The sequence below is a fragment of the Parabacteroides caeci genome, from assembly GCF_023656795.1.
Lineage (GTDB): Bacteria > Bacteroidota > Bacteroidia > Bacteroidales > Tannerellaceae > Parabacteroides > Parabacteroides segnis.
In genome coordinates this window covers 57672-151276 of record NZ_JAMOKT010000009.1, presented here as the reverse complement: position 1 = coordinate 151276, position 93605 = coordinate 57672, and the positions used below count along the sequence as shown (strand labels likewise).

Sequence of the window (93605 nt, the reverse complement as noted above, 5' to 3'; positions counted from 1 at the left end):
TGGAATTATTACTCTAATATATTGATTTTCAAGGAGAATATAAAATAAAACAATGAGATAATTAACTGAATTATAAATTTTTAAAACCTGAATCAGAAGCTGTTTTCAACTCCTGATTCGCATTATTAATTAATTGTTCAAATCTATGTTTAAGTATTTATCCTTGTCGTTATGCTTAGCTTTCTGCCTCACGGCTTGCAACAGCAATAATAAGCAGACGACGCAACAAGAAGAAAAGAGTTGCTGCGCGGCCTCCGCTTCCAAAGCTATCGCCGACGCTTATACTCCTGAAAAACTGATGAAGGAAGGCAATTCGCTTGTCGATAAAGAGGTAGCCGTAAAAGGCTTCGTAACACACGTTTGCAAACATGCCGGAAAGAAATGTTTCCTCTCGGGCGAAGATGGTTCGGATATGTCTGTACAGGTAATGGCCGGCGGCGATATTGCCTCATTCGACAAAGAACTGATTGGTTCGGAGATAGAAGTAAAAGGCATTTTGCAAGAACACCGCATCACTAAAGAGGTCATAGGCAAACAGGAAGCCTCTGTAAAAGAGGAGATGGAAAAAGAAGGCTGCGAGATGGAACGCTGCGATGCCGTCATGAAGAATGTAAACCAGATGAAAGAGTGGATGGCCGACAAGGGTAAAGATTACTACCCCGTTTATTATGTAAACGCAACTCATTATGAAGTGGTTAAATAAAGGAAAAATCCTTTATTGGCTACGAAGCGTTCACCGTGATTTAGGTTTCTTACTGGTTGGTGTTTGCTTTATCTACGGGATATCAGGGTTTCTGCTAAACCATATGAATGGGAAAGACCCTGCGTTTAAAACCCGGAAAGAAGTAATAGACATTGAGGGAAATCTCACTAAGGAAGAATTGGAAAAACAATGGCTGGAAATACTCCGGCTACCACCTGTCAAAAAAATAATTTCGACCGACAACACGCACATAAAAGTAATGTGCGAAAGGGGAATGGGTATCTATACTGTTCCAAAAGGAAAACTGGAATATGAGATACATCAGAAACGCCCTTTCGTCTACTGGGTTAATAAACTACATTACAACCGTGTAAACGGCTGGAATGTGATGGCCGACCTGTTCGCCGTTTCACTTTTATTCTTTGCCATCTCCGGCATAGCCATCGTCAAAGGCAAATACGGTGTGGGCGGACGCGGTAAATGGCTGCTGTTGGCAGGTCTGATAATTCCTATACTCTACGTGATATTCTCCTGACAGATTGTTACCCGGTTTATAATAAAAATAAATTCAGACAAGGCTTATCCAGCCCTGGCCAGGTTCTTATTATGTTTTCTTGTTAATAATTTTAATTAAAAAAAATCGCAATGAATAAGTTTTTACCTTTCGCGCTGGCCCTCGGATTAATTGGCTCCAGCTTTTTCTGCTCGTGCAGCGACGACGATAAAAAAGACGTTACCGAACAAAAGGTTTTGGTGAAGTTTTCAGCAAAACCGGTCATCGAAGACACCTTCGATGCTGATATAATAGAGGGGCTTACCGCCGTCTTCACAAATATGCGTAACCAGGATACGGCCCACTGTGTACTGGATGCAACAGGGATGGGACTGGTCAATCTCTATATGGGTACTTATAATATCTCTATTGAAGAAAAGATACAAAATACCGCAGGTGCCGACTCTATCTATATTTCAGTAAAAATGGAAAATATATCCGTTAACCAGACAGGGCAGGAAATCGAAGGGAACCTGAATGCCCTGCCGGCAAATGCAAACGGACAGAACTTCATTTTCAGTGAGATATTCTTTAACGGAGAAACGAACTCCGGACGAATGATGCACCCGGACCAATATTTCGTAGTCTTCAACCCGACTGCCGAAGACCTGTATATCGACGGATTATCCGTAGCGGTAACCCATCACCTTTCCTGGCAGGACAAGCAATTATGGTACGATAAATATATGCCGAACAAAGTTCCTATCGGCGGTTTCGTCACCATTCCGGGGAATGGAAAAGAACATCTGGTAAAAGCGGGCGAAAAAGTAGTCGTTGCATTCACAGCCATCGACCATTCATCGGTGGAAGGTTATGATAATGCGGCAGATATGTCCGGTGCCGATTTTGAAATCTATTTTGGTCCAGATGCCAGCGACGTTGACAATCCGGCCGTTCCGAATGTGCTGATTACCGAGAACGGAGATTCATACGGTTTCATGTTTCAGCCCAGAGGCTACGTAGCTCCTTTAATGTTCAAACTCGATAATGGAGAGCAGGCTACCGTCGAAAAGTTCTATCAGGAAAACATAAGCACTTCCAAACATGCTGTACCGGCAACCGAAACAACACCAGTTGATACAATTACCATTCAAATTCTTTCTGTTCCGACAGAAATGATTATTGACGGTGTACAGACCAGTGACGTTCCGAAAGATATTAAAACAAGAACTATTCCGGAAACTGTCGACCGTGGCAAGATTCTCGTATCAGGATGCCATCGTCAGGAATTGGCGATACGCAAAGAAATCGTTGTCGGGAACCAGGTATTCTATCAGGATACAAATAATTCTTCAGATGACTTTGTAATCCGCAAAGGACAGACTGCCTTCCCCGAAGGATGGCGTAATAAATAAAAGCCTTTTTTAATCAGAGAAAATGTCCCCAAACCAATCGGTCCGGGGCATTCCTCTTTAAACATACAGTAGTCAGAATGCCTCGTTACAAATTTAATTTATTCATTTCCTTACTCTTTGTCTTTCTTCTCTCCCAAAGGATTACTGCGGAAGAAAACGACAAAGGGACCTATACTTTACGCGGTACCGTACTCTCGGCCACAGATGGTCTGCCAGCCAGTTTTGCGCTTGTCAAAATAGAGGAACACAGCATCCGGACCGTTTGTGATATAGATGGTCATTTCATCTTGAACAAAGTCCCGCCCGGCGAACACAAATTAGAAGTCAACAGTCTGGGGTTCAGCCCAGAAAGCAGAATAATCAGAGTCAACAAAGACTTAGAACTGGTTATCAAACTGGCCGTATCCAGTATCGCCCTTCCTGAGTTCGAAGTAATGGCTAAAAAGACACAACGGGACAAACTGGTCGTTAATGAATCGGCTATTGAATACATACAGCCAACCTCCCTGGCTGATGTCCTTTTACTCCTTCCCGGAAATGTATATCAGGAAAACGACATGAGTAGCTTCGGACAAATATCCTCAAGACAGGCAGGAAGCGATGCCAACACCTCGCTGGGAGTAGCTGTTATGACAGACGGTGCACCCATTGTAAACGATGCCATGCGTACACAAATGATAGGAATAACGGACAACTCCAGTTCTTTCAGTGGTGATACCGAAATAAAGAGCCGTACCGGAATGAACCAGGGAGTCGATATGCGTTATATATCGACCGACCATATCCAGCGTGTGGAATTTACCCGTGGCATCTCTTCAGCCCAACACGGAAACCTGTCCAGCGGACTGATACAGGTACACTCCAAATATGGGGTTACCCCACTCCGTGTCCGGGTAAAAGCCGACCTTAAAAATAAATTAGTCTATGCCGGAAAAGGTTTCAAGTTATCTGAAAAAGCAGGTACACTCCACTTAGGAGCCGATTATCTTCATTCGATTGATGATATACGCGAAGAAATGGATAAATTTTCCCGATTTACGGCACAAGCCTATTATAATAACCAGTTCAAATTCGGAGACTACCGCCTCGACCTCGATGCCAAATTAAACCAGACCATTTCTATGAACAAAATGAAAAAAGACGAACTAACTTATGAATATAATGAAACTTATAAAGCGGATTATTCCAAGACAAGCCTGTTGCTCAAAGGAAACCTCACCCTGAACCGTTCGTGGCTCGAAAAACTGGAGTTACTGTTGTCTTCCGATGTAGTCTTCGACAAGATTACACGCCACAAAATGGTTTTATCTTCTTCCGGTCCCCTTAACGTTCCGCTGGCGAAAGAAGAGGGAGAACATGAAGGAATGTTCCTACCCGGAAAATATTACAGCGATTTCTATATCGACAACATACCGGTAAACCTGTTCACCCAACTAAACGCAACCTCTCGTTTCCAGCTGAGTACACCGGTCAGCACCAACCTGTTTTACGGGTTAGAATACCGCCGATCGAAGAACCGGGGCGATGGGGCCGTGATAGAAGATGAAACACGCCCGCCCTATCCTTATGACAATTCCTATATGCGTCCACGCCCCAACCATCAGATTCCGGCATTATCTATCGGAGCTGCTTATCTGCAAGCCGAACTGCTCCATAGTACAGGCAACAACCTGTTCAAACTGTCACTGGGCGGACGGCTCACCGAAATGTTCAACCTGGCCGACGATTATGCCCTCTCCGGTAAAGTGCTGGCCGAGCCGCGTGTAAACATATCGTACACCTTCGGACATTCTTTCAAAAATACCTTTCGCGCCGGATATGGTGAAGAAAATAAACTTCCCACACTCGATTATCTGTATCCTGAAAAAATATATAAAGACTTTTATATGTTAAACGCTTACAGCAATAAAGAAGAATATCGCAGGTTGATTACATACACTAACATCTATGATGTTGTCAATAAGGACATTCGGGAAAATAGAAACCGAAAGATAGAACTGGGTTGGGACATGGAATATCAGGGATTCGATATCTCCGTTACGGCATTCTACGAAAAGACCAGTTCAGGTTTCGAATACTTTAAGGTTTATAATCCGTTGACTTACGACTTGTACCGAACCCTAAAACCAGGTGTCAGCTTCAACGACCATATTCCCCAAAAAGATGATTATGAAAAGGAGAAATACAGTATCTTCACCAATTCCTCCCGGGTGATGAACAGTAAGAAAACAATCAAGAAAGGAGTGGAGTACCGGGTTATTTTTCCAAGAATAGAACCGATATATACAAGTGTTGAACTGAACGGAGCATTTTACAAAACAAATTATGGCTCCGTTCTGCCTGAGTATTATTATCCGGACAAGATGATTGCCAGCCAGGTTTATCCGTATGTCGGTATCTATCAGACCGACCCTCAGAATGAATACCGGCGTTTCAATACGAATATATGGCTGAATACACACATTTCCAAGTTCAAACTGATATTTACCAACTTCGTGCAACTCGTTTGGTTTTCGTCCACCCAGTATAAAGACCTATACCAGAAATACCCTTACGCTTATATCGACCTAGATGGAAATGCACATACTGTCACACCGGAAGTTATCCTAAAAATCGACTCGGAAGATATGATATTCCGTCACCTGAAAAAAACAATCTTACCGATTGATTATGTCCGCAACACCAAACCGGTCTCACTACTTTGGAATATCAAAGCGACCAAAGAGTTTAACAAATTCGCTAAACTTTCCTTTTTTGTCAATGGTATTATCGATATCAATCCCAAATACACCACCGGAGGAAAGAAGACTGACAGGGAATGGACCGACCCTTATTTTGGTGTTGAATTATTCCTGAATTTTAGTTTATGACAACAATACAATATATACAAATGAGATTTTTATTCCTGCTTGCGGGCTGCTTATTGACGATATTCCAGACAGAGGCACAGACAGCGACGCTATTCAACCGGTTACAAACACCGCTATCTCCATCTGAAAGCCGTTATAATACGTTTGTATCCGACATGGAAGTAAAATGGCAGCAACAGTTATACAAAAACCCGGCTTTCTACGAACTGAAACATACCTATGACGACCTGGCCGACACCGGCAAATACCGTTCCATATTAGCAACCGGCTATGCCGCAGGCAATCTCGACGGAGATTTCTTACCATACGAAGGCAATGCCTTTGAAGATTTCCGGATAACGGGAAGCGGCGAGTACTCGATAGCCTCAGCCGGAACAATCTTCGGTACAGCCCAATACGCCCGGGAAGAACATCAGCATATCGGGTGGAACGCAACCCGTTATGCGGAATTGTATCAGCCTTATATATCGACTGATTCGGTTGGAGGCGATTTTCATTTCGAAGATTACCAGATAGAAGGCGGCTATTCTTTCCGTCTGAACGAGCTGTTTCTCGGTGTATATGCCGCTTTTCACGGCGAACAGGCACACCGCAAGTCTGACCCGAGAGTCCTGAACAATACAACATGGCTGAGCCTGGGGCTTGGAGCCGGCCGCCTCTTCAACAAACATCTCGTCATGTTACAGGCTGGTTTTGAACGTAACAAACAACATATCACGATGCGTTACTGGCGTCCCGGACAGCAGGACCGGTTCTTTATCGGTTACGGATTCGGACTTTACGATGTCAGACTAAGCGGCGTACTGTTCGGCTATTCCCGGATGTATTATATGAATGAGGGAAATGCCACAGTCACGTATCAGTCTCCTGTTGACAAACCGTTCATTTTATCGGCAGCGCTAGGCTACCGGTACGATTACGTAAAAACAGAAGAGTCCGACATCAGGGATTTATATGCTTCACGTACTCACCGGCTTCATCCTGTCATACGCTTGAAATGGCAGCCTGCATCGCCGGTCAGCTTAACCTTATTACTGGAAAACAACACCGACAAACGGCGGGGATACGAAAATATCTTCGAACAATACCTGGTGGACGAAGCAAACAACATCTACGACTTCCGTTTAATCGATACACAACAGAAGTACAGCAGTTCTAAGTCGGAAAGCCTGATACAACTGAAAGCGAGTTACCGGATAAATCCGTTCCATTCACTGGAGTTGACCGGTGGTGCGGCCTTATTCACCCGTGAAGAGAAATACAAAGAAGAAAATTACCATGTAAAGAACGGAACCGTATCTCCCCATATCGGTCTCGGATATAAAATGAAACTGAAAAAATCGGAAGCGGACATTTCCTGTCTTTTCATCAAACAACTCACAACAGACAATCAATACGATGTCGCCATGAAGAACACCAACATCGAACATCTCGACTTTCAACATACATTTGCCCCTTATGCCTATTATAACAGTACTTTTACGTCCGTACAACTGGCGGCAACTTATGTGTATCATTTGAAAAAATTCGGCATCGGAGCGAATCTCAAACTGATGAACAAAGCCGGCAACCGCGACAAGGAAGCCGTTTACACACAAGACATCGGCTTCGCCTCATCAGCCCCAATGATAACGCCCACTCCGGACAAACATGATGAAATATGGGGAAGCGGCTCTCTATTTTTTGTATTTTAGCCGCCCAATTCGAATTATATACTAAAGAACATGCTGGAAAAAGGATTACAACACACAAGCCGTACGATAGTAAGTGCAGCTAACTCAGCCCAGACAATGGGGTCGGGCGACCTGGACGTTTTTGCCACTCCCTCAATGGTTGCACTGATGGAGAATGCAGCGATGCTGGCCGTAGCCGCCGGACTGCCGGAAGGTTCGACGACGGTCGGGGCACAGATGAATACCTCCCATATCAAACCCTCCCCGATGGGAGAAGAAATAACGGCAACCGCCACACTTGAAGAAGCCGAAGGCCGGAAACTGACTTTCAAAGTAGTGGCGCACGACTCCAAAGGCGTAATCGGCGAAGGGACACATATCCGCTTTATCGTGGATAAGGAGAAGTTCCTCGCAAAGATTTACCCTACCGACAAATAGGTATTTTACGGGCGTAGAATGCCCATTTATAGTGATTTCACGTTCTCCGTTATCTTTCTACATTTGTTCCGTCTTAAAAATGAACAAACAATGAAAATAGAAAAGATTACAGGACGTGAAATCCTCGACTCAAGAGGTAACCCTACCGTAGAAGTAGATGTATTGTTGGAATCAGGCGTAATGGGAAGAGCTTCCGTTCCTTCCGGAGCTTCTACCGGCGAACACGAAGCACTTGAATTACGCGACGGCGACAAGAAACGTTACTGCGGCAAAGGTGTACAGAAAGCTGTTGAAAACGTTAATAAGATAATCGCTCCGGCCCTCGTCGGCATGTCTGCTTTGGACCAGGTCGGTATCGACCATGCCATGTTGGCACTGGACGGGACAAAGACCAAATCAAACCTCGGAGCAAACGCCATCCTCGGTGTTTCCCTGGCTGTTGCCAAAGCGGCTGCCAACTATCTGGATATTCCTTTATACAGATATATCGGCGGAACTAACACATACGTTATGCCGGTTCCGATGATGAACATCATCAATGGCGGTTCACACAGCGATGCTCCCATCGCTTTCCAGGAATTTATGATTCGTCCGGTTGGCGCCTCTTCTTTCAAGGAAGGTCTGCGGATGGGCGCCGAAGTGTTTCATGCTTTAAAGAAAGTATTACACGACCGTGGCCTGAGCACTGCTGTTGGTGACGAAGGTGGCTTCGCTCCCGCACTGGAAGGAACAGAAGATGCACTGAACTCTATCCTTGCCGCTATCAAGGCTGCCGGATACGAACCGGGCAAAGACATCATGATTGGCATGGACTGCGCTTCTTCCGAATTCTACAAAGACGGTATCTATGACTACACCAAGTTCGAAGGCGACAAAGGCGTAAAACGTACTTCCGACGAACAGGTAGACTACCTGGAAAAACTAATCAACGAATACCCTATCGACTCTATCGAAGACGGTATGAACGAAAACGACTGGGAAGGCTGGAAGAAACTGACCGACCGTATCGGGAACCGTTGCCAGCTGGTCGGCGACGACCTGTTCGTTACCAACGTCGATTTCCTGTCAAAAGGTATCCAGGAAGGTTGTGCCAACTCCATCCTTATCAAAGTAAACCAAATCGGTTCACTGACAGAAACATTGAATGCAATCGAAATGGCACACCGCCACGGCTATACAACCGTAACATCACACCGTTCAGGTGAAACGGAAGATGCTACGATTGCCGACATCGCCGTTGCGACCAACAGCGGACAAATCAAGACCGGTTCACTGAGCCGTTCCGACCGCATGGCTAAATACAACCAGCTCCTCCGCATCGAAGAAGAACTGGGCGAACGTGCCGTTTATGGATATAAAAGATTGAAATAATATCATAATCGCTAATTTGCACACTTAAGGCTAAAGTTTTTAAAGAGCTTCCCCGTGAGGAGAGGCTCTTTTTGCTTGACCTGCTGAAATTTTGTTAATAATCCTTCCGTCCGGAATACAATTAACTCACAATTATGTTATAATTTTACATCAGTTGTTTTTAGGCGAAAATCTATCAGATAAGAAAGAAGTTATTTAATTAAACAGAATCAAAAATGAATTTAGCAGAAGTCTTGCAGTTCCGCCGTTCTGTGCGGATATACGATAAAGAAAAACCGATAGACCCGGAAAAGGTCAAACAATGTCTGGAACTGGCAACGCTGGCTCCCAACAGTTCGAATATGCAATTATGGGAATTCTATCAAATTACAGAACCCGAATTATTAGCAAAGATTTCGAAGGCTTGTCTGGGTCAGACAGCAGCCTCCACAGCTCCGGAAATAGTTATTTTCGTTACCCGTCAGGACTTATATAAGAAACGGGCAAAATTCGTTCTCGAGTTCGAGAAAGGGAATATCCTGCGGAACAGTCCCGAGGAACGCCAGGAGAAACGTATCAAAGACAGAGAATTATATTATGGGAAAGTAATGCCGTTCCTTTATGCCAGGTTCTTCGGTTTGCTGGGATTTTTAAGGGTCATACTAGCTAAAAGCATCGGCCTCTTTCGCCCTATGGTACGTGAAGTTTCCGAAAGCGACATGCGCGTCGTCGTTCACAAATCCTGTGCACTGGCTGCCCAGACATTTATGATTGCCATGGCAAATGAAGGATACGACACTTGCCCTTTAGAGGGTTTCGACAGTACACAAATCAAAAAACTATTGAAATTACCGCACGGTGCCGGGATAAATATGATCATTCCATGTGGCATCCGAAAAGGTAACAGAGGCATCTGGGGAGAACGATGCAGAGTGCCGTTCAACGAAGTTTATCATAGGATTTAATCTATCTTTCAAACGGGGAGAGGCTCCTGTTTTCATACCTAGCAGTAGGTATTTAATACAGATTTAATACCAGACTTGCCATTTTATACCGTATAATACCTTATATTTGCAACAAGGTGATGGAAAAGTTCAGGAAATATCTGCGTATAGCGCTCCCCGCACTGTTTATTGCGTATCTGGGATGCCTGATTGCGTTTACCCACGTCCATATCGTGAACGGGGTAACGATAGTCCATTCGCACCCTTACCATAAAACGGACGACGGCCGACCGGACCATGAACATGGTTACGCGGAGTTCCAGTTGCTTCATCAGCTTTCTACGATTCAAATCAGCGGAGCAGCGTTTGTTTCGATTCTGCTTGCCGCTTTTCTTACTACATTATTTATACTCAGAAATAATCCGGTCTACCCGGATTACCTGCTCCCTGTACGGGGAAAGTTATCTCTTCGTGCCCCTCCTGTAATCTGATACATACGGACTTTTTTTGTTAGGATGCCTGTGTTCAAACAGGTACATCCCTTGTATTACCTATTTATCAGAACAAATTAAAATGAATAAGATTATAACACTTATGCTATGCCTTTGCTGTGCCGTTACGGTTGCACAGGCAACAGGAGACGACGAGAAAATGAACGCTTCGGATGCCAATGTATTCGGACATGTACTGGACAAAGAAACAGGCGAACACCTGCCTTTCATCACCGTTATGCTGAAAGGGACCACCATAGGGACCAGCACGGACAATTCCGGTCATTATTTCCTGAAAAACCTGCCCGAGGGCAAGTTTACACTCGAATTCAAATATCTCGGATACAAAACCGTGACCCGCGAAGTAACCTTGGTAAAAGGGAAAACACAGGAAATAAACGTCGAGTTGGAAGAAGACCGGATTGCCCTGGACGGCGTAGTCGTCTCGGCAAACCGGAGCGAGACTTCGCGGCGCCTGGCTCCCACCCTGGTCAATGTCATCGACTCGAAGCTATTTAAAACGACCAATGCGGTAAATCTGGCGCAGGGACTGAATTTTCAGCCAGGTGTACGTGTTGAGACAAACTGCCAGAATTGCGGTTTCCAACAGGTACGTATCAATGGGCTGGACGGGCCTTACACACAAATCTTAATCGACTCGCGCCCAATCTTCAGCGCCCTTTCGGGGGTATACGGACTGGAACAGATTCCAGCGAATATGATTGACCGTGTCGAAGTGATGCGCGGCGGCGGCTCAGCCTTATTCGGCTCTTCCGCCATTGCGGGGACCATCAATATCATTACCAAAGAGCCATTGCGCAATTCCGGGGAACTGACGCATACGATTTCTTCTATCGGAGGAAGTTCGGCCTTCGATAACAACACGACACTGAACGCTTCGCTGGTGACGGACAACAGTAAAGCCGGCATGTACATCTTCGGTCAGAACCGCCATCGCTCCGGCTACGACCATGACGGTGACGGTTATACCGAACTGCCGAAACTTAAAAACCAGACGGTCGGTTTCCGTTCCTACCTGAAAACAAGCACTTACAGCAAGCTGACATTCGAATATCATCACATGAACGAATACCGCCGTGGCGGTAACCTGCTGGACCGTCCGCCCCATGAAGCGGATATTGCTGAACAACTGGAGCATTCCATCGACGGCGGAGGCCTGAAGTTCGACCTTTTCTCTTCCGATTACAAACATAGGCTCAGCGTCTTCACTTCGGCCCAGAACACCGACCGCGACAGTTATTACGGTACAACACAAGACCCGAATGCCTACGGCAAGACTACCGACCTTACTTTTATGGCGGGAACACAGTATGCCTACAGCTTCGACAAGTTCCTGTTTATGCCGTCGGACCTGACAGCCGGACTGGAATACAATTACGACCATCTGAAAGATGAAATGATAGGCTACAACCGCTATACGAACCAGAAAGTCCACATCGAAAGCCTTTTCCTGCAAAACGAATGGAAAAACAAAATGTGGAGTTTCCTGATCGGAGCACGTATGGATAAACATAATATGATAGATAATGTGATATTCAGTCCGCGTGCCAATGTACGTTTCAATCCGACGGAGGATATCAATATCCGTGCCAGTTACTCCAGCGGCTTCCGTGCCCCGCAGGCTTTCGACGAGGATATGCACATCTCTGCCGTAGGTGGTGAAATAGCGATGATACAACGTGCAAAAGACCTAAAAGAAGAGAAATCGCAAAGTCTCAGCACATCGGTCGACTTCTATCACCGTTTCAAGAACGGAATCCAGACAAATTTCCTGATTGAAGGATTCTACACCAGCCTGAGCGATGTCTTTGTGTTGGAGGACATCGGTAAAGACGAGCAGGGTAATATCATCAAAGAACGCCGTAACGGTTCGGGAGCTAAAGTGATGGGACTGACGCTCGAAGGAAAAAGCGTTCTCTCCTCCTGGCTGTCCTTACAGGCAGGCGTCACCTTGCAGCGCAGCCGTTACAACGAGCCGGAGAAATGGAGCGATAACGAGAATGTCCCGACAGAACGGAAAATGTTCCGCACTCCCAATACCTACGGTTACTTCACCTCGACACTGACTCCGCTGAAACATTTCACAGCAGCTTTGTCGGGTACTTATACCGGAAGCATGCTGGTACAGCACCTGGCCGGCTATATCCCGATGGACAAGGCGGTCAAAACACCGGACTTCTTCGACATGAACATCAAGCTGACATACGACTTCCACATCTACAAAGACATCAACCTGGAAGTAAACGCCGGTGTACAGAATATCTTCGAAGCCTACCAGTCCGACTTCGACCAGGGACGCAAACGCGACTCCGCCTATATCTACGGACCGGCCGCACCGAGAAGTTATTTTGCGGGGATTAAGATTTCTTATTAGAAAGAATTGATATATATAAGAAAACCCCCGCTATCCCAAGCGGGGTAACGGGGGTAAATAAACAATTTTAGGGAAAACTATCCTACCATACCAGCCAAGTCGGATGACAATGCCTGTTTCTTCTTTGTGCAGAAACGTTCGCACTGCATGCAGATATCATATCCTAATAAGGCACCGAGAATAAAATCTTCCTCAGGAGTAAGCAAGTTCAAAGGACGGGTAACCAGCAAACGGATTGCTTCAATACATTCAGGTCGGCCGAAATAAATATTCACACTCCGCTCACCGGCATCCTGCTTCACGTAGCAAATCTGCTGGCTTTCCAGACGATCGGTGGCAATCTTTTCATAAGATTTATTGATCGTGCATAAAACCATGCTTCGTATCCCCTTTTTATATTCGTAGATATGATTCAGAAAAACTTTTACCTCTCCGGGAATCTTATTCTCTTTGGCCGTTACCATCGCACTGACTGATATTACCTTAAAAACTAATACATGAAAATCAATTATTCCAATCCTTCTTTCTTCAAAGAATCAATCCATGAGTCAAGACGGGATTCCGTCTGGTCGTCTTCATTCAGTTCGTCTAACGGAAGTCCGACAAACTGACCGTCGATAACGGCTGTCGAATCATCGTAAGAGTAACCGTCTGTTGCCACATTTCCGATAAATGTGCACCCGGTACCCTGAAGGTCCGTATAAATTGTTCCGATAGCGTCACAGAACGTGTCGCTGAAAGAGGAAGAGTCGCCGCAACCGAAAATAGCCACGAGCTTACCGGATAAATCCAGTTTCTTTATCTTGGCAAGGAAATCGTACCAGTCATCCTGCAAATCACCGGCGCCCCAGGTAGAACTACCCAGTATCAAAACCTCATAACCAGCCAGGTCGGAAGGAGAAGCCTTCGCCACATCGTACAGGTTAGAAGCATCCACGCCTAACTTGGCTGCTATACGTTTTGCAATATCCTCTGTTGTCCCGGTTGAAGAACCGTAAAAAATACCTATTGTCTTCATCTTATTCTATTTTTAATTGACGAAGACAAAGGTCAGATATCTCCCTTACAAAGGCAATACCTATAAATGTGTATTTTAGAGGGTTAAAATACCTACCGATTAACCAGCCACACGACCGACCGACTTTATGTTCTTTATCTTTGAAAGCGTCACACACATCTTCTGTATGTCTTCCACATCATGCACTTTCATCTTAATCTTTCCTTCAAACACACCGTCTTTCGCTTCAATAAGCAGACGCATGATATTCACATTGAAGTCATCGGAAATAGTTTTAGTGATTGTGTTCAAAACGCCAATCGAGTCGATACCTTTCACTTCGAGAGTCGCTTCAAAGGAAGCATTCTTATGGCTACTCCACTCGGTATTCAGGATACGTTCGCCGAAACTGCTCTTCAGGCGCATGGCAATCGGACAGGAACGTTTATGGACAACCACATTACCGTCATCGTTGATGAAGCCCAGCGCATCGTCACCCGGAATAGGTTTACAGCATTCAGCAATGACATAATTACGTTCGAAGGCTTCTTCACGAAGGATGTAAGGTTTCGATTTATCGTATTTTGCTTTCGGTTTTTCTTCTTTCTGTACCTCTTCTTTCTCCTTATTATTCTTGACACCGACTCCTAACGCCTGTTTTACATACTTAAATAACACGTTATCGGTCTTTTCCTTCAACAGCTTCTTTATATTTTCCGGCAGAACGACATCGCCCTTTTCCACGGCATAAAAGAATTCCTCCCGCTTGGAGAAACCGAAATACATGCACAACTTATCCAGATTGGACGTACTTGCCTCCATTTCGGAACGCTTAAAGGCTGCAATCACCTTCTCCTCACCCACTTTGGCTGCATCTTTACGGGCACGCTTCAATACGGCATCGATCTTTGAACGGGCTTTTGCCGTAGTAACAAAATTAAGCCATTCCGCTTGCGGCTTCTGTGAACGGGAAGTCAGTATCTCCACCTGGTCCCCACTGGCCAGCGGGTGACTGAGAGGAACCAGGCGATGGTTTACTTTCGCACCGATACACTTATTACCGATATTGGTATGCAGTGCATAGGCAAAGTCAAGCGCGGTTGCCCCCTGGGGAAGCGTCTTTATATCCCCTTTCGGAGTAAACACGAATATTTCAGAGGTAAACAGGTTCAGCTTGATCGTATCCAGAAAGTCGAGGGCATTCGGGTCCGGACTTTCCAGGATTTCAGTAATTGTCTGAAGCCATTTATCGAGTTCGGTATCTTCTTCTACGCTGTGTTCTTTATATTTCCAGTGTGCGGCAAATCCTTTCTCGGCAATATCGTCCATACGCCGGCTACGAATCTGTATTTCCACCCACTGCCCATCGGGACCCATGACTGTCAGGTGCAACGCCTGGTATCCGTTAGCCTTCGGACGGCTTACCCAGTCACGGATTCGGTCCGGACGAATACGGTAAACATCTGTTATAGCGGAATAGATATCCCAGCACATATTCTTTTCATCCACCCCCGGCAGCGGGTCAAAAATGATACGGACGGCATACAGGTCGTAGATATCTTCAAAGGTAATCCCTTTACTCTCCATCTTGTTCCAGATAGAGTAAGCTGATTTCACACGGGCTTTCATCTCATAATGCAAGCCCATATCTTTCAGTTTCTTATCGACCGGAATTGCGAAATGTTCGAAAAGCTTATTACGGCTTTCCTCCGAGGCTTGCAGTTTCTGTTCGATAAAATCATATTCCTGAGGATGCTCATATTTAAAACTCAGATCCTCCAGTTCCGTTTTGATGGTGAAGAGGCCCAGGCGATGAGCCAAAGGTGCATAAAGGTACAGTGTCTCTCCGGCAATCTTGAATTGTTTGGCCGGAAGCATCGAACCCAAGGTTCGCATATTGTGCAGACGGTCGGCGATTTTGATCAGGATTACACGGATATCGTCACTCATGGTAAGCAACAACTTACGGAAGTTTTCCGCCTGTGCCGAAGCCTGTTCTCCGAAAATACCACCGGATATCTTGGTCAGCCCATCTACAATCTGGGCAATCTTCGGACCGAACATATCACTGATATCCTGTACGGTATATTCCGTATCCTCCACCACATCATGGAGCAGGGCCGAACAAATAGAAGTCGACCCCAATCCCATTTCACGGCAAACAATCCGTGCAACGGCAATGGGGTGCATGATATAGGGTTCACCGGACCGCCGTTTCACGCCGGCATGCGCCTGATTGGCAAAGTTGAACGCCTTAGTAATGCGCTCCACCTTCCTCCGGTGATTTGAATTCAGATAGTCCTCCAGCAGCTCATTAAATCCATCTTGGATCATCTTCTCGTCTGCCGTCATAGCTGGTAACATGTCACCAGCTTCCTTTGTGTCTTTTGTGTCTATCGCATCACTCATGGTTACAACCTCTTCTTTTTATACAACGTCTGTAACCACAAATATACAAATATTCATCAAAAATCAGCACGGAAGCCAAGAAAATAGCAAGTTTTATCCCACAGGAATTTTCAGAACCTGTCCGGGACGGATATTTGCATTCGGTAATCCGTTCGCTTTTTGTATCAAAGCTGCCGACACACCGGGATACTTTTTCGATATCGTGTAAAGGGAATCTCCCGATTTCACTTGATAAGAAACATAGCCATTACCCTGTTTCTCAACTACTTTCGAAGGAGAAGTCGTTTTAGGTATCGCCTTAGACTTTGCTGTTGAAGCAAAAGCCACCCCACCATTATCCACATACAAAGTCAAGCGCCGTCCGTTAGCCAGCTTGTTCGACTTCAGACCGTTCCATTGACGTACTTCTTTTGGAGTCACTCCATACCGGTCGGCTATCGCATAAATATTTTCGCCGGAAGCAACACGATGAGTAATCTTTTCGCGGTTGGAAGACTTTCCGCCGTCTTTGTCGGACGGATTATAAGCCAGACAATTCTCCAGCAAATCTTCTGCGCGGTGCGTATAAATCGTATCTTCTTTGTCGATGAAAGCATACGTCTGGTTTACCGGCAATTTCAACACAGACGGCTCCGTGTTTCCGGGGATAATATCACGCTTATATTGCGGATTCAAGGCACGGATCTGTTGAATATCCATTTGTAGTATATCCGCCACCTGCTCCAGATGCAGTGCTTTAGTGACAACGACCGTATCGGTAGCCAGCGGCATACTGGTCTGTATCGGACAGATATTATGATCGCAATAATAGTTCATAATATAATTTGCCGCAATGAATAACGGCACATACGAGCGGGTTTCTTTGGGCAGATAAGGGAATATCTCCCAAAAATCAGTCTTCCCTCCGGAACGACGGATGGCTTTATTTACATTTCCCGGTCCGCAATTATAAGAAGCCAGCACCAGATTCCAGTCACCATAAATAGCATACATATCTTTAAAATAACGACAGGCGGCATGCGTAGCCTTTACCGGATCACGACGTTCGTCAACAAGGCTGTTGATCTCCAGTCCGTAAATCTTTCCGGTCGGAAGCATGAACTGCCATAAGCCGCAGGCACCGACACGTGATAAAGCAACAGGATTCAGGGCACTTTCCACCACGGCCAGATATTTCAGCTCGATTGGCAAGTCATGTTCATCCAGCACCTGTTCGATGATCGGAAAATAAAAATCCGCCATACCCAGCATATAGCGTACCAGATTACGGCGGCGGTCGGCATATAAATCGATGCAATCGCGTACTACCTTATTATAAGGTAAAGAAATAACACGCGGAAGGCTTTCCAGACGTTCCCGGTAGACAGAGTCAGGGAACCATACATTTGCCGCATCGTCATGGCAATATTCATCTTTCTTGGAAAAGTATTGCACATGCCAGGAATGAAGCAGGCTGTCAACATCCGCATCCAGACTTTCGGGTATCAGACCGACATCAACCGACAGGGAGTCGGCGGAAAGGTCCGAATACTGAGGTTCTTCATTTTCAGTTATTGTTTCCTGTGCACGGGCAACAGTAACGAAACAGCAGAAACAGAGTAATGATAATAAGTATTTCATGTATTATTAGAATTTTATACTGCAATTCAGGCCATATATTCGTTCACTGACGCTGGTCTTAGGCATCACCATCGGTTCCACCCGCATACTCAGGTCAGGAGATATATCAAAGTCGAACAACTGGGCATCCACATAAGCATCGATCATACAGATAGCATAAACGCCGGCTGTGATAATAATACTCAAATCCCTGTAACGACGGAAATAGTCCTTACGGCGCTTGATGTTATCCTGATAAGATGCAGTCGTAATAAATTTTTCCGGATCATATCCGTTCTTCTTCGCAATATCCGTCCATGAACTGCTCCATTTAGACGGATCATCCGCATTGTTTTTCACATCATACATCAAATCAAAATAGGCCGTCGAATAATCCTTATAATTCTTGTTATTCCAGGTTATCGCATAGATACAGCCCATAAAACCACCATATACAATAGGTAATTTCCAGTAAGCCTTGTTATATATCTGTCCCAATCCCGGCAAAATAGCCGACAAAATAACCGCCTTTGTCGGATTGGGTTTGAACGGTTTCAGATCTATTTCCTTCCCCTTTACCCGGCTCGCAGAGTCAGCCGACTGAAGTACAGCCTGCACCATTGAGTCGGGTGGTGCAACAACAACCGTATCGGCGTCGAGTATAACCGCCTTGCCTTGTGCTTTTGTATATAAAGAGATACCCGTAAGCACCACCAGCAAGCACAGTATCCTGCTTATTTTTAATTTCATCCTCACGAATCTACCGTCAACTTATTTCAATTTATCCAACAGACCGATCAGTCTTTCCAGTTCTTCTTCCGAGGTAAAAGGAATCGTGATGCGTCCTTTTCCCTTCTCGTTGCACGCCAATTGTACCTTTGTATTAAAGAATCGGGACAAATGATCCTTCAGCAGGTTAAATTCTTCGGGAAGCATCGGTTTGCGTCCGGCTGTCTTCTCTTTCTTTTCTGCCGCTACAGCTTCAGCTCCGTTCCGCACGATCTCTTCCACATTACGTACGGAAAGCCCTTCCGCCAATATCTGTTCATACAGAGCCAGCTGCACTTCCGGATCTTCGACCGGCAGCAGGGCACGAGCATGTCCCATATCGATTTTCTTATCTTTCAACCCCATCTGTATCTCGGCAGGCAACTTCAGCAGGCGCAGATAGTTGGCAATAGTCGCCCGCTTCTTTCCTACCCGTTCGCTGAGTTTTTCCTGAGTCAGACCATAGCTATCTATCAGTTTCTGATAAGCCAATGCAATTTCTATCGAGTTAAGGTCTTCACGCTGTATATTTTCGATCAGCGCCATCTCAACTACATTCTCGTCGGCTGCCGTCTTGATATAAGCAGGGATCTGTTCCAGACCTGCCATCAGAGAAGCACGGTAACGACGTTCACCGGAGATGATCATATACTTCTCGGTTCCGATCTCTTTCAGGGTTATCGGCTGAATAACACCCAAGGAACGGATAGAAGTAGCCAGTTCCTCCAGTGTTTCTTCCTCAAATATAGAACGGGGTTGATCCGGATTGGGCTGAATCTTGCTCAGTTCTATCTCACTGATAGAAGACGAACCGCCTGTCTTCAGGTCGTCCATCGTGATCAAAGCATCCAATCCACGGCCAAGAGCCGATCTTTTCATTACTGCCATAATTCTACTTATTTGTTTTTGTCTATCAGCTCCTGTGCCAACTGCATATGATTGAGCGCTCCTTTCGATTCGGCATCGTAAAGCAATACCGGTTTACCGTAGCTGGAGGCCTCACTCAGCTTCACATTACGCTGAATAACGGTTGTAAAAACGAGATCGCGGAACGGACGTTTCACCTCTTCGTAAATCTGGTTGGCCAGGCGAAGGCGCGAATCGTACATCGTCAGCAGGAATCCCTCGATTTCCAAAGCCGGATTCAGCTTTGACTTAATAATTTTTATCGTATTCAACAGTTTACTGATACCTTCCAATGCAAAATATTCACATTGTACAGGGATCATGACCGAATCGGCTGCCGTAAGGGCATTTACTGTAATCAGTCCCAGAGAAGGAGAACAGTCAATCAGGATAAAATCGTACATATCCTTCAGGGGAACGAGAATCTGTTTCAGGATTTGTTCCCGGTTCTCCATGTTCAGCATTTCAATCTCCGCACCCACCAGGTCGATATGCGACGGGATAATATCCAGTCCTTCCACCTCGGTCGGGATAATGGCACCTTTCGCATCCTCACCATTCACCAGGCATTCATAGATGGACAACTCGACACTGCGAATATCCACACCCAGACCGGAGGAGGCATTTGCCTGCGGGTCCGCATCAACAACAAGCACCTTCTTTTCGAGTGCAGCGAGGGATGCAGCCAGATTAATCGTGGTCGTTGTCTTACCAACTCCACCTTTCTGATTTGCTAAAGCGATAATCTTTCCCATACTTCGTCTATTAATTCGGAGGCAAAACTAAACATTAAAAACCTAACGAAATCAGGTTTAAGCAAAACAATGCTCGTTTTGTTGAAAAGTCGCCCTAACTGTTGATAACTTGCAAATATAAACAGAATATTTAATAACTTGTTCCAAATGAGACGTATGGGAATGTTTTTTGGCAATTTATAACAACCTTATAAAAGTATTAAAGCTAAGAAAATAGGTAAATAAGAATCTTTGGGCAGAACAACACCCCAATTAGTGCATTCTAACAATGCCCATCCAAAGGTCGTTACAATGCCCATTCAAGCAACCTTATACTGCCCATCCAAGCAACCAAACAATGGGCATTGTTAGAATGGCTGTTTTTAGAGTAATTTTTTTCACAGCTTTCACAGCTAAAACCCTTCTTTCAGTATCTTTTTCAGTGGCTGGAAGAAACGTTCTATCAAACGTACATCATCAGTTACAATTTCAGCAGTGGCTTTCATTTCATAAGAAACAGGCAGGTTCTTCCTATAATTGGTGGTCAGTCCGTCCGGAAAGGCAATCTCCACCATATAATTGTCTTCCGAAGGCACCAGCGAAACTGACGACAAACGCCCGTTCACGACACCGAATTCCTGATCCGGGAAATTCGTAAACCGCACGATCACCCGCTGCCCGACCTTCACCTTTCCGGACCGCTGAATCGGCAATAAGGCCCGCCCGATCCAGGTCTCCCCACCCTCAGGCACCATACGGGCAAAAATATCTCCCGCCGACAAATACAGGTTCGGAGCCCCTTGCACAAGCAACTGTACCTTTCCATCCGACGGCGCCACCAGGCAGTAAGACATCTCCCAGACACGGATCGCCGCCAGTAACTGTCCGACCGAAGCCCGGTAATCGCGGGCTGAAATATCTTTCGATGCCAGACTCATATAAGCCGACTGAATATCCCCCAGCAGCCACACATCCTGCAACAGATAATAGCTCAGACGTTCCGGCTGCTCCTGATAACGTGCCAACAACTTCTTCAGCCGGAACACATCCTCTGTCTTGGCCGGGTTCTCAACCACCGCCAACGGAGCACCCATCTTCACCTCCTGTCCGTTAAACACATAAAGCTCATTTATCTTTCCCGACGAGCGGGCCACCACCTCCGCCACCGGATGCCGGCTTGTCAATGTCATCTCTGTCGTGATCACATCCGGATATCTAAAGAAATAGCTACCCACCAAAAGCGCCAGCACCACAATAAACAAGATCGTAATCCCCCACCGCACAATCCAGACCGGGATCTGCCCCATCACCTCCTGAACCTCTTCGCTGCGTAATTCTATTTCTTTTCCTGTTTCCATACGACTGTCCCCTGTAAGGGCGGTTCGCGAACCGCCCTTACGAACCCAATTCCAATTGATTCTTTACCAACTTATAATATACACCCCGTCGTGCCGTCAGTTCCTCATGCGTCCCTTCCTCCACGACCTGCCCTTTATCCAGTACCACTATATTATCCGCATCCCGCACCGTACTCAGCCGGTGAGCCACCACCACTACTGTCCTTCCTTTATAGAACTGATGCAAATGTTCCATTATTTCCCGTTCATTATTGGCATCCAAAGCGTTCGTTGCTTCATCCAAGAAGATAAATTCAGGATTCTTATATACAGCACGTGCAATCAGGATACGTTGCCGCTGTCCCTGGCTTACACCGTTCCCTTCCATACCGATTTTTGTGTTATATCCCAATGGCAAAGAATCTATAAAATCCCGGATATTCGCCACCGTCACCGCATGCAACAACCGTTCTTTATCGATCACTTCCGCACCGACCGCGATATTCTTCGCGATCGTATCCGAAAAGATAAACCCATCCTGCATTACACACCCGATATGTGTACGCCATACGTGTGGATTCATATTCTTCAATGACAGGTCACCTACCTTGATATTCCCTTTGTTCGGTTCGTAAAATCCAAGTAACAACTTGATCAATGTCGTCTTCCCGCTTCCGCTGGCCCCGACAATAGCCGTCACCTTATGCTGTGGGATCGTCAGATTAATATGTTCCAACACATAATCCCGGTCTGCCCCGTCATAACTAAAACTCACATCCTCGATCTGCAAAGCCTTGTTATCCGGTAAAGCATTTACTTTCAATGCCAAGGTCTGTTCCTCGTCTTCCCGTTGATGGATCTCTCCCAACCGTTCCAAACTGATCTTTGCATCCTGGAACGAACGGGCAAAACCGATAAACTGTTCAACCGGAGAAGTCAACTGCCCCACGATATAGGTCAGCGACATCATCATACCCAATGTCATTTCCCCCGAAACAACAGCCCGGGCGGCGAGAAAGGAGATCAGGATATTGGTGGTTTGGTTAAAAAACACCGACCCGAGCTGTTGGTATTGCCCTAATGCCAATCCTTTTATACTGATCTTAAACAGTTTCACCTGAATACGTTCCCACTCCCAACGTTTCTCCGTCTCACAATTGTTCAATTTGATCTCCTGCATACCCGTCACTAACTGGAACAGGTTGCTCTGCTCACCGGCTGCCTGTGCAAACCGTTTGATATCCAGTTCGCGCCGATACCTCATAAAGGCTAGGATCCAAGCCACATACAACCCGTTTCCCAACAAGAAAAGTCCCAGTATCGACAAATCATAATATGCTAAAACAAACCCGAAAACAATGAAATTGACAAACGAAAACAAAGTACTGATCGAAGTCCCCGTCATAAACGACTCGATACGGTTATGATCGCCGATACGCTGCATGATGTCCCCTACCATCTTCGTATCGAAGAAATGCAAAGGCAACCGCATCAACTTCGCCAGGAAATCAGAGATCAGCGCAATATTGATCCGCGTATTCACATGCAGCAAGATCCAGCTGCGGATAAAATCGACCGACAACCGCGCAATAAAGATTACCAACTGGGCGACCAGAACCAACGTGATAAAACTCAAATTGCCATCCCGGATACCCGTGTCCACCAGGCTCTGCGTCAGGAACGGCATGATCAATTGCAGGATGCTCACCGTCAGCATCCCCAACACCAACTGGAAAAGCTCCCGTTTGTAAGGTGTCAGATAGCAGAAAAAGAAAGACAACTTCCGGTTTTTAGTCTCCACAGGTTCCTCCCGTTCCCCGAACTCCGGGCCCGGTTCGAGCAGCAATGCCGTTCCCGTATCCTTCCCCTCCACCAACGTACTGAACCAGCACCGCCCGAACTCCGTCCGGTCGAACACCACCCGTCCGGCTGCCGGGTCAGCTATATAAAATTTCCCTTTCTTAATCTTGTAGCACACCACGAAATGTCGTTGGTTCCAATGCAGGATACACGGCAACGGTACCTCCTGCTCCAACTGTTCCAATGTGATGCGTACCCCCATCGTCCGAAACCCGATATGTTCTGCCGCATCGCTGATACCCAACATCGAAACCCCTTCACGAGTAATGAAGGCATGTTCACGAAGGTATTGGGCAGAGTAGGTTCGCCCGTAATACTTCGCGATCATGCGAAGACAGGTAGGACCGCAGTCGGCAGAGTCAAGTTGGGGGTAATGGGGGAATAACTTTATCATACCTTAATCATATCTTGAAGAAAATAACCCAGTCATTAGATTCTTCATCCATCTTTTCCGGATCAAGTCCTTTTAAGAAGGGATATTTCTCCAAATAATTCCCATTCGATTGTTGCAACTCCTCGATCGCTTCTTTTAGCAGGGCAGCATTTACCAAACGGTAAAACTCTCCACTTCGGGAATCATATCCATCAGGAGTACTGTACTTTCCTAAAACCTTAACATAGAAATTATCAAAATCATTATTGATCAGATATTTCCCATTTTTACGATTGCAATAGATAACTTCTTTAGGTTCAAATAATGGCGGACAAAAAACAATCCAGTCATCCGTTATTGTTATATTATCGATATTGAGGATTGCTTTATCATTCTCTCGGAAATCATTAAATTTCGGAACAAGTTCTTTTGTTTCTCTTTCAAAAAAATCTTTTGGAAGATTCATACTTCCAAAATCAAACGTTGCAAATGTTTGGATTGAATCTCCTTCCAACATATAGATATTCGTATCAAAATAATTAGAAACATAAACTCCTTTATTGTAACGACCTATTGAATAATAACAGCCCTGTACTATCCAAAATTTACGAACCACCTCTGGAGTTGGAAAATATTCTCCCAAAAGTTCCCCTCCCTCATTATAAACGATTAACTGGCTATCACCCAAATAATAACGAGACTGAACAATCCGTCCCAAGGAATCTACACAAAATTGTCCGATTTCATCTTTGGGAGGAACAATCGTTTTTAAATATTCACCATTAAAATTATATATCTGTATTTTTTGTAGGTCACAGACATAAATAGTATTATCATTTTCTTTAAAGAATAAATACCCCAAAGTAATATATTCTTCCGGTCCTTGTCCTCTTCGGTCTATCTTATTTATAAACTGTCCATGTTTATCATAACGAAAAATCACCTTTTGTCTTTGATCTGCAACAAACAAATAATCATTTACTAAATACAAATGCGATGCTTTCCCATTAAACAATAAACTATCATTTGTTTCCAAAGGGAGTAAACGTACCTCCATATTATCCATCACCTCTTTCAAAAGTTCAGGATCCGACTTACCTTTAATATCTATAGTGAAATGACGATAATCGTCTATTACATTCTCCTTATTAAATGTGCAAGAAAAAGACAGCATAAATGATATAACCAATATTATATTTTTCATATTCGTATTTATTTAATTATTCTGGTCTTAATTCTGATATAAAAGCGGGTGCGTCAATACACCTCGGATCTGGAAAATCTGCATTTTCTTCTCCATATCCTTTTAAAACATCTACGATACAACGATTGGGGAAATTATAACACTCTTCAAATATTTTACACTTTTTACACGGACTAACATCCCGAAAATCTTCTCTTCTCGGGAACGCCAAAGCCAAAGCACGTGGAGAGTTCCATACTTCAGAAATAGATTGTTTCGTCAAATCTCCGATAATATAATTAGGATTCCAATAAAGCTGTTCACAAATCGTAACCTTTCCATCAGGCAAAACCATCATGTTAGAATAATTGGCTGAACATCTTGATCCCTTAAAACTTCGACTTCCTTGTTTCGCTTGAAAATAATGTTTTCGATCCACAGGTTCCCATGATATTTTAAACCTGGAATGTTCTTTTATTTTTTGAATCGATTCATCTATTTGTTGAATAGACTCCTTCGTTATCTTCAATTTTTCAAAATCACACTTGCTATACAATGATTTATGTGCAATCCGAACTTCCCAATGAGCCACACACTGAAATTGTTGTAAAAATTCATACAAATCAAGAATATTAGAAACCGAATCATTGATTTTGGTAAGTACAGTCGTTATTTTATAACGCAATTTGTATTTATCAAAAAGAGCAAATGTATCACGTACTTTCGATAAATAATCAGGATTCATTCCAACAACTTCTTTTAATATAGACGGGGATACTGCATCCAAAGAAAACTGCATATTTACCTGATAGTCTTTTAGCAATCGCACATCCTTTTCTTGAAGTGGAGTCTTAGTTGACAACAGACCAATATTCATATTGTATCCTTTCATACAGTTCAATAACTCCCTCCAATGTTTGTAAACAAAAATATCTCCACCGGTTATCATGAACTCTCCTATTCTTAAATCATAACAGTCTTTTAAAATTGACCTTACTTGATCAAAACTCATTTGAAGATGCCCACTTGTTTTATCCGCATAACAATAAACACAATTTGTTGTGCATGTATTATTGGACATAAAAACCACAGTAGAGGGAGATCGAAAAGATCTTTCCTGTTGTAAATCAACAGAATCAAAACGAAACTCTTCAGGGGTATATACCAAAGGCAATATAGATGTTTTATCAGCATCAATAATCACATTCCGAGGGAACTGACTTACAACATCCCCATAATGGCTATGAAAAGGTTCTTCTCTATCTAAAAAAGGGTTAATTATATTTTCGGCTTCTTCTCTAGTTACATCCAAAAAACAAGCAATATAGTCTATATATTTTGAATATAAGATGGGGATTGATGCGAAAGATAATAACATTGCATATACCGGATGTATTTTTGTCGTCCAATATTCATTAACACGAACATTTATTTTCGATTTTTCGGCAGGTAATAAATTACCTTCCCTTGAGTATATATAACTCCTTTTCAAATCATGCCTTAATCCATAAAAATGATTGAATACAATCTTTTTATCTGTCCTACTCATAACTAACAAATTATAAAGTTCCTGGACTACAATATAAATAATACCATAGCCCAGAAACATGGTTTACTAAAAATTATGCACCACTTTTACATGTAAAAGTATAGCATGTATCAGTTGTACATTTTTCTTCGCTACCAGGCTGATTATTTTTACATACTTCAGATTCACAACCATAAGCACGAAGCATGATGTCACCATCAACACCACCGACCAGATTTCCCAGTTCTGAGACATCCAATCGAGTGGGTACGAGATCTTTCAGCTTTAATGAAGACAACTTTTTCATTGCGTTTTCTTTTTAATAATTTAACATGTTTATTCTCTCTGTTTTCTAAAAATTCTACTACGCTTTAAACAAATTATATTATCTATTTAACTAACCACACAGTCCCAATAAAGCTTGCGAGGCTCATTTTATCAAGAAAGTGTATTTGTTTTTTCATTATTTATCCCAATTACCCTCTCCTTAAAGAATCTAGTAAAACATGATATATCAAAACAAGAAATAAATCGTTCACGACTTTTCTTTTGCAAGTTTTCACGCAAAGAATTATCTTTCAAAAGATGATCTAATACGGTATATAAAATCGCTGCATTTTCTTTAGACTTTCCATAATCTTGTTCAAAAGGGACAACCAAACCATATTTGCCGCCATCCACAATTTCCTCCAATCCACTGTGATTCCCCACTACAATGGGCAGTCCATTCATCATCATTTCCAACGCCACATATCCCAACTCTTCATACAAAGAAGGCAAGACACCGACATCAGAAATAGAAAACAATTCATATAAATCTGTTTTATTGACAAAACCAACAAAACTAACCCGTCCACAATAAGATATTACTTTTTTCTGAACTACATCGGGAGAACCTCCCCCAACAATAACCAACCGCAAATGCGGATATTCAGAAACCAAAGAAGAAAAAGCTTCCGCCAACAAATCCATTCCTTTCAAGGGTTCGATTCGACCTGCACTTATAAGAATTGTATCATCAGAGTGAAAACCATATTTTCTTTTTATCGAACCTTTTTCTTCTTGACTCATTGTTTTATATTCATCCTTAATACCATGTCTGACAAACACAATTTTAGATTTAGGAAGTCCACACACCTCTACCAATGTATTAAAGGAATGTTGTGAAACGGCAATCACCTTATCACATAGCTTCAAAAACTTTTTATTCTCTTCAAGTACAATAGAAATAGATTTAAAATTCCTATCATTGGGATGGTTCAATATATAATCCAGTTTACGTCTATCACCTAACAACTGAAGTTTCCAGTCCATATAATGAACCGTACATATAATTTCAGATAGAGGATAATTCTCTTTTAAACCAAGAGCCAAATCCTTCATGTGCATATTATTAAGATGAAAAATATTATTTTGATTTTCTGCTGCTATAGTAGATAATAATACAATTACACTTCTATAATAACGTTCAAAATATTTTATCCAATTCATGACATTCATCTTACAACGAGTACTACCTATATTTATATATCGCACATTCAACTTTTCCTCAATCACCAAAGATGAAGTTTTAGAAGAACGAAGAGTTATAATAGTCAACGAATAATCGCTTTCTTTCATAGCCTCGATCATTTGATTCAAATAGGTTCCAATACCATAATTAGCCGATTCGCTTTCCTCATTAATAAGATAGTAATTTCTATCCTTACCCCAAGGATATTCTTTATACAGTTTATCAACATCGCCACTTTCAAGTATCTGCCAACCATATTCCAACCCATCCTGCAATAAATCTGTTGAAGATTTTTCCGGAAGAGAGATTTGAAATAAAACCGAAAGATCCGGCTTTATCTTCTTCTTCCCATCTAACACAAGAATAAAGTCATCTATTAGAAAAGAGAGACTCTTTTCTTTACTAAAATCTTTTTCTAAAACCACTTCACGCAAGGATTGCAAGTAAAGACTATCAAATGGCAGATTATCGGTTTCACGAGGTGATGAAAGTCGAATCATAACATAATATAATATTCCCCCAAGTCCCTTTCGGAAACTAAGATCATGAAAACGTCGTGGATCGCGCTCCATTATCAGATTATCAATATCTTTTAATATTTCATCCGTACATCCATCCATAAAACCTTTTCCAACCAAATATTCCATTCCCCAACCAATACCGCATAACCCATATTCCATATTAATAGGCAAACAAGTGTTGATTTCCTCATAAATTTCATCAAGTAATTCACTTGCAAAAACTTCATAAAAATCATTATTCACCAAACGACCATAATGAGCAAAAAAAATTACATGCCCCATCTTTCCATGAAACAATCCTATATCAGTGAGAAAACTGACATTGAGAACAAGATGCTCAATCTCTTTGAACAAAGATTTATTATCCATTTGAATACTCTTCATTACAATAAATTTAAGACCACTACATATTTAAAAAAAACACCTTAACTCTTCAGAAGTCATTCTACAAATCTTCAAAAACTCCTGTCTGCTCTTATATTCTGCCTCCTTATCCCTATACCGGGAGTTTTCATTCCGGGGATGAAACAGATGAAACAAAGAACCATCCACCTGTGTTACTGGCAATCCTAAAATAAACATCCGTCTTATTCGTTCCTGGTCCTCCATACCCCAACCATAAAATGCCTCATTCTCCCCTCCAGCTTCCAGATAGAGGGATTTACGGACTAGAAAAGCACCTCCTACCGAATTGGATATACAATAAGAAATTCGATTTACCTGATCCAACCAACGTTCAGGCAAACCTCCCTGACGATAATAAGTACTTTCTTCTGCTGTACAGATATAAAAACGCCCGTCATACGGATAGCTCATCACAGCTTTTCCTTCCATGAGGTCTCGCAGAGCTTTGTCTATTTGTGTATCCGGCACGATGACATCCGTATCCCAAATTCCGACCAACTCTGTTTTTGCTTCACGTAACAACTGATTCAGATATTTCGTACGGTAAAACACTGGATCCGGATCTTCCACAAAAAAGTATCTTACATTCGAATAGGCTTTTTTCAATTTATAAAGCGGTTTTGTATCTGCTTCCAAAAGAAGGACTGATGCCTGCTCCCTATGGGACAATTGCTCCAACACCACATCCAAATTCGCACTTCGCTCCGGAGAGTCGACCCGAACTGGAATGACAAATGTAACATCTTGGTTCTCAATATGATCCAAATGAGCCAACAATTCTTTTCCAGAAAGTTCTTTATCCAATAACCTTTTTGTTCGTTCTGGATATATACCCATCACATCAATTTTTCTAATATCTTCCGCCAACAAATCCACACAGGACGGATTATTTTCCAAATAGTCCAATAACCCTATCAGATTCTGTTTATTCAGATCTTTGATGTTTTGTCCTACCTCCTCTCCTTCCTGCTCCACACGAAGTGTCAGATAATGAATCCAACCGCATAACAATTCCATATTTTTAGGTCGGTTCATAACATACATGGTTAACCGCCAGTCAATATCCGACAAAATCTCATCTTCATCCCCCTCAACAAAACCTGTACGCAACAAATAGATCAATCCGCACCCCAAAGAACAAACAACCATTCCATCATCAGATGCCGCCAAAGCAACATCAATCACCACATCCAATAAACGGTCTGCACGTTCAACCAGCTCTTGATCCTTCACAAAACGGGCATACGTATACAAGCTGATCACCTTGCCCATCATCGGATTTTTCAGGACATACCTATCCGGCATGGATTGATTTCCCGATTTATAACGGTTGATACATTGTTGTTGGCTTTTTAATATCTGCTCTGCCTTTTCCGCCGGAATCCTTTTGGGAGGTACCCGGTAACCGGATGGATGCAGGGCAATCCATCCTTCCGGTAATATATCCGGCGCAACCCGATCCTTATACCACCGATAGGGGGCTATCACCATCTTGTCTTCCCGCGGATTCAACCAGGCACCCCACCAGCTAAAACTACTGTTGGCGATAATATGATGCCGACAAACAGACATCAGATACATATCCTGCCAGCTATCAACCCCTTGGTTCCAATCCACAACCACGGCATGTTCCAACGGTAAATTTTCTTTTACCCAATCCGGATCATCGCTGAATACATAGAAACGGATCGCCTCTTTCGGCAAGCGTTTTTTCAACCACTCTACAGCGTTCCGATAATAATCAACGGTACAAATATCTCCATAAATCTGCCGGTTCTTCTCCGACAGGTAATCCCCTCGCCGAACATGGATACTCACTGACAGACAGCTATGTATTTGCTCTGCCAGATCACTAGACTTCGGGTTCAACCGATCCGTATCAAAACGGAAGGCTTTCCGGATTACCGGAGCGATCTTTTTAAAATACAAGTCGGTTTGCCAATAACCTTGATAGATGGAGAGCAACGACCAGTCGGTATCCACCTCTCGCCAAAGGGAATCCGCCGGTTCGTTTACCCGGCGGATACATGAAGCCGGGGTATTCATTATTTGACGGGTCAATTCTTCTTCTGCCAAATGATCGGCAGGGATATCAAACACCTTTTCTAGATTATTGGAATCATCGGATGCGTCCGGTAAAGCAACAGGAGTAGACAAGTAGAAAACTGTTTCCGGATTAGTATGTTGTATTCCCAAAAGAAAAGCATATTGAAACATTTGGTTACCCAAACGCCCCATCCGTTCAATCCAATGGCACGGTTTTATCTGTAATTTTTTATCTCGCAAATAAGACAGAGAAGGATTGGTAAATACCTGTTTTAACCGGTCTATATTGGTTTTACCCAATATTTTATTCTTATCCCGTAAGATCGCTTTACTTGCACCGTCAAACTCTTCCGGCTTACAATAAGCCATACTGATAACTTTCGGATGACGTTCCAACAGGTATTTATTCAAATACGACTCATCATGCCAAAGTGCCATTATGCCATTTGACAAATCAATACGAGTCGATTCCGCACACCAAATCGCCAAGGCTAACATTTCAGAGGTCCTACCACCATAAAAACATGCCTGATAATAACGAGTTCCTTTTCCATACGGGATATATGCCCGACACCGAGGATTCCTGTCATACGTATAAGTGTCCGGATGCCTGTCGGCAAAAAAATCAAAACTTAATACGGACAAATATCCATTCTCTGCCGTTGCCAGTATTTCATTACAATATATCGGTTCCTGTATCTTATAATTGGCATTGATATAAAAAAGGAAATCAAAGGTCTTCAATTGTTCACGAACACTCAACATACAATCATATTTTGCCAATGCATTCATTGCCCATCCGCCATCTCCCCGGAAAGACAGAGACACATTTGGCAAATCCAATGCCAACAAGCGTTCACTATCTGTAAATACAAAATAATGCTTCACGGCATCCGGAAAAAGATATTCTTCGCAAGACCGATAAAATTCATCCCAAAGGACATCATATTTTCCAATCGCCAAGTAGACAATCGCTATACGGTAAGGTTTCTTTTCTATTAAGAAGTTTTTTGTCATAGATTTCAATATAAGTTAACATAAATTTGTTATGCTCGTAATATAAGAACTAATTTTGTAATCTCCAAGCAATAAGTAACAATTTTGCCAAAACAGGCAGAAATAAGTCGTGTAATCAACAAATAAAGCTGCATATCCTACAGAAAACAGATAAAAATGTGTCTACTTTTTACATTTACAGACAACCTATAACCGGATTTTTAATACACAGTCAACCTTAATCAGAACGAGACAGTTACTAATCTCAACTCTCCTTTATCAATCAGACCGGAAATCAATTCATATAAGAAATACAGCAATGTCCTGGAGGAAAAGAAACCGGATTCTCCCAACTTATCCAACGCCGGTAAAAAATCATCCATCAGGATCGGATAATAGACACTGTCTTCTTTTACCAAATCCAAAAAATATTCCACCATGTCCAAATGGATACGATCCGCTGCTTCATCCATTTCCGCCTGGCATTTCCTACTCGTTTGTTCCGGATACGTCCTATACCGGGTCAATATTTCCGGAAGGTTGACAATCTCACCAACCCGGGCTATATCCGTCCACAACTTCAAATCGGCAGCAAAAGAATAGCCCTGCGAATACCTTAAACCATGCTCTACCAAAAAGCTCTTACGGATAAATCCGGTCGGGTTCATCACCGGGCAATCAAATACCATCGCTTTGAGAACATTCCGATAGCTTAACGGTACCCGCATGACTCGAGAATACATGCCAAATGATTGCATATACCCACCACATACGGCCACCCGGAGATTACCTTCCATATACTTATATTGCATCTTCAACCGATCCGGCATCATAAGATCATCATGGTCCAGCAAGGCGATGTACTTTCCTTTCGCCAAATCAATCCCCCTATTGAGCGTATTTATAAAATCATGCGGGCAAAGAATATATTTTATACGCTCATCGGTATAACCCGATATGATTTCTGCCGTTTTATCTTCCGAGCCGTCATCCAACAGTAATAATTCAAAATCCGGGAAGGTTTGTTCCAATACGCTATCAATGGTTTCACCGATATATTTTTCTGAATTATAAACAGGTATTAACACGGATACCAATGGATTTAAGTTGTTTTGCTTACGATTTTCCATCCTATTTACTATTTACCGATCAACACAAATCCCGTTCTACCAATATCGGATAGAATCGTTTACATAAATCCCAATCCGGCCGATACACTTCTTCCAACGGTAGCTCCGACACGCCATGCCGTTTCAACAACAATGACAAAGCACTTTGGTCATGCCGATGTTCCACAAAACCTGCTTCGTCCGGAGACCAGGAGGGACTATCATCCAATAAATGAAAACATTCATAGTATAACTTCAACCAGCGTTGAATCAAACCGACCGTTCCCGTCTCCTTACGGACAAAAATCACTCCTGCCTGATATTGAGGTGAAAACGCAGTATCCGTTCCACGCACCTTGAAATAATCTAACAAGTCCCCTTTCGTCCAATAACATTCCTTCCGGATCGCTTCCATAGGCGAAACCAAAAATCCGCTGTCGTTCTGTTTCACCTCCTGCCAGTACTCCAATAACTTTTCTTTCCCCCGGCTGTTCAAGTGGCAACCCATATCCACATACAACAAGACATCGCCATCGTCCATCTTTGACAAAGTGTCCAAGATAACCTGCGGCTTCCAGACCCAATAACCGAAACCACGTATCCCGGCTTGCAATTGGTCTTTGAAGTCTTCACGAAAAGAGGCAGGTAAATCAAACTCGTTATAAAGATGTATGGCATCAAACAGGTCGAAATCTTCCGCTTGTTCCTGTAGCCGTTCACGGCTCGCCCCATAACGGGAATCTCCGAAACTACAGAGCACCAACCTGCCGTCCGGTCGCTTCCGGAGTATTTGCGAATGTTGTCGTTCTGCTTGTATCAACCGGCAAAGGCGGATATAAGGATGGATTTGTTGGGCCGCCACTTTCTGTATAAATGACGGACGCAACGGGTGTTTACGCCACGCTTGGTATTGTTCATACAAGGCCGGATCATCCAGGCAAGCTTGCAAATGGGCTGCCAACTCTTCCACAGTTTCATACTTGCGGACATCGACATAACAGTTGTCTCCCGGTGCAAATTCATCGACATTGGGAGCTCCCAAATAGACCGGCACGGCTCCCGCCAGCAACGGGTCAAAGAATTTCTCCGTCACGTAATCTTTGGCACAGGAGTTCTCAAAAGCAATTACAAATTTATACCCTTCATATAAAGCAATTTTGGAAGAATAGCCGTTGTCTTCTTCCAACCGGCTGTTGTTATACAGCTTGCCGTAAGAGTCAATCCGCACCATCTCCATCAATTCTTTCAAATATTCCTGCCTGCCACTACGGTTGAACGGACTGGAAACCAACATGCAAATCCCCCGTTTCTGTTCAAACGGACAGGGAGCCGTCTGCAACAAACGTTCCGGATAACCGGCTTCATAATAGGGATGGACCACATCGGCTCCCTGATGGTATGACATCCAATAGTCGAACAGGCTCATAAACTCCGTACTTTTGATGAACGGATAGTTTTCCTCACACTCCAATGTCCAGCCGACCCAACGCTGGCCGGGGGATTTTTCCAAATCGCCTTCCAAATCAAACTCCAACGTCGGCAAATGGAAGACGACCGCATCGGCACGAGCCAGGTATTTCCGGTCGGAGGTTATCAACATACCTTCCGGCACCTGCTCCCGGGGATACACCAATGGCGCATCCCAGATACGGCTGTAGAACAATAATACGACCTTGTCATTCGGAACCAGTGCCGGCATACCGTCAACTTCCGGAGAGACAAGCCAGGCATGGTAATTCCTTAATTTCTTCCGGCCAACCGAATAAAGGGACATACAAATCGAACGGGCTTCCGACGTCAAACGGTTCCGGTCATGGTACAATTGATACAGCGAATGGGATTCCAAACGGAAACGGCTGTCCCGCTTTTTATCCAACAACCGGAATGCCAACTTATAAAGTTCGGCAGCTTTCACATAAAGCATGCTCCGGACTTGCCGACGCTCTTCCGCGCTGAAACGACCGACAAATTGCAAGATCCGGTTGGCAATATGCACCAAGCTGTTTATCCGTCTGCCCGTATCCAACGTTTTCATAATGGAACCCGAACGCTGACGGTAATAATAAAACTCTTGGTCCGTACAAACGACACGCCTGGCCAAACACAAAGCCTTCACACTCCACAATTCATCTTCATGGAGCACTGGTTCAAAACGCAGCTTTTCCTGTTCCAACCACTCCCGACGATACAGATAAGAGGTTGCCATCGGTACAAACTTCTCGTTCCGGATAAATTCCGCAAAACAATAGTCACCTGCATATACACCACCTTTCACTGAATCAGGTACAGGTAAAAACGGGGCATATTCATAATCGGGATCATCCGGCACGACATACCGGACATATCCCAATATCATATCTAATGCTTCTTGCTTCGCCTGCTGGTAAAGCGTAACCAACCGGTCCGGCTCGATCCAATCGTCGCTGTCTACAAATGCCACATATTCGCCGCCCGCAACCTCCAAACCGCTATTCCGGGCGATCCCCGGACCTTGATTTGCTTGATGAATCGCTTTGACAAAAGGATAGTGCGCGGCATACCGGTCCACCAGTCCCGCTGATGAATCGGTTGAGCCATCGTCTACCAGGATGATTTCCACACGGATAGATGGGATCCGCAATAAGGATTCCACACAAGCATCCAGATATTCTTCTACGTTATAAACGGGGACAATACAGGAGAGGTGGTATGAAGATTTGTGTTTCATGGTCTGTAGGATTTAATGCCTACAATATAAGAACTTATTTCGTTAATTCAAAACACAAACAGATAATATTATTAGTCCTACCGTAAAAAGCAGTAAAAAAGTTCAAAAGTTCAAAAGGTTCAGCCACCCTCACACACACGAGCGCGTACGTAATAAATACGCGTGAATTATAAGGTGCGCGTGTATACGTGTGTGTGTGTGTAAGGGGACTTGAACCTTTTGAACTTTTGAACCTGTCGGGCACAACGTTTATCGTATCTTTGAATTACCAGGACGATAGAGGCAGAAGATTAGTAATCTTCACCCTATAAGATTACTAATCTTACATATGAAAGATTACTAATCTTACTAGACCAACATAAGGAGAGTTTTTGAACGCTTTATGTATCATTCAAAGATTATCGTTACATTTGTAGTGATATTTAAAAGAAGTTGCGATGAATGATAGACCGTTGATACTGATTACAAATGATGATGGCGTAAATGCCAAAGGTATTAAAGAGTTGACTGAATGCCTGAGAGACCTGGGCGAATTAGTCGTATTTGCTCCCGACGGCCCCCGTTCGGGCATGAGCAGTGCGATTACTTCTGAAAATCCAATCAAATATAATCTGGTGAAGAGAGAACACGGACTTACAATCTACGAATGTACAGGGACGCCGGTGGACTGTGTGAAACTGGCTATCAATGAAGTGCTTGAGCGTAAGCCAGACCTGCTCGTTTCGGGTATCAACCATGGTGGCAATATGGCGATAGCTGTTCTTTATTCCGGTACGATGGGAGCTGCTGCCGAAGGATGCGTATTCGGAGTTCCTTCGATGGGAGTTTCGTTACTCGACCATCATCCGGATGCCGACTTTACGGAATGTTGCCGTCTGGGACGTATGGTGGCACGCCGTGTACTGAAAGAAGGGTTACCTGCCGGAACTTACCTGAATCTAAATGTTCCGAAAGTGGATACAGTTAAAGGCATGAAGATTTGCCGTCAGGCTGCCGGAAAATGGGTGAAGGAATACAAACGCTCGGAAAATGGTGCCGGCAAACCGGTATTCTGGCTGACAGGTTCTTTCGAGAATGCCAAACCGATTCATCCGGACAACGATATGCTGGCACTCGACAGCGGATATGCTTCGCTGGTGCCCTGCAAACTGGATGTGACGGATTACGAATGGATGGAGAAATATAAAAACTGGGAAGGATGAAATATTTTCTGATCGCAGGCGAAGCTTCGGGCGACCTACATGCGTCGAACCTGATGGCGGCATTAAAAGAGAAAGACTCCGAAGCGGATTTCCGTTTCTTCGGGGGAGACCTGATGCAGGCTGTGGGCGGCACATTGGTGAAACATTACAGGGAAATGGCCTTTATGGGCTTTATCCCCGTACTGCTTAACCTGCGTACGATCCTGAATAACATGAAAACCTGCCAGGAAGATATTCGCCGATATCAGCCGGACGTAGTGATCCTGATCGATTACCCCGGATTCAATCTGAAGATAGCCAAATTCGTAAAGACCGTGCTGCACCTGCCTGTCTACTATTATATCTCGCCGAAGATATGGGCATGGAAGCAATACCGTATCAAAGACTTCCGCCGCTATGTGGACCGGATGTTCTGCATCCTGCCTTTCGAAACGGAGTTTTTCCGCAAACTTAATTATTCGGTCGACTATGTAGGCAATCCTTCCGTCGATTCGGTTGCCCAATACAAGAAAAAGCTGGTCTCCGGAGCCGATACTTTCATCGCGGACGAAGGACTGGCGGACAAACCGATTCTCGCCCTTCTTGCCGGAAGCCGCCGCCAGGAGATTAAAGACAATCTCCCGACGATGCTGGAGGTTGCCGCCGCTTATCCCGACTATCAGCCGGTCATAGCCGGAGCTCCCGGGTTGGAACCGGACTATTACAAACAATACATAAGCAACCATCCTGCCCGGATCGTTTTCGGCAAAACTTACGACCTGTTGCAACACAGCCGTGCCGCATTGGTCACATCCGGTACGGCAACCCTGGAGACCTCGCTCTTCCGCGTTCCCCAGGTAGTCTGCTATTACGTGGCTGCCGGTCGTTTGGCAAGTTTCATCTTCCGTAACTTCTTTCATACCAAATACATTTCGCTGATCAACCTGATTGCCGGACGCGAAATCGTACAGGAGCTTTTCGGCGCGCGTTTCTCCTATCAGCAGATACACGACGAACTGGGTAAAATACTACACGATACCGCCTATCGCCAACAGATGCTCGACGGGTACGACGAGATCATCTGCCTGCTCGGAAAACCGGGCGCTTCACAACGTACTGCCGAACTTATTTACCGGCCATTAGGACATTAACATCTTTTATCATCTTCTGTTGCAGCGTTTTTCGCATTTTCCACATCTACCCTAGTAGAATGGAAAATAGACAATTTTTAGTGATATGAATGTGATGAAGACGTTGAAAACTTTTAAACTGGTATTGGGAACTATTCTGCTCTCCACCTCCTTGTATTCTTGTTTGGATGATGACGATTATTCTCTTGACAAATACAATGTTGGAGTAGCGACAATAAAACCGTTGGGAGGTAATACATATTACCTGCAGTGGGATGACTCCACGACTTTCTGGCCGGCAGCCGGCGTAACTCCGTATTTTGGAGTAGATAAGGAAAGACGTGTTTTTATAAACTTTACGCTACTGGGTGATTCTGCCAGCGGCGGTATTAAAGGATACGATTACGCTATCCGTGTAAACAGAATCGACAGTGTATTGACTAAATCGATCGTTGGCGATCTGGGCGAGAAAAATGATGAATATTACGGCAATGATCCGTTATGGATGAAGTCCGTATGGATTGAGGATGGTTATATTAATTTCCAGTTCGAATCTTATTTCGACGGATCGACCAAACATTTTCTCAATCTGGTGAAGATGAACAATACGGATACATATGAACTGGAGTTCCGTCATAACGCATACAACAACTTGTCGGGCGGACAAGGTTGGGGCCTGGCCTCATTCAGACTGAATAGTCTGCCGCCTACAAACGGTGATACAGTGACGATGAAGGTGAAGTATAAATCGTATGAAGGTGATGATACGATTGAACTTAAATACAAATCAGGTACCCCTGCCGGTAAAGCGCCGATGTTGGGAGCCGAGAATTTTCAAGTGACAAATTAAACCTTCCCACATAACTTTTATTTTTATCATTTAGTTCAGGGAGAGAGGCATCGTGATGATGCCTTTCTTTTTTTGTCTAATTTTGTGACAGAGATGCAACGGTCGGACGTTTTCTCTCGTTTATATAAACAAATGAACGAAACAACAGTACAACTGATAAAGGGTTGCCGGGAAGGAAAACGGAGTGCGCAACTGGGCTTGTACAAACAATTCGCACAACGATTGTACATAGCTTGCCTGCGCATTGTCGGCAACAGCGGTGAAGCGGAAGAAGCCATGCAGGATTCGTTCCTGAAAGTCTTCACGCACATCGACCAATATAAAGAAGGGCAATGTTTCGAAGCCTGGATACACCGGATAGCAGTCCATACAGCCATCGATTATGTGCGCCGGCAAACACCGGAATGGGAGGAACTATCCGACAACTATGCCGATCCGGAGCCGGACGGACCGAACGAAGAGGAAATAGCCTACTCGGTAAAGCAGGTGAAAGAGGCAACCGGTAAATTACCCGCCGGTTACCGCGTAATCCTCTCGCTCTACCTCTTTGAGGGATATGATATGGAAGAGATTGCCTCTATCCTGAACATTCAGCCGCCAAGCGTACGCAGCCAATATCTGCGGGCAAAGCGCAAATTGTTAGACATTATAGCAGCAAATTGACATGGACAAATTAAAGAATTTCATAGACACCAATAGAGAAGCATTTGAAGATGACCTTCTGCCGGAAGGTCACTTCGAACGCTTCGAAAAGAAACTGCCGCCTGCCCACAGGAAACATTTCAAACTATATAGTTTGTCTGCTTTCGCTGCCGCAGCCGCCATTGCACTGATACTCCTGCTCCGCCTGCCGGGTGGAACACCTGCTCCTGTAAATCAAAAAGCAGCCATACAGCAGCAGTGCAGCCAGCAAAAGGAATTTGGCGAACTTCAGATGTATTACAAGATGCAGATCAACGACATCATGGCACAAATGGAATCGTTGTATAAAAAGGAGAAGGCTCCGGGAGCCGCCGGCCTGTTACAGGAAAGCAAAAGGATTCTGAAAGACAATTATATGTTTGAAGAAACAATCCTCCCGACACTGCCTTGCTCGAACGACGGCCTGTTCGCTATGAACCAGCATTACAGCGCGAGTGTCGAAAGCCTGAACATCATGCTGAAGCAGATGGAAATAGTTACAAACGATAATGATGACAAATAAAATATATATATCATGAATACAAAACAATTAAAAAGCCGTTCCTTATTACTTCTGGCAGTGTTACTCATCGCTAGTACCGCTATCAGTTGGGGCGCAAAACCGGAAAGTATTAAGAAGAAAGAAATCAGTAAATCTTTTGACGTCAGCCTGAGTGACCTATTAATGACGGACAATCGTTACGGCAACACGACCATCACGCACTGGAACAAGAATGAAGTAGCAATCCGTGTTGAGATAGAGGCAAAAGCCGAAAGTGCGGATGCTGCACAGGCTTGCATCGACCGTGTGAACATCGAACTAAAGAAAAGCGGGAATACGGTTTCCGCCATCACTTCGCTGAAACAGCAAAACTGGGGTAATAACAATTCCAATATCCGGTTTACGATCAATTATTTTATCAGCATGCCTTCAAAGCTGTCAATCAACCTGTCGCAGAAATACGGAAACATCAATCTGCCGGACAAGAATGAAGGCAAAAGCACGATACAGGTGAAGTACGGCAACCTGAATGCCGGCTGTTTCACCCAGCCTCTCAACCTGGAAGCTAAATACGGGAATGTGGATATTAATAATGTGACGAAAGCGAATCTGGACCTGGGATACTGCGGAAACGTCTCTGTCGGCGATGCAGAACAAATGAATGCCGACAATAAGTATTCGAATATGAATATTAAGAAATGCGGCCAGATCAATCTGGAAAACAAGTATGGTAATATAAAAATCGAAAGTCTTGACAAAGGCTATATGGAGATCAAATACAGCGAAGCGATGATCGGCTCGGTAAAAGAAGAATTGAACATAGATGAACTGGCTTACAGCACATTGACAATAAAAGAATTGTCTGCCAACTTCAAACAGGTGAATGTAGATGCACGCTATGGTAATCTGAATATCAGCGTTCCGGCAAAAGCATCTTTCAAAATCGCAGCCGAAAACATGAAATACGGCAGCCGTAATGTCAATGGTTTCAACATCACAAACTCTTCGACAGAGGATAAAGTGAACCATTATTATGAAATCAACAGCGGAAACAAGGGACGCATCAATTTCGACGGAAATAATTACAGCAATATTAATGTGAAGGCGTTAAAATAACCTACTTTTCCCTTGATGGAAAAGTAGGCAAAAGATCAAGGCTTAACCGGCTTCACTGCTTCGGTGAAAGACTCCGCTGAAAAATCCGAAACTCGCTTCGCTCAGACAACGGATTTTTTTAACCGCTTCGTCTTCCCCTACGCGGACGTTCACCCGCTTAGGCCTTTCCAAGGAAGCTGTGCTTCCTCTTAGGATGGCCGACACCGATACTTATAAAATAAAAACTTTCGGATTTAACAGGTAGTATCGGCAATCCCAGGAGAACGCAAAGCGTTCTATGAAAGGCCTCATTTGGTGAGCGTAAAGCGAAGTATCCGTAGAAAGCGCCCGGAGGCTGTGCTGTTTGAGCGAAGCGAGTTCACAGACGACAGCGAACGGAGGATACTGAGTAGCGAGGCAAATGCAGCCTTGAACTTTTGGTTACTTTTCTTTCAAGAGAAAAGTAACAGCCAATACTTTATCCAATGCCGAATAAAATATCAGCGAACCAGCGATAGCCGCAATTGTCATGATAAACGGCAGTTTATCCTTTATCCCTTCCAGCATATGATCAACGCTTCCTGCGGGCTGTTGGCCTAAAAGCATCAATACGCCGGCAAACACGACGAGATATGCAATAATGACGCCAACAATCATAAAAGGAGGCATTCCGGAACTCATCCTGGCCTTTTTCACTTCCGGTACTTTCAACGGCTCTTCCTGCATGATAAGATCCATGATCCGCAGGCTTAAATCCGGAGATGGCTTAACCATTCCTTCTTTCAGAAGTTTGCCGGTCAAGCGGTTTATATCTTTATCTGATGTACTCATAACACATTAGCTGTTTCATTCTTCATCATTAACTGTAATGTTTCGTAGAAATGCTTACGTCCCCGAAACAATTTTACTTTAATATTGGAAGGTGTCAGATCCGTGATCTGACCGATATCCGCAATGGAACACTCTTCCAGGTAAAAGAGATTAAGTACCAGGCTCTCGTCGGCCGGTAACTTTTTCAATACACGTGCAATTATTTCTTTCCGGTCTTCCCGCTCCAGGATAGCTGTTGCGCTATCTACTTCACTGGTTGTAAGATCGGTTGCAATAGCATCATCATAACTGTCGAATACGGATTGCTTCCGCTGGGCGGTAATGGCCGTATTATAGACAATTTTATAGAACCAGGTAGAAAACTTACTGCCAAACAGGAAAGACGGAAGCGCACGATACATCTTGACAAAAGCATCCTGCACGACTTCTTCTGCCTCCTCACGATTCTCCAGTATGCGGAAGGCAATCGTAAATGCCATCTGCTGGTACTTCGCGACGAGGCAAGAGAAACTTTTGGTGTCCCCTGCCAGAATGCTTTTTATCCATTTTTGTTCGTCCATCAATCCGGTTTATTGTTCTTTCTCTTTTTCCAACATCTTGAGAACAATAAAGAAATAGGCCAGATAAGCTATACCGCCACCTAAAACAGTAAAGATAACAACAGAAAAACCAGCCCAGTCATGCGGCATCGTATCATCCAGATATATACCACCAATAGCTCCCAAAGCCAACCCGATCATCAACAAACCGTTGCGCAGGGCATTGAATTTATTCGCCTTCCTTTCCGGCTCTTCCAATACAATACCTTTCTCGATCATAGCCATACGCTCTTCATGTTTTGTCCGGGTAGTTCTTACTACAAGTATCATAAGCAACACAACGGGCAAGCCTACCGCACAAACAATTGCAACCAGGGGAATCAACCAACCTTCCATAATTTCAATATTTAATTTGTTTCTAATTTGTTTCGTTTACAGATAAGACTAACGTTCCGGAAAGAAGGTTACAGGAATGACAAACTATTTTCAAAAAAAATACCCGAAAACCGGATGCACCTCCGATTTCGGGTATTTATCAATAAGTTATCCGTAAACTACGAAAAGATTAATCCAATATTTTAATCTTAATGTTACGATACCAAACGTCGTCACCATGATCCTGCAAACCGATAAAACCTTCTTTGTTAGGTCCGCCACAGTTCAACAGTAGTTCATAAGCCAACGGCCATTTGTCTTTGCTAAATTTACTCTTGTCCAGCATTTCTTTCCACTGCTGTGTCCACAAGTGATATTCAACAACCGGTTCGTCATTCTGATAGTGAACAACCGTACCTTTGTAACACATGATCTTAGACTTGTTCCATTCGCCGAACGGTTTAGAGTTCTGCGGTTTAGCCGGGATCATATCATACAGGGAAGCAGACATACGATTACCATCTTTACCCAATTTGGCATCCGGATGGTTTGCATTATCCAAGATTTGAAATTCAGGGGCAGAAATATAAGAAGGTTGTCCTTCCACTTCCTGGATCATAATAAATACACCGGAATTAGCGCCTTTAGCTACTTTCCATTCCCATTCCAACTCAAAATTTTTGAACTTATGAGCAAATACCAGGTCACCACCGTCCTTAGCACCAGCTTCACCGGCACCAGAACCTTTGATATGAATTGCGCCGTCATTCACCTCCCAAGCATTAGGAACATCTGTACGGTCATATCCTCTCCAGCCATTCAGTGTTTTACCATCAAACATAGTAATCCAACCATCGGCATCTTTCGGGAATTTAGACAGGTCGACTGTCGGTAAATCCAATAATTTGTATTCAGGCACAGCTGCTTCTGTTTCTGCTTCAGCTGTTGCATCGGCAGCAGCTTCATCTGTTTTCTTTCCACCGCCACAAGATGTAAAATAGCACATCATCAGCGCGGCACTGACAAATAATACTGACTTCTTCATTTTTATGTAGTTTAAAACTGTTATCTAGGCATATCAGGCAATTTCCAACCATCGCGATAGTTGTGCTTGATCAGTTCTGCTGCAAACTGTTTTGCATTAACAGGATCTGTCCAGTCCTTTGCAAACGAAGGATGACCATCTTTGATAGTGAAACCGTCTTTGATACAAGTCTTTATCATTTCGTTATCACCGATGTTCGTAAATTGCATGTTATTGCCATCCCATTTCAATGTTCTGTTCAGGCTCTGTAAGCGAACTGCTAATACCCCCATCACGATCATTTCGTTGAACGGACCGGCTTCCGAGAAATTCGATTTTGTTTGTACACGGCTGGATGCATTTTCTTTACAAGCACGTACCCAATCCATTTCATGTCCTTTTACACGACGACATACTTTAGGAGCATTTGGAACACGACCTGACAACAAGAACGGCTGCTGTCCGTAACAACCGCAAATCAATGTATCTTTCGTTCCATGGAAAATAGTCAGACCGCCACCAGGTCCCATCAATTCTTTTCCTTCCGGGAAACCTTCCGGACGATTCGGCATCATACCACCGTCATACCAATGAATTTCAACTTCCGGCATGGCCAGTTTCGGCATATTTTCACGAGCCGGGAAAATAAACTTCACATGCTGTGCATTAGGAGCGCAATCACGAAGCAACAAAGTAGAAGAAGCTTCAACGCTTGTCGGATAACCTAATTTCAATGCCTTAAACGGAGTGTGCATGATATGGCAAGCCATATCGCCTAAAGCACCTGTACCATAAGCCCACCATCCGCGCCAGTTCCAAGGATGATAAATTTTGTTGAAAGGTTTCAATTCGGCAGGACCGGTAAATAAATCCCAGTTTAATGTAGAAGGCACCTTATCTGCTTTATCCGGAGTATTCAAACCTTGCGGCCAAATAGGACGGTCTGTCGCACATTCAACTTTTGTGATATCACCGATTTCGCCATTCCAGATCCATTCGCAAACCAAATCCGTATCTTCAGAAGAAGAACCTTGGTTACCCATCTGAGTTGCAACATTTGTAGAAGCAGCCAGTTTAGTCAACAAACGAGATTCGTACACAGAGTGTGTCAACGGTTTCTGACAATAAACATGTTTGCCCAATGTCATCGCATCTCCCGTAATCATAGCATGTGTATGGTCGGCTGTAGCGATAATAACGGCATCGATAGATTTACCCATCTCATCGTACATCTTGCGATAGTCCCAATATTTTTTAGCATTCGGATGTTCGTCGAATACGCCTTTCGCATATTTCCAATCCACGTCGCAAAGAGCAACGATGTTTTCACTTCCTTTTACAGCATTAATATTGGCATGTCCCATACCGCCGATACCGACAGCAGCAATATTCAATTTATCTGTTGGAGCCACATACCCATGACTTTTTCCTAAAACGGAACCCGGAACAATGGTCAATGCAGCAGCAGCGGCTGCGCCTCTTTGAAGAAATGATCTTCTAGTGATGTTTGACATAGTAATAATTTTTATAGATTAGCACTTAATAATAATATTCTGATTCAATTGTCACATCTTAAAAACACAAACTGACGCAAATATAGCCAATGCGAAAATAACAACAAGCCGTCCTTCCCGCTTTCTTTTTCAAAATAGTTTTTTTTAACAGTGCTTATAGACAATGTCTATTTTTTCATAAATATTATCTATGGAGCTAGGTGTTTGAAAAGTCGTTCTTTCTTTTATATTTGTCTAGCACAAAACATATTCACCGGATTTCTGTTATATAAATGAAGAGCTGAACATGAAAAAGAAACCAATACTTGTTCGAATTTACCAATTTTACCTGGAAGGATTTCGTGAAATGAAGCTGGGTAAAACGCTATGGCTGATTATATTGGTCAAGCTCTTCATCATGTTTTTTATATTAAAACTGTTTTTCTTTCCTAATTACCTGGGACAGTTTGATAGCGATTCCGAGAAACAGGAACACGTATCGGGTGAATTGATCAATCGAGCAATTACTCCTTAATTAATATAATTATGATCGAAAGCATTGACACTTCTTTGATTGACTGGTCGAGGGCGCAGTTCGCTCTGACGGCCATGTATCACTGGCTTTTTGTACCCCTGACTTTAGGGCTTGGTGTGATCCAGGCAATACTGGAAACCATTTATTACAAAACAGGTGACGAATTCTGGAAAAAGACAGCCCAGTTCTGGATGAAGCTGTTTGGTATTAACTTCGCGATCGGTGTCGCCACCGGTCTGATTCTCGAATTTGAGTTCGGGACGAACTGGTCGAACTACAGCTGGTTCGTCGGTGATATTTTCGGAGCGCCGCTGGCCATCGAAGGTATCCTTGCTTTCTTTATGGAAGCGACATTTATCGCGGTTATGTTCTTCGGCTGGGACAAAGTAAGCAAACGTTTCCACCTGGCTTCTACCTGGCTGACAATTATCGGAGCCACCTTATCCGCCCTGTGGATCCTGATCGCCAATGCCTGGATGCAGCATCCGGCAGGTATGCAATTCAATCCGGACACGGTACGCAACGAAATGTTCGATTTCTGGGCAGTCGCTTTGTCGCCTGTCGCCATCAATAAATTCTTCCACACCGTATTATCCGGCTGGATCGTAGGTGCATTATTTGTAATAGGCATCAGTAGCTGGTATCTGTTGAAGAAACGGGAAACGCGTTTTGCCCTGGAAAGTATCAAGATCAGCGCCATTTTCGGACTGGTTGCTTCTTTACTGATCCTTTGGACCGGTGACGGTTCCGCCTATCAGGTTGCTCAGAAACAGCCGATGAAGCTGGCTGCCATGGAAGGCCTTTACGAAGGAGGAAACGGCGTCGGACTGGTGGGCATCGGGATGCTGAATCCGGAGAAGACCAGTTATAAAGATAATGTAGAGCCGTTCATCTTTAATATACAAATACCCAAAATGCTGTCTTTGCTGGCAGAACGCAAGATAGACGGATATGTTCCGGGTATCAATAATTTGATCGAAGGAGGATATGAGACTAAAGACGGCACGCCGGCTCTTTCCGCAGCCGAAAAGATTGCCAAAGGACAACAGGCTATCCAGGCACTCGCCAAATACCGCGAAGCCAAGAAAGAGAAAGACGAAGTGGCCGCCAAACAATACCGGGCGACACTCGACGAGAACTTCCCTTATTTCGGTTACGGTTATATCAAAGATCCGGGCGACCTGGTTCCTCATGTAGGAATGACGTTCTATTCCTTCCGTATCATGGTGATTCTGGGAGGTTACTTCATCCTGCTCTTTATCATTGCGATCATCTGGAGTAAAAAAGACAAGTTCAAAGACACCCGCTGGCTTCAGAAAGTATGCCTGTGGTCGATTCCGCTGGGATATATTGCCGGACAGGCCGGATGGATCGTTGCCGAGGTGGGACGCCAACCCTGGGCTATACAGGATATTCTTCCGACGAGCGCATCTATCTCCAAACTGGCTACATCGTCTGTACAGACCACTTTCTTCCTGTTCCTGATTCTGTTTACAATCTTACTGATTGCCGAAGTGGGAATTATGGTGAAGGCTATCAAGAAAGGACCGGCCGTATCTACTAACAATGAAAACTAAAAATATACACCATGGATAGTACATATATATTATTACAACATTACTGGTGGTTCCTCGTATCCCTGCTGGGAGCACTGTTAGTATTCCTGCTTTTTGTACAGGGAGGTCAGTCATTGCTCTTTTCGATCGGCAAGACGGAGCTGGAACAAAAGATGTTATTAAACTCAACCGGACGTAAATGGGAGTTTACCTTTACAACACTGGTTACTTTCGGTGGTGCGTTCTTTGCCTCTTTCCCCTTATTCTACTCGACCAGTTTCGGCGGTGCTTATTGGGTGTGGATGCTCATTCTGCTTTGCTTCGTGATACAGGCCGTATCCTACGAATACCAAGCTAAAAAAGGAAACTTACTGGGCAAAAAGACTTACCAGGTATTCCTGATCATCAACGGCGTGCTGGGCCCGATCCTGCTGGGAACTGCCGTAGGGACTTTCTTCAACGGAGCCGAATTTTCAGTGAATAAAGGACAGATGACAGATATTGCCATGCCGGTTATCTCGACCTGGAATAACTCTCTGCACGGGCTGGAAGCAGCATTTGTATTCTGGAACGTTTGTCTCGGGCTGGCCGTATTCTTCCTGGCACGTGTGCAGGCATTGCTCTATTTCATCAACAATATTGACAATAAGGATATAGTGGGCCGCTGCCGGAAACGCTTGATACCGGAAACAGCTTTGTTCCTGGTGTTCTTCCTGCTGTTCCTCGTACGTTTAATGCTGGTAGACGGTTTTGCCGTGAACCCGGAAACGCAGGAGGTGTTCATGCAGCCTTATAAATATTTCATCAACCTGATCGAGATGCCGGCTGTACTGGCGGTTCTGCTGGTGGGCGTAGTGCTTGTTTTGTTCGGTATTATTAAAACAATCCTGTCGCAAACGTGGCGGAAAGGAATCTGGTTTGCCGGGACAGGGACCGTCCTCACCGTACTGGCGTTATTGCTCTGTGCCGGTTGGAACAACACGGCTTATTATCCGTCGTTGACCGATCTGCAAAGTTCGCTGACTCTTCAGAATAGTTCATCAAGTCCGTTCACGCTGAAAGTGATGAGTTACGTATCCATTCTCGTTCCGTTCGTGCTGGCTTATATATTCTATGCATGGAGGGCACTCGATCTTCATAAGATCGACGCAGAAGAGATGGAACAGAAAGACGGGCACACTTACTAAAGAACACGGCGTCCGTACAGACGGTTCACGAACCGCCCTTTGCAAGAAACATACCCCATAAAACAAAGGAAACGGCGAAGCTCACGCTTGGCCGTTTCTACATTTAACCGTTTTAAACAAAAAGAAAAAGTTAGTTAAGGCTTAGAATAAAATATCTTAAGTCTTTTTTACTTACTATAGAATGCTTCCTTTAGGACAGCAAACAAATATATGTAATCCGAAGCATCTTCGGAACAATCCGACCGCATTTTTTGTTATTTTTCACAGAACACAGATGCTTTTGTATTATCTTTGCAAACAATTATCCAAGGGATTCCTTTATGGCAGATTTCAATTTAAACATTTTGGGATGCGGTTCGGCCTTACCTACAACACGGCATCTGGCAACCTCTCAGGTAGTAGATTTACGGGACAAATTATATATGATAGACTGTGGCGAAGGCACACAGGTGCAGATGCGCCATATGCGTATCAAATTCAGTCGGTTGAATCATATTTTCATATCCCACCTGCATGGTGACCATTGTTTTGGTCTGCCCGGCTTGATCTCCACACTCGGTATGCTGGGACGCACCGGCGAACTGGTGATACATGCACCCAAAGAAATTGAAAACTATATGCGCCCGGTATTGGATACATTCTGCAAAGGCATGCCTTACGAAGTCCGTTTCAATCCTGTAGATACACGTAGCCATTCACTGATTATGGAGGATCGCTCGCTTTCCGTCTACTCCATTCCCCTGAAACACCGTATCCCGACCTGCGGCTTTTTGTTTGCCGAGAAGCCAAAAGAAGCCCATATCATCCGCGAGATGACCGACTTCTATCAGGTCCCCGTCAGATGCATGAAGGATATCAAGCTGGGAGAGGATTATGTCACGCCGGAAGGAGAAGTGATTCCCAATTCACGACTGACGCGCCCGGCTGCTCCCCCCAAACGTTATGCGTATTGCTCGGATACGGCCTACAATCCTTCCGTCATCCCGATCATTGAAGGGGTAGACCTTCTTTATCATGAGGCGACCTTTGCCGAATGCGACAAGGCACGCGCCAAAGAAACATTCCATTCTACAGCACGGCAAGCGGCAGACATCGCCCTGAAAGCCGGTGTCAAACGCCTCATTATCGGTCATTATTCTGCCCGCTACGAGGACTTGACAGCATTGCATCGCGAAGCGGAAGAAGTATATCCCGGCACCATTCTCGGAACCGAAGGGATGGTTTTGCCTATATAATATCGTGGTTTTCTTAAATAATAACTGCCAAATATCCAGCATATTCAAAATTATTCATACATTTGTACGAATTTAGGGTTTCGAATATGAGAATATTATTTTCCATAATTCTGTTGATCAGCGCTTACGTTGGTTCCCCGTTTATTGCAAGTGCGCAGCAAACGGTTCAGGCAACGCATGTCGTAAAGCAGGCAGAACCCGATTCTATCGAAATCAGCGCCTACGACAACAAGGTGGTTGTGAAGAACGCTCCCATCGGAAGCAAGCTGGAAATATACAGCGTGGTAGGCATCCGTGTCAAGGAAATCGAGCTGAAACAACCGGATGGCGAATACACCGTTAACATCGCCAAAGGTTACTATATCGTCCGCATCGGCGAAACTGTCCGCAAAGTAGCCATCCGCTAAATAACTCTACAGTGTGAAAGGAAGGGATGACATTATATAATGTTATCTTCGAAGAGTATGGGTTCTGTAAAGCAGTTTTTATGCCCGTGGTAACCTGTTTTGCATCCCACTGCTTATACCCTTGCATCAGGCGGTGCAAACCTTTGCACCGCTTAATGCAAGGGTTTGCACTACCCAATGCAAATTCTTGCACTATAGAATGCAAGAACGTCCGGATAGTATGGAAAGATGTATCCGTCCGAAAAGAGACGACTTGTCAGTTGGTTGCCCTGTAATTAATACCCATCAAAAAGCATAATCAAGACTTAGCCCAAATACCTTATTGGTACGACTATATACATTCGTTCCGGGAAGCCCCGTGCCAGAGTAATTGTTCGATTTCTTTGTATAATCATGATAGTTTGTCCACATATACCCCACGTTCAAAGCCATCTTTTCGCTCAACATCACTTTAGCTCCGAAGCCCAGTGAGTAAGAGTCACAGGAGAAACTGGTATCGCTCTGATAGTTGTCCGACAAACCATAATCGGTAATCTGGGCACCACCGCTAATAGTCAATCTCTTGATAACATCCCACTCGATACCCAGCAAATACTCGTTGGTACCTCTTTCGAGCTCTTTCTGTTTTCCTCCGGCCATTCCCGCTTTCTTATCATCGAAGAAATGATACTCAACAGAAGCTTTTAACATGGGCAAAAACTGATAAGAAGCAGCCACAGAAAGCATGGAAGGAATATCGTTCGGTGTATTCACACCATGCTTGTAAGCACCCACCAGATCTTCCGCACTTTCAGGATAATCCAACTTCTTTGTATCGTTTTCGATGTTCAGGTTCGTCTTAAACTCATATTTGGCACCGAAATTGAATTTACCATATTTAACATCGACTCCAAGAACCGGCGTAAGTCCCCAACCAGTCTGGTCGCAATTCAAAGCCAGCGGCATCAACTCTGATCCACCTAAATTCTGTTTTAACTTCGCATTCAGATAACCGTCATAGTTCCCTGAAAAATAATTCATTCGACCACCGGCAAAGGCTGAAAGCCAGTCCGTGATTTTGTATCCCAAACCAAGTTGTAGAGAATAAATAAACTGTTTACCGTCCATCGCACTGTTAATAGTATACATTTCCGGAGTGACGATGGGACTTTGACCACCTGTCTTTATATAGTCTGTCAAACTTTCCTTGAATATACCGGCCATAGCAGCCGATTCGAACATAGGCAAACCGTCGTTAAACGAAGCCTTACCTCCTCCTCCCGTGATGGCAAAGAATCCGGAAATGGTCCAGTCGCCTTTTTTGTAAGCCGCGAAAACACTCGGAATCACAGGGGCAGCCGCTTTTCCTTTGTAATACTTTTTGTAGGGAGTCTCTGCCATTGTCGGCTTCTGATTGACCGGATCGAAACCATTATATGTACCAAAAGAGGCATCGATATTTCTAGTTTGGAAAGCACTCTGGATACTCACGCCTACGCGAAAACCATCTGTCGGCAAAAAAGAAAGGCCCGCAGGATTAGACAAAGCACCATCTATATCAATTGCAGCACCTCGCGAAAGTGATCTTAAAAAGGCTGCATGCTGATTAGTATTCGTCAAATATCCACCAGCGAAAGAAAGCAGAGGCATCATCATCAATGCCGCACCTAATAATACTTTTTTCTTCATGTTTTACTTTTCATTATTACAAAACGGCGGTAAAGATAAATACTTTTCTTTAATATTGCACACTTTTAATAGAAATGTGCGGCACAAATATGCCATTTATGTGCAATACTTCCAACTATCCCCCCTATTTTCAACTCTCAATTTTCAATTCTCAATTAAAAAAGTATCTTTGCAGCGAAAAGGAATGTCTCCTTTTCCGTGTGCTTGCTGAACCACGTATAAAACAAGAAAAATATGAAACATCAAGATGCCGCTCTGGTATGCTTCTCCGGTGGACAAGACTCCACCACCTGCCTGTTCTGGGCCAAGAAACATTTTAAACGCGTAGAAGCCGTATGTTTTACTTACGGCCAGAAACATTCCCTCGAAATTGATATTGCACGCAAGATTGCTGCCGATGCCAACGTGCCGTTCCAATTGCTGGACGTATCGCTAATCAGCCAACTGGCGCCTAACTCGTTGACGGACACTTCTATCGAAATGGATGAAGACAAACCGGCCGACAGTTATCCGAACACCTTCGTACCGGGAAGGAATATGGTTTTCCTGACATTCGCCGCCATCATGGCACGGAGCAAAGGTATTTTCCATCTCGTCACCGGCGTATCGGAGGCCGATTTCAGCGGATACCCCGATTGCCGCGACACCTTCGTCCGCTCGCTCAATGTGACGCTGAACCTGGCGATGGATGAACAGTTCGTCATCCATACTCCTCTGATGGACCGCGATAAAAGCGAAGTATGGCAACTCTCCGACGAACTGGGCGTATTCGACCTGGTCCGCACGCAGACACTGACCTGCTACAACGGCGTCCCAGCCGACGGTTGCGGCCATTGCCCGGCTTGCAAACTGCGCCGGGAAGGATTAGAGAAATATTTGAAAAGAAAAGGATAAAAGGCTTGATAGTAGAAAAAGTGAGACTCGATGCTAGAAATAATCGAGCTATCTGCTAATTATAAGATGAACCAATTAGTGACGGTGTCTTCAGGCTGTAGGCCTGTAACAAACTAACCCAGGGTTTTAACCCTGGGGCTTCTTGAATCCTTCTCTTTCTGATGCACCCTGTAGGGGTGCGACAAGATGGAAAGGATTGATATTTACCTTGTCCCGCCCCTACAGGGCGGAAAGACAGGAGCGGGTTTTCATAAACCCAGGGTTAGAACCCTGGGCTGGTTTGTTAAAGCCTTACAGGCTTACATTGACACCGTAGGTGCGGTTCGCGAACCGCACCTACCAACGACGCTACATTCATTCACTTTTGACAATAACTGAACACAATACAATTATATTATGGATACAAGAAAGAATGAAAACGAACTGCACCTTCTGGGCGGTTCTACCGAATATAAACAAGATTATGCCCCGGAGGTGCTGGAAGCATTTACCAACAAGCATCAAGGCAATGACTACTGGGTACGTTTCAACTGCCCCGAATTCACCAGCCTCTGCCCCATCACCGGACAGCCCGATTTTGCGACTATCCATATCGACTACATACCCGATGTGAAGATGGTGGAAAGCAAGAGCCTGAAATTATACCTCTTCAGCTTCCGCAGCCACGGAGCCTTCCATGAAGACTGTGTCAACATCATCATGAAAGACCTTATCAAGCTGATGGACCCGAAATATATCGAAGTGACGGGTATCTTTACCCCTCGCGGCGGCATCAGCATCTATCCGTACTGCAACTACGGCCGGCCGGGTACCAAATACGAGCAACTGGCCGAACAACGCCTCTTCAGCCATAACGCATAAAAGTATTTTCCGATAGCAGATGCTACAACGTGGCAAATAATTATGTAGATTTGCAATCACTTAATTGTAAACCTACATAATTATTTAGACCATGAGGAATAGAAATTTCACTATCAAGGCTACACTGGCTGTTATGGCCTGCACCGCCTGCGTAAATCTGAGCGCACAGCAAAAAGAGTATCCGCAACCGGAAAAGATGACTCCGGGCATGTCGGAGTACTGGACGCCTCAACCCAAGATTGTAACTCCGGGAGATATCAAAACAAATTCCGCTCCGTCGGATGCCATCGTCCTGTTTGACGGCAAAGACCTCTCCGCTTGGGAAAGCACCAACGGCCAACCGGCCCAATGGACCGTTCACGACGGCGTATTTACAGTCAATAAAAAGACCGGTGATATCCAGACCAAACAGAAATTCAACAACTACCAGCTACATATCGAATGGTGCGTTCCTGAGAATATCACCGGAACCAGCCAGGGACGGGGCAACAGCGGTATCTTCATGCAAGGCCTCTACGAAGTTCAGATACTCGACTGCTACAACAACGAAACATACGTGAACGGCCAGACCGGCAGTATCTACAAACAGACACCGCCATTGGCAAACGCCATGCGTAAACCGGGCGAATGGAATGTATACGACATCATCTACACCGCCCCGATTTTCAAAGAAGACGGAACCTATCGCGTTCCCCCCAGCATCACCGTTATCCAGAACGGCATCGTTTTGCAGAACAACACGACCATCCTCGGAACAACCGAATATATCGGCTTCCCGAAAGTCGTACCCCACGGAGCCGGCCCGATTATCCTGCAAAGCCACGGCGACCCGAGCGAACCGATCAGCTTCCGGAATATCTGGTTGAGAGAGTTATAAGAATCAATAAGTAAAGTGTTTATATACGATGAAAACAAATAACCTATTCGGTATATGGCTGCTGTTCCTTTGTGCGACCGTCCTTTCCGGCTGCAACAACTATTTATTAAACGGCAAAGACGGAGATGAGGAAGAAGACAACGAAGAAGTATGGTATAACAATATACCGGAGGGAAACTTCTTTTCAAGAGGAAACACTTTACGATTCTATTATATAGATGAAAAGGGAAACGACCTCATCAACCCGAGCGACCTGAAAACCTTCCCTGTCTCGTGGAGCGAAGAGCTGGACAATCCGCTCGAACGCACTTACGACAACATCCGCGATGTCGAAAGCAACACCATCCGCTACAACGGCAATCACAACTGGATACTTTATGATTCGGAAGAACAGCTCCATTACTGCACGGTGAGCGCTTACGGAGATGAAAGACAAAGTACTTATACGTTCCCTATCTATGTAAACGGCGATACCGATAAAATGGAAATCACCTATAAATACACAGACAAGGGCGTTATCGGAGGAAAATACTGGGGGAAAATCGTTTCCTGGAAATACAACGGCACACATATCTATTCGGATGATGATGAGTACGACAAGAAGATATTCATCCGGAAGGCGAACGGAAACACAACCGTTTCTTTCACCCGGTAAAAGGAGTTTTCAATCATAACATACTAAAGGCAGGTCGTTTGATCTGCCTTTTTTCATATACCTGTTTATCGGCAAAATCCCTCTATTGGTCGACGAACCTTCGCTCTATTTCTATTCTGATTGTATAGTTTTTTAATGTAAAGTAGTTTTGCTTCCGTAACAAGGTAAAAAGAATGTTTAGGTCGCAAAACGAAAGCATTATGAAACAAGTATCTCTAATAATCCTCTCTTGCCTGCTTCTCCTGCCCGCCGGGATGAAAGCAGAGGACGACATGCCGAAGCAATGGACGCTTCGTAATTGTATAGATTATGCACTGGAGCATAATATCACTATTCGTCGAAACCGCATCAACGTCGAAAGTACCCAGGAAGATGTAAAGACGGCAAAAGCGGATTTCCTCCCCTCCCTGAGCGGTAATATCAGCCAGCGTATTGTGAACCGTCCGAACAGTGCGAGCGGCACTATCATCAGCGGCGACAACATCACCACCAGCGAAAGCAAAACCTCGTACAACGGAAGCTACGGCATCGACGCAAGCTGGACCGTGTACAACGGTAGCAAACGGGTGAACACGCTCAAACAACAGCAACTGAACAGCCGCATAGCCGAACTCACCGTCGACGAGAGCGAAAACTCCATCGAGGAAAACATCACCCAGCTTTACGTGCAGATACTTTATTCCGCCGAAGCCGTGAAGGTGAATGAATCGACACTGGAAGTAAGCCAGAAAGAGTTCGAACGCGGACAGGAACTGTTCAACGCCGGAAGCATCGCCTCCAGCGACCTCGCCCAACTGGAAGCACAGGTCAGCAACGACAACTACCAGCTGGTCACTTCGCAAACGACCCTGCAAAACTACAAGCTGCAACTCAAGCAACTTCTGGAACTCGACGGCGACTTCGAAATGGATCTTTTCCTGCCGCCACTCGACGACAGCAGCGTGCTGATACCGCTCCCTACCAAGGATGACGTCTATCAGACCGCCCTCAACCTGCGCCCCGAGATCGAATCGGGAAAGCTGAATATAGAAGCCGCCGACATGAATATCAAGATTACCCGTGCCGGATACATTCCGAGCCTGAGCCTCAGCGCCGGTATCGGTACGACCAATGCCAACGCCAACGACTTCAGCTTCAGCGAACAGGTGAAACAGAACTGGAACAACTCGATAGGGCTGACCCTGAGCATCCCCATCTTCGACAAGCGGCAGACCAAAAGTGCTGTCAATAAAGCCAAACTGCAACGTCAGACCAGCGAACTGGACCTGATGGACAACCAGAAAACGCTTTACAAAACCATCGAAAGCCTCTGGCTCAGTGCCAACAGCGCACAGCAGCAATACGTAGCCGCCACCCAGAAACTGAAAAGCACACAGGCCAGCTACGCCCTTGTCAGCGAACAGTTCAACCTGGGCATGAAGAACACCGTGGAACTGCTCACGGAAAAGAACAACCTGCTGAGCGCACAACAGGAAACGCTCCAGGCCAAATACACAGCAATCCTGAATGCAGGTCTGCTGCGATTCTACCAGGGAGAAGAAATCGACCTGCTCTAAATTTCCAGTAAAGAAAAAATAAAACAGATAAAGATATGAACAAGAAACTTATTATCGGTATAGCAGGCGTGCTGGTCGTAGCCGGAGGAATCTGGTTCTTCACAGGTAAAACGTCGAAAGGCGGCATCCGGCTCGAGACAGCCAAAGTAGGCCGCAGCTCCATCTCAAACACAGTAACGGCAACCGGAACAGTCGAACCGGTGACCGAAGTCGAAGTCGGTACACAAGTATCCGGCATCATCGACAAGTTATATGCCGACTACAACGACGTAGTGAAAGCCGGCCAGCTAATCGCAGAAATGGATAAGGTCAACCTGAAAGCCGAACTCGCTTCCGCCCAGGCCCAGCTGGCTAGCAGCAAGACCGAATACGAATACCAGCAAAAGAACTATGCCCGTAGCAAAGTCCTTTTCGACAAGAAGCTAATCAGCGACGCCGATTACGAAACGGCCACCTACAACTACGAAAAGGCCAAAGCTGCTTACGAACAGAACCAGGCCTCGATGGTGAAGGTAAACCGCAACCTGGAATACGCGACCATCACCAGCCCGATAGACGGTGTCGTTATCAACCGCGCCGTTGAAGAAGGACAGACCGTTGCCGCCGGCTTCGAAACCCCGACCCTGTTCACCATCGCCGCCGACCTGACGAAGATGCAGGTAATCGCCGATGTCGATGAAGCCGATATAGGCAACGTAGAAAACGGACAGCGCGTCAGCTTCACCGTCGACGCTTATCCGAACGACGTGTTCGAAGGCCAGGTAATGCAAATCCGCCTGGGAGACAGCGAAAGCAGCAGTAGTAGCACCTCATCCACTTCGACGGTCGTCACATACGAGGTGGTCATTTCGGCCGACAACCCCGACCTGAAGCTGAAACCGCGTCTGACAGCCAACGTCACCATCTATACGCTTGAACGCGAAAACGTGTTGACAGTGCCGACCAAATCATTGCGTTTCGTCCCTGAAGAAGAGTTATTGCTGGGCACCGGCTACACCGCCGAAAACAGTGCACAGGAAGCTCCCGCCGGCAAACGCATCATCTGGGTAAAACAAGGACAACAGCTGACTCCGAAAGCCATCACCGTCGGTTCTACCAGCGGCAATATGATTGAAGTGACCGAAGGGCTGACCGAAGGCGAAGAAATAGCCGTAGACCTGGCTTCCGACGCTCCCGTCCCAATGGCTGAAACTGCCGAAAAGAGCCCGTTCATGCCGGGACCTCCGGGAGGGAATAAGAAGAAGTGATATTGTAAACTGTAACACACCCCTGCCCCTCCCAAGAGGGGAAAGGAAACTCCCGACACTACCTGTTTTCTAACAACAAGTAGTAACTCTTCCCCTCTTGAGAGGGAGCAGGGGGTGTGTCAGAATTAAACAACAGAACGAACAATGAAAGAGATTATTAAATTAGATAATATCAAGCGTGACTTCCATGTCGGCGACGAAATCGTCCACGCCCTGCGGGGTGTCAGTTTCACGATACATGAAGGCGAATTCGTGACCATCATGGGGACCTCCGGCTCGGGAAAAAGTACGCTGCTGAACACGTTGGGATGCCTCGACACACCGACCAGCGGCGAATACTATCTCGACGGCGTCTCAGTCCGCACCATGGGGAAAAACGCCCGTGCCACGCTGCGCAACCGCAAAATCGGATTCGTATTTCAGAGCTACAACCTGCTGCCCAAAACGACAGCCGTTGAAAACGTGGAACTCCCCCTGATGTACAATCCCTCTTTCAGCGCCGCCGCCCGCCACGAGAAAGCCGTAGAGGCATTGATGGCCGTAGGGCTGGGCGACCGCCTGATGCACAAGAGTAACCAGATGTCCGGCGGACAGATGCAGCGCGTCGCCATCGCCCGTGCCCTGGTGAACGACCCGGCAGTTATCCTCGCCGACGAAGCGACGGGAAACTTGGACACACGTACCTCGTTCGAGATACTGGTACTTTTCCAGAAGCTCCATGCCGAAGGACGTACCATCATCTTCGTAACACACAATCCGGAGATTGCCCAATACAGCAGCCGTAACATCACCCTGCGCGACGGGCATGTCACTGCAGATACAGTGAACAACAACATACAAAATGCGGCAGAGGCATTAGCCAAATTGCCGAAAAATGACGATTGATTATGAACGGAACAAACCTCATAAAAATAGCCCTCCGTGCCCTTGCCAACAACAAGTTGCGCGGATTCCTGACGATGCTCGGCATCATCATCGGCGTAGCCTCCGTAATTACGATGCTGGCCATCGGACAAGGTTCCAAACGGAGCATACAGGCCCAGATCAGCGAGATGGGTTCCAATATGATTATGATACATCCCGGCGCAGACGTCCGTGGCGGTGTCCGCCAGGATGCCTCCGCCATGGAGACGCTGAAGCTGGAAGACTACCAGAATATCGTCGACGAGACCCGCTACATCTCTGCCGTTTCACCGTCGGTCAACAGCAGCGGACAAGCCATCTACGGCGCCAACAACGCCCCGACCACCGTCTATGGTATCAGCCCGGACTATCTGGAAATCCGCCGTTACAAGGTGGGCGACGGTGACATGTTCACCGAACAGGACATCCAGACTGCCGCCAAAGTCTGCGTAGTCGGCAAGACGGTCGTCGACAACCTTTTCACGGGTGGTGAAAATCCCGTGGGAAAAGTCATTCGTTTTCAAAAACTACCTTTCCGCATCGTTGGTGTGCTGGAGAGCAAAGGATACAACAGCATGGGAATGGACCAGGACGACCTAATCTTAGCTCCATACACAACTATTCAGAAAAAGGTCCTGGCCATCACCCATCTGCAAGGCATCACCTGTTCGGCCCTCAAAGAGGAATATACCGACCAGGCCATTGACGAGATAACTGAAATACTGCGCCGCAACCATAAGTTGAAGGAAAGTGACGATGATAATTTTACCATCCGTAGTCAACAGGAGTTGAGCACGATGTTGACAAGCACTACGGACATGATGACCGTGCTGTTGGCGGCTGTGGCCGGTATTTCGCTACTCGTTGGAGGCATCGGGATTATGAATATCATGTACGTCAGCGTCACGGAGCGTACCCGCGAAATCGGTCTGCGTATGAGTATCGGCGCCAAGGGCATCGACATCCTGGCACAGTTCCTGATTGAATCCATCCTGATCAGTGTGACCGGCGGATTAATCGGCGTGGTGCTCGGTGTAGGCGCGGCCCTGGTGGTGAACGCGGTGGCACACTTCCCGATTTACATACAACCGTGGAGCGTAGTGCTTTCGTTCGCCGTCTGTACCGTTACCGGTGTCTTCTTCGGATGGTATCCAGCCAAGAAAGCGGCCCAACTCGACCCGATCGAAGCGATTCGTTACGAATAAAAAAACGGATGAGCATCCAGTTTTGCAGCAACCAATAATTAATTATCTTTGTAGCAGATGGAAACAGAAAAGACAACACAGACACACATCTCTCCTCCTTTCCGGGGAATGGGCGGCATTATCCATATTGCCGCCTGGGGAATCCTGTTCGGACTGCCTTTTTTCTTTACAGGCAGGGAGTCGCAAGAAATGACTGTCATGAATTATTTGCGTTCCGTCATTGTCCCACTTTCATTTATGATGGTTTTCTATGTGAATTATTTCCTGCTGATAAACCGTTTCCTGTTTTCCCGTCACGGATGGAAATTCTTTTTCAGCAACCTGCTTCTGATAGTCGGTGCAATGTTATTGGTACATCTGCTAATGCAATTGTTGCCTCCCCCCGAGATACACCGTCCCCATCGCCTGGAAAGGGAGTTGCAGGATATTATCGGCTTCTTCCTGGTCAACGCCATGCTTTATGCGTTGGTGGCCGGCCTGAGTGTCGCCATCAAGATGACCAGCGGCTGGTACCAGATAGAATCCATGCGGCGCGAACTGGAGAAGAGCCGTGCCGAAGCCGAATTGCAGAACCTGAAAAGCCAGTTGAACCCGCATTTTCTGTTCAATACGCTCAACAACATTTACAGCCTGATTGCTTTCAGCCCCGAACGGGCACAGGAAGCCGTCCACGACCTGAGCCGCCTGCTGCGTTACGTACTCTACGACAGCAGCCAGCCGCAGGTGTTACTGGAAAAAGAGTTGGATTTCATCCGCAATTATGTGGAACTGATGCGTATCCGCCTGCCGGAACATGTGGAACTGAAAACGGAAATAGCTGCCACCAAACCCGATGCGCTGATTGCTCCCCTGCTGTTTATCTCGCTTATCGAGAATGCCTTCAAACACGGAGTCAGCAACAGCAAGCCATCGTTCATCGACCTGGATATCCACCAGAAAGGCGACATGGTTGTCTGCTACCTGAAAAACAGCTATTTCCCGAAAGATGCGGAACAGGACAAGAGCGGCTCGGGAATCGGAATCAAGAACCTGCGGAAACGTCTGGAACTAATCTATCCGAACCGACATATCTTCTCATACGGTGTAGATGGTGACAACTACTACAGCATGTTGGAGCTGCAAATAAGCGGCGAAGAACCGAAAAGTAAAAAATGAAATTAGGCTATGATTCTGAAATGTGCAATCATCGACGACGAACCACTGGCTATCAGCCTGCTGGAAAGTTATGTAAACAAGACGCCTTTCCTGGAACTGGCGGGAAAATACAATAGTGCCGTCAACGCGCTTCCCGCCCTCAGCAAAGAGCCGGTCGACCTGCTTTTCCTCGATATCCAGATGCCGGAGCTCAACGGGATGGAGTTTTCCCGCATCCTGAAGACCGATACGCGCATCATCTTTACGACCGCTTTCAGCCAGTATGCGCTCGACAGCTATAAGGTCAACGCACTCGATTATCTGCTGAAACCGATTAGCTATGCCGACTTCCTGAAATCGGCCAATAAGGCACTGCAATGGTACGAACTGCTGCGCGAATCCTCAGCACAAAGTACGAGTGGTTCGCGAACCGCCCCTTCCCAGGCAGTTTCCCCTTCCGTCGAAAGCATTTTCATCAAGACGGAATATAAACTGGTACAGGTCGAACTCCGTAAAATACTCTATATCGAAGGTCTGAAAGATTATGTCAAGATATTCGTTGAAGGCGAAGCCCATCCCATCCTTTCGCTGATGAGTATGAAAAGCCTGGAAGACATGCTGCCGGCGAACCGCTTCATCCGCGTGCACCGCTCCTTTATCGTCCAGCCGGAAAAGATCAAAGTAATCGAACGCAACCGGATTGTGTTCGGCAAAGAATACATCCTCATCTCCGACAACTACAAGCAGAAGTTCATGGAGTTTCTGGCACAGAGGGCACTGCTGCCTTAGAAAAGTTGCAGTAGCAACTTTTCCAACCCTTTCGTCATCTCGCTCATGCTACAGGCATAGTTATTGGAGAAAACGGCAACGGCATACCGCTTGCCGTCTTTTGTTATATAGCCGGCATAACTTCGCACACCGGTGATTCCGCCACTTTTCAGACGAGCCTTCCCCTGCAAACCGGAACCTTTCAGGAAATTCCGCACCGAACCTTCGATACCGGCTTGCGGCAAGGATTCGATAAAGGCTTCGGCATAATCGGACTTCGTCGCCATATAAACCAGCAAATCGGCTATAAACTCCGCAGAAACCTTATCCGCAGGAGCCAGTCCGCTACCATCGTGCATCCGCAAAGGGAAAACATCCAGCCCCTTCCTGTCCCAATGGGCGGCGACCACTCGGACACCCCGGCCGAAAGAAGAAATAACCTCGTTCTTCCGCGGAATATATTGCAGACCGACCGTCTTGACCAACGCGTCGGCAAACAAATTATGGCTCACATGATTCGTCACACCCGCAATCTCCTTCAACGTAGGAGAATAGGTGGTGACAATCGTTTTCCTCTCCACCGTCTTCCATCGCCCCGCTTCCGATTCAATCCGATAACAGGTCGGCTCCTTCCCCACGGCAATGCCTTCGCGTTCCAGGCATACGGTCAGATACTCCGCCAGGAACAATGCCGGATCAGGAATATCCCCCTTCAACACATAACGTTCGCGATTGGCAGGAACGACACCGTACAAATAGCGTTCGCCGGCAAGCGGAGCACCGATAATATAGGCACTGTCCGACGAAACAGGCGCCGCTTTCAGGTAATTGGTGAAACGGACACCCGGCAGTTCCGGTTCAGTGCCGGTCACCACCGGACGGCTGCCCGCAGCCCCCGACTTCAAATACAACTTATACATATTATCGAACACGGAAACCCCGTAGCTGCCTGGCGCATAATAATTACCCATATCTTCCCGCAGCCATTTGATGGAAGCACCTTCCGTATCAAAGATTCGCTCGTCCGACACCACCGCCCCGGCAATCTTCCGGATACCGGCCTTCTTCAAAGCGGCAATCCATTCCGGTACGAATTTGTTTTTCGCAGGCGTATACGCATTCCTGTCCGGAACGAAATGAGCCGAACCCAGCGACGGGTCGCCACTGCCTTTGATATACAGGTTGCCGTTCAGCACACCCTCTTTTATGGAACCGTCATACTCCAGCGAAGTCGGAAAACGGTAATCGTCCCCCAAAATCTCCAAAGCCGTAGCCGTAGCGACGGTTTTCAACACGGAAGCAGGCGAAACCTCCCGGTCCCCATCATAATTATAGACGGTTTTCCCATCCTGAAGGTCCTTCACCACGATGGAGAAAGTAGCCCCTTTCATATAAGGAGCATTCAGTAACTGTTTGACAGGCTGCGGAGTTTGTGCCTGTGGCTGTAAAAAACAGCCGAGCAACAGGGCGGCACATAATATTTTCTTTATCATCTTATTATACTATTCTACTTTATTCTATCTTTGTTCAGCAAAGATAAAAATTATAATATGAACTCATTGTTTGAAAGACCTTTTACGTTCGACCGGGTGACACGTATCGTATTCAGCATCGTCATCATCGGCGTATTGCTTTACCTGATTACCGTATTGCGTAATGCCTTGCTCCCCTTCCTGATTGCCTGGCTGCTCGCCTATATGATGCAACCCTTCGTCAAGTTCTTCCAGTATAAGCTGAAGCTGAAAAGCCGCATCCTGGCCATCGTCGCAGTCATCATCTCCGCATCGCTGATTATCGGGATTGCCGCCGCACTGGTCGTTCCGTCTGTCGCCCAGGAAGCCGAGCGGACCCTGAACCTGATGCGCACACATAATCCGGGAGAAGGCCATGTTCCGCTTATACCAGCTTCATGGATTGAATATCTTGAAAACAATGTAGACATAAACCAGCTGATGGAACTCCTCAGCCGGGAGAACATACAGAATGCAATCAAGCAGCTCGCCCCGAAGGTCTGGAACATCCTGTCGAACACATTCTCCATCCTTTTCAGTATAACGATTATATTCGTGATTCTGTTGTATTTCATTTTCATCCTGCTCGACTACGAAAAGATAGCCAACGGCTGGATAAACCTGATTCCGGCACGCATCCGTCCTTTCGCCAAAGGGCTGGCCGACGATGTAGAGCAGAGCATGAACCGTTATTTCCGCGGACAGTCATTGATTGCGCTATGTGTCGGAGTTTTACTTTCGATAGGTTTCAAAATCGTCGGTTTCCCGCTGGCCGTGACGCTCGGGTTATTTATCGGTGTGCTGAACCTGATTCCGTACCTGCAAGCGATCGGTCTTATCCCGATGGTCATCCTCAGCCTGCTAAAGTCGGCGGAGACCGGACAGAATTTCTGGATTATCTTCGGTTCGGGATTATTAATACTCGGAATCGTACAATGTATCCAGGATTTATACCTTACGCCGCGCATCATGGGAAAAGCAATGGGACTGAATCCGGCCATCATCCTTCTTTCGCTCTCCATCTGGGGAACTTTGTTAGGTTTTATCGGCTTAATCATCGCATTACCGCTCACGACGCTCTGTCTGTCTTATTATAAACGTTTTATCTTGCTGGAAGAGGACATTATCGCTCCTCCCCCTGCTGATATTCAACCGGAGAAAAAGAAAGAAAAGTAACTTTTTTCAAAAAAACTTCCTCCAACTATTGCAAATTCAAAAATAAACCCTACCTTTGCACCCGCAATACAGAAGTAAAGCACACCGCAATACAGAGTATGCACAGGATGATTCGCTAGCTCAGCAGGTAGAGCACATCCCTTTTAAGGATGGGGTCCTGGGTTCGAACCCCAGGCGGATCACCAGGAAACAAAAGAAAATCAAGCAAATCCCTGATAATATCTGATTATCAGGGATTTCTTTTTTTCTCCCAAATAGTAAAAGGGGTACTTTAAAGCATATTCTCGGTGGATAAATCGTGGGACTAAAATCAAACTCTGAAAAGCCCCACAAATTTGCATTTTTATCACAGATTCATAGCATTTTGCATAGTCATACTTTGGAAGAGAATACACAATGAACTGTCACAGAATCGGCAAATACTTATATCCAAGATAGATAAGTTATTTAGATATCTATAAATTGTGTATTCCCAACTGTTTCAATATATCAGATGTCAATTTTGACAACGGTCTTTTTGATAATCCGTCTTCACCTATATAATAACCCCATAGTATTCTATGGATAGTATCAGCATCAAGCCCCATTTCACTATATACTTGAATTATTTCTTTTAAATATCCAGCTTCATTTGCTCTTGCCCTGCAAACTATTTCATAAGCCACATCCTTATGGTGACGATATAATTCATCTAATGCAAATGCTTCAATATTTGTTTGACATCGATCATCTGCATTAAACACAACATTCCAGTTCCGCTTACCAAGCATACAATTTAATAATGAATCAATTTCAATTTGCCCATTATTATCAAATCCTTCTGCATAAGGATTGATTTTAATAGACTTTTCACCTTTTGCCTTATTACAATCTGGACAACATGGTATCAGATTATAGAATGAAAGAGCTAAATATGGATAAGAAACTTTGCTATAAAAATGGTCGAATTGGGCACTGACTTTTCTGTTGCTGTCAATTGTAAAAATATAATGTCTATTACAATAAGGGCAGACGTCCAAATTTAATTCTTGTAAGACAGTCGGTAAATATTGATATCGAATCTTTTCATATTGCCCTATCATATAGGTGTAAAAAGTTTTCCATTCTTTTGATGTTAAATTTATGTTTGGGAATCTGCTCTCAAATTCAAATATAAGATCTTTAAAATTATATGGCGAGCAAGAAACATACTTTTCAAGATTACCTTCTTCTTCAAATAAATATTTAATGAATATGTTATTTTTTATCTTGCGTACCATGGTCAGGACATATTCTACATACGCCCGACAAATATTGTCGATATTTTCGTGAGATATTCGAATCATATGTTTTCCTTTTCAGAATCTTCAATTTTTTTCAATTCCTCAATTAAGTATTGCTTCCTAAGGTTTGGAGCAAGATTCTGACGCTTAGAATCATATACTTTCAGCAATAATCCTCTTATTATTGGTTCTCCAATTCTATATATTTCTTTAAGTATTTCAGGGGATATCTCAGCATTATTAAGACGATTATAGATTTCCTGTATTTTGCATTTAGCAAAATCACCAATAGGAACACCTTCCAGAAAAAAGCTATCGTTGTAGAGGGTATGAATATTTGCAGCGAATGTTTCTTTATGCCTTATTGAAGTACATACACGGCTATACCCATCTCTTTTTTCAATGAAAAGTATATTGCTTCTAGGAATGTCTGATATTAAGATCGGAGAGTGTGATGTGATAATTATCTGAAACATTACTTTTGGAAAGAACTTAGCAAAAGATGACAAAAGTATATTCAAAAATTTTTGTTGCCATTCTGGATGTAATTGCAAATCCGGCTCATCCAGTAATAATATAATAGTTTTGCCATCAAAGTAATGAGAGTTTACAATCCGCCGTTCATGAACATGATGGATTTCTCCTTGTTTTTCAAAAATAGAACCAAGTATGCGTGCTAATAACGTATAAAGAATACGTTCTCCTGAAGAAACACCATATTTTATAGTTACCCAAGTATTGGATGCATTCTTATCAAATGATCTATTTGATGCATATGGCAATACTTTTGGAATTGCATAGTAATAGTTATATAAAGCATTCACGAATCCATAGTCTATGAAGTCAATATATACTCCAAAAGTTAAAGGAGCATCTCCTCTCATTGACGCACGTCGTAAAGGATGTTTGTAACGAATAGCTTTTCTGTGAAATAAATCTAATAATAAATCATAGATATTGTAGTCATATTCAGGACGTGTGTTCAAAACTGAAATAACTTCTTCAAATGATGTTGTATTATTCCATGCGTCTGGTATTGATGCTAATGCAAATATTCTCTGTATGATTTTAAGTTTTATTTGGTCTTGAAAGCTATCCGTCAATCCTTTCGAAAGTTCCTTGTATGTAGGATGATCTAAATTTGAATGATTGTATGCATGAAATGTTAGCTCAATATAAGTTGGCAGTTTAAATGATGATATTATATTTTGAGAGCCATCACGAGTATATATCAAAAACAATAACAATCGAAAAACATCACCCGTTTGCATCACATCAATATCTGAAATATGGGCAAAATCTGGTGTATTGCCTATTTCGTATATATGTTTTCTTAATAAAAAAGCATTTGAAATATCTTTAAATTTTGAGTAATAAGAATTTTTATTCGATAGAGCCCTATCTATCGACGTTGAATAAAATATTACTTCCGTATTGTTGATTCGTTCTTCGAATTCCCCATTAAGAGGACTTCCCCATCGGTTAAATCGTTTAACTTCAAATAAAAATTTTATCTCCGAATATAATGTGGGGACATTGCTATAAAGCTGTCCTTCATACAAGCATATAATCCATCCTCCGCCTTGTCCACATAAAGATTTTATAATACATTCCAATAAATTGGTTTTCCCAGATGCATTTTTACCTATAATTGCGGTAATATTTAGGATATTATCGCCAAACCATTTATTAGGTACATTATTCTTGTGCCACTCCATATGAAAGGTTTTAGTAGTGGCATTATATGTGAACTTATAATTTGGCGAAAAATTATATTCACATCCTTTTATGCTTTTATTGTCATTATGAACATATAAATACAACAGTTCCATACTCTAAGTTATCATGTATTATGCTCCAAGAGTAGAAATAGGCACAACCAACACGTTATCTTTTCTTCTATATGCGAATGTTCCAGTGGCCGTAAGTACCATGAGAAAAGAAGGATGCTTCATACGATTAACATCTATTTTAGACGCTAGTCGCAACAAACTATTTGCGCCATCTTCTATGAGTTTCTCTCCTCCTAATTTTATTTCAATCAATGCATAATCTCCATTTGGTAAATGAACAACAGCATCACATTCCAGTCCATTCTTGTCCCGGTAATGATATACATCACCCGCCAATGATTGGGCATAAACCCTTAAATCACGAACACATAATGTTTCAAATAATAAACCGAATGCTTTGAGATCGTTCATTAAATCTCCAGGACCTATTCCCATTGCGGCTGTTGCTATTGATGGATCAACAAAATATCTGGTATCCGCAGTACGTATAGCTGTTTTAGATTTCAAATTTGGATTCCATGCAGGCATATCCTCTACTACAAACATTGAACGTAATGCATCAAGATAGTTCCTAACCGTTTTATCTTCCACAACATTGGGATCGCCACCGTTCATGTCTTCAACAATTTGCCTGATGGATGTTTGTGTACCTTGAAATCTTGCATATGAACGCATAAGTCGTTTTGCTCTTTCAACACTTCGATCCACCCCATCCACTTGACGAATGTCCACATTCACTACGGCATCATAATAATCTTTAGCAGGGTTCAATGCGACATCTTCAGGTAATTCTGAAACTACCGGCCAACCACCACGGCAAATTAAAAACGCGATTCTTTGTAAATCAGATTTTGCCTCACATCCAATAGACATTCTGGGATTACTGAATAATTTTGACAAACTAATATCCCCAGTAGAATCTCCAGATTCAAATAATGCCATCGGACGCATCCGTAACCAAGCAAAACGCCCGGTTCCTGAATGACTTATTTTTTCTCTATTTGCAGGTTTGGCTGAACCTGTCAATATAAACTGACCCATTCCATTTCTATGATCCACTGTATAACGTATAGCATCCCATATTATAGGTGCAAGTTGCCATTCATCAATCAAACGAGGTGTTTCTCCATTAAGTATTATATCAGGATTATCCTCTGCAAATATCATGTATTGTGAACGCCTGCGAGGGTCATCCATAAAAACAGCACTATTGCTATGGTGCTCCGCAGTTGTGGACTTACCACACCATTTTGCGCCCTCCAAAACAATTGCACCTATACTTTTTAATCGTGTGGAGAGTTCTATATCTATAATACGTGGACGATATTTATTAGCCATAAATAGTTGAATTTATGATGCAAAGATAACTCAATTTGCCAGGATTACCAAATATGGCGATCTGAAATTGCTCAAATCGGCGCATTTCAACTACCCAATTTGGCGGTTTTACACTACCCAATTTGGCCACATTGGATAACCAAAATCACCCCGCTTTCAACACCTCCCGACCCGCCTCTATCGCTTTATCAAAAAATCTTTTCAACAAAATCCCCATCGCCTGCTGCTTAACCATCGCCAGCCGCATCTCTTCGTCTATCACCATATTCCCGGCAGGCCGGTAACCGGCCGCTTGCCGCATGGCAGTCCGTTTCGCCTCCGGACTGTCGCGGATAATTCCCCGTGTTTGCAGGGAGAGATACACCCGCGCCGGATAAAGCCGCTCGATCGGACAACCCGCCCGGTATTGCTCAAACACCCGGCGCAAGAATGCCCGTTCGCGCTCCTCCTTGTAAGCCTCGGAGACGGGCGGAAGGGCGGACAGCGATTTCGCTTGCTCGCGCTCCACAACAGCCCGGTATCGCAAATCGCTGGTTTGATAACATTTCAGCCAGCGCGTAATCGTGCGCAGGTTCAAACCCATGAAATCCCCGTATTCACCTTTGGCCCCCAATTCAAAACAAAGGGCGACCTCCTGCAAGGTCAGGCTCGGATATGACTCCTGAAGGTCGGCTGCCAGTTTAGCAATCAAAATACCCAGATCACGGTCGTTAGGAGGCGAAAAACCCAGCAAGACATAGGTCTGGAATAATATTTGATTTACCGCCGGAAGAATTTCCTCCGGCCGGTACGTCATCAGGCGGCGGTCGGCAATGGCATGTTGCAGTCTGATTTCCAAACTCATACAGCTTGCGAATTATAGATTTTCATGGCTATTTCCGTCGCACGTTTCCCTGTTTCCATCAATTCCTCTACTTTCGAAGAACGTTCCGGCCGGCCGGATGAATAGATCACTTTGGGAATATGCCGCTGCACGCCGCCGGAAAGTTCTTCCGTTTTCAGATTGAAATTATGGTATCGCCACCAGCCGATGAAACTCTGGCTGTAATCTTTTTTCGTCCGGATCGTATCCAGGCTGAATTTCAGGCGCAGGAAATCATCGAATACGGTCATGGCCTCCCGCGCATATTGCAGGACGGCTATGCCTTTTCCGGAATAACGCACGATGGTTGCTTGCCAGTCTTCGTCTGCCAGCAAAGCTTCTTTCCATCGCTCACGCTCTTCATCCAAATTCTGCGGTTCTTCTTTCGGCTCCTCGCACGCGTGTTGTTGCTGTTGTTGTAAGTTTACTTTACTTTCATTTACTTTACTTTGTGTACTTAAACCCTGTTTTGAGGGAGTTTCCGACACGGAAACCGGGGTTTCGGGAGCGGAAACAAAACCACATTTGTATTCAACAACTTGATTATCAGCGCGTTTCTTGGTTGCTAAAGAAAAACGTTCCTGAATGCTTTTAGAGGTCAAAATTCGGTTTTCCATAAAGAGTTCGTTATTGAACAAGCCTATTTTAACACACGCCAGAAGAATTTCCAACACCTTATTTTCAGCGATACCTAATTTCTCGCCCTGGTCGAACAGATAATCGTCGGTCGCTTCTATGTAATAACCGTTCGAATAGATATCACACAAAAGAGAAATATAAAGTAAAAAAGCATCTGCGCCAAATTGTCTTTTAATTCGCCGCACTTTGATATCATTAAGAATGGTTGTGTCCAAAGGGAAATAATCTAATCCTTTTCTTGATGGCCTTGGCATAATTTATTTTGATTGATAGCTCTTATCATTAATCGTAACGTTTTCAGCATCAGCAGTTCTCCCGGCAGCACGCGTATCACGCACCAGCCTGAGACCGCCGCCTCATTATATTTCTCCATATCACGCAGATAGCCTTCGGGGCGGATATGGCGGCCACCGTTGAAGGCGCCGCCCTCCACCTCGATAGCTACGCGGCGGGAAGGGATGGCGAAGTCGAACCGCCAGTCCCGTCCGGGATGGAAACGGTATTCCGCCACCACCTCCTCGCCCGTATGCTTCAGGATCAACGCGCTAAGCGGCGAATAACCCGGTGTCGTCATAGAGAAAGTTTTCGGCCTCTTTCGAGGTGTTGCATTGTTCGACCAGGCAGGTGTTGTGTCGGTTGTCGAACGCCATCCATTTTTTCAGAAACGGGTCGTAAAAATACCCGTATTCCTCGCCACACGAATAAGTGTAACCGCGCGAACCTTTTTCGCCCGTAATCAGGCGCATCAGGCAGGCTGCCGCCTGGTCTCCCAGGAGGCAACCGATGGTAAGAGTATGCTTTTTCATCAGGCGGCAGTTTGAAGGGTTTGTAAATCATCGTTGTCAAGTCGGATGAAGACATCATGCTCCAGACGCTTGCCGGTTTCGATATAAGCCAGCGCTTCACGTTCGCAGCTTGACAGGTCTTCGAGCAGCAGGTCGATGGAAGCATATTCGTCGCGGCCGATATGAAAGCGCGACACCACATTTCCGCAAAACTCTTCGGAGGTTCCCACACGGGCATAGATGGTCAGCAATTGCGCATCACCGCAGTTCTGACGTTGATAACCGGTGATCTGGAAATTGTCATCCACCGCCACCAATCCGGTAAAATTGACTACATGATACGCCATGCGCTGCAACGCTTCAGAGAGACTGGGATGCACCGGAGCCTTGTTTTCATACGTAATCACATGGTTGTCGCCTGTACTTTCGTCTAACACTTCATAGCGGGCTTTGAAAAAACTGTCTTTGACAGAGATGAAGGAAAAAGTCTTTTCTGTTTTGTTCATTACTTTATTAAAATGGTATCGTTTAGATTCATTTCTAAATTCACGCTGCCCGCACCCCTTTCGGTTCCTCGCGGTATTCCACGTAAACACTTTTCACTCTCACCCCTTTGCGCGCCTGTTTTTTGGCATACGACAGCATCGGGCGGAAGATACGTTCCAGATCATCATCCGAGAGGTTGCGACCAAGTTCCTGCCACCAGAAACGCAACAGGTCGATATAACCTTCGGGATCGGTCACGACAGGGATAAGATCGGTAGCCACCGCAGTCAATTGAAGGGCAGCCTGCCCAGCCAGCAGTCGCGAATCGGCCTTCTGCAAGGCTTGCGACTTTTGTTCATCGGAGAGGTCATCACGCCCGGCAATACGCTTTTCGGTGCGGTTGCGGTTCTTTTGCAATTGCAGGGCACGGTTTTCTGCTTCGTTCATCTGCTTCTTCATATAAGCAAACAGGATACGGGAGGCTTCGTAGGCAGGACTGCCTTTTTCTGCCGGATCGATACTTTTTTCAAAAGCGACAAATTGCTTCTGCCACTTGACCAGCTCGGTCGTGAAAGGTTTACGGATACAGTTCATTCGCCCGACTTCGCATGTACATTCGGCAATGTAGGCTCTGATTTCGCCCGCAAAGAATTCGTTCATTCCTTCGCGTCCGATCTGTTCCAACAGCCCGCGCCCTTTTCCGGCATACAAGACACTGCTTTCCGCATTCATTTGGAGAGTCGATACGCAATTTTCCATAGGTAGGCCGGCTTTTAAAACGCCTTTTTCACTTTTAGTCATCGTTTACTTTAAAATTAAAATAATTAAATTACAATAGTTAATATTTAACCAGGTGTTGATTGATTAAACCGATGCAAAAGTAAGGGTTTAAATTTACATGAGCAAGTAATAATCAATATTTGTATGCGATTTTATGAAAATATTTTTATTCGTTGAATATTTATTAATATTAACTATTGCATCCGTGCTAAATACATAGATTTTTACTAAATTCCAACGGCGAAAAATAGGCCATCGCCAAAATACTTATTGTAAATTTCCCCATTCCGGCGAAAGCTGTTGTTTATTATAGGAAAACGCCCTTCCGGGAGAAAAAATAATTTCTTTCGGAAGAAAATCAAATTTCATCCGGGAGAAATTGAAAACGGACTCGGATGGGGTGAAACAGGGAAGGGAAGATAATGTAAAATTCGAGACTGGCTTTCAGAAATAAGGTGTCAGATTGAAAAAAGTCCAGATAAACAAGGTTTGTTTATAAATAAAGGTTATATTTGCAATGTCGTATGAAGGTCTGTTACAGCGGTGGCGGATTTACGATGATATAAATTATAAGTTAAGCATTTTAAGATATTATTCTGATTATACGAAATTTCCAGTTTTAGACATCACTCAGAATAATAGCAACAAAATGCCCATGCTAGTTGTATATACTTATGTGTATAAAATATGGCGTGGGCTGTTGTCTATTATTGAGTGATGTGGGTCTGGAAATACCTGTGTAATCAATAATGTGACGCAGTCACACGCCTTTTTTGTACCCTAAACTGCCGTCTTTCAATCTTATAATCTTACACAAAAGATCATTATTTTTGACTTTATCGAACTCACTATACTTAAAAGAGGGGTATAAATTTCAGGTGATAGCCTGATTAATTTAATTTCGGTTAAGTAAGAACTGCCCGTCCGTGAGGATAGGCAGTTCATTTTAACAACCGTGTCCTGTTTGGTTTCTGAATATTTTCCACAGAAAAACAGATACGGGACAAATAATAATCTTAACTTTGCCGCAAACAAAATCGTATCGCTATGAAAAATAATGGAGAAATCATTTTTTACCATCCGGAATCTACACTAAAGATGGAAGTCAGAATAGAAAACGAAACCGTTTGGTTAACCCAAGCGCAAATTGCCGAACTATTTGGTGTGAAGCAACCTGCTATATCCAAGCATTTAAAAAATATTTATGATTCAGGAGAACTGAATGAAGATAGCACTTATTCCATTTTGGAATATATGGGTAACGATGGCAAACAAAGATACCAAACCAAATTTTATAACTTGGATGTTATATTATCTGTCGGTTACCGTGTTAATTCCAAGAATGCAACCCAATTCCGCATTTGGGCCAATAAGGTTCTGAAAGATTATTTGCTCAAAGGATATGCTGTAAACCAGCGAATAGAAAATATTGAAGCCAAACTGCTTGAACACGATCAAAAGATTGATTTCTTTGTAAAAAATACTCTTCCCCCTGTCGAGGGAATTTTCTTCGACGGCCAATTATTCGATGCCTACAAATTTGCTGCCGACCTGATAAGATCGGCCCGCAAATCAATTGTACTTATCGATAATTATATTGATGAAAATGTCTTAATGCTTTTCACAAAACGGAGTCCAGGTGTAACTGGATATAAAGGATATTATACAAAAGATCATTTAACGCCACCTATCTGCACACAACTCAACTCCGCCTATCCGACCGGTCGTAACTTTGCACCCACAATCAGACGAAACAACAAAGTATCAACCTTAAAAACAATTAATTAAACGATGGCCCAGGGCTACAAATTAGTAACAAGAAAAGTGACCGACCTGAAAGGCGGTGCAGCACAGGAAAAAATTTATGCGATACCGGACTACAACGGGCATACCGACATGGATACATTGTGTGTCATGATCGGAGCGCGATCTACCGTTTCCAGCGCCGACGTAAAAGCGGTATTGGATAACCTTAATTTCATCCTCGACATGGAGCTGCGTGCAGGACGTATCGTCCAGTTAGGTGAGTTCGGTAATTTCCGCCTCTCGTTGTCCAGCAACGGCGCAAGCGACAAGAAGTCGTTCTCCCAGGCAGACGTGAAAGGGGCACGTGTGATCTTCACACCCGGCGCCTCCCTGCGTAATACCAAAAAGCTGGTCGCCTTCACCTCTACCGAAAAGAAAGAAGACGAAGGCAGCGGCTCCGAAGGGGGCGGCGGAGGCAGCGACAGACCGGAAATCGAGTAACCCGGCTAATTGAAAAATTTTCATTATCTTTGTTATCACGATGAAACCAACAACGCTTTCTATTAAAGAACTGAGTGCGATGTATTTTCCGCACAGCAGCATCCGCAGCGCCGGCGTACAACTGAAACGCTGGCTCGTGTATAACAAACCGCTCATGCAGGCCCTCACAGATGCGGGCTATTACAACGGACAAAAGATTTTAACTCCTAAACAGGTGACGCTCGTCTTTGATTTTCTGGGCGAACCCTGACTTTCCCGAGTGAAGAAACAAAGTGTACAATTATGGATTGCCGTGCTGCTGACCGCAGCCGGCATCCTCCTTTTATTTTTCGGCTTCTGGACGGCTCCGCTGGGAGAGATTCATAACAGTGTGCTGGTGGCCTTCGGTGAGACTGCAACGTTTGCCGGAGCGCTGTTCGGAGTCGATTATAAATACAAACAAAATCAATGAACCTTAGTAGAAATTTCACCTTCGAAGAACTCACATACAGCCGGATTGCCGTCGAAAACGGTCTTGAAAACGTACCGAACCCACAAGCGCTTCAAGCGTTGAAAAACCTTGTAGCCGACCTGCTCCAACCGCTTCGCAACCGCTACGGCAGTGCAATCGCCATCACAAGCGGCTACCGCAACGAAACGGTCAACCTGCTGGCCGGCGGCGTTAAAAACTCACAGCACACGAAAGGCGAAGCGGCCGACTGCTACATCGCCGAAGGGCCGGAAAAGCTGCTGGAAGTACTGAAAGAATCCGGCATGCCTTTCGACCAGGCAATCCTCTACCGCCGCAAAAAGTTCCTCCATCTGTCTTATCGCGAAGGGTTTAACCGCCGGCAGGTACTTTACGGATAAATAAGAGACAACTGCAAAACACACCCTATAAATTCATACCATTAAAAATCTCCATGAAATTCAGCCTATTCATTCTCATCATCTTATTTTTCGCAAATTGTTCGAGCCGCAAGCACACCGCTTCCTTTTGCCAGCAGACCGACAGCCTGCTGCAAACCAGCCGCCTGACAGTTCAAACGGCCCGAATCCCCGAAAGCCGTGCCGACCTTTCCATTCCGGTCGCAACCCTCAAAGAGTTGCCTGCCGGCGCCGCCTTTATCCAAAAAAGCGGACAGGCAACAGCTGAAATCCGTTTCCTACATGACACGTTATTTGTCGCTGCCACCTGCGATAGCCTGCAAACGCTCGTCTGGCAATATGAGGAACAATTGGAGAGGCAGTCAAAACAAACAAAAGAGATCAGAAAAGAGACAGAAAGGAAATCCGGTTTGCCCCAAATCACGATTTTATTGACTTTCTTCCTAATCGCACTAATCATACTCTACAAATTTTCTCCCCACAAATCTGTCTGACCAGTCATATCAGAGGTCATACTCGCCTTCACCGAACAGCAAAAACGGACGGAGATACGAAAAAAAGTCCCTTCAGAACGATTGTTTATTAAAATAATCTTTACCTTTGTCACATCGTCTGTTATTGGACGACAACCAAAATTCATTAGTTATGGGGAAATTTATAAATCCCTTTACCGACTTCGGTTTTCACCGTATCTTCGGTCAAGAGGTACACAAAGAGTTATTAATTGATTTTCTGAATCAATTATTGAAAGATGAACGTCATATCATTGACATCACTTTCCTGAATCCTATCCAGCAACCGGAAACCATAGAGGACCGGGGAGTGATATTCGACATTCATTGCAGGGATGACAAAGGAGGTTGGTTTGTGGTCGAAATGCAAAACGGAGCCCAACCCTATTTTTACGACCGGGGTATTTATTACTTGTCACGGGCTATCAGTAATCAAGGGGAAAAGGGAAAAGACTGGAAGTTTAGCTTATGTCCGGTGTATGGCATATTTCTGTTAAACTATAAGATGGGGATAAACTCCAAATTCCGTACTGATGTTATATTGGCAGACCGTGATACGGGGCGTATGTTTAGCGACAAGATTCGCCAGGTCTATTTGGAACTCCCCTGGTTTACAAAAGAGCCGGATGATTGCGAAACAGATTTTGAACGTTGGTTATATTTATTAAAACATATGGATACATTAGAAAGAATGCCCTTCAAGGCACGCAAAGCCGTCTTCGACAAATTGCTAGAAGTGGCAGATGTGGCTAATCTGAGCAAGGATGAACGTATCCTGTATGATGAAGCCTTGAAACGCTATCGCGATTATAAAAATACGATTGACTATGCGGAAGAGAAAGGTGTGGAAAAGGGAATCAAAATAGGTAAAGAAAAAGGTAAGACTGAGGAACAACGCCTTATCGCTGCCAATTTCAAAAAGCGGGGAGTCAACACAGAAATGATTGCCCAGTGTACAGGTCTGTCAATTGAAGAAATAGACAACTTGTAATCCACTCACTTTATTTATATGGATCAGCAAAGTTCGCGGTGCTCCCGAAAACTTTGCTGATAACCAAAATTCAAGAAATCAAACCATCTTCAACCCTATGATGGAGACGATTAAAGTCGTAATAAAAAACAACCGTCCCAAAGTAGCCGGTTCATGAAAAAAAAGAATCCCGACCAACACCGTACCGACAGCTCCGATACCGGTCCATACCGGATAAGCTGTACCTATCGGTAAAGTCTGTGTCGCTTTTGCCAAAAGATACATACTCAGAGTTACGGAGACCACAAATCCTATTCCCCACAGATAATATTCATTTCCTACCGTCTCCTTGGTCTTACCCAGACAAAAGGCAAAACATACCTCCAATAATCCCGCAACAATCAATATAATCCAACTCATAAACTCCGACATTTAAAATTTGGCTGCAAAGTTAAACTCCCCCCTCTCACCGGCTCTTTACATTTGATAAGAAATAACGGCAGAAGGTTGCAAAAAAATCCTTTTTCAAAGGTAACTTTTAGTACTTTTGTAAAAACGATTGGATAACCTATGGATATACATGAGATCATAAACAAAATATACCCGATGCCGGAATCTTCAGTAGACAAGCTGAAGAGGCTCTTGTCAAAGGTTACATATCCTAAAGGCCACCTCATATTGGAAACGGGCAAAACCGAGACAAATCTATTTTTTATCGAGAAAGGGATTGCAAGGGCTTATATCCCTGTCGACGGCAAAGAAGTAACCTTTTGGATCGGCAGGGAAGGCAGCACCATCGTTTCATTGAAAAGCTACGTGAACAACCAGCAAGGATATGAAACTGTCGAACTGATGGAAAACTCGGTGCTGTATATGCTGAAACGCAAAGAACTCTATGAGTTATTCGAAGAAGATATACATATCGCCAACTGGGGACGCAAATTTGCAGAAACAGAATTCCTGCAAACAGAGGAAAGGCTTATCTCCCTCCTGTTTACAACCGCATCCGAACGTTACAGGGAACTGCTGAAAGACAATCCGGATTTACTGCAAAGAATGCCGCTGGAATGCCTCGCCTCCTATCTGGGAATCACCCCGGTAAGCCTTAGCCGGATAAGGGCGAAGCTAAAACGGGAGCATTAAAATAAAATTCAATTTATTCGACGAATTACCCCAATCCGGCTACGGGAAATAGAAAATGCGCTGCCAAAACTATTTTATGTGCCGTTAATTCTTTACATTTGCCACAAAAATTAGCGGACATGATAGATTGCAAGGATGAACATATATTAAACGTCATTAATTATCCCGAGGATTTACGCAAGTTGCCTCAGGAGAAATTGGGCGAGGTATGTGAAGAGTTGCGGCAATACATAATAGATATACTTTCTGAAAACCCCGGCCATCTGGGAGCCAGCCTCGGTACTGTCGAACTGACCGTCGCCCTGCATTATGTCTTCAATACGCCCTACGACCGGATCGTTTGGGACGTCGGACATCAGGCTTACGGGCACAAAATCCTGACCGGACGCAGGGAGGCTTTCCATACGCTCCGGAAATTCAAAGGAATCAGCGGTTTCCCCAACCCGGGAGAAAGTGAGTATGACGCTTTCATTGCCGGACATGCCTCCAACTCCATTTCGGCAGCCATGGGTATGTCGGTCGCCTCGGAACTGAAGGAGGAACACGACCGCCACGTAATAGCCGTGATCGGCGACGGGGCAATGACCGGAGGACTGGCCTTCGAAGGGCTGAACAATGCCTCTGCCAACCCCAACAACCTGCTGATTATCCTCAACGACAACGATATGGCTATCGACAACTGCGTCGGAGGATTGAGTCAGTATCTGGTTGATATCACGACCAGCCAGGCTTACAACAAAATGCGTTACGACGTGTACCGCGGCCTGCGGAAGATGAAGCTCATCAACAATGACCGCCGGGGGAATATCCTGCGTTTCAACAACAGCCTGAAAGCGCTGCTCACCCAGCAACATAATCTGTTTGAAGGTTTCAGCATCCGTTACTTCGGCCCCGTAGACGGGCACGACGTGAACTACATGATAAAGCTGCTGAACGATATAAAAGACTTGCAAGGCCCCAAGCTACTGCATATCAAGACAAAGAAAGGAAAAGGGTTCAAGCCTGCCGAGGAATCGGCTACCGAATGGCATGCACCGGGCAAGTTCAACAAAGAAACAGGCCAGCGCATCATCGTGCACAATCTGGATGAGCCGCAATTATATCAGGACGTCTTCGGACATACGCTGGTGGAACTGGCGGAAAAGGATGAGCGGATCGTGGGTATCACTCCCGCCATGCCGACCGGAAGTTCCATGATCTATATGATGAAGGCATTCCCTCAACGGGCCTTCGATGTCGGGATAGCCGAAGGTCACTCGGTGACTTTCTCCGCCGGACTGGCGAAAGAAGGAATGATCCCGTTCTGCAATGTCTACTCCTCTTTCATGCAGCGGGCATACGATAACCTGATACACGACGTCGCTCTGCAAAAACTGCATATGGTGATCTGCCTGGACCGTGCCGGACTGGTCGGCGAAGACGGTGCCACGCACCACGGGGTGTTCGACCTGGCTTACCTCCGTCCGATCCCCAACCTGACGGTTGCCTCGCCACTCAACGAGTTGGATTTGCGGAACCTGATGTACACGGGCTACAAGGAGGCTACGGGCACGTTCGTAATCCGTTATCCGCGAGGGAAAGGCGAGAAAAAGGACTGGCGTAACGAAATGCATGTCCTGCCCATCGGAAAAGGGAAGAAATTGAGCGAAGGAGACGATATCGCTGTTTTATCTATCGGACCGATTGGAAACGATGTGATAAAAGCAATTGAAGAAGTAGCCGGTGAAGGAATATCGGTTGCACATTATGACATGATTTACCTGAAACCGATCGATGAAGAATTACTGGACGAAATAGGCAAAAAGTTCAAACGCGTCATTACCGTAGAGAACGGTGTAGCAAAAGGCGGACTGGGTAGTGCGGTTCTTGAATTTATGGCAGACAACGGATATACTCCGCGGGTGAAACGCATCGGTATACCCGACACATTCATTGAACACGGGTCGATCCCCGAGTTATACAAATTGTGCGGCCTGGATGCCGGCAGCATAGCCGGAGAAATCCGAAAGATGATGAACGATTAATTATTAATGACGATTTGCCGGACGATGCGGCAGGTGGAATGAGTAACAATTGATAAAATGAAAATTATTATTGCCGGGGCAGGCGAAGTGGGTACGCATCTTGCAAAGATGTTATCGCAGGAAAAACAGGATATCATCCTGATGGACCCGAGTGAGGAACGGTTGAACATCACCAACACCAATATGGAGATACTTCCTATGGTTGGTAATCCGACTTCGATCCGCGACCTGGAAGAAGCCGGCATAAAGAAAACAGACCTGTTCGTCAGCGTTACTCCGGAAGAGACAACGAATATTGCGGCAAGTATCCTGGCCTCCAAGCTGGGAGCACGCAAAACTCTGGCACGTATCAACAACTACGAATATCTGTTGCCTAAAAACAAAGAATTGTTCGAAAAGCTGGGCATCCACTCGATGATCTATCCGGAAATGTTGGCGGCCAAAGAGATCGTCAACGCGATACGCCGCCCGTGGACACGCCAGTACTGGGAACTGTTCGGAGGAGCCCTGATCCTGATCGGGGTGAAGGTTCGCGAAAACTCCCGCCTGGTGAACAAACAACTGGCCGAACTGCTGAACGAACAGAAGCTGTACCATATCGTTGCCATCAAACGGCAATATGAAACGATTATCCCCCGCGGTACCGACCTTGTCCTGCCCGGCGATATCGTTTTCTTTACGACGACCAAAGAACATATCAAAGACGTGCAGATGCATGCCGGCAAGAAAGACCCGGAAGTAAAGAAAATCTTTATCATGGGAGGCAGCCGCATCGCTATCCGCACCAGCCAGTATCTGCCGAACAATATCCGCGTAAAGATACTGGAAACAAACAAAGAGAAAAGTCACCGCATAGCCGAGGTTGTGCCGAGCAATGTCCTGATCATCAACGGAGACGGACGCGACACGGAGCTACTGATGCAAGAAGGGATCAAAGACGCACAGGCGTTTGTCGCTTTGACAGACAATTCGAGTACGAATATCCTGGCTTGCCTGGCTGCCAAACGTTTCGGCGTATTCAAGACAGTCGCCAAGATCGAGAATATCGACTATATCCCGCTGGCCGAGAATATGGATATCGGTTCGGTAATCAACAAGAAGCTGATTGCCGCCAGTCATATCTATCAGTTCCTGCTGGATGCCGACGTGTCGAACGTGAAGTTCCTGACCTTTGCCAATGCCGACGTGGCCGAGTTGGTGGCACGCCCCGATTCGAAGATCACCCGCAAACAGGTGAAAGACCTGCACCTGCCGAAAGACCTGACGCTGGGCGGACTGATACGCGACGGCGAACCAATGATGATTAAGGGTGACACACAGATACAGGCATACGACCACGTGGTGGTATTCTGCCTGGAAACTGCCATGCGTAAACTGGAAGATTATTTTAATTAGTATGTTACTGAATATACGTTTCATAATAAAAATGCTGGGGATGATGTGCATCCTCGAAACACTGTTTATGCTGATGGCAACAGTGGTCGCTTTCCTGTACAAAGGAGGCGATTTCTATCCATTGCTTATCTCCAGCGGAATCCTGTTCGGGGTCGGCATATCGCTCTATGCCATCGGTTTCCGTGCAAACGAATACACAGCCGGCCGACGGGAAGGGATGCTGACGGTTACGCTTACCTGGTTGCTGCTCTCGTTGCTGGGAATGTTGCCTTTCTATTTGGGAGGATATATCGACAATATAACGGATGCTTTCTTTGAAACCATGTCAGGCTTCACGACCACCGGATCGACCATTCTCACCGATATAGAAGCTCTGCCTAAAGGCGTCCTGTTCTGGCGAAGCCTCACTCAATGGCAGGGAGGTATCGGTATGATCGTATTTACCGTAGCATTGATGCCTATCCTGGGAGGCGGAGCGACACAGATGTTTAATGCCGAAACACCGGGGATCACACACGAACGGTTCCGTCCGCGTGTAACACAGGTCGCCAAACGCCTGTGGGGGGTTTACGTGTTCCTTACCGTCCTGCTGATCGGGTTGTTATGGATAGGCCCGATGAATTTATATGACGCGGTAAACCATGCCTTGACTGCGATTTCTACCGGCGGATATTCCACCAAGAACGCCAGTATCGCTTATTGGCACTCGGCTTATATAGAATATGTTATCACGATATTTATGTTTATCGGGGCGACTAATATCACCCTGATCTATTTCTGCCTGAACGGAAATATAAAGAAGTTGTTTTTCGATGAAGAGTTTCGCTGGTTCTTCTGGTTCGTCCTGATCATGACGGGAATAACAACCGGCTGGATCATGTATCACGGATTCTTTACAGACTTCCCGACAGCTTTCCGGCAGGCTGCATTCCAGGTGGTTACGCTGGTTTCGACCTGCGGCTTCGCGACAGAGAATTATATTCCCTGGGGACCTTTCTTCTGGATGATCGCCCTGATACTGATGTTCATCTGCGGTTGCGCTGGCTCGACCTGCGGAGGGCTGAAGATGGGACGTTTCGTGATCCTTTCCAAAAACCTGTTCAACGAATTCAAGAAACAAACCCATCCGCATGCCATTATCCCGGTAAGGATGGATTCACATATCGTATCCGGCGAGGTCGTACACCGCGTACTGGCTTTCGCTTTTGCCTATATGTCACTGATCGTACTCAGCTGTGCCGTGCTGATGCTCGACGGGTTGGGCTTTGAAGAGTCGATCGGTGCTGCCGTCTCAGCCATCAGCAATGTCGGGCCGGGACTTGGCAAACTGGGGCCGGTAGACAACTTCTCGGAAGTTCCGGTGGTATCCAAATGGTTCCTTTCCTTACTGATGATGACAGGACGTTTGGAGATATTTACTGTATTGACATTACTTGTTCCGGGATTCTGGAAACAATAAAATAGATTTGATATGAAAACACGTACAATGTTCCTTACAATCATGAGTTGCCTGTTCGTAGGACTGGCAGCCGGCGCACAGACCTCCGCACAGCGGGAAACAGCCGATTTACTGCCGGAAGGTACTTTCACCAACGGAATAGAAGGCCCGGCCACCGACAAAGCCGGCAATCTGTATGCCGTTAACTACGGAAAAGAAGGAACGATAGGCATTGTACGTCCGGACGGCTCGCACGAATGCTTCGTGACGCTCCCCGAAGGTTCGACAGGCAACGGCATCCGCTTCAACAAGGCTGGAGACATGCTGGTTGCCGATTACACCGGTCATAACATCCTGAAAGTCGACATGCAGACCAAAGCGATCAGCACGTATGCACATGAGTCCCGGATGAACCAGCCCAACGACATCGCCCTCGCCCCGGGCGGCAATCTCTATGCCAGCGATCCGGACTGGCCGAACCAGAAAGGGCAACTCTGGCTGATCACTCCCGACGGTAAAGTGACTCTGCTGGAAAGCGATATGGGGACGACCAACGGTATCGATGTCAGCCCGGACGGTAAAAAACTTTATGTTAACGAGTCTGCACAACTCAAAGTATGGATCTATGATATCAAGCCGGACGGGACACTCAAAAACAAACGGCTTTTCCACACCTTCGAAGGCTTCGGCATGGACGGAATCCGTTGCGATGTGAAAGGCAACCTGTATCTCTGCCGCTACGACAAAGGAACGGTAGCCGTTATAAATCCGAAGGGCAAGCTGATCCGCGAGATACAACTGAAAGGCAAAAAGCCCTCCAACATCACATTCGGAGGTCCTGACAACCGCCGCTGCTATGTCACCCTGCAAGACCGCGGCTGCTTCGAAACCTTCACTGCCGAACATCCGGGAAGAGAATAATTATTCACCTATTTGAATATTTCTTTAGGTCTGATATACGCTTTTGCTTAATTTTGCGTTATAATAGGTACGAATAACTAGAAGAGACGCAAAATGATAGAATATATTAAGGGGGATATCGTAGAACTGACTCCCACACAGATGATCATCGAATGTGCAGGGATTGGCTACGAACTTAACATATCTCTGACCACATACAGCGCATTCAGCGGTAAACCAACCGGGAAAATTTACGTATATGAAGTAATACGTGAAGATGCACACCTGCTGTTCGGTTTCGCCCAAAAGGTTGAACGCGAGTTGTTTTTATTACTGACATCGGTATCCGGTGTCGGTCCTAATACGGCACGTATGATCCTATCATCTCTTCCTCCTTCCGAACTGATCCAGGTTATCGCCAACAAAAACGAAACGGCGCTGACCTCAGTAAAAGGCATCGGACAGAAAACAGCCCAGCGCATCCTGGTCGACCTGAAAAACAAGGTGAAAGCCGGCGATTCGACGGTTGGGACGGGAACGGCTGCCACGGCAGGAAACGGTGCGGTGGCCGAAGAAGCGGTGGCCGCCCTGGTTATGCTGGGATTCCAAAAGGCTGCTTCACAAAAGGCAGTCAGTTCAATACTGAAAACCTCGCCGATGCTGGCTGTGGAACAAGTGATAAAAAGTGCACTCAGAATGCTTTAATAGTTGACAGGTAGGGGCTGTTCGCGAACCGCCCTTACAAATGACAGTTGACAATTTAAAATGAAAAAGAAGACTCTTAAATATCTTATCTGGGTTACAATACTGCTATTCGGGATCGGCATGCTCTCGCTGAATGCCAATTACCTGACTTATACGGCGTCCTTGCCGGATATCCAGTTGCTTGAAGGACAAGACGACATGCCCGACGGGAAGGATACTGTCCCGGCAACCCGCTATCCGGTATCCAAAACCGTGCCGGAGGGTGATGAAACCTATAAAGACCTCTTGAAAAAATCCCCGGTAGATTTACGCGATCCGGAAAACGTGAAAACCTTCGTTGAATACGATATCAGGACCGGACGATATGTTGTCCGCTCCCGTTTAGGGGAGAAAGACCTGATCACTCCGATCGACCTGAGTCCGGAAGAATATCAGAAATACAGCATGCAGGAATCGCTCCGTTCTTACTACCGCCAGAAAAACGAAGAAGAGTTTCAGAAGGAAGCAGACAAGAAGTTTAACCTGGCAGATATGCAGTTCGGTATCGGTGCGGCAGAACGTATATTCGGTCCCGGAGGTGTACGTGTAAAGACACAAGGGTCGGCCGAAGTCACATTAGGCTTGAAGCGGAACAGCACGAAAGACCCTTCACTCCCCGAACGCGCCCGCAGCAATACCATTTTCAACTTCGACGAAAGTGTGCAGTTGAATGTACAGGCCTCCGTCGGTTCGAAAGTGAATTTCGACATGAACTACAATACGGAAACCTCTTTCGACTTCGATTCCAAAAAGCTGAAACTGGCTTATACGGGCGAAGAGGATGAGATCATCAAATCACTGGAAGCCGGTAACGTGTCGATGACGACAAGCAACTCGCTGATCAACGGCGGAGCTGCCCTGTTCGGTATGAAAGCAGACCTTCAGTTCGGTAAACTGAGGGTGAACGCGTTGTTCGCACAGCAGAACTCGGAATCAAAAACAGTAAACTCCAAAGGTGGCGTACAGACCAAGGATTTTGAACTGAAGATCGATGAGTATGATGCGAACCGCCACTTCTTCCTGGCGCACTACTTCCGCAACAGATACAACGACGCTGTCAGCCAATTGCCTCAGATAAAAGCGACTCTGAATATTACCCGACTGGAAGTTTGGGTGACCAACACAAGAGGTAACTATGACCAGGCTCGTAACATCGTCGCTTTTACCGACATCGGTGAAAACGACGCAGCCTATATGGCAAATCCCGGTGCATTCCCGATTAAGGACGGATCATATCCTGCCAATAATGCGAATGACCTATACAACCAAATGACCACCACCTATTCCGGTGCCCGTCAAATCAGCGATGTAGAAAGCGTATTAACCGGATTCACCGGAGGTTCCGAATATGAAGCCATAGAGAATGCCCGCTTGCTGGATCCGAACTCCGAATATATCTACGACAAACAACTGGGATATCTGTCCTTGAATATGAGTTTACAGGAAGGACAGATGCTGGCCGTGGCCTTTGAATATGAATATTCCGATGCCAGTGGAAAACGGACAGGAAGAGTCGGCGAGTTTTCCGACAGCAATCCGACGAATCCCAGCAACTGTCTGTATGTAAAGTTACTGAGAGGTACAAATATGTCTCCCCCCATGAAATATTGGGATTTGATGATGAAGAATATCTATTCCCTGGGTGCTTACTCTGTCCAGAAAGAAAAGTTCCGCCTAGATGTCATGTACCAAAGCGATACGACCGGTACTTATATAAACTATCTGCCGGAAGCACGCACCGACACGTTGTCCAGACAAATCTGGATACGCCTGATGGGAGCAGACCGCCTGAACGCCCAGAACGAATCGCATCCGGACGGATATTTCGACTTTGTGGAAGGATACACTGTACAGGCGTCCACCGGTAGGGTGATTTTCCCGACCATCGAGCCTTTCGGTTCCAGCCTGAAAGAAAAACTGGAAAAAGTTGTCAGCCCGGCAATTGCCGATAAATATGTATTCCAGGAATTATACGATACGACCCAGACTGCCGCCCGTCAGATCGCTGAAAAGAACAAATTCATTATGCGGGGAGAATATAAGGCCTCTTCCGCATCCGAAATACAATTGGGAGCCAGCAACGTGGCACGCGGTTCGGTACGCGTAACGGCAGCAGGTGCCACACTGACGGAAAATGTGGACTATACGGTCGATTATACATCGGGAACCGTTACTATCCTGAATGAAAGTATCATTGCTGCCGGAACTCCTGTCAGCGTTTCGCTGGAAAACCAGACGGCCTACAATATGCAGCGAAAAACAATGATGGGACTGGACCTCAACTACCAGTTCAATCCCGACTTCTCGCTGGGGGCCACCATTATGCATATGTCTGAAATGCCGTTGACGACCAAAACGGTATTTGGCGACGAATCCATCAAAAACACCTTGTGGGGATTCAACATCGCCTACAAGGCGGAAAGCCAATGGCTGACAAACACATTTGACAAACTACCGTTGCTAAACCTGACAAAACCCAGCCAGATAGCATTCACCGGAGAATTTGCTCACCTGATAGCCGGTCATTATGAGAACAAATATAGCGGAGGCTACTCTTATCTGGACGATTTCGAATCGACACAAAGCGGCTTCGACCTGCTGAACCCGTATCCGTGGAAACTCGCCAGCGTGCCTTGGGATAATAGCGCTAATGCCCTTTTCCCAGAAGCAAGCAAAACAAACGATATAGAATATGGTAAAAACCGTGCACTGCTGGCATGGTATTATGTGGACGGGTTATTCAACCGTAAAAATTCCAGTCAGGCTCCGACGCATATCCGTAATGATAAAGAGCAATTATCCAACCATTATGTCCGTGCCATTTATGTAGACGAATTGTTCCCGGACAGAGACCAGGGTTACAATGAAACAAGTACGATCCAGGCGCTCAACCTGGCTTATTACCCGAATGAACGTGGTCCGTACAACCTGGATGCCGACTTTGTCAATCCTGACGGAACATTACAAAAGCCGGAAAATCGCTGGGGCGGTATCATGCGTAAGATCGACCAAAGCGACTTCGAAACAGCCAATATCGAATACATCGAATTCTGGATGCTCGACCCTTATCTCTATGAAGAACAAGAAGGTATTACGGCTAAAGGCGGTGACCTGTATTTCAACCTGGGCGAAATATCGGAAGACGTCCTGAAAGACGGAAAGAAATTCTATGAAAACGGATTACCTATCGATGGTGACAAAAGCAGGGTAGATTCCACTGTCTGGGGACTTGTTCCGAAGCAGCAGAGCACAGTCTATGCCTTCGACAATACGTCAGGCGCACGTGCAAGACAGGACGTCGGACTCAACGGTTTGTCGGCAGAGGAAGAACGGGATTATCCGGCATACAAGGAGTTTATTGAAAAACTTATGACAAAGTTATCGCCGGAGTTAATAGATGCAATGTTACAAGATGAATACTCTCCTCTGCGGAATCCGGGTACTGACAAATACCGTTATTTCCGTGGTACGGAATTAGACAGAGACACTGTCAGTATCTTAAACCGTTACAAACGTTACAATGGTACTGAAGGCAACTCCGCCGAAAGCGGAACTTCAGGAGAACGTTACGACACATCCGCCTCCAAAAATCCGGATGTGGAAGACCTGAATCAGGATAACACCATGAACAAGAACGAAAAGTATTTCGAATATAAAGTATCTATTCGTCCGGAAGACCTGAAAGTTGGGAAGAACTTCATTGTAGATATGAAAACGACCTATCCCAAATTACCAAATGGGGATAACGAAAATAACAACAGAAACAATCCGGCCAAATGGTACCTGTTCAAAATCCCTGTTAAGCAATACAACCGTACTGTCGGAGCTATCAGCGACTTCAAGAGCATTCGCTTTATGCGTATGTATATGACGCAATTCTCTAAACCGACCGTACTGCGTTTCGGAACATTCGAACTGGTACGCGGTGAATGGCGTTCATACGAGCAGGATCTGTCCGACCCGAAAGTTCCGCCATTATTCAATGGCACACTCGAAGTATCTTCTGTAAATATAGAAGAAAACAGCCGACGGACTCCTATTCCTTACATGACACCTCCGGGAGTAAGCCGTGTTGCTGACCCTAGCCAGCCTCAACTGACTCGTCAGAACGAACAGGCATTATCCATGAAGGTCAGTGACCTGGCTGCCAAGGACGCACGTGCCGTTTACAAGAATACTTATTACGATCTACGTCAATACAAACGGTTACAACTGTTTACCCACGCAGAAGCATTGCCTGAAGATGCGGATAATTACACATCCCTTGCCAACGGAGATTTGTCTGTATTCATTCGCTTAGGTTCCGACTATAAAAATAATTACTACGAATATGAAGTTCCGCTGAAAGTTACCCCGGTAAAAGGATCTTATGAGGCCGTAGAAATCTGGCCGGCGGAAAACATGCTTGACTTCCGTCTTGAAGTATTGACCAACCTTAAACTAAGCCGCAACAAGAAGAAACGGGCAGGAGACAAAGGTATTACATTCAATACCGTCTATTCAGAAATGGACGAGAATGGCAACACGATCAGCATCGTAGGTAACCCGAGCCTCTCGGAAGTAAAAACGATCATGATCGGTGTCCGTAACCGACAAAATGTAGTTAAAAGCGGTGAAGTCTGGATAAACGAACTCCGTCTGAGCGAGTTTAACGAAGAAGGCGGTTGGGCGGCCAACGCCAACCTGAACGTGGCTGTCTCCGACTTGGGTACGGTCAATGTGGGCGGACGTATCGAAACAGCTGGTTTCGGTGCCCTCGACCAGTCACTGGCAGAACGCCGCATCGACGACTTCACACAATACAACGTGGCTACTACCATCGAATGGGGTAAATTCTTCCCGGAAAAAGCGAAGGTCAGCATCCCGATGTATTATGCCTACTCCAAGGATCAGACAAAAGCAAAATATAACCCGCTCGATCAGGATATTAAACTGAGTGACGCCCTGGACGCTGTCGACACGAAAGCCGAAAAAGACTCTATCAAGAGTATGGCTGTCGACCAGACCGTCATCAAGAGTATCTCATTCAATAACGTAAGAGCGGATATCCGTAGCAAGACCCCGATGCCTTACGACCCGGCAAACTTCTCGATCGGCTATTCATTCAGCCAGACGAAAACGCAGAATCCGGAAACGGAATATGAAACGACCAAGGATTACCGCGGTAACTTCGCCTACAACTACACACCGTATGCGAAACCGTTCCGCCCATTCCAGAAGCTGAAGAAGAACAACGGTTACACCCGTTACATCAAGCAGTTCAGCCTGAACTACCTGCCGTCGAACATCAGTTTCCAGACAGCCATGATGCGTAACTATAACGAAATGCAGCTGCGCGACCTCGAAAACACCGGCTACAAACCTGAAGTGACCTTCAGCTCCGAGTTCTACTGGGACCGTGCTTTCAGCCTGCGCTGGGACTTCACGAACAGCCTGAACATGACCTTTACCTCTGGAACAAATGCCCGGATCGAAGAGCCGTATGTACAGGTGAACAAAGAACTCGCCCCTGATAAGTATCAGATCTGGAAAGATTCCGTAAAACAAAGTATCGCCGACCTGGGTACGCCTTTGAAATACGACCAGACATTCAACGTGACCTGGAATATGCCGTTACAGTATATCCCGGTATTGGATTGGGTAAACAGTTCCGTCACTTACAACGCGCAGTATAACTGGGACCGTGGAGCCATTACCAACACCGAATATGAGCTCGGTAACACGATTACCAACCAGCGCCAGATCGACTGGCAGGGTAGCCTGAACTTGCAATCGCTTTACAACAAGAACAAGTTCCTGAAGAAAGTGAACCAGAAGTTCTCGGCCACCCGTACCACGACCAAAAAGAAAGAACAGAAAGAGATCAAACTGGAAAGAGATATCCAACTGAATATGGACAGCGGAACAGTCGTACAACACGGTATGTTCACCAAGAAGGTGCGCATTACCGCCCGCGGAGCCGACGGCAAAGTCTATGCCATCAAATACAAGCCGATCAACTTTGCACAGGTAATGATCCTGAACCAGGATACGGCTCATTTGAAACTGACTATCAAGCCGGGTCCGAAAGCGACGGAAGACTTCCTCTACAAAACGGCAGAATATGGCAGCCGCTTCCTGATGATGATACGCCGTATCAATATCCAGTATGCGACGACCGACGGTATGTCGGTTCCGGGATTCTCCCCAATGATCGGTGATATCTTCGGACAGGGCCGCTCGCCTTTCGGCCTGACACCGGGACTTGGCTTTGCTTTCGGAGCCGTAAACCGTGACTTCCTCTACGACGCCAAAGACCGTGGCTGGCTGGTTGAAAACACCAGCAACGTCAATCCGGCCGTCATGAGCAGTGCCAAAAACCTGAATATCCGGGCGAACCTGGAGCCTATCACCGGACTGAAGATCGACCTGAATGCCAACCGCGTCGATACCCGCAACACCGATATACAATATATGTATCCCGGTATGCCGGAACTGGCCGGAGGAAACTTTACGATGACGACTGTCGCATTGGGTAGTTTCTTCAAAGGCGTCGGCAATGCAAGTAATAACTATGCATCGGAAACATTCAATAAGTTTATCAAATACCGTGAGACTATTGCGAACCGCCTCGAAAGCCGCTATACAGGAACAACCTATCCGAATTCCGGTTTCCTGGGACAATCTCAATACGGAGGTAAAGAATATAATAAAGAACATGGCGGCGGAGTCAGCCATAACTCGGCCGATGTACTGATCCCGGCCTTCCTGGCCGCTTATACAGGGAAAGATCCTAATAAGATTTCATCCTCCCCGTTCCCGGCTATCCGCAGCATGCTGCCGAACTGGCGTATCACCTACGACGGACTGATCCGCATTCCGGCCATAAAGAAACATTTCAAGTCGGTCATGCTGACCCATCAGTATCGCTGTACTTACAATGTCGGTGCCTACGAAACTTATTCGACCTGGGTGGATGCCGGACTGGGTGACAACCTCGGATTTACACAGAATGCTTCCGAAGCTCCTATCCCGTCTTCACCTTACTCCATCTCTTCCGTCAGCCTGACGGAGAGTTTCAGCCCGTTGCTGGGAGTGGATGCGACCATGTTGAACAATATCACGATCCGTGCCGATTACACGACAACGCGTAATCTGAACCTGAATATCTCGTCTTACCAGATTGTGGAAGCGCTTTCGAATAAGTATACCATCGGACTGGGATATAAGTTCGCCGAGTTCAACAAGATATTGAAGATGAAGAAAACGCGTGATTTCAGCAATGACCTGACCGTGCGTCTGGACTTCTCATACAACAAGATGCAGTCATTGATCCGTAAGATCGAGGATAGCTTCACACAGGCAACCAGCGGTAACATTGCCAAAACGATCCAGTTCTCAGCCGATTACGGATTGAGCCGTGCACTGACACTGCGTGCTTTCTATGACTTGCAGATCAATGAGCCGCTGATCTCGAATGCATCTTATCCGACATCCAACTCCAACTACGGTGTTGCATTACGGTTCTCACTGGCACAGTAAACGCAATACAACACCGGTGTCTCCCGGTGCATAGGGCGTGATCCGCTCGAAGTGCAAGGCATGCTCCGCCCGATGCATGAGGCGCGGTCTAGGTAGCACGCACTCTGCGTCATAGGTAGAACGCACGGTGCGTCATAGGTAGCGCGCACGATGCGTCCTACGTTGAACGCACCCTATACATCAGGCGGAGCATGCCTTGCACTTCGAACGGAACAGAGCCTGTGTGCCGGGCGAAGGAGGAAGGTGTTACAGTATAGAGTATTTCTTCAACTCCTGACGGAGCATTAACGCCCTGTTTTCCGTTATCTCATTCAGGAGTTTCCAGAAACGGTCGCTGTGGTTCATCTCTACCGTATGGCAAAGTTCGTGAAGCAGGACGTAATCGATCAGATGCCAGGGTAGCAACATGAGCGAAAGGGAGAGATTGATACTTTTACGCGTGCTGCAACTTCCCCAACAGGTCTTGCTGTTCATGATCCGTACGCCCGTGAAGGTAAATTTATACCGGTCTGCCAACGTCTTCAGACGGTCCGGCAACAGACGTTTTGCCTCATGCCGCAATGCCTTCTCCAGAAAACCTTTCAATATGAGCTGAACCTCGTCCGATTCGAACCGGGTTTCCAGCGGGCAGGCGATATGTAGGATACTGTTATCCAATTTCATATAAAAATTGGCACGTTCCGTCCGGAAAATATGTAGCAGGAAAGTAGTTGTTTCCAATCTGGCAGTTTCATTCAGCAACGGACGTGCCGGATGCTTTTTCAGAGCGTTCAGAAGTTTTTGCCGGTTCTCTTCAATAAAGGACAACATTCTCCCCTCATCACCCCCGACCGGCATAGTGGCGGTGATCATTCCCTTTGATATTTTCAGCGTATAACGGGTAGCTCGCGGGGCAGTACGGAGAAGGATGGTTCCCAGATCGTTGTCGTATATCTTCTTTTCCATATCTACCTGCAAAAGAAATACTTTAAAGGCAAATAATATTACATCAGAAATGCTTATCTTTGCGCCCGGTATTAGATATTTAATAAGTATAAACAATATAAACAAGGCAATCATG

General features: G+C 45.3%; 81 protein-coding genes and 1 tRNA gene (1 of these 82 only partly in view). 48 read left to right on the top strand and 34 right to left on the bottom strand.

Annotated features, from left to right (window positions below):
• Positions 1-145: 145 nt before the first annotated feature.
• The 10 genes from NBH15_RS06935 to NBH15_RS06890 all read left to right on the top strand — a co-directional run bounded on the left by NBH15_RS06935 (position 146) and on the right by NBH15_RS06890 (position 12772).
• The gene (locus tag NBH15_RS06935; protein ID WP_250822279.1) at positions 146-703 is read left to right on the top strand and encodes an OB-fold nucleic acid binding domain-containing protein; all 558 of its coding nucleotides are present in this window, start codon (positions 146-148) and stop codon (positions 701-703) included.
• Positions 687-1238: a PepSY-associated TM helix domain-containing protein gene (locus NBH15_RS06930; RefSeq protein WP_250822278.1), complete on the top strand. Its 552-nt coding sequence runs from the start codon at positions 687-689 to the stop codon at positions 1236-1238. Before NBH15_RS06935 ends, NBH15_RS06930 begins: the two co-directional genes overlap by 17 nt.
• Before the next feature lie 110 nt (positions 1239-1348).
• Positions 1349-2611 carry a DUF4876 domain-containing protein gene (locus tag NBH15_RS06925; protein ID WP_250822277.1) on the top strand — a complete coding sequence of 421 codons (1263 nt, stop codon included), beginning with the start codon at positions 1349-1351 and terminating at the stop codon, positions 2609-2611.
• A gap of 77 nt (positions 2612-2688) precedes the next feature.
• Positions 2689-5481 (top strand): TonB-dependent receptor, encoded by a 2793-nt coding sequence (locus tag NBH15_RS06920; protein ID WP_250822276.1) that lies wholly within the window; start codon positions 2689-2691, stop codon positions 5479-5481.
• Positions 5482-5501: 20 nt separating this feature from the next.
• Entirely contained in the window at positions 5502-7175 is a 1674-nt protein-coding gene (locus tag NBH15_RS06915; protein ID WP_250822275.1) for a DUF6850 family outer membrane beta-barrel protein, read from the top strand.
• 30 nt (positions 7176-7205) lie between these two features.
• Complete coding sequence (locus NBH15_RS06910; RefSeq protein WP_250822274.1) at positions 7206-7592, top strand: thioesterase family protein; 387 nt, start codon at positions 7206-7208, stop codon at positions 7590-7592.
• A gap of 90 nt (positions 7593-7682) precedes the next feature.
• On the top strand, positions 7683-8963 hold the full coding sequence (gene eno, locus NBH15_RS06905) for a phosphopyruvate hydratase (protein WP_250822273.1): 1281 nt from the start codon (positions 7683-7685) through the stop codon (positions 8961-8963).
• Positions 8964-9178: 215 nt separating this feature from the next.
• Positions 9179-9907 (top strand): nitroreductase family protein, encoded by a 729-nt coding sequence (locus NBH15_RS06900; protein ID WP_128132881.1) that lies wholly within the window; start codon positions 9179-9181, stop codon positions 9905-9907.
• 119 nt (positions 9908-10026) lie between these two features.
• Positions 10027-10377, top strand: coding sequence for a DUF8478 family putative metalloprotein (locus tag NBH15_RS06895; RefSeq protein ID WP_128132880.1), 351 nt, complete (start codon positions 10027-10029; stop codon positions 10375-10377).
• Between the two features lie 82 nt (positions 10378-10459).
• A complete protein-coding gene (locus tag NBH15_RS06890; protein WP_250822272.1) occupies positions 10460-12772 on the top strand; it encodes a TonB-dependent receptor in 2313 nt (770 codons plus the stop codon).
• Between the two features lie 77 nt (positions 12773-12849).
• Here NBH15_RS06890 and NBH15_RS06885 read toward each other — a convergent pair whose 3' ends face one another.
• From NBH15_RS06885 to NBH15_RS06810, 16 genes are all read right to left on the bottom strand, one after another.
• A complete protein-coding gene (locus NBH15_RS06885) occupies positions 12850-13236 on the bottom strand; it encodes a DUF2023 family protein (protein ID WP_186960673.1) in 387 nt (128 codons plus the stop codon).
• Positions 13237-13280: 44 nt separating this feature from the next.
• Positions 13281-13790 (bottom strand): flavodoxin FldA, encoded by a 510-nt coding sequence (gene fldA / locus NBH15_RS06880; protein ID WP_250822271.1) that lies wholly within the window; start codon positions 13788-13790, stop codon positions 13281-13283.
• A 99-nt stretch (positions 13791-13889) separates the two neighbouring features.
• Positions 13890-16178, bottom strand: coding sequence for a RelA/SpoT family protein (locus NBH15_RS06875; protein ID WP_250822270.1), 2289 nt, complete (start codon positions 16176-16178; stop codon positions 13890-13892).
• Positions 16179-16271: 93 nt separating this feature from the next.
• Complete coding sequence (locus NBH15_RS06870; RefSeq protein ID WP_250822269.1) at positions 16272-17798, bottom strand: lytic transglycosylase domain-containing protein; 1527 nt, start codon at positions 17796-17798, stop codon at positions 16272-16274.
• 6 nt (positions 17799-17804) lie between these two features.
• Entirely contained in the window at positions 17805-18527 is a 723-nt protein-coding gene (locus NBH15_RS06865) for a DUF5683 domain-containing protein (RefSeq protein ID WP_250822268.1), read from the bottom strand.
• A 21-nt stretch (positions 18528-18548) separates the two neighbouring features.
• On the bottom strand, positions 18549-19433 hold the full coding sequence (locus NBH15_RS06860) for a ParB/RepB/Spo0J family partition protein (RefSeq protein WP_128132877.1): 885 nt from the start codon (positions 19431-19433) through the stop codon (positions 18549-18551).
• Positions 19434-19441: 8 nt separating this feature from the next.
• Positions 19442-20206 (bottom strand): ParA family protein, encoded by a 765-nt coding sequence (locus NBH15_RS06855; protein ID WP_186960669.1) that lies wholly within the window; start codon positions 20204-20206, stop codon positions 19442-19444.
• Positions 20207-20598: 392 nt separating this feature from the next.
• Positions 20599-21543, bottom strand: coding sequence for a beta-barrel domain-containing protein (locus tag NBH15_RS06850; RefSeq protein WP_250822267.1), 945 nt, complete (start codon positions 21541-21543; stop codon positions 20599-20601).
• Positions 21544-21580: 37 nt separating this feature from the next.
• The gene (locus NBH15_RS06845) at positions 21581-23776 is read right to left on the bottom strand and encodes a peptidase domain-containing ABC transporter (RefSeq protein ID WP_250822266.1); all 2196 of its coding nucleotides are present in this window, start codon (positions 23774-23776) and stop codon (positions 21581-21583) included.
• A gap of 7 nt (positions 23777-23783) precedes the next feature.
• A complete protein-coding gene (locus tag NBH15_RS06840) occupies positions 23784-24959 on the bottom strand; it encodes a DUF4934 domain-containing protein (protein ID WP_250822265.1) in 1176 nt (391 codons plus the stop codon).
• A 16-nt stretch (positions 24960-24975) separates the two neighbouring features.
• A complete protein-coding gene (locus NBH15_RS06835) occupies positions 24976-26487 on the bottom strand; it encodes a radical SAM/SPASM domain-containing protein (protein WP_250822264.1) in 1512 nt (503 codons plus the stop codon).
• A gap of 73 nt (positions 26488-26560) precedes the next feature.
• Positions 26561-26773: a TIGR04149 family rSAM-modified RiPP gene (locus tag NBH15_RS06830; RefSeq protein WP_250822263.1), complete on the bottom strand. Its 213-nt coding sequence runs from the start codon at positions 26771-26773 to the stop codon at positions 26561-26563.
• A 131-nt stretch (positions 26774-26904) separates the two neighbouring features.
• Positions 26905-28884 carry a glycosyltransferase gene (locus NBH15_RS06825; RefSeq protein WP_250822262.1) on the bottom strand — a complete coding sequence of 660 codons (1980 nt, stop codon included), beginning with the start codon at positions 28882-28884 and terminating at the stop codon, positions 26905-26907.
• A 27-nt stretch (positions 28885-28911) separates the two neighbouring features.
• The gene (locus NBH15_RS06820) at positions 28912-31968 is read right to left on the bottom strand and encodes an alpha-1,2-fucosyltransferase (RefSeq protein WP_250822261.1); all 3057 of its coding nucleotides are present in this window, start codon (positions 31966-31968) and stop codon (positions 28912-28914) included.
• Between the two features lie 221 nt (positions 31969-32189).
• Positions 32190-33077, bottom strand: a complete 888-nt coding sequence (locus NBH15_RS06815; RefSeq protein ID WP_250822260.1) for a glycosyltransferase family 2 protein — start codon at positions 33075-33077, stop codon at positions 32190-32192.
• A gap of 19 nt (positions 33078-33096) precedes the next feature.
• Positions 33097-35763: a glycosyltransferase family 10 domain-containing protein gene (locus NBH15_RS06810; protein WP_250822259.1), complete on the bottom strand. Its 2667-nt coding sequence runs from the start codon at positions 35761-35763 to the stop codon at positions 33097-33099.
• 437 nt (positions 35764-36200) lie between these two features.
• Between NBH15_RS06810 and surE the strand changes: the two genes are divergently transcribed.
• From surE to NBH15_RS06780, 6 genes are all read left to right on the top strand, one after another.
• Entirely contained in the window at positions 36201-36965 is a 765-nt protein-coding gene (surE, locus tag NBH15_RS06805; protein WP_250822258.1) for a 5'/3'-nucleotidase SurE, read from the top strand.
• Positions 36962-38095 carry a lipid-A-disaccharide synthase gene (lpxB, locus tag NBH15_RS06800; protein ID WP_250822257.1) on the top strand — a complete coding sequence of 378 codons (1134 nt, stop codon included), beginning with the start codon at positions 36962-36964 and terminating at the stop codon, positions 38093-38095. The genes surE and lpxB overlap by 4 nt, the downstream gene beginning before the upstream one ends.
• 85 nt (positions 38096-38180) lie before the next feature.
• Positions 38181-38924: a NigD1/NigD2 family lipoprotein gene (locus tag NBH15_RS06795; RefSeq protein WP_250822256.1), complete on the top strand. Its 744-nt coding sequence runs from the start codon at positions 38181-38183 to the stop codon at positions 38922-38924.
• Positions 38925-39017: 93 nt separating this feature from the next.
• Positions 39018-39587 carry an RNA polymerase sigma factor gene (locus tag NBH15_RS06790; RefSeq protein WP_369979084.1) on the top strand — a complete coding sequence of 190 codons (570 nt, stop codon included), beginning with the start codon at positions 39018-39020 and terminating at the stop codon, positions 39585-39587.
• Position 39588: 1 nt separating this feature from the next.
• Positions 39589-40128, top strand: a complete 540-nt coding sequence (locus NBH15_RS06785) for a hypothetical protein (protein ID WP_250822254.1) — start codon at positions 39589-39591, stop codon at positions 40126-40128.
• Positions 40129-40140: 12 nt separating this feature from the next.
• The gene (locus NBH15_RS06780; protein ID WP_250822253.1) at positions 40141-41223 is read left to right on the top strand and encodes a hypothetical protein; all 1083 of its coding nucleotides are present in this window, start codon (positions 40141-40143) and stop codon (positions 41221-41223) included.
• A gap of 420 nt (positions 41224-41643) precedes the next feature.
• Here the strand turns inward: NBH15_RS06780 and NBH15_RS06775 are convergent, their stop codons facing one another.
• The 5 genes from NBH15_RS06775 to NBH15_RS06755 all read right to left on the bottom strand — a co-directional run bounded on the left by NBH15_RS06775 (position 41644) and on the right by NBH15_RS06755 (position 45485).
• Positions 41644-42033, bottom strand: coding sequence for a hypothetical protein (locus tag NBH15_RS06775; protein WP_250822252.1), 390 nt, complete (start codon positions 42031-42033; stop codon positions 41644-41646).
• Positions 42030-42593 (bottom strand): RNA polymerase sigma factor, encoded by a 564-nt coding sequence (locus NBH15_RS06770; protein ID WP_250822251.1) that lies wholly within the window; start codon positions 42591-42593, stop codon positions 42030-42032. Before NBH15_RS06770 ends, NBH15_RS06775 begins: the two co-directional genes overlap by 4 nt.
• Before the next feature lie 9 nt (positions 42594-42602).
• Positions 42603-42968: a DUF6249 domain-containing protein gene (locus tag NBH15_RS06765; protein ID WP_250822250.1), complete on the bottom strand. Its 366-nt coding sequence runs from the start codon at positions 42966-42968 to the stop codon at positions 42603-42605.
• A 169-nt stretch (positions 42969-43137) separates the two neighbouring features.
• Positions 43138-43992, bottom strand: coding sequence for a 3-keto-disaccharide hydrolase (locus tag NBH15_RS06760; protein ID WP_250822249.1), 855 nt, complete (start codon positions 43990-43992; stop codon positions 43138-43140).
• 20 nt (positions 43993-44012) lie between these two features.
• Positions 44013-45485 carry a glycoside 3-dehydrogenase gene (locus NBH15_RS06755; protein WP_009859855.1) on the bottom strand — a complete coding sequence of 491 codons (1473 nt, stop codon included), beginning with the start codon at positions 45483-45485 and terminating at the stop codon, positions 44013-44015.
• Positions 45486-45771: 286 nt separating this feature from the next.
• On the opposite strand from NBH15_RS06755, the gene NBH15_RS06750 reads away from it, so the two are divergent.
• The 5 genes from NBH15_RS06750 (at position 45772) to NBH15_RS06730 (ending at position 50384) form a co-directional block, all read left to right on the top strand.
• Positions 45772-45999, top strand: coding sequence for a DUF4492 domain-containing protein (locus NBH15_RS06750; RefSeq protein ID WP_009859856.1), 228 nt, complete (start codon positions 45772-45774; stop codon positions 45997-45999).
• A gap of 11 nt (positions 46000-46010) precedes the next feature.
• Positions 46011-47576 (top strand): cytochrome ubiquinol oxidase subunit I, encoded by a 1566-nt coding sequence (locus NBH15_RS06745; RefSeq protein WP_128132868.1) that lies wholly within the window; start codon positions 46011-46013, stop codon positions 47574-47576.
• Positions 47577-47587: 11 nt separating this feature from the next.
• Positions 47588-48742, top strand: a complete 1155-nt coding sequence (locus NBH15_RS06740; protein ID WP_250822248.1) for a cytochrome d ubiquinol oxidase subunit II — start codon at positions 47588-47590, stop codon at positions 48740-48742.
• 320 nt (positions 48743-49062) lie between these two features.
• The gene (locus NBH15_RS06735) at positions 49063-49977 is read left to right on the top strand and encodes a ribonuclease Z (RefSeq protein WP_244050633.1); all 915 of its coding nucleotides are present in this window, start codon (positions 49063-49065) and stop codon (positions 49975-49977) included.
• 86 nt (positions 49978-50063) lie between these two features.
• A complete protein-coding gene (locus NBH15_RS06730; protein WP_128132866.1) occupies positions 50064-50384 on the top strand; it encodes a T9SS type A sorting domain-containing protein in 321 nt (106 codons plus the stop codon).
• Positions 50385-50669: 285 nt separating this feature from the next.
• On the opposite strand, the gene NBH15_RS06725 is transcribed toward NBH15_RS06730, so the two are convergent.
• Positions 50670-52052: an OmpP1/FadL family transporter gene (locus tag NBH15_RS06725; protein ID WP_250822247.1), complete on the bottom strand. Its 1383-nt coding sequence runs from the start codon at positions 52050-52052 to the stop codon at positions 50670-50672.
• 234 nt (positions 52053-52286) lie between these two features.
• Here NBH15_RS06725 and queC point away from each other — a divergent pair, with 234 nt between their 5' ends.
• From queC to NBH15_RS06675, 10 genes are all read left to right on the top strand, one after another.
• Positions 52287-52946: a 7-cyano-7-deazaguanine synthase QueC gene (gene queC / locus NBH15_RS06720; RefSeq protein ID WP_244050632.1), complete on the top strand. Its 660-nt coding sequence runs from the start codon at positions 52287-52289 to the stop codon at positions 52944-52946.
• Between the two features lie 396 nt (positions 52947-53342).
• Entirely contained in the window at positions 53343-53807 is a 465-nt protein-coding gene (queF, locus tag NBH15_RS06715) for a preQ(1) synthase (RefSeq protein WP_128132905.1), read from the top strand.
• Between the two features lie 91 nt (positions 53808-53898).
• Positions 53899-54684: a 3-keto-disaccharide hydrolase gene (locus NBH15_RS06710; RefSeq protein ID WP_128132904.1), complete on the top strand. Its 786-nt coding sequence runs from the start codon at positions 53899-53901 to the stop codon at positions 54682-54684.
• A 28-nt stretch (positions 54685-54712) separates the two neighbouring features.
• Complete coding sequence (locus tag NBH15_RS06705; RefSeq protein WP_250822246.1) at positions 54713-55339, top strand: hypothetical protein; 627 nt, start codon at positions 54713-54715, stop codon at positions 55337-55339.
• Positions 55340-55539: 200 nt separating this feature from the next.
• Positions 55540-56895 (top strand): TolC family protein, encoded by a 1356-nt coding sequence (locus NBH15_RS06700; protein ID WP_250822245.1) that lies wholly within the window; start codon positions 55540-55542, stop codon positions 56893-56895.
• Between the two features lie 35 nt (positions 56896-56930).
• Positions 56931-58142 carry an efflux RND transporter periplasmic adaptor subunit gene (locus NBH15_RS06695; protein ID WP_128132901.1) on the top strand — a complete coding sequence of 404 codons (1212 nt, stop codon included), beginning with the start codon at positions 56931-56933 and terminating at the stop codon, positions 58140-58142.
• Positions 58143-58286: 144 nt separating this feature from the next.
• A complete protein-coding gene (locus tag NBH15_RS06690; RefSeq protein WP_250822244.1) occupies positions 58287-59027 on the top strand; it encodes an ABC transporter ATP-binding protein in 741 nt (246 codons plus the stop codon).
• Between the two features lie 2 nt (positions 59028-59029).
• Positions 59030-60250 carry an ABC transporter permease gene (locus tag NBH15_RS06685; protein ID WP_128132900.1) on the top strand — a complete coding sequence of 407 codons (1221 nt, stop codon included), beginning with the start codon at positions 59030-59032 and terminating at the stop codon, positions 60248-60250.
• 57 nt (positions 60251-60307) lie between these two features.
• Positions 60308-61405 carry a sensor histidine kinase gene (locus NBH15_RS06680; RefSeq protein WP_250822243.1) on the top strand — a complete coding sequence of 366 codons (1098 nt, stop codon included), beginning with the start codon at positions 60308-60310 and terminating at the stop codon, positions 61403-61405.
• Between the two features lie 9 nt (positions 61406-61414).
• Positions 61415-62173 carry a LytR/AlgR family response regulator transcription factor gene (locus NBH15_RS06675; RefSeq protein ID WP_250822242.1) on the top strand — a complete coding sequence of 253 codons (759 nt, stop codon included), beginning with the start codon at positions 61415-61417 and terminating at the stop codon, positions 62171-62173.
• Here the strand turns inward: NBH15_RS06675 and dacB are convergent.
• Positions 62170-63645 (bottom strand): D-alanyl-D-alanine carboxypeptidase/D-alanyl-D-alanine endopeptidase, encoded by a 1476-nt coding sequence (dacB, locus tag NBH15_RS06670; RefSeq protein WP_250822241.1) that lies wholly within the window; start codon positions 63643-63645, stop codon positions 62170-62172. The genes NBH15_RS06675 and dacB overlap by 4 nt on opposite strands.
• Positions 63646-63702: 57 nt before the next feature.
• Between dacB and NBH15_RS06665 the strand changes: the two genes are divergently transcribed.
• Entirely contained in the window at positions 63703-64839 is a 1137-nt protein-coding gene (locus tag NBH15_RS06665; RefSeq protein WP_009859873.1) for an AI-2E family transporter, read from the top strand.
• A gap of 109 nt (positions 64840-64948) precedes the next feature.
• Positions 64949-65024: transfer RNA gene (locus tag NBH15_RS06660), tRNA-Lys, on the top strand.
• 270 nt (positions 65025-65294) lie between these two features.
• Here NBH15_RS06660 and NBH15_RS06655 read toward each other — a convergent pair.
• The 9 genes from NBH15_RS06655 to NBH15_RS06615 form a co-directional block, all read right to left on the bottom strand.
• The gene (locus NBH15_RS06655) at positions 65295-66098 is read right to left on the bottom strand and encodes an HNH endonuclease (protein WP_250822240.1); all 804 of its coding nucleotides are present in this window, start codon (positions 66096-66098) and stop codon (positions 65295-65297) included.
• Positions 66099-66160: 62 nt separating this feature from the next.
• Entirely contained in the window at positions 66161-67933 is a 1773-nt protein-coding gene (locus tag NBH15_RS06650) for an AAA family ATPase (RefSeq protein ID WP_250822239.1), read from the bottom strand.
• An 18-nt stretch (positions 67934-67951) separates the two neighbouring features.
• Positions 67952-69232, bottom strand: coding sequence for an ATP-binding protein (locus NBH15_RS06645; RefSeq protein ID WP_010800770.1), 1281 nt, complete (start codon positions 69230-69232; stop codon positions 67952-67954).
• 145 nt (positions 69233-69377) lie between these two features.
• Positions 69378-70028 (bottom strand): hypothetical protein, encoded by a 651-nt coding sequence (locus NBH15_RS06640; RefSeq protein ID WP_135033556.1) that lies wholly within the window; start codon positions 70026-70028, stop codon positions 69378-69380.
• A 44-nt stretch (positions 70029-70072) separates the two neighbouring features.
• Entirely contained in the window at positions 70073-70987 is a 915-nt protein-coding gene (locus tag NBH15_RS06635; protein ID WP_250822238.1) for a DUF4373 domain-containing protein, read from the bottom strand.
• Positions 70960-71307: a putative endonuclease domain-containing protein gene (locus NBH15_RS06630; RefSeq protein WP_010800773.1), complete on the bottom strand. Its 348-nt coding sequence runs from the start codon at positions 71305-71307 to the stop codon at positions 70960-70962. Before NBH15_RS06630 ends, NBH15_RS06635 begins: the two co-directional genes overlap by 28 nt.
• The gene (locus tag NBH15_RS06625; RefSeq protein ID WP_010800774.1) at positions 71279-71539 is read right to left on the bottom strand and encodes a hypothetical protein; all 261 of its coding nucleotides are present in this window, start codon (positions 71537-71539) and stop codon (positions 71279-71281) included. The genes NBH15_RS06630 and NBH15_RS06625 overlap by 29 nt, the downstream gene beginning before the upstream one ends.
• Positions 71539-72024: a hypothetical protein gene (locus tag NBH15_RS06620; protein ID WP_010800775.1), complete on the bottom strand. Its 486-nt coding sequence runs from the start codon at positions 72022-72024 to the stop codon at positions 71539-71541. The genes NBH15_RS06625 and NBH15_RS06620 overlap by 1 nt, the downstream gene beginning before the upstream one ends.
• Before the next feature lie 40 nt (positions 72025-72064).
• Positions 72065-72763 (bottom strand): hypothetical protein, encoded by a 699-nt coding sequence (locus tag NBH15_RS06615; protein ID WP_250822237.1) that lies wholly within the window; start codon positions 72761-72763, stop codon positions 72065-72067.
• A gap of 1068 nt (positions 72764-73831) precedes the next feature.
• Here NBH15_RS06615 and NBH15_RS06610 point away from each other — a divergent pair.
• The 7 genes from NBH15_RS06610 to NBH15_RS06580 all read left to right on the top strand — a co-directional run bounded on the left by NBH15_RS06610 (position 73832) and on the right by NBH15_RS06580 (position 77401).
• Positions 73832-74572 (top strand): virulence RhuM family protein, encoded by a 741-nt coding sequence (locus NBH15_RS06610; RefSeq protein WP_250822236.1) that lies wholly within the window; start codon positions 73832-73834, stop codon positions 74570-74572.
• A 3-nt stretch (positions 74573-74575) separates the two neighbouring features.
• Positions 74576-75031: an HU family DNA-binding protein gene (locus tag NBH15_RS06605; protein WP_010800778.1), complete on the top strand. Its 456-nt coding sequence runs from the start codon at positions 74576-74578 to the stop codon at positions 75029-75031.
• 40 nt (positions 75032-75071) lie between these two features.
• Positions 75072-75281, top strand: a complete 210-nt coding sequence (locus tag NBH15_RS06600) for a DUF4248 domain-containing protein (protein WP_044215091.1) — start codon at positions 75072-75074, stop codon at positions 75279-75281.
• A 9-nt stretch (positions 75282-75290) separates the two neighbouring features.
• Positions 75291-75482 (top strand): hypothetical protein, encoded by a 192-nt coding sequence (locus NBH15_RS06595; RefSeq protein ID WP_028726678.1) that lies wholly within the window; start codon positions 75291-75293, stop codon positions 75480-75482.
• Positions 75479-75880 (top strand): D-Ala-D-Ala carboxypeptidase family metallohydrolase, encoded by a 402-nt coding sequence (locus tag NBH15_RS06590; RefSeq protein ID WP_010800780.1) that lies wholly within the window; start codon positions 75479-75481, stop codon positions 75878-75880. Before NBH15_RS06595 ends, NBH15_RS06590 begins: the two co-directional genes overlap by 4 nt.
• 53 nt (positions 75881-75933) lie before the next feature.
• Positions 75934-76392: a hypothetical protein gene (locus NBH15_RS06585; protein ID WP_010800781.1), complete on the top strand. Its 459-nt coding sequence runs from the start codon at positions 75934-75936 to the stop codon at positions 76390-76392.
• A gap of 151 nt (positions 76393-76543) precedes the next feature.
• A complete protein-coding gene (locus tag NBH15_RS06580; RefSeq protein ID WP_122327071.1) occupies positions 76544-77401 on the top strand; it encodes an Rpn family recombination-promoting nuclease/putative transposase in 858 nt (285 codons plus the stop codon).
• Positions 77402-77479: 78 nt separating this feature from the next.
• On the opposite strand, the gene NBH15_RS06575 is transcribed toward NBH15_RS06580, so the two are convergent.
• Positions 77480-77800 (bottom strand): DMT family transporter, encoded by a 321-nt coding sequence (locus NBH15_RS06575; protein ID WP_009859892.1) that lies wholly within the window; start codon positions 77798-77800, stop codon positions 77480-77482.
• Between the two features lie 150 nt (positions 77801-77950).
• Here NBH15_RS06575 and NBH15_RS06570 point away from each other — a divergent pair, with 150 nt between their 5' ends.
• The 7 genes from NBH15_RS06570 to sov all read left to right on the top strand — a co-directional run bounded on the left by NBH15_RS06570 (position 77951) and on the right by sov (position 92545).
• Positions 77951-78523 carry a Crp/Fnr family transcriptional regulator gene (locus NBH15_RS06570; protein WP_122326855.1) on the top strand — a complete coding sequence of 191 codons (573 nt, stop codon included), beginning with the start codon at positions 77951-77953 and terminating at the stop codon, positions 78521-78523.
• 119 nt (positions 78524-78642) lie between these two features.
• Complete coding sequence (gene dxs / locus NBH15_RS06565) at positions 78643-80547, top strand: 1-deoxy-D-xylulose-5-phosphate synthase (protein ID WP_009859894.1); 1905 nt, start codon at positions 78643-78645, stop codon at positions 80545-80547.
• Positions 80548-80604: 57 nt separating this feature from the next.
• Complete coding sequence (gene trkA, locus NBH15_RS06560) at positions 80605-81942, top strand: Trk system potassium transporter TrkA (RefSeq protein ID WP_009859895.1); 1338 nt, start codon at positions 80605-80607, stop codon at positions 81940-81942.
• A 1-nt stretch (position 81943) separates the two neighbouring features.
• Positions 81944-83401 carry a TrkH family potassium uptake protein gene (locus tag NBH15_RS06555; protein ID WP_044215090.1) on the top strand — a complete coding sequence of 486 codons (1458 nt, stop codon included), beginning with the start codon at positions 81944-81946 and terminating at the stop codon, positions 83399-83401.
• A gap of 12 nt (positions 83402-83413) precedes the next feature.
• Positions 83414-84301 (top strand): SMP-30/gluconolactonase/LRE family protein, encoded by an 888-nt coding sequence (locus NBH15_RS06550; protein ID WP_129696838.1) that lies wholly within the window; start codon positions 83414-83416, stop codon positions 84299-84301.
• Positions 84302-84394: 93 nt separating this feature from the next.
• Complete coding sequence (ruvA, locus tag NBH15_RS06545; RefSeq protein ID WP_010800786.1) at positions 84395-84985, top strand: Holliday junction branch migration protein RuvA; 591 nt, start codon at positions 84395-84397, stop codon at positions 84983-84985.
• A gap of 60 nt (positions 84986-85045) precedes the next feature.
• Positions 85046-92545: a T9SS outer membrane translocon Sov/SprA gene (sov, locus tag NBH15_RS06540; RefSeq protein ID WP_250822235.1), complete on the top strand. Its 7500-nt coding sequence runs from the start codon at positions 85046-85048 to the stop codon at positions 92543-92545.
• A 246-nt stretch (positions 92546-92791) separates the two neighbouring features.
• On the opposite strand, the gene NBH15_RS06535 is transcribed toward sov, so the two are convergent.
• Positions 92792-93490: a M48 family metallopeptidase gene (locus NBH15_RS06535; RefSeq protein ID WP_128132975.1), complete on the bottom strand. Its 699-nt coding sequence runs from the start codon at positions 93488-93490 to the stop codon at positions 92792-92794.
• A 112-nt stretch (positions 93491-93602) separates the two neighbouring features.
• Between NBH15_RS06535 and gpmI the strand changes: the two genes are divergently transcribed.
• Positions 93603-93605, top strand: partial view of a 2,3-bisphosphoglycerate-independent phosphoglycerate mutase gene (gene gpmI, locus NBH15_RS06530; protein ID WP_128132976.1) — the beginning only. It continues 1521 nt past the right edge of the window; the window shows 3 of its 1524 coding nt (coding positions 1-3); it begins with the start codon at positions 93603-93605; the stop codon falls past the right edge of the window.

Bases quoted from the DNA above. Each gene is read 5' to 3' on its own strand.
- NBH15_RS06935 (WP_250822279.1), top strand. From the start codon at position 146: ATGTTTAAGTATTTATCCTTGTCGTTATGCTTAGCTTTCTGCCTCACG.
- NBH15_RS06930 (WP_250822278.1), top strand. From the start codon at position 687: ATGAAGTGGTTAAATAAAGGAAAAATCCTTTATTGGCTACGAAGCGTT.
- NBH15_RS06925 (WP_250822277.1), top strand. From the start codon at position 1,349: ATGAATAAGTTTTTACCTTTCGCGCTGGCCCTCGGATTAATTGGCTCC.
- NBH15_RS06920 (WP_250822276.1), top strand. From the start codon at position 2,689: ATGCCTCGTTACAAATTTAATTTATTCATTTCCTTACTCTTTGTCTTT.
- NBH15_RS06915 (WP_250822275.1), top strand. From the start codon at position 5,502: ATGAGATTTTTATTCCTGCTTGCGGGCTGCTTATTGACGATATTCCAG.
- NBH15_RS06910 (WP_250822274.1), top strand. From the start codon at position 7,206: ATGCTGGAAAAAGGATTACAACACACAAGCCGTACGATAGTAAGTGCA.
- eno (WP_250822273.1), top strand. From the start codon at position 7,683: ATGAAAATAGAAAAGATTACAGGACGTGAAATCCTCGACTCAAGAGGT.
- NBH15_RS06900 (WP_128132881.1), top strand. From the start codon at position 9,179: ATGAATTTAGCAGAAGTCTTGCAGTTCCGCCGTTCTGTGCGGATATAC.
- NBH15_RS06895 (WP_128132880.1), top strand. From the start codon at position 10,027: ATGGAAAAGTTCAGGAAATATCTGCGTATAGCGCTCCCCGCACTGTTT.
- NBH15_RS06890 (WP_250822272.1), top strand. From the start codon at position 10,460: ATGAATAAGATTATAACACTTATGCTATGCCTTTGCTGTGCCGTTACG.
- NBH15_RS06885 (WP_186960673.1), bottom strand. From the start codon at position 13,236: ATGGTAACGGCCAAAGAGAATAAGATTCCCGGAGAGGTAAAAGTTTTT.
- fldA (WP_250822271.1), bottom strand. From the start codon at position 13,790: ATGAAGACAATAGGTATTTTTTACGGTTCTTCAACCGGGACAACAGAG.
- NBH15_RS06875 (WP_250822270.1), bottom strand. From the start codon at position 16,178: ATGAGTGATGCGATAGACACAAAAGACACAAAGGAAGCTGGTGACATG.
- NBH15_RS06870 (WP_250822269.1), bottom strand. From the start codon at position 17,798: ATGAAATACTTATTATCATTACTCTGTTTCTGCTGTTTCGTTACTGTT.
- NBH15_RS06865 (WP_250822268.1), bottom strand. From the start codon at position 18,527: ATGAAATTAAAAATAAGCAGGATACTGTGCTTGCTGGTGGTGCTTACG.
- NBH15_RS06860 (WP_128132877.1), bottom strand. From the start codon at position 19,433: ATGGCAGTAATGAAAAGATCGGCTCTTGGCCGTGGATTGGATGCTTTG.
- NBH15_RS06855 (WP_186960669.1), bottom strand. From the start codon at position 20,206: ATGGGAAAGATTATCGCTTTAGCAAATCAGAAAGGTGGAGTTGGTAAG.
- NBH15_RS06850 (WP_250822267.1), bottom strand. From the start codon at position 21,543: ATGGAAACAGGAAAAGAAATAGAATTACGCAGCGAAGAGGTTCAGGAG.
- NBH15_RS06845 (WP_250822266.1), bottom strand. From the start codon at position 23,776: ATGATAAAGTTATTCCCCCATTACCCCCAACTTGACTCTGCCGACTGC.
- NBH15_RS06840 (WP_250822265.1), bottom strand. From the start codon at position 24,959: ATGAAAAATATAATATTGGTTATATCATTTATGCTGTCTTTTTCTTGC.
- NBH15_RS06835 (WP_250822264.1), bottom strand. From the start codon at position 26,487: ATGAGTAGGACAGATAAAAAGATTGTATTCAATCATTTTTATGGATTA.
- NBH15_RS06830 (WP_250822263.1), bottom strand. From the start codon at position 26,773: ATGAAAAAGTTGTCTTCATTAAAGCTGAAAGATCTCGTACCCACTCGA.
- NBH15_RS06825 (WP_250822262.1), bottom strand. From the start codon at position 28,884: ATGAAGAGTATTCAAATGGATAATAAATCTTTGTTCAAAGAGATTGAG.
- NBH15_RS06820 (WP_250822261.1), bottom strand. From the start codon at position 31,968: ATGACAAAAAACTTCTTAATAGAAAAGAAACCTTACCGTATAGCGATT.
- NBH15_RS06815 (WP_250822260.1), bottom strand. From the start codon at position 33,077: ATGGAAAATCGTAAGCAAAACAACTTAAATCCATTGGTATCCGTGTTA.
- NBH15_RS06810 (WP_250822259.1), bottom strand. From the start codon at position 35,763: ATGAAACACAAATCTTCATACCACCTCTCCTGTATTGTCCCCGTTTAT.
- surE (WP_250822258.1), top strand. From the start codon at position 36,201: ATGAATGATAGACCGTTGATACTGATTACAAATGATGATGGCGTAAAT.
- lpxB (WP_250822257.1), top strand. From the start codon at position 36,962: ATGAAATATTTTCTGATCGCAGGCGAAGCTTCGGGCGACCTACATGCG.
- NBH15_RS06795 (WP_250822256.1), top strand. From the start codon at position 38,181: ATGAATGTGATGAAGACGTTGAAAACTTTTAAACTGGTATTGGGAACT.
- NBH15_RS06790 (WP_369979084.1), top strand. From the start codon at position 39,018: ATGCAACGGTCGGACGTTTTCTCTCGTTTATATAAACAAATGAACGAA.
- NBH15_RS06785 (WP_250822254.1), top strand. From the start codon at position 39,589: ATGGACAAATTAAAGAATTTCATAGACACCAATAGAGAAGCATTTGAA.
- NBH15_RS06780 (WP_250822253.1), top strand. From the start codon at position 40,141: ATGAATACAAAACAATTAAAAAGCCGTTCCTTATTACTTCTGGCAGTG.
- NBH15_RS06775 (WP_250822252.1), bottom strand. From the start codon at position 42,033: ATGAGTACATCAGATAAAGATATAAACCGCTTGACCGGCAAACTTCTG.
- NBH15_RS06770 (WP_250822251.1), bottom strand. From the start codon at position 42,593: ATGGACGAACAAAAATGGATAAAAAGCATTCTGGCAGGGGACACCAAA.
- NBH15_RS06765 (WP_250822250.1), bottom strand. From the start codon at position 42,968: ATGGAAGGTTGGTTGATTCCCCTGGTTGCAATTGTTTGTGCGGTAGGC.
- NBH15_RS06760 (WP_250822249.1), bottom strand. From the start codon at position 43,992: ATGAAGAAGTCAGTATTATTTGTCAGTGCCGCGCTGATGATGTGCTAT.
- NBH15_RS06755 (WP_009859855.1), bottom strand. From the start codon at position 45,485: ATGTCAAACATCACTAGAAGATCATTTCTTCAAAGAGGCGCAGCCGCT.
- NBH15_RS06750 (WP_009859856.1), top strand. From the start codon at position 45,772: ATGAAAAAGAAACCAATACTTGTTCGAATTTACCAATTTTACCTGGAA.
- NBH15_RS06745 (WP_128132868.1), top strand. From the start codon at position 46,011: ATGATCGAAAGCATTGACACTTCTTTGATTGACTGGTCGAGGGCGCAG.
- NBH15_RS06740 (WP_250822248.1), top strand. From the start codon at position 47,588: ATGGATAGTACATATATATTATTACAACATTACTGGTGGTTCCTCGTA.
- NBH15_RS06735 (WP_244050633.1), top strand. From the start codon at position 49,063: ATGGCAGATTTCAATTTAAACATTTTGGGATGCGGTTCGGCCTTACCT.
- NBH15_RS06730 (WP_128132866.1), top strand. From the start codon at position 50,064: ATGAGAATATTATTTTCCATAATTCTGTTGATCAGCGCTTACGTTGGT.
- NBH15_RS06725 (WP_250822247.1), bottom strand. From the start codon at position 52,052: ATGAAGAAAAAAGTATTATTAGGTGCGGCATTGATGATGATGCCTCTG.
- queC (WP_244050632.1), top strand. From the start codon at position 52,287: ATGAAACATCAAGATGCCGCTCTGGTATGCTTCTCCGGTGGACAAGAC.
- queF (WP_128132905.1), top strand. From the start codon at position 53,343: ATGGATACAAGAAAGAATGAAAACGAACTGCACCTTCTGGGCGGTTCT.
- NBH15_RS06710 (WP_128132904.1), top strand. From the start codon at position 53,899: ATGAGGAATAGAAATTTCACTATCAAGGCTACACTGGCTGTTATGGCC.
- NBH15_RS06705 (WP_250822246.1), top strand. From the start codon at position 54,713: ATGAAAACAAATAACCTATTCGGTATATGGCTGCTGTTCCTTTGTGCG.
- NBH15_RS06700 (WP_250822245.1), top strand. From the start codon at position 55,540: ATGAAACAAGTATCTCTAATAATCCTCTCTTGCCTGCTTCTCCTGCCC.
- NBH15_RS06695 (WP_128132901.1), top strand. From the start codon at position 56,931: ATGAACAAGAAACTTATTATCGGTATAGCAGGCGTGCTGGTCGTAGCC.
- NBH15_RS06690 (WP_250822244.1), top strand. From the start codon at position 58,287: ATGAAAGAGATTATTAAATTAGATAATATCAAGCGTGACTTCCATGTC.
- NBH15_RS06685 (WP_128132900.1), top strand. From the start codon at position 59,030: ATGAACGGAACAAACCTCATAAAAATAGCCCTCCGTGCCCTTGCCAAC.
- NBH15_RS06680 (WP_250822243.1), top strand. From the start codon at position 60,308: ATGGAAACAGAAAAGACAACACAGACACACATCTCTCCTCCTTTCCGG.
- NBH15_RS06675 (WP_250822242.1), top strand. From the start codon at position 61,415: ATGATTCTGAAATGTGCAATCATCGACGACGAACCACTGGCTATCAGC.
- dacB (WP_250822241.1), bottom strand. From the start codon at position 63,645: ATGATAAAGAAAATATTATGTGCCGCCCTGTTGCTCGGCTGTTTTTTA.
- NBH15_RS06665 (WP_009859873.1), top strand. From the start codon at position 63,703: ATGAACTCATTGTTTGAAAGACCTTTTACGTTCGACCGGGTGACACGT.
- NBH15_RS06655 (WP_250822240.1), bottom strand. From the start codon at position 66,098: ATGGTACGCAAGATAAAAAATAACATATTCATTAAATATTTATTTGAA.
- NBH15_RS06650 (WP_250822239.1), bottom strand. From the start codon at position 67,933: ATGGAACTGTTGTATTTATATGTTCATAATGACAATAAAAGCATAAAA.
- NBH15_RS06645 (WP_010800770.1), bottom strand. From the start codon at position 69,232: ATGGCTAATAAATATCGTCCACGTATTATAGATATAGAACTCTCCACA.
- NBH15_RS06640 (WP_135033556.1), bottom strand. From the start codon at position 70,028: ATGACGTACCGGCCGGAGGAAATTCTTCCGGCGGTAAATCAAATATTA.
- NBH15_RS06635 (WP_250822238.1), bottom strand. From the start codon at position 70,987: ATGCCAAGGCCATCAAGAAAAGGATTAGATTATTTCCCTTTGGACACA.
- NBH15_RS06630 (WP_010800773.1), bottom strand. From the start codon at position 71,307: ATGACGACACCGGGTTATTCGCCGCTTAGCGCGTTGATCCTGAAGCAT.
- NBH15_RS06625 (WP_010800774.1), bottom strand. From the start codon at position 71,539: ATGAAAAAGCATACTCTTACCATCGGTTGCCTCCTGGGAGACCAGGCG.
- NBH15_RS06620 (WP_010800775.1), bottom strand. From the start codon at position 72,024: ATGAACAAAACAGAAAAGACTTTTTCCTTCATCTCTGTCAAAGACAGT.
- NBH15_RS06615 (WP_250822237.1), bottom strand. From the start codon at position 72,763: ATGGAAAATTGCGTATCGACTCTCCAAATGAATGCGGAAAGCAGTGTC.
- NBH15_RS06610 (WP_250822236.1), top strand. From the start codon at position 73,832: ATGAAAAATAATGGAGAAATCATTTTTTACCATCCGGAATCTACACTA.
- NBH15_RS06605 (WP_010800778.1), top strand. From the start codon at position 74,576: ATGGCCCAGGGCTACAAATTAGTAACAAGAAAAGTGACCGACCTGAAA.
- NBH15_RS06600 (WP_044215091.1), top strand. From the start codon at position 75,072: ATGAAACCAACAACGCTTTCTATTAAAGAACTGAGTGCGATGTATTTT.
- NBH15_RS06590 (WP_010800780.1), top strand. From the start codon at position 75,479: ATGAACCTTAGTAGAAATTTCACCTTCGAAGAACTCACATACAGCCGG.
- NBH15_RS06585 (WP_010800781.1), top strand. From the start codon at position 75,934: ATGAAATTCAGCCTATTCATTCTCATCATCTTATTTTTCGCAAATTGT.
- NBH15_RS06580 (WP_122327071.1), top strand. From the start codon at position 76,544: ATGGGGAAATTTATAAATCCCTTTACCGACTTCGGTTTTCACCGTATC.
- NBH15_RS06575 (WP_009859892.1), bottom strand. From the start codon at position 77,800: ATGAGTTGGATTATATTGATTGTTGCGGGATTATTGGAGGTATGTTTT.
- NBH15_RS06570 (WP_122326855.1), top strand. From the start codon at position 77,951: ATGGATATACATGAGATCATAAACAAAATATACCCGATGCCGGAATCT.
- dxs (WP_009859894.1), top strand. From the start codon at position 78,643: ATGATAGATTGCAAGGATGAACATATATTAAACGTCATTAATTATCCC.
- trkA (WP_009859895.1), top strand. From the start codon at position 80,605: ATGAAAATTATTATTGCCGGGGCAGGCGAAGTGGGTACGCATCTTGCA.
- NBH15_RS06555 (WP_044215090.1), top strand. From the start codon at position 81,944: ATGTTACTGAATATACGTTTCATAATAAAAATGCTGGGGATGATGTGC.
- NBH15_RS06550 (WP_129696838.1), top strand. From the start codon at position 83,414: ATGAAAACACGTACAATGTTCCTTACAATCATGAGTTGCCTGTTCGTA.
- ruvA (WP_010800786.1), top strand. From the start codon at position 84,395: ATGATAGAATATATTAAGGGGGATATCGTAGAACTGACTCCCACACAG.
- sov (WP_250822235.1), top strand. From the start codon at position 85,046: ATGAAAAAGAAGACTCTTAAATATCTTATCTGGGTTACAATACTGCTA.
- NBH15_RS06535 (WP_128132975.1), bottom strand. From the start codon at position 93,490: ATGGAAAAGAAGATATACGACAACGATCTGGGAACCATCCTTCTCCGT.